This window comes from Bartonella sp. LB28NMGDW (genome assembly GCF_042194435.1).
Lineage (GTDB): Bacteria > Pseudomonadota > Alphaproteobacteria > Rhizobiales > Rhizobiaceae > Bartonella > Bartonella grahamii.
Genome location: NZ_JBHIMX010000004.1, coordinates 57,672 through 160,977 on the forward strand (window position 1 = coordinate 57,672; position 103,306 = coordinate 160,977).

80 protein-coding genes, 1 tRNA gene, 1 other RNA gene and 5 pseudogenes (1 of these 87 running past the window's edge) are annotated in these 103,306 nt (G+C 37.1%); 47 read left to right on the forward strand and 40 right to left on the reverse strand.

Annotation, left to right across the window (positions count from 1 at the left end; genetic code table 11):
* Together argJ and mutT are read left to right on the forward strand one after the other, a co-directional pair.
* Positions 1-703 carry the 3' portion of a bifunctional glutamate N-acetyltransferase/amino-acid acetyltransferase ArgJ gene (gene argJ, locus ACFIKG_RS03805; protein ID WP_375626736.1) on the forward strand. It extends 530 nt beyond the left edge of the window, so the window shows 703 of its 1,233 coding nt (coding positions 531-1,233); its start codon lies off the left edge, out of view; it ends in the stop codon at positions 701-703.
* Positions 704-833: 130 nt separating this feature from the next.
* The gene (mutT, locus tag ACFIKG_RS03810) at positions 834-1,247 is read left to right on the forward strand and encodes an 8-oxo-dGTP diphosphatase MutT (protein ID WP_375651798.1); all 414 of its coding nucleotides are present in this window, start codon (positions 834-836) and stop codon (positions 1,245-1,247) included.
* Positions 1,248-2,093: 846 nt separating this feature from the next.
* Here the strand turns inward: mutT and ACFIKG_RS03815 are convergent.
* The 4 genes from ACFIKG_RS03815 to ACFIKG_RS03830 form a co-directional block, all read right to left on the reverse strand.
* Positions 2,094-2,957 (reverse strand): NlpC/P60 family protein, encoded by an 864-nt coding sequence (locus ACFIKG_RS03815; RefSeq protein ID WP_375625613.1) that lies wholly within the window; start codon positions 2,955-2,957, stop codon positions 2,094-2,096.
* Between the two features lie 157 nt (positions 2,958-3,114).
* Positions 3,115-4,488: a M17 family metallopeptidase gene (locus tag ACFIKG_RS03820; RefSeq protein WP_375626742.1), complete on the reverse strand. Its 1,374-nt coding sequence runs from the start codon at positions 4,486-4,488 to the stop codon at positions 3,115-3,117.
* Positions 4,489-4,501: 13 nt separating this feature from the next.
* Positions 4,502-5,500, reverse strand: coding sequence for a type I pantothenate kinase (gene coaA / locus ACFIKG_RS03825; protein WP_375625617.1), 999 nt, complete (start codon positions 5,498-5,500; stop codon positions 4,502-4,504).
* Positions 5,501-5,622: 122 nt separating this feature from the next.
* A complete protein-coding gene (locus ACFIKG_RS03830; RefSeq protein WP_375651799.1) occupies positions 5,623-6,612 on the reverse strand; it encodes an asparaginase in 990 nt (329 codons plus the stop codon).
* A gap of 220 nt (positions 6,613-6,832) precedes the next feature.
* Between ACFIKG_RS03830 and hslV the strand changes: the two genes are divergently transcribed.
* Entirely contained in the window at positions 6,833-7,414 is a 582-nt protein-coding gene (gene hslV / locus ACFIKG_RS03835; RefSeq protein ID WP_012754621.1) for an ATP-dependent protease subunit HslV, read from the forward strand.
* On the forward strand, positions 7,415-8,725 hold the full coding sequence (gene hslU, locus ACFIKG_RS03840; protein ID WP_375648363.1) for an ATP-dependent protease ATPase subunit HslU: 1,311 nt from the start codon (positions 7,415-7,417) through the stop codon (positions 8,723-8,725).
* An 18-nt stretch (positions 8,726-8,743) separates the two neighbouring features.
* On the opposite strand, the gene ACFIKG_RS03845 is transcribed toward hslU, so the two are convergent.
* The 3 genes from ACFIKG_RS03845 to rpsO form a co-directional block, all read right to left on the reverse strand.
* Entirely contained in the window at positions 8,744-9,739 is a 996-nt protein-coding gene (locus tag ACFIKG_RS03845) for a class I SAM-dependent methyltransferase (RefSeq protein WP_375651800.1), read from the reverse strand.
* A 72-nt stretch (positions 9,740-9,811) separates the two neighbouring features.
* Positions 9,812-12,007 carry a polyribonucleotide nucleotidyltransferase gene (pnp, locus tag ACFIKG_RS03850; RefSeq protein WP_375651801.1) on the reverse strand — a complete coding sequence of 732 codons (2,196 nt, stop codon included), beginning with the start codon at positions 12,005-12,007 and terminating at the stop codon, positions 9,812-9,814.
* 253 nt (positions 12,008-12,260) lie between these two features.
* The gene (rpsO, locus tag ACFIKG_RS03855) at positions 12,261-12,530 is read right to left on the reverse strand and encodes a 30S ribosomal protein S15 (RefSeq protein WP_005774142.1); all 270 of its coding nucleotides are present in this window, start codon (positions 12,528-12,530) and stop codon (positions 12,261-12,263) included.
* A 314-nt stretch (positions 12,531-12,844) separates the two neighbouring features.
* Here rpsO and ACFIKG_RS03860 point away from each other — a divergent pair, with 314 nt between their 5' ends.
* Positions 12,845-14,473, forward strand: a complete 1,629-nt coding sequence (locus ACFIKG_RS03860; RefSeq protein ID WP_273787792.1) for an MFS transporter — start codon at positions 12,845-12,847, stop codon at positions 14,471-14,473.
* Positions 14,474-14,937: 464 nt separating this feature from the next.
* On the opposite strand, the gene truB is transcribed toward ACFIKG_RS03860, so the two are convergent.
* The 24 genes from truB to ACFIKG_RS03980 all read right to left on the reverse strand — a co-directional run bounded on the left by truB (position 14,938) and on the right by ACFIKG_RS03980 (position 40,853).
* Positions 14,938-15,900, reverse strand: a complete 963-nt coding sequence (truB, locus tag ACFIKG_RS03865) for a tRNA pseudouridine(55) synthase TruB (protein WP_208439462.1) — start codon at positions 15,898-15,900, stop codon at positions 14,938-14,940.
* Positions 15,901-15,904: 4 nt separating this feature from the next.
* On the reverse strand, positions 15,905-16,312 hold the full coding sequence (gene rbfA, locus ACFIKG_RS03870; protein WP_273787793.1) for a 30S ribosome-binding factor RbfA: 408 nt from the start codon (positions 16,310-16,312) through the stop codon (positions 15,905-15,907).
* Between the two features lie 122 nt (positions 16,313-16,434).
* The gene (gene infB / locus ACFIKG_RS03875) at positions 16,435-18,954 is read right to left on the reverse strand and encodes a translation initiation factor IF-2 (protein ID WP_375626757.1); all 2,520 of its coding nucleotides are present in this window, start codon (positions 18,952-18,954) and stop codon (positions 16,435-16,437) included.
* Positions 18,951-19,586 carry an RNA-binding protein gene (locus ACFIKG_RS03880; RefSeq protein ID WP_375651802.1) on the reverse strand — a complete coding sequence of 212 codons (636 nt, stop codon included), beginning with the start codon at positions 19,584-19,586 and terminating at the stop codon, positions 18,951-18,953. Before ACFIKG_RS03880 ends, infB begins: the two co-directional genes overlap by 4 nt.
* The gene (nusA, locus tag ACFIKG_RS03885; RefSeq protein WP_375625637.1) at positions 19,587-21,218 is read right to left on the reverse strand and encodes a transcription termination factor NusA; all 1,632 of its coding nucleotides are present in this window, start codon (positions 21,216-21,218) and stop codon (positions 19,587-19,589) included.
* 47 nt (positions 21,219-21,265) lie between these two features.
* The gene (gene rimP / locus ACFIKG_RS03890) at positions 21,266-21,916 is read right to left on the reverse strand and encodes a ribosome maturation factor RimP (RefSeq protein WP_375626871.1); all 651 of its coding nucleotides are present in this window, start codon (positions 21,914-21,916) and stop codon (positions 21,266-21,268) included.
* Positions 21,917-22,043: 127 nt separating this feature from the next.
* Entirely contained in the window at positions 22,044-22,745 is a 702-nt protein-coding gene (locus ACFIKG_RS03895) for a tRNA (guanine(46)-N(7))-methyltransferase TrmB (protein ID WP_375626763.1), read from the reverse strand.
* Positions 22,742-24,010: a methionine adenosyltransferase gene (gene metK / locus ACFIKG_RS03900; RefSeq protein ID WP_375625641.1), complete on the reverse strand. Its 1,269-nt coding sequence runs from the start codon at positions 24,008-24,010 to the stop codon at positions 22,742-22,744. The genes ACFIKG_RS03895 and metK overlap by 4 nt, the downstream gene beginning before the upstream one ends.
* A gap of 130 nt (positions 24,011-24,140) precedes the next feature.
* Positions 24,141-24,554, reverse strand: a complete 414-nt coding sequence (locus tag ACFIKG_RS03905) for a helix-turn-helix transcriptional regulator (RefSeq protein WP_330168649.1) — start codon at positions 24,552-24,554, stop codon at positions 24,141-24,143.
* 148 nt (positions 24,555-24,702) lie between these two features.
* A complete protein-coding gene (gene lnt, locus ACFIKG_RS03910) occupies positions 24,703-26,337 on the reverse strand; it encodes an apolipoprotein N-acyltransferase (RefSeq protein ID WP_375625643.1) in 1,635 nt (544 codons plus the stop codon).
* Positions 26,300-27,325, reverse strand: coding sequence for a hemolysin family protein (locus tag ACFIKG_RS03915; protein ID WP_375625645.1), 1,026 nt, complete (start codon positions 27,323-27,325; stop codon positions 26,300-26,302). Before ACFIKG_RS03915 ends, lnt begins: the two co-directional genes overlap by 38 nt.
* Positions 27,326-27,410: 85 nt before the next feature.
* A complete protein-coding gene (ybeY, locus tag ACFIKG_RS03920) occupies positions 27,411-27,902 on the reverse strand; it encodes an rRNA maturation RNase YbeY (RefSeq protein ID WP_375625647.1) in 492 nt (163 codons plus the stop codon).
* Positions 27,899-29,023: a PhoH family protein gene (locus ACFIKG_RS03925; protein WP_375626873.1), complete on the reverse strand. Its 1,125-nt coding sequence runs from the start codon at positions 29,021-29,023 to the stop codon at positions 27,899-27,901. Before ACFIKG_RS03925 ends, ybeY begins: the two co-directional genes overlap by 4 nt.
* Before the next feature lie 158 nt (positions 29,024-29,181).
* A complete protein-coding gene (gene miaB, locus ACFIKG_RS03930; protein WP_375626768.1) occupies positions 29,182-30,558 on the reverse strand; it encodes a tRNA (N6-isopentenyl adenosine(37)-C2)-methylthiotransferase MiaB in 1,377 nt (458 codons plus the stop codon).
* 40 nt (positions 30,559-30,598) lie between these two features.
* On the reverse strand, positions 30,599-31,081 hold the full coding sequence (rimI, locus tag ACFIKG_RS03935) for a ribosomal protein S18-alanine N-acetyltransferase (RefSeq protein WP_375626770.1): 483 nt from the start codon (positions 31,079-31,081) through the stop codon (positions 30,599-30,601).
* Complete coding sequence (tsaB, locus tag ACFIKG_RS03940; protein ID WP_375651803.1) at positions 31,081-31,767, reverse strand: tRNA (adenosine(37)-N6)-threonylcarbamoyltransferase complex dimerization subunit type 1 TsaB; 687 nt, start codon at positions 31,765-31,767, stop codon at positions 31,081-31,083. Before tsaB ends, rimI begins: the two co-directional genes overlap by 1 nt.
* A gap of 740 nt (positions 31,768-32,507) precedes the next feature.
* Positions 32,508-33,536: a YeiH family protein gene (locus tag ACFIKG_RS03945; protein ID WP_375626774.1), complete on the reverse strand. Its 1,029-nt coding sequence runs from the start codon at positions 33,534-33,536 to the stop codon at positions 32,508-32,510.
* A 68-nt stretch (positions 33,537-33,604) separates the two neighbouring features.
* Positions 33,605-34,210 (reverse strand): recombination mediator RecR, encoded by a 606-nt coding sequence (gene recR / locus ACFIKG_RS03950; protein WP_375651804.1) that lies wholly within the window; start codon positions 34,208-34,210, stop codon positions 33,605-33,607.
* 30 nt (positions 34,211-34,240) lie between these two features.
* On the reverse strand, positions 34,241-34,564 hold the full coding sequence (locus ACFIKG_RS03955; protein WP_375626779.1) for a YbaB/EbfC family nucleoid-associated protein: 324 nt from the start codon (positions 34,562-34,564) through the stop codon (positions 34,241-34,243).
* Between the two features lie 14 nt (positions 34,565-34,578).
* Positions 34,579-36,519, reverse strand: coding sequence for a DNA polymerase III subunit gamma/tau (locus tag ACFIKG_RS03960; RefSeq protein ID WP_375651805.1), 1,941 nt, complete (start codon positions 36,517-36,519; stop codon positions 34,579-34,581).
* Between the two features lie 223 nt (positions 36,520-36,742).
* Positions 36,743-36,840, reverse strand: an RNA gene (ffs, locus tag ACFIKG_RS03965) — signal recognition particle sRNA small type.
* Positions 36,841-38,316: 1,476 nt separating this feature from the next.
* Positions 38,317-38,724 (reverse strand): hypothetical protein, encoded by a 408-nt coding sequence (locus ACFIKG_RS03970; RefSeq protein ID WP_375651806.1) that lies wholly within the window; start codon positions 38,722-38,724, stop codon positions 38,317-38,319.
* Between the two features lie 537 nt (positions 38,725-39,261).
* Positions 39,262-40,125, reverse strand: a complete 864-nt coding sequence (locus ACFIKG_RS03975) for a prephenate dehydratase (RefSeq protein ID WP_273787808.1) — start codon at positions 40,123-40,125, stop codon at positions 39,262-39,264.
* Complete coding sequence (locus ACFIKG_RS03980; protein WP_375626790.1) at positions 40,122-40,853, reverse strand: 3-deoxy-manno-octulosonate cytidylyltransferase; 732 nt, start codon at positions 40,851-40,853, stop codon at positions 40,122-40,124. The genes ACFIKG_RS03975 and ACFIKG_RS03980 overlap by 4 nt, the downstream gene beginning before the upstream one ends.
* 104 nt (positions 40,854-40,957) lie before the next feature.
* On the opposite strand from ACFIKG_RS03980, the gene ACFIKG_RS03985 reads away from it, so the two are divergent.
* Positions 40,958-41,521, forward strand: a complete 564-nt coding sequence (locus tag ACFIKG_RS03985; protein WP_375626792.1) for a c-type cytochrome — start codon at positions 40,958-40,960, stop codon at positions 41,519-41,521.
* A 922-nt stretch (positions 41,522-42,443) separates the two neighbouring features.
* On the opposite strand, the gene ACFIKG_RS03990 is transcribed toward ACFIKG_RS03985, so the two are convergent.
* Positions 42,444-43,238 (reverse strand): molybdopterin-synthase adenylyltransferase MoeB, encoded by a 795-nt coding sequence (locus ACFIKG_RS03990; RefSeq protein WP_375651807.1) that lies wholly within the window; start codon positions 43,236-43,238, stop codon positions 42,444-42,446.
* Between the two features lie 87 nt (positions 43,239-43,325).
* Here ACFIKG_RS03990 and gshB point away from each other — a divergent pair, with 87 nt between their 5' ends.
* The 11 genes from gshB (at position 43,326) to ACFIKG_RS04045 (ending at position 55,901) form a co-directional block, all read left to right on the forward strand.
* Positions 43,326-44,264 carry a glutathione synthase gene (gene gshB / locus ACFIKG_RS03995; RefSeq protein WP_375626796.1) on the forward strand — a complete coding sequence of 313 codons (939 nt, stop codon included), beginning with the start codon at positions 43,326-43,328 and terminating at the stop codon, positions 44,262-44,264.
* Positions 44,265-44,406: 142 nt separating this feature from the next.
* Positions 44,407-45,453, forward strand: coding sequence for a substrate-binding domain-containing protein (locus ACFIKG_RS04000; RefSeq protein WP_375626798.1), 1,047 nt, complete (start codon positions 44,407-44,409; stop codon positions 45,451-45,453).
* A gap of 74 nt (positions 45,454-45,527) precedes the next feature.
* Positions 45,528-46,988 carry a phosphate ABC transporter permease subunit PstC gene (gene pstC, locus ACFIKG_RS04005; RefSeq protein WP_375651808.1) on the forward strand — a complete coding sequence of 487 codons (1,461 nt, stop codon included), beginning with the start codon at positions 45,528-45,530 and terminating at the stop codon, positions 46,986-46,988.
* Positions 46,985-48,274 carry a phosphate ABC transporter permease PstA gene (pstA, locus tag ACFIKG_RS04010; RefSeq protein WP_375626802.1) on the forward strand — a complete coding sequence of 430 codons (1,290 nt, stop codon included), beginning with the start codon at positions 46,985-46,987 and terminating at the stop codon, positions 48,272-48,274. The genes pstC and pstA overlap by 4 nt, the downstream gene beginning before the upstream one ends.
* Positions 48,275-48,325: 51 nt before the next feature.
* Entirely contained in the window at positions 48,326-49,084 is a 759-nt protein-coding gene (pstB, locus tag ACFIKG_RS04015) for a phosphate ABC transporter ATP-binding protein PstB (RefSeq protein WP_375625677.1), read from the forward strand.
* Positions 49,085-49,105: 21 nt separating this feature from the next.
* Entirely contained in the window at positions 49,106-49,828 is a 723-nt protein-coding gene (gene phoU / locus ACFIKG_RS04020) for a phosphate signaling complex protein PhoU (protein ID WP_012754655.1), read from the forward strand.
* A 587-nt stretch (positions 49,829-50,415) separates the two neighbouring features.
* Positions 50,416-51,252 (forward strand): cell wall hydrolase, encoded by an 837-nt coding sequence (locus ACFIKG_RS04025; RefSeq protein ID WP_375626805.1) that lies wholly within the window; start codon positions 50,416-50,418, stop codon positions 51,250-51,252.
* Positions 51,253-51,426: 174 nt separating this feature from the next.
* On the forward strand, positions 51,427-52,674 hold the full coding sequence (locus ACFIKG_RS04030; protein WP_375651809.1) for an aminopeptidase: 1,248 nt from the start codon (positions 51,427-51,429) through the stop codon (positions 52,672-52,674).
* 271 nt (positions 52,675-52,945) lie between these two features.
* Positions 52,946-53,809: a bifunctional DNA-formamidopyrimidine glycosylase/DNA-(apurinic or apyrimidinic site) lyase gene (gene mutM / locus ACFIKG_RS04035; RefSeq protein WP_375626809.1), complete on the forward strand. Its 864-nt coding sequence runs from the start codon at positions 52,946-52,948 to the stop codon at positions 53,807-53,809.
* 84 nt (positions 53,810-53,893) lie between these two features.
* Positions 53,894-55,288: a M20/M25/M40 family metallo-hydrolase gene (locus ACFIKG_RS04040; protein WP_375626811.1), complete on the forward strand. Its 1,395-nt coding sequence runs from the start codon at positions 53,894-53,896 to the stop codon at positions 55,286-55,288.
* Positions 55,281-55,901 carry a ribonuclease D gene (locus ACFIKG_RS04045; RefSeq protein WP_273787818.1) on the forward strand — a complete coding sequence of 207 codons (621 nt, stop codon included), beginning with the start codon at positions 55,281-55,283 and terminating at the stop codon, positions 55,899-55,901. Before ACFIKG_RS04040 ends, ACFIKG_RS04045 begins: the two co-directional genes overlap by 8 nt.
* A gap of 248 nt (positions 55,902-56,149) precedes the next feature.
* Here the strand turns inward: ACFIKG_RS04045 and ACFIKG_RS04050 are convergent.
* A pseudogene (locus ACFIKG_RS04050) lies at positions 56,150-56,638 on the reverse strand (hypothetical protein); the annotation flags it as partial.
* Between the two features lie 729 nt (positions 56,639-57,367).
* Here ACFIKG_RS04050 and ACFIKG_RS04055 point away from each other — a divergent pair.
* The 9 genes and pseudogenes from ACFIKG_RS04055 (at position 57,368) to ACFIKG_RS04095 (ending at position 72,044) form a co-directional block, all read left to right on the forward strand.
* A complete protein-coding gene (locus tag ACFIKG_RS04055; protein ID WP_375651810.1) occupies positions 57,368-57,697 on the forward strand; it encodes a hypothetical protein in 330 nt (109 codons plus the stop codon).
* A 1,833-nt stretch (positions 57,698-59,530) separates the two neighbouring features.
* Positions 59,531-60,364: an outer membrane protein gene (locus ACFIKG_RS04060; protein WP_375651811.1), complete on the forward strand. Its 834-nt coding sequence runs from the start codon at positions 59,531-59,533 to the stop codon at positions 60,362-60,364.
* A gap of 335 nt (positions 60,365-60,699) precedes the next feature.
* Positions 60,700-61,530 carry an outer membrane protein gene (locus ACFIKG_RS04065; RefSeq protein WP_375651812.1) on the forward strand — a complete coding sequence of 277 codons (831 nt, stop codon included), beginning with the start codon at positions 60,700-60,702 and terminating at the stop codon, positions 61,528-61,530.
* Between the two features lie 322 nt (positions 61,531-61,852).
* Positions 61,853-62,770, forward strand: a complete 918-nt coding sequence (locus ACFIKG_RS04070; RefSeq protein ID WP_375651813.1) for a porin — start codon at positions 61,853-61,855, stop codon at positions 62,768-62,770.
* A 348-nt stretch (positions 62,771-63,118) separates the two neighbouring features.
* Positions 63,119-63,941 (forward strand): annotated as a pseudogene (locus ACFIKG_RS04075) (outer membrane protein).
* Between the two features lie 182 nt (positions 63,942-64,123).
* Entirely contained in the window at positions 64,124-65,014 is an 891-nt protein-coding gene (locus tag ACFIKG_RS04080; RefSeq protein WP_375626822.1) for an outer membrane protein, read from the forward strand.
* Positions 65,015-66,456: 1,442 nt separating this feature from the next.
* On the forward strand, positions 66,457-68,220 hold the full coding sequence (locus tag ACFIKG_RS04085) for a porin (RefSeq protein ID WP_375651814.1): 1,764 nt from the start codon (positions 66,457-66,459) through the stop codon (positions 68,218-68,220).
* A 248-nt stretch (positions 68,221-68,468) separates the two neighbouring features.
* Positions 68,469-71,384 (forward strand): isoleucine--tRNA ligase, encoded by a 2,916-nt coding sequence (gene ileS, locus ACFIKG_RS04090; RefSeq protein ID WP_375651815.1) that lies wholly within the window; start codon positions 68,469-68,471, stop codon positions 71,382-71,384.
* A 168-nt stretch (positions 71,385-71,552) separates the two neighbouring features.
* Positions 71,553-72,044 (forward strand): hypothetical protein, encoded by a 492-nt coding sequence (locus ACFIKG_RS04095; RefSeq protein WP_375625697.1) that lies wholly within the window; start codon positions 71,553-71,555, stop codon positions 72,042-72,044.
* Positions 72,045-72,691: 647 nt separating this feature from the next.
* Here ACFIKG_RS04095 and ACFIKG_RS04100 read toward each other — a convergent pair.
* Positions 72,692-73,138: a nucleoside deaminase gene (locus tag ACFIKG_RS04100; RefSeq protein ID WP_375625699.1), complete on the reverse strand. Its 447-nt coding sequence runs from the start codon at positions 73,136-73,138 to the stop codon at positions 72,692-72,694.
* A gap of 268 nt (positions 73,139-73,406) precedes the next feature.
* Between ACFIKG_RS04100 and ACFIKG_RS04105 the strand changes: the two genes are divergently transcribed.
* The 9 genes and pseudogenes from ACFIKG_RS04105 to lpxK all read left to right on the forward strand — a co-directional run bounded on the left by ACFIKG_RS04105 (position 73,407) and on the right by lpxK (position 84,496).
* Entirely contained in the window at positions 73,407-74,807 is a 1,401-nt protein-coding gene (locus ACFIKG_RS04105) for a pseudouridine synthase (protein WP_375625701.1), read from the forward strand.
* Positions 74,788-75,354 carry a 16S rRNA (guanine(966)-N(2))-methyltransferase RsmD gene (gene rsmD, locus ACFIKG_RS04110; protein ID WP_375625702.1) on the forward strand — a complete coding sequence of 189 codons (567 nt, stop codon included), beginning with the start codon at positions 74,788-74,790 and terminating at the stop codon, positions 75,352-75,354. The genes ACFIKG_RS04105 and rsmD overlap by 20 nt, the downstream gene beginning before the upstream one ends.
* A gap of 803 nt (positions 75,355-76,157) precedes the next feature.
* Positions 76,158-76,607, forward strand: a complete 450-nt coding sequence (locus ACFIKG_RS04115; RefSeq protein WP_375626831.1) for a hypothetical protein — start codon at positions 76,158-76,160, stop codon at positions 76,605-76,607.
* 1,696 nt (positions 76,608-78,303) lie between these two features.
* Positions 78,304-79,635, forward strand: a complete 1,332-nt coding sequence (locus ACFIKG_RS04120) for a TldD/PmbA family protein (protein ID WP_375626833.1) — start codon at positions 78,304-78,306, stop codon at positions 79,633-79,635.
* Complete coding sequence (locus ACFIKG_RS04125) at positions 79,622-80,425, forward strand: 3'(2'),5'-bisphosphate nucleotidase CysQ (protein ID WP_375648504.1); 804 nt, start codon at positions 79,622-79,624, stop codon at positions 80,423-80,425. Before ACFIKG_RS04120 ends, ACFIKG_RS04125 begins: the two co-directional genes overlap by 14 nt.
* Positions 80,426-80,471: 46 nt before the next feature.
* Complete coding sequence (locus ACFIKG_RS04130) at positions 80,472-80,717, forward strand: DUF4170 domain-containing protein (RefSeq protein WP_375626837.1); 246 nt, start codon at positions 80,472-80,474, stop codon at positions 80,715-80,717.
* 259 nt (positions 80,718-80,976) lie between these two features.
* Positions 80,977-81,240, forward strand: a pseudogene (locus ACFIKG_RS04135) (type ISP restriction/modification enzyme); the annotation flags it as partial.
* Positions 81,241-82,143: 903 nt separating this feature from the next.
* Entirely contained in the window at positions 82,144-83,466 is a 1,323-nt protein-coding gene (gene waaA / locus ACFIKG_RS04140) for a lipid IV(A) 3-deoxy-D-manno-octulosonic acid transferase (RefSeq protein ID WP_375626839.1), read from the forward strand.
* Entirely contained in the window at positions 83,456-84,496 is a 1,041-nt protein-coding gene (gene lpxK, locus ACFIKG_RS04145; protein WP_375626841.1) for a tetraacyldisaccharide 4'-kinase, read from the forward strand. The genes waaA and lpxK overlap by 11 nt, the downstream gene beginning before the upstream one ends.
* Positions 84,497-84,515: 19 nt before the next feature.
* Here the strand turns inward: lpxK and ACFIKG_RS04150 are convergent, their stop codons facing one another.
* Both ACFIKG_RS04150 and mutL read right to left on the reverse strand, forming a co-directional pair.
* Positions 84,516-84,752, reverse strand: a complete 237-nt coding sequence (locus ACFIKG_RS04150) for a DUF2093 domain-containing protein (protein ID WP_375625714.1) — start codon at positions 84,750-84,752, stop codon at positions 84,516-84,518.
* Positions 84,753-84,860: 108 nt separating this feature from the next.
* The gene (gene mutL / locus ACFIKG_RS04155; protein ID WP_375651816.1) at positions 84,861-86,714 is read right to left on the reverse strand and encodes a DNA mismatch repair endonuclease MutL; all 1,854 of its coding nucleotides are present in this window, start codon (positions 86,712-86,714) and stop codon (positions 84,861-84,863) included.
* A 239-nt stretch (positions 86,715-86,953) separates the two neighbouring features.
* Here mutL and ACFIKG_RS04160 point away from each other — a divergent pair, with 239 nt between their 5' ends.
* Positions 86,954-88,042, forward strand: a complete 1,089-nt coding sequence (locus ACFIKG_RS04160) for a 2'-deoxycytidine 5'-triphosphate deaminase (RefSeq protein ID WP_375625718.1) — start codon at positions 86,954-86,956, stop codon at positions 88,040-88,042.
* 1,164 nt (positions 88,043-89,206) lie between these two features.
* The gene (gene lldD / locus ACFIKG_RS04165) at positions 89,207-90,358 is read left to right on the forward strand and encodes an FMN-dependent L-lactate dehydrogenase LldD (protein WP_375626848.1); all 1,152 of its coding nucleotides are present in this window, start codon (positions 89,207-89,209) and stop codon (positions 90,356-90,358) included.
* Between the two features lie 1,086 nt (positions 90,359-91,444).
* Here the strand turns inward: lldD and ACFIKG_RS04170 are convergent.
* Positions 91,445-91,567 carry a hypothetical protein gene (locus tag ACFIKG_RS04170; RefSeq protein ID WP_375625722.1) on the reverse strand — a complete coding sequence of 41 codons (123 nt, stop codon included), beginning with the start codon at positions 91,565-91,567 and terminating at the stop codon, positions 91,445-91,447.
* 1,483 nt (positions 91,568-93,050) lie between these two features.
* Here ACFIKG_RS04170 and ACFIKG_RS04175 point away from each other — a divergent pair.
* Positions 93,051-93,505: pseudogene (locus ACFIKG_RS04175) on the forward strand (integrase); the annotation flags it as partial.
* Between the two features lie 849 nt (positions 93,506-94,354).
* Here the strand turns inward: ACFIKG_RS04175 and ACFIKG_RS04180 are convergent.
* Entirely contained in the window at positions 94,355-95,017 is a 663-nt protein-coding gene (locus tag ACFIKG_RS04180; RefSeq protein ID WP_012754682.1) for a lysozyme, read from the reverse strand.
* A gap of 1,033 nt (positions 95,018-96,050) precedes the next feature.
* On the opposite strand from ACFIKG_RS04180, the gene ACFIKG_RS04185 reads away from it, so the two are divergent.
* A complete protein-coding gene (locus ACFIKG_RS04185) occupies positions 96,051-96,254 on the forward strand; it encodes a helix-turn-helix transcriptional regulator (protein ID WP_375651817.1) in 204 nt (67 codons plus the stop codon).
* A gap of 102 nt (positions 96,255-96,356) precedes the next feature.
* On the opposite strand, the gene ACFIKG_RS04190 is transcribed toward ACFIKG_RS04185, so the two are convergent.
* Positions 96,357-96,429: transfer RNA gene (locus ACFIKG_RS04190), tRNA-Thr, on the reverse strand.
* A 454-nt stretch (positions 96,430-96,883) separates the two neighbouring features.
* Between ACFIKG_RS04190 and ACFIKG_RS04195 the strand changes: the two genes are divergently transcribed.
* Positions 96,884-97,087, forward strand: coding sequence for a SlyX family protein (locus ACFIKG_RS04195; RefSeq protein WP_375626827.1), 204 nt, complete (start codon positions 96,884-96,886; stop codon positions 97,085-97,087).
* A gap of 570 nt (positions 97,088-97,657) precedes the next feature.
* Here the strand turns inward: ACFIKG_RS04195 and ACFIKG_RS04200 are convergent.
* The gene (locus ACFIKG_RS04200) at positions 97,658-97,996 is read right to left on the reverse strand and encodes a hypothetical protein (RefSeq protein ID WP_375626851.1); all 339 of its coding nucleotides are present in this window, start codon (positions 97,994-97,996) and stop codon (positions 97,658-97,660) included.
* A 168-nt stretch (positions 97,997-98,164) separates the two neighbouring features.
* Between ACFIKG_RS04200 and ACFIKG_RS04205 the strand changes: the two genes are divergently transcribed.
* The 7 genes and pseudogenes from ACFIKG_RS04205 to ACFIKG_RS04235 all read left to right on the forward strand — a co-directional run.
* Complete coding sequence (locus tag ACFIKG_RS04205; protein ID WP_375626823.1) at positions 98,165-99,592, forward strand: amino acid permease; 1,428 nt, start codon at positions 98,165-98,167, stop codon at positions 99,590-99,592.
* 40 nt (positions 99,593-99,632) lie between these two features.
* Positions 99,633-100,313, forward strand: coding sequence for an energy-coupling factor ABC transporter ATP-binding protein (locus ACFIKG_RS04210; protein WP_012754688.1), 681 nt, complete (start codon positions 99,633-99,635; stop codon positions 100,311-100,313).
* Positions 100,310-100,948 carry an energy-coupling factor transporter transmembrane component T family protein gene (locus tag ACFIKG_RS04215; protein ID WP_375651818.1) on the forward strand — a complete coding sequence of 213 codons (639 nt, stop codon included), beginning with the start codon at positions 100,310-100,312 and terminating at the stop codon, positions 100,946-100,948. Before ACFIKG_RS04210 ends, ACFIKG_RS04215 begins: the two co-directional genes overlap by 4 nt.
* Before the next feature lie 15 nt (positions 100,949-100,963).
* A complete protein-coding gene (locus ACFIKG_RS04220) occupies positions 100,964-101,533 on the forward strand; it encodes a biotin transporter BioY (RefSeq protein WP_375626819.1) in 570 nt (189 codons plus the stop codon).
* A gap of 256 nt (positions 101,534-101,789) precedes the next feature.
* The gene (locus ACFIKG_RS04225) at positions 101,790-102,344 is read left to right on the forward strand and encodes a biotin transporter BioY (protein ID WP_375651819.1); all 555 of its coding nucleotides are present in this window, start codon (positions 101,790-101,792) and stop codon (positions 102,342-102,344) included.
* A gap of 70 nt (positions 102,345-102,414) precedes the next feature.
* Positions 102,415-102,513: pseudogene (locus ACFIKG_RS04230) on the forward strand (SMI1/KNR4 family protein); the annotation flags it as partial.
* A gap of 5 nt (positions 102,514-102,518) precedes the next feature.
* On the forward strand, positions 102,519-103,306 hold a 788-nt coding region (locus tag ACFIKG_RS04235), incomplete at its 3' end, for a DUF6990 domain-containing protein (RefSeq protein ID WP_375651820.1).

Consider the following 103,306-nt stretch of genomic DNA (forward strand, 5'->3'; position numbering starts at 1 on the left):
TACCATTAATGGAATTGCAAAAGGTGCTGGTATGATTGCACCTGATATGGCGACAATGCTGTCATTTGTGGTTAGTGATGCGACTATTTCTTCGGATGCACTCCAATCCATGTTATCAGAGGCAGTTGAGGGTTCTTTCAATTCAATTACTGTTGATAGCGATACCTCAACTTCAGATACGCTTATGTTGTTTGCGACAGGAAAAGAACATTTTCCATGTCTTACAAGTAAATCTGATCCGCGTTATGGAGTTTTTGTGAAACAATTGAGTGCACTTCTGCATGAACTTGCACTACAAGTTGTTTGTGATGGCGAAGGTGCTCGTCATTTAATTGAGGTTAATGTGATGGGCGCTACAACAAACAATGCAGCTAAAACTATTGCTTTATCAATTGCAAATTCACCGCTCGTAAAAACGGCTATTGCCGGTGAAGATGCGAATTGGGGGCGGGTCGTTATGGCAGTTGGGAAGGCCGGTGTTGAAGTCGATCGTGATCTATTGACGATTTGGTTTGGTGAGCATCGTGTGGCCGTGAATGGCGTACGAGATCCTGAGTATTGTGAAGAGACAATAGGTGCTTATATGCAAGGTAAACACATCACAATTCGTGTTGATATCGGTTTGGGTAAGAGCACAGCGACGGTTTGGTCTTGCGATTTAACAAAAGAGTACGTTATGATCAATAGCGATTACAGAAGTTAATGGATGCACTCTCTATATTTAACTGCCTATTATTATTTTTTAAAAGAGAATGAGATATGTGCGTTCTTTTTGAGGTAAGGGAATATACTAGAAAGAGACAGTTATCTTTATATTCTCATTGGAGAGTGATATGTATATAAAAAGTCCCCTTCTTCTTGTTGTTGCATGTGCACTGTTAGATCAAAATAATCGTGTTTTGCTTACCAAGCGTCCTGAAGGAAAATCGCTGGCTGGTTTATGGGAGTTTCCTGGTGGAAAGGTTGAGCAAGGTGAAACTCCAGAAATTTCATTGATTCGTGAACTAGAAGAAGAGCTCGGTGTGTATGTTCAGGCAAATAATTTACACCCTTTAACGTTTGCGAGCCATAGCTATACAACATTTCACCTCTTGATGCCGTTGTATCTTTGTTATCATTATGAGGGAGTTGCGCAAGGACGAGAGGGGCAAAATTTAGAATGGGTTTTTGTTAATGATCTTGATAAATACCCTATGCCTGATGCTGATAAACCATTGGTTCAGGTATTGAAAAATCATCTTCTTTAATGTGTTATAAGAAGGAAATATTGTTTAAATATAATTCAATATATTGATTTAAATTGATAATTTATAATTTTTATGTTGAATGGGAAAGTCCAGAGTCGTAATTTTTTTCATTTCAAATCTGTTTTATGTTAAATTAACCAAAATCATTCTTTTGCACGTTCCAAGTGAGGAGGGTCATGTGGATAAAATTATTTAAGAAAGAAATAAAATACGTGCTGAAAGAACTCTCCAATAGCCAAGGGTTATCGCAACATTGAGAATTGGCAAAGTATATAATGATGCTTTTTCACGCGGATCATTGTGAGATGGGTTTGGGTGCACTGAGAGGTATAAGGGGTACTTATTTCATGAGATATCGATAATAGGAAAAATTTCAAAAAATGTTGCTTTTGATTAAGAGGGGGGCATTCTTTAGGTAATGTAGAACGGCATTGTGTTGTATATTCACGAGCTTGTTTAAAAGAGGCATCTCGCAATGCTCCAAAGCCCGTTTCGTGTCGCACTAGTGAATGGTGTAACGTTAAAGCCCCCATGGAAATAATGTAAAATCTATTGAGCACCACTATCCTTACGCTTATGAAAGAGTAAGCTGGTCCCAATGTTATTATGATAGCTTTTGGCATTTGAGAGCGTTCAGAAGGGATATTCTTACTTATACATCAATGTCGCTTGTGATGAACAAGCAAGCGATTTTGATTGATTCAACATAAAAACCGATTTGAAATGAGAGAATTTTTACGATATTTGGAATTCTTGACACAGAATGAATGATGGATAATTATCCTTATAAATCAATTTATTATATAACAAAAACATCCAATTAATTATTTTTATAGGAGGCATGTATTAAGTTTCTTGCATTGGACGACGTTTTGCGATGGGATATTGATTTTTTTTAGCGATACGCGTAATTGCCTCTTCCAGTGGCTCGATCATAACGTCCATGGAAAAACCATTTGCATGAATAATATTTTCATGATCAACCATAATAGCAACATGATCTTTCCAAAAAATTAAATCGCCTCGTTGAAGTTTATCAGTATCTGTAAGAGGACTGCCTATAGTTTCTTGCTGCATATCGGTGTCACGTAAAACTATTTGATCGGTCATCATCATAGAGAGTTGAATGAGTCCCGAACAATCAATTCCAAAACCGCTGACACCACCCCAAAGATAAGGTGTACGGATAAAGGTTTCTGCAACTGTGACATAATCTTCGTATACACGTCCAATGGGGCTGAGATGGCTTGTAATGATTGCTGTTCCATTTTCAAGAATAGAATACATTGTGTCACGGACTTCAATTTCATCAACAACACTGACTTTGCTTCCCATAGATAATGGGGACACTATTGGTCCACGTAAGTCAGCGTGTAAATATTTAAATGTACGTGGTACTGAAACTATATGCGTTTGTTTTATAGTTGATGTACAAAGGGCTGTTGTATCAATATAACCAACATAACCATCTTTGAGGGATTGTCCCCACGACATCGTTTCCCCTTGTTCAAAAATGAGAAGTTCTTCTCCCAATAAGCATTCTGTTTGTCTTTCACTTTTTTTACTATTTTCTTTAAAAAGTCCAGCGACCGCTGTATTAACACGTCTTTTTTCACCTTGAACAAAGCGCTGGGCTGTAATTTCTGTTTCAAGACGTTGATCTGCTAGATCATTTCTGAATGCATAAAGTCTTGGGTCTTTAGAGATCATCTTTTTGCTTCCATTTTGTTACTTCTTACTTTTAAACAAACTCATGAAAACTCTATTGGTAAGGTTTTTATCCTCAAACAAAACTAAGAACACAGTTTAAGACGATTGCAATTATTCTTTAAGATGCAAAATTGTCTATCTTTGTGGATATTGTGTGTCAAACTTCATTTTTAAATATATTATAAAGGGCACGAATAGTTTGTGCTGATCCACCAATAGGGTATCCTGGTTTTTCTTTTGGAACCCATCCATAAAGGTCAAAATGCGCAAAATGTTCAGCTTTTTCAACAAAAGAATTAAGAAATAAAGCAGCCGTTATAGAGCCAGCAAAGCTATTTCCAGTTACATTGTTAAGATCAGCAATTGGTGATGATAACATCTCTTGATAAGGTTTCCAAAGGGGCATTTGCCAAAGAGGATCAAAAACAGCGTGAGCAGATTCAGAAATTTGTTGTGCCCATATTGAATCATTACAATAAAATGCGGGAAGATCTGGTCCTAATGCTATACGCGCTGCCCCTGTTAAAGTAGCCATACAAAGCATGAATTGTGGACTTTCTTCATCACCATAGGCGAGCGTATCGGCAAGGACAAGTCGTCCTTCAGCATCTGTATTACCTACTTCAACACTTAAGCCTTTACGACTTTTTAGAATATCACCTGGTCGGTAAGCATTCGCAGAAATTGCATTTTCTACAGCTGGAATCAAAACACGTAGACGGAAAGGCAATTTGGCATCCATGATAAGTTTAGCCAATCCCAAAACGTTTGCTCCACCCCCCATGTCTTTTTTCATAAGCAACATGTTATTGGCTGATTTAATATCGAGCCCTCCCGTATCAAAAGTTACCCCTTTTCCTACCAACGTTATTTTAGGATGATGTTCTTGCCCCCAGTGTAACTCAATCAGTCGCGGTGCAGTACTGCCTGCTCGTCCTACGGCATGAATCATCGGAAAGTTATGGGTTAAGAGATCATCTCCACAAATACTTTGGATATGAGCACCGTAGATTTTTCCTAGTTTTCGTACTTCTTTTTCGAGAGCATCAGGGGTCATATCATTGGCTGGAATATTGATGAGATCACGGACGAAAAAGACAGCTTCATAAATTCGTTGGAGTTCATTAAGATCAACGGCCTCATTGACATGGATAGACAATGATTTGAAAGAGGAATTTTGATGATAGCGATTAAATTGATAGCTACCGAATGCTAATCCAAGATAGGCATTTATTTCATCAGAGGTTGTACCTTCTAAATGCCATTGACCAGCAGGAAGTTTTTGAGCAAGCAGTCCTGTGATAAAGGGATCGTTCCCATTGCCAATTCCAAATAAAACTTTTTTTAAATGCCCCGTTTCATGAGGAACAAAGAGTATTTGTCCTGCTTTACCAGTAAAGTCATTAACTTTTATCCATGCTGTTGTTGACGCATCAAGTGATAAGTTGGCAAGAGTTCTTTGGTTTACCAAGATGATAGGGCAACTGTTATCAATACGCGTTGAGGTAAAATGAATGTGATAGTGCTGCATAGTTATGAGATCCTTATAGTCGTCTAAGTGCGACATACTCGACCAAATGATTTTTTCCTTTTCGTAGAATGAGATTGGATCGTGGTCGTGTTGGCAATATATTTTCTTGTAAATTTTTTAAATTAATTGTTTGCCAAAGATCCTCAGCGATTTTTGAGGCTTCTTTTTCACTGAGCTGGGCATAACGATGAAAATAGGATTCAGGATTTTGAAAAGCTGTTTTACGCAAACGTTTAAAGCGTTCCAAATACCAGTGACGAATGACTTCTGTTTCGGCATCGACATAGATTGAAAAATCAAAAAAATCTGATACGAAAGGAATAGCTTTCCCATCTTTAGGAAGATCACTGACCTGTAATACATTAATACCTTCAACAATTAAAATATCAGGACGATCAATGGTAATTGTCTGATTTTCTAGAACATCATAGGTCATATGTGAGTAAAGCGGGGCACGAACATTTCCGATACCTGCTTTTATAGCCGAAAGAAAGCACAGCAATTTCTTAATGTCATAGGAATCAGGAAATCCTTTACGATTCATACGATTTTTTTGCTGTAAGATTGCATTAGGATAGAGAAAACCATCCGTTGTGATCAGATCAACTTTAATGCTAGATGCCCATCGTTTCAACAGTTCTTGAATAATGCGAGCCGTGGTTGATTTTCCTACTGCTACAGAACCAGCAATTCCAATAATAAAGGGCGTTTTTCTACTCTCTTCTTGATGGAGAAACTGCTGACGTTTGTGAAAAAGTTCCTGTACTGCTTCAACATGGCATGCTAACAGACGCGATAAAGAAAGATAAATGCGTTGGACTTCTTTAAGATCGATAGGATCATCAATAGAGCGCAAACGCTTAATTTCATCAAAAGTCAAAGTAAGAGGTGTGTCTGCGCGAAACTCTGACCATTCTTGTGCAGTAAAAACACGATAGGGTGAATATCGGTCAGAAACGCATTTGACCAGATTATCTTCCTGATTAATTTTTTGTATAGTCGTATCAATCATTTGTATTGGACGAGAATTTTTTGCCGCAGCAATCGATTAAAAGTGGACAAGATGAGCGGTTTGATTTTCAAATAAATTTTGTTTTGCATGCTCTCTTCTTTAAGATAATAGATCATTTTTCATTAACTTATAGTCCAGTCATTCCAGTTTGCACGGATTTGTGCTAATGAGTGCCCTTGCGATAAAAACGCCCATAAAAGTAGACGCGCCTTTACGGCTGATAAATAACCAGACATGAGAGCACCAGAAGCAATCATATCGATTTCTGAGCCTTTATAGCCATAAGTTATACGAGTTGTTGAGCCATTACAACAACGACTAGCAATAATGATTGGTATTTTTTGTGCATATTGTTGCACAAGGTCGGCTTCTTGAAAACTACAGTGTCCTGCACCAAAACCAGCAATAACAACTCCAGCATAATACCCACTTTCAAGGCATAGTTTCATTAATTGTGCATCAGATGATAAAGAGGAATAGAGGAGTGCAATTTGATGATCGTGGTTTTGGGGGAGATCAAACGTTGTCGGAAAAAGTTTTTGATCATTGAAATAAATAAGTTTTCCCTCTAAAATAGTTCCTAAAATACCTACAAGACCTGATTGAAATGTTTCGACTTTGACGGTATGGCTTTTATAAAGCCAATAAGGTGAATGAATTGTATCATTTATGACAACAAGAACGCCCCTGTTACGACTTTGTGGAGCTGCTGCGACACGAGTGGCTGCTAAAATATTGGCCGGGCCGTCCGCACCTGCTTCATGAGGCATGCGCATAGCGCCGGTTATGATGAGTGGTTCAGCTTCCTTCCAATAAAGAGAAAGAAAAAAAGCTGTTTCTTCCAGAGTATCAGTCCCTTGTGTTAAAACAATACCTTCTGCACCAGCGTTTATTTGTTGTTTTGCCCACTCGATTATTTCAAAAAGAATTTGAAACGATAAAGATCCACTTGGTATTTGCATTAATGTTTGTGCATGAATATCAGCAACGTTATTTAAATCAGGAACACTTTTTATGAGGTTATCTGAAGTTAAAGTCGGTTGCATGTGACCAAAACGATCAGCACTCATTGCAATTGTTCCACCTAAGGTCCCTATGGCTATTTTTTTCATAATTTTCCTCTAAAAGGCACAAACTGTTTATATAAAGCTATTTAGCAGTAATTTACATTGACAACAATGATATCATTTTTCCATTTTCAACAAATTGAGTTATGCTGAATCATTGTGTTTTGTTGTATATGTTCTTAAATAGGACAATAGTAGTTGAGTTTTACATTGTATGAAAAGAAATCAATATTAAAAAGTAAAGTTAATATTAAGGAGTCTCCTTATGACAGAACATAAGCCAGACATAATGTATGGTACAACAATTATTACGGTACGAAAAGGTGGAAAAGTCGTGATGGCCGGTGATGGTCAGGTCTCTCTTGGGCAGACAATTATGAAAGGTAATGCACGTAAAGTGCGTCGTCTTGGAAAGAACGGAGTGGTTATTGCTGGTTTTGCTGGTGCTACGGCAGATGCTTTCACATTACTGGAAAGATTGGAAACAAAGCTTGAACAATATCCTGATCAGCTTATGCGTGCCTGTGTAGAACTTGCAAAAGATTGGCGAACAGATCGCTATTTGCGTCGTCTCGAAGCAATGATGCTCGTGGCTGATAAGAAAGTAACTTTGGCTCTAACAGGGCTTGGTGATGTATTAGAACCAGAGGATGGGGTTATGGCAATTGGCTCTGGAGGAAATTTTGCTCTTTCAGCAGCGCGTGCACTCATGGATTTGGATTTGGATGCAGAAACTATTGCTCGTAAAGCTATGGCTATTGCCGCTAAAATTTGTGTTTACACCAATGATCATTTTACGATTGAAACATTGGATGCAGAATTATCTTCTTTAGAGAAAGCTATTTAAATGTGTGTTGTATTTTCCCCTCGTGAGACTGTTTCTGAACTTGATCGTTTTATTATTGGCCAAAATGATGCCAAACGCTCTGTAGCTATTGCACTGCGCAATCGGTGGCGTAGGCAACAGCTTGAGGAGCCGATGCGTGAAGAAGTTATGCCAAAAAATATTTTAATGATAGGGCCAACAGGTGTTGGTAAAACTGGTATTGCACGTCGATTAGCAAAACTTTCTGGAGCACCCTTCGTTAAAGTAGAAGCGACTAAATTTACTGAAGTTGGTTATGTGGGACGTGATGTTGAGCAAATTATTCGCGATCTTGTTGAAATTGCCATTTCTCTTGTGCGTGAAAAGAAACGGGATGAAATAAAAGAAAAGGCTCACGTGAATGCTGAAGAGCGCGTTTTAGACGCCCTTGTTGGTAAAACAGCCAGTCCCGCTACCCGTGATAGTTTTCGCAAAAAATTGCGTGAAGGTGAATTGGATGAGAAAGAGATTGAAATTGAAGTCGCTGATAATAATAGCAATAGTGCTTCAACCTTTGATATTCCTGGTATGCCTGGGGCACAAATGGGTATTATGAATTTATCAGATATTTTGGGAAAAATGGGCAGTCGTACAAAAGTCCGTAAGACGACAGTAAGGGATGCTTTTAAGCCGCTTATTGATGATGAATCTGAAAAACTCCTTGATCAGGATCAAATTATTCAAGAAGCGCTTCGTGTTGCTGAAAATGACGGGATTGTTTTTATTGACGAGATTGATAAAATTGCAACTAGGGATGGTGGAGCTAGTGCTGCCGTTTCACGTGAGGGCGTTCAACGTGATCTTTTGCCTTTGGTTGAAGGAACAACGGTTAGTACAAAATATGGGCAAATCAAAACAGATCATATTCTTTTTATTGCCTCAGGTGCATTTCATGTTTCTAAGCCATCTGATTTATTACCGGAACTTCAAGGACGTTTGCCCATCCGTGTGGAGCTCAACCCTTTAACAAGAGAAGATTTACGGCGCATTCTAACGGAACCAGAAGCTAGTTTGATTAAACAATATATTGCTCTTATGGCAACAGAAGAGGTTCATTTGGAAATTACCGATGATGCAATTGATGCTTTAGCAGATATTGCTGTAGATTTAAATGCAAGGATTGAAAATATAGGGGCACGTCGTTTGCAAACAGTGATGGAGCGCGTTTTGGATGAAATTTCTTTCACGGCACCTGATAAAGCTGGAACATCGTTTACAATTGATGCCGCTTATGTGAGAAAATCTATTGGTGAGCTTGCTGCTGATATCGATCTTTCACGTTTTATTCTTTAGAGTTATCGCTTGTTTTCTTTATCTGCGCGCTTCGATAATTTTGAAACCATGGGCTTGTTCATGTATCAACACTGTGCGGAAAATATTTTTTAATAATGTTTCATAAGGCAGGTGGCGGTTTGCAACAAAAAGCAGGCTGCCGCCTGGTTTTAGGCACTTTTCAGCATTTATAATAAAATTTTTTCCTAATGAAATATCTGTCGTTTGTTGCGTGTGAAAGGGTGGGTTTGAAATGATGGTGTCATACAGATTTGTGATAGGTTCATGCACAAGGTCGTGCCAATAAAAATGAATTGAAAAAGGAGCTGTTATGGATTTAAGGTGCTGTTTTGCTGCTCTCAAAGCGTTATAGTCTGCTTCATAAAGGTCGAGAGCGGTGAGTTTTTCACTTCTTTCAAGCGCAACGTGAGAAAGATAGCCCCATCCAGCACCAAAATCAGCCGTTTTTCCAGAAATAACTTTGGGCATATAAGAAGCAAGTGCAGCGGATCCCGGATCAATACGTCCGTGTGAGAACATACCAGAAGTGGTTTGAAATTTACCAAAAGTGAGCGATGGTGAGCGCAATTGTGAAACGTTATGTCTCTCAATTTGTTGAGGAACTTGCAACCAAAATACAAGACCATGATTTTTAGACAATTTGTTGGTGATAGGAACAATCGTTTTGACCCACTTCATCATTGAAGCAGCACCAGCAGTTTTATTCCCACTGATTACAATCCATCCATTGGGTTTAACGCATTCTAATAAATCAAGAAAACAATTTTGGTTCAAACCACGATATTTGCTCAAATGTAAAAATGCACCATCATAGCTGCAGGTTTTATCTATTTGAGGAGAGCAGTGAAATGGAGTATCGACAAATTTTAAAAAATCTGGTCGCCAAGGCGTAATAACTTTTAAATTCTGTGCCCATTCTGGAGTTGGGATTTCTGTTAAACCGAAACCTAACCAACATTGGTTTGGATCAGGATACGGGAGTTCATGATTTCCAAAAGGCAAAAATAATAACACACATGACTCTTTCAAAGAAAAATGCCACTCCAATGTTGGGATGGCATTTCATGATAAGATAAGAGGAAAAACTTACTCTTCTTTTTTCTTACGGCGGCGCTTATTTTCAGGTTGTTTTTTTTCATCCACAGACTTTTCTTCATTCATCTCTTTATCAGCGGTGATTCCCTTTCCGGTTTTTTGATCAACAACCTTCATTGATAACCGAACTTTTCCACGCTCATCAAAGCCCATTAATTTAACCCAAACTTTGTCACCTTCCTTCACAATATCGGTTGTTTTGGTAACGCGTTCTGATGCAAGCTGAGAGATATGAACGAGTCCATCACGAGAACCAAAGAAGTTTATAAATGCACCAAATTCTGCAGTTTTTACAACTGTTCCTTGGTAGATAGCACCAACTTCAGGCTCATCAACAATAGAATGGATCCAGCGTTTTGCTGCTTCAATGGTTTTAGCATCAGCAGAAGCAATTTTAATGGTACCATCATCTTCGATATTAATTTTTGCTCCAGTTTGTTCCACGATTTCCCGAATAACTTTACCACCAGAGCCGATAACATCACGGATTTTATCGACAGAAATATTCATAACTTCGATTCGTGGAGAAAATTCACTCAGCTCAGCACGTGCACTGGTTAAAGCTTTCGCCATCTCATTGAGGATATGGATTCGTCCACCTTGGGCTTGTTCAAGCGCGATTTTCATAATCTCTTCGGTAATACCATCAATTTTGATATCCATTTGCAAGGCAGTAATACCATTTTCTGTTCCTGCGACTTTAAAATCCATATCTCCAAGATGATCTTCATCCCCTAAAATATCAGACAGAACAGCAAAGCGTTCTCCTTCTTTAATCAAGCCCATAGCAATACCAGCAACAGGGCGTGCTAGAGGAACGCCGGCATCCATGAGAGCAAGTGAGGTCCCACAAACCGTTGCCATTGAAGAGGAGCCATTGGATTCTGTAATTTCTGAGACAGCACGAATGGTATAAGGAAAAGATTCTTTCGTTGGCAACATGGGGTGAATTGCTCGCCATGCCAATTTGCCATGTCCAATTTCACGACGACCAGGAGAACCAAGGCGTCCCGTTTCACCCACTGAAAATGGTGGGAAATTGTAATGGAGAAGGAATGTTTCCTTATACATTCCCGTTAAGGAATCAACATATTGTTCATCTTCACCAGTTCCTAGTGTTGCAACGACAATAGCTTGTGTTTCTCCGCGGGTAAAGAGTGCTGATCCATGTGTGCGGGGTAAAATACTTACTTCTGATTGGATAGGGCGCACGGTAGAAAGATTGCGTCCATCAATCCGCTTTTGGGTATCAAGAATATTCCCGCGAACAATTTTTGCTTGCAACTGTTTAAATACGGTTGCAATTTGATCTGCACTAAACTTACAGTCTTCTTCTGTTTCGGGCATAAATTTATTGAGGATTTCTGTCTTTAGTGCATCAATTGCAGCATAACGTTCTTGCTTATCAGTAATTGTGTAAGCCTTTCGTATATCCTGTTCTGCCATTTTCTGCATTGCTTTTTCAAGTTCAGAAAGATCTTCAGGAACAAAATCACGAGGATCTTTTGCAGCAACTTCAGCAAGCTTTATAATGGCATCAAGGACAGGTTGAAGGCCTTTGTGACCAAACATCACGGCACCCAACATGATATCTTCTGGTAACTCTTGTGCTTCTGATTCAACCATCAAAACAGCACTTTCTGTTCCAGCAACAACAAGATCAAGTTTTGATTCGGGCATTTCATCGATATGAGGATTGAGAACATATTGTCCATTACAATAGCCAACGCGGGCACCAGCTATAGGACCCATGAAAGGAACACCTGACAGGGTCAATGCAGCAGAAGATGCAATCATCGCAAGGATATCGGGATTATTTTCGAGATCATGCTGTATAACGGAAACAATCACTTGCGTATCATTTTTATATCCCTCAACGAAAAGGGGACGAATTGGGCGATCAATCAAACGTGAAACCAAAGTTTCATTTTCACTTGGTCGACTTTCACGTTTTAAATAGCCCCCAGGTATTCTACCAACAGCATAGGATTTTTCTTGATAATTAACAGTGAGTGGAAAAAAATCCTGGTCTGGTTTTGGACTTTTGGCTGATACAACGGTTGCTAAGACAATAGTTTCTCCATAGGTAGCAATCACTGCACCATCAGCTTGACGTGCTATTTTCCCTGTTTCAAGGGTGAGAGGACGCCCAGCCCATTCAATTTCTATCTTGTGCGTTTTGAACATTTTTTATCCTTAATGACCAGTGTTTAAATCTTTGATTGCTCACATTCTGGTTTTGCGTAGCATATTTCCAAGCTCTGGGGTGGACAACATACTTTTTATCTTTGTTACGAGAAGAGAGAAGTAAACTGCCTTAAATGCGAAATGATGAGCAGTCCTATCCCATAATAACTTGTCAGTTTTTAAATTTTTTAATTAAAAGCAACACGTTGAAAAAATAGGTGGTTTTTTTTAAAACACCACCACCATTTTTCTTTTAGCGACGCAAACCTAACTTCTTGATAAGTGTCTGATAACGATTTTGGTCAACTCCTTTAAGATAATCAAGAAGGCGCCGGCGTTGAGACACCATCTTCAAAAGACCACGACGAGAATGATTATCCTTTTTGTGAGATTTAAAGTGGTTTGTTAAATTAGAAATACGTTCAGAAAGTACAGCAATCTGTACTTCTGGTGATCCTGTATCACCAACTTTATTTGCGTATTCTGCGACAAGAGCTTGTTTACGTTCAGCTGTAATCGACATCGTATTATCCTTTCCAAAAACGAAGAAACATAAAGTCACCCATAGCCGAGATGTCGTTCAGCAAGGGTCTGTGAGGAAGCAAGAAAAGTCTAAGACTCTTACCTATTTTCGTCCTTATATAGGAAAGAAGGTTAAAATACTAGTCCTTTACAGCATTTTGAAGTCTTTCTTTAAATAAAAGCTTTTGTTTTGAAATATTGATTTAAATAGAGTTTTATGAGAAGTCTTTTAAAGAATTATGCATCCTTTTGATACAAAGATTATGAGCGCGTGCGTGGTAATAAAAGTGATAAATACCGATTTGGAGGAAAAAGATGCAGAGCATTTCAACATTAAAACTTTTTCGTAATTCGGTATTTCGAAATTTATGGTCATCTACTCTTATTTCTAATTTAGGAGGGCTGATACAGGCTGTTGGAGCAGGGTGGTTAATGGCGTTGATTAGTTCTTCGCATTCCATGGTTGGGCTTGTTCAAAGTGCCACAACATTACCACTTGTTATGTTTTCTTTGATGGCAGGGGCATTAGCGGATAATTTTAATCGGCGTCAAATTATGTTGTGTGCGCAGATTATGATGATGGTCATATCCATGAGTTTATCTGTTTTAGCCTATATGGGATTTCTAACACCTTGGCTTTTGTTATGTTTTACGTTTTTGATTGGATGTGGCACAGCTTTTTATAATCCTTCTTGGCAAGCAACGATAGGAGATATTGTGAGCAGGGAAAATATTCCTGCTGCTGTTAGTTTGAATAGTGTAGGCTTTAATTTGATGCGGAGTGTTGGTCCTGCTATTGGCGGTGCCATCATTGCAACTTTGGGGGCATCTGCTGCTTTTTTGTTTAATGCTATAAGCTATATTCCTCTTATCGGTGCGTTATTTTTCTGGAAGTCGAATTATAAAAAAAACTCATTGCCACGAGAAAGGCTGTTAGGAGCTGTCTCAGATGGTTTGCGTTATGTTGCGATGTCACCTAATCTCCTGAGTATTATGGTTCGAGCGTTCCTTTTTGGTATAGGAGCTATTTCTATTTTAGCACTTTTGCCAATTGTTGCGCATAAAGTTCTTGGAGGAAGTGCCCTTCTTTATGGTACATTGCTCGGTTGTTTTGGGTTAGGAGCCATGACAGCAGGTATTATTAATGCAGTTGTACGGCATCATTTTCGTTCAGAAACAATTATTGCAAGTGCATTTATTGGTTTCGCCTTTTCTTGCTTTTTATTGGGAATCAGCCGTTCACTAATTATAAGCCATATTGCTTTATTTCCTGCAGGTTTATGTTGGGTTTTGGCATTATCATTGTTTAATACATCTGTACAACTCTCTACACCACGCTGGGTTGTTGCACGTTCTTTAGCACTTTATCAAACGGCGTCTTATGGGGGGATGGCTATTGGAAGTGCAATCTGGGGAGGCTTAGCTGATGGTTATTCTCCAACAATTGCTTTGAGTATTTGTTCTCTATTCTTGATTTTTGGTGCTCTTGCGGGGGTAAAATTTAGAATTCAAGAAATTCCTCAGATAGATTTAAATCCTCTTGATCATTTTAGAGAGCCGGAACTATTACTCGACCTCAAAGCAAGAAGTGGCCCGATCATGATAATGATTGATTATCAAATTCATGAAAATGATCTCGAAGAGTTTCTCAAAGTGATGACGCGTCGACGCCATATCCGGTTACGTGATGGTGCGCGTCAGTGGGTTCTTTTACGAGATCTTGAAAGACCTGAATATTGGACAGAGGCTTATCATATGCCGACATGGGTAGATTATTTACGCCATAATCATCGTCGTACAAAAGCGGATGCAGAAGTCAATAAGCGTTTGCGTCATTTAAATTGTGCTCCTAACGGCATAAGAGTGCACCGTATGATTGAACGCCAAACAATACCCCAAGCCAATGAGATGCTTTTAAAAGCCTCCTCTGATCATCTCCCTTAGGGTTAAAACAGTTTTTGTAAAATATTAAATACGTTAATATTATTTCGATCGATTTGTTAGCATAATCATAACAAAAAATTGCTGTTTAAGTGGTTAATAAATTGATTTATAATGATTATTTGTCGTTTTTCATGTTGAGTGATAGTCTTAAAAATCTTAAGCTTTTCTCGTTTCAAATCTATTTAGAGTAAATCAGTCTAAATCTTCGCTTGCACATTACAAATGAGGGTTAAAGTGTGAGTAAAAAACGATTGAATAAGAAATAAAAAGCCTCTTATGAATCCTTTCAAACGCAAGGATTGTTCCGACATTAAGAGGAAAAAGTGTGTGGTGGTGTTAGCTTATAGCACTGACTTAAATTTTGATATGAATATGGTAAACATAGACAATGAAAAGTACCATATTTTTCTTAATTGATAGAAAAAAATATCTTTCCGCAAAAGGTAGGTGCGGAAAAGAATCGATTAAATTGTGAAAATCCGCTTCGGTTTAAATAAACTTTTGTCGAGGGTGCCAATGGCAAGAAGTTGTTCTTTATAGAGGACAAAAATCTCATCTTCGTCAAGAGGTACTTTGTGATGACTTAAGAGGATAGAATGACCCTTTATAATTCTCTGTGCTTGAGTTTCATTAAGGATATAGTGAGGGAGGCAATCCAATGCAGCGCTTGTTTCAATTAAGAGCTCATCGAGTGTTGTGAAGTTTTTTTCAAAAGAACGATTATTTTCATCTGTAGTGTTTTTATTTGGCGGAACGGCCGCTTTTAGTTCGTCCCATGTAATGAGATCTTCTTCATCAAAAGGTGCGACAGAAATACGCCTTAAATCAGCAATATGCCCATAGCAACCTAGATCACGTCCCATATCGCGCGCTAAAGAGCGCACATAAGTTCCTTTTCCGCAGGTTATTTCAAAGACAGAGTGCTCTTTGGTAGGCATTTCTAATAATTTGAAAGTTTCTATTTCCACTTCACGGGGCGGAATTTCAACAACTTCCCCTTCACGCGCTAAATCATAGGCACGATTTCCGGCAATTTTTATTGCTGAAAATTGCGGAGGCGTTTGCAAAATAACACCTGTATATTGAGGAAGAAGAGCAAGTATTTCTTCTTGTGTTGGACGTTTGAGAGAAGTTTTCGTTATTTCGCCCTCTAGATCATCTGTTGAACGCTCTTCTCCCCAAGCGATATGAAAACGGTAAGTTTTTTTGCCTTGCATCACGTAAGGGACGGTTTTGGTTGCTTCGCCCAATGCAATGGGAAGGAGACCAGAAGCAAGAGGATCAAGTGTACCCGCATGTCCTGCCTTTTGTGCATGAAAGAGCCATTTGATTTGTGAGACAGCTTCTGTTGATTTCATTCCTTTTGGTTTATCAAATATGACCCAGCCAGAAACAGGACGCCCTTTTTTTTTGTGTTGCCGTGCCATATCTTTAATCCTCATCTTTATCACTATGGTGAAGATCGCGAGCAACTTCAGGCGAGCGAAGGAGGGCATCAATTTTTGAAAAATTATCAAAACTATTATCAAGTCGGAAACGCAGTTCAGGCATATATTTCATTTGTCGCAACGCGTGACTGATTTCTCCACGGAGAAAACGACTATGTTTATTGAGGGTATCAACAACATCGGTATGAGAAGCATTTTTAAGAGTGCTGAGAGGTGATACAAAGCAAGTAGCAATTTTTAAATCTGGTGACATGCGTACTTCAGAGACAGAAATAACAATATCTTTCAAGATATCATCAAGCAAAATATCACGCTGTAATATATGCGCTATTGCATGACGTACTTGCTCTGCTACTCTAAGTTGCCGTTGTGAGGGCTTTGCATTTTTCATCAAAGTTTTATCCTTGCTACAAGATCTCTTTTTTTGACCATTTAGATAAGGAAAAAGAGATATTGTGTATAAAACCTAATAACTTTCTTCATTTTACAACAGAGTAAAGTTATTGGATTATTTTATAATGTGCGATTAATATGTTCGATACGGAAGATCTCAATGATGTCTCCTGCGCGCATGTCTTCATAATTTTCAAAGGCTATTCCACATTCTTGACCACTTTGCACTTCATTGACTTCATCCTTAAAGCGTTTGAGTGTTTTCAGCTTTCCTTCGTGAATAACGATATTATCGCGGATAAGGCGAACACCGGCTCCTCGTTCTATTTTACCTTCTGTAACACGACATCCTGCAACTTTTCCAGTTTTTGTAATGTTAAAGACTTCTAGGATTTCAGCATTACCAAGGAAAGTTTCACGCTGTTCTGGTGAGAGTAATCCAGACATGGCAGCCTTAATATCGTCAACAAGATCATAAATGATGTTGTAATAACGAATTTCAATTCCTTGTGTTTTAGCAAAATCACGTGCTTGCTTATTGGCTCGAACATTAAAACCAATTACAGCAGAATTAGAAGCTTCCGCAAGAGAAATATCACTTTCGGTAATTCCTCCCGCACCAGAATGTACAATACGCGCACGAACCTCATCATTTCCGAGTTTTTCCAATGCTGAAGCGATTGCTTCAATTGATCCCTGCACATCCCCTTTTATAATAAGAGAAAATTCCTTAACACCTATCGTTTGCAATTTTGTCATCATCTGTTCAAGAGAACCACGCGAACCAGTTTGCCGCGCAACAGCTTTATCACGTGCTAATCGTTGACGGTATTCAGAAATTTCACGTGCCTTTGCTTCATGCGTAACAACAGCAAAACGGTCACCAGCTTGAGGTGTTCCCTGCATGCCCAAAATTTCAATCGGTGTAGAGGGGAGCGCTTCTTTAATATGGCGACCATGGTCATCAATCAAAGCACGCACACGACCCCATTCATTTCCGGCAACTATAATATCAGAAGGGTGTAATGTACCTTTTTGAACAAGAACTGTTGCAACAGATCCACGTCCGCGATCCAATTTGGCTTCAATGATAACGCCCTCTGCAGTTCGTTGAGAATCTGCTTTCAGATCAAGCATTTCAGCTTGAAGAAGGATAGCTTCGAGAAGTTTATCAAGATTTTGACCAGTTTTAGCAGAAACTTCAACGTCCAAAGTTTCTCCGCCCATAGTTTCAACAAATACTTCATGTTGTAAAAGTTCTGTACGCACTTTTTGTGCATTCGCAGCTGGTTTATCAATTTTGTTGATAGCAACAATGATAGGTACACCAGCGGCTTTCGCATGATTGATTGATTCAATCGTTTGGGGCATAACACTATCATCAGCGGCTACAACGAGAACAGCAATATCGGTAACACGAGCTCCACGTGCACGCATAGCCGTAAATGCAGCATGTCCTGGTGTATCAATAAAGGTAATTTTTTGACCGTTTTGTTCTACTTGATAGGCACCAATATGCTGCGTAATACCTCCTGCTTCGCCAGAAACAACATTTGCTTTACGAATAGCATCCAAAAGAGAAGTTTTTCCGTGGTCAACATGGCCCATAATGGTTACAACAGGAGGGCGCTGCTGCATGTTTTGAGGATTATCTGTTATATTAAAGATACCTTCCTCTACGTCAGATTCTAAAACACGTTTAACAGTATGGCCAAATTCAACAGCGATGAGTTCGGCAACATCTGCATCAATAACATCGCCAGGTTTCATCATTTGTCCTTGTTTCATCAAGAATTTAATCACATCAACAGAACGCTCAGTCATACGTTGTGCGAGCTCTTGAATGGTAATCGTTTCAGGAAGAACAACTTCGCGAGAAATTTTTTCTCTTGGTTCTTGATTTTGTGCACGCTTAAACTTTTCCTGTCTACGCCGCATTGCAGCCATTGAGCGTCCACGTGCGCTTCCTTCTTCATCTAGTGCACTATTCAGAGTTAGCTTTCCGCGTCGCCGCTCATCAGCTCCTTTGACAACTTTTGGTACACGTATTTCTGATTTAGCAGGATTAGCACGTCGACTATGCCGTTCTTCCTCTTTATTTTCATCTATTTTGCGTTTTTCAACCACAGTTGTGTTTTTAGGCGCAATAGAAATATCTGTCTGTTCAATGAGAGGGGGAACAGGTGGAGCCTGTACTGGCGATATTTCTTCTTCTTGTTGGAGATGTATTTCTTTTTCTTTAATTTCTTGCTGTAAAATTTCTTCACGCTCTTTAGCGCGCCTTGCTTCTTCTTCGGCTTGTTCTCGTGTTATTCTTTCTTGGATATGTGCTTCTTCTAATGCGCGAAGTCTCGCTTCCATTTCAGTCGATGAAAGATTGCTTTTGGTCACAGATTCTTGAGGCTTTTTTCCCTCAAAACGCGGTTTAGAGCGCTGAGGGGCCACATGCGGCTTTGTAATGGGCTGTGGGGTTTCAGCTTTTTCATCAGGTCGCGTAATTTTACGCCGTTTGGTTTCGACAACGACAGCCTTCGTACGGCCATGACTAAAATTTTGTTTGACCGTGCTCGTTTCCAAGACAGACCTCTTGAGAGTTAGTGTCTTCTTGACTGTTGTTTTGTCGTTGTTATTTTCACTCATTGTATTTCCTTCACGGCTTGTGCCGTCATCTCACTAGGCTTACTATGCTTGTCGTCACGATAGCTGATCAATTTATATGTCGTTTTGAGAAATCCCTCAGCAGCTTTTGTGTCCAATAAGGCCGCGTGCATTACAGGATTAGAGCCAAAAGCCACTCGCATTTCATCACTTGTAAATAAAGATATGTTTTTTATAGTCCGATTTGTTTGTTGTTGTATTGAATGGATGGCCTGTGCAATTTTTCGTTTCCCATCATCTGTTGTTTCTTTAGCATGAAGTACAAGAATAACTTTACCAGATCGGATAGCAGCATCAACCTTTGTTGCTCCCATAACAATTGCTCCCGCTTTTCGTGCCATGGAAAGGCTTGAAAGAGCGGCTTTTAGTAAAAGCGTATCAACAACATGCACAAGATTTGGCGCAACCTCAACATCTGTTTTAAAATTTCTATGAAAAGCTTTCTGTTTGATTGCTTTCTCAATAATAGCGTGATGGGCAGAAATCCAAACGCCACGCCCTGGTAAATTCGCTTTAAGATCAGGAACAATTTGGTTATTGGGACCAATAACAAAACGGATCAGCGTTTGTGCTGAAGCATTTTTTCTGGTCACAATGCAAGTCCGTTCATTCATTTAAAGTGTATCCACATCCAAATCATCTGTTTTTTCATTTTCTGCAGAATTTTCATCTTCTACAGGATTTTCTGTAACAAGATCAGCTTGGTCTATCCAGCCTGCTTGTACACGTGCGGCTAAAACCATAGCTTCTGCATCCGCGCGTGTAATGTCAAAAGGGGTTAAAATACCAGAAAAATTCTGTGTTTGACCTTCTTTGCGTTCTCTCCAACCAGCTAAATCATCAACGGCATAGCCAGCAAAGTCTTCTATTGTTTTTACACCATCCTCACCTACAGCAACCAACATAGCACTTGTCATTCCAGGAAGTGTTCGCAATTCGTCAGAAACTCCGAGCTTTTTGCGTTTTTCATCGAGTTCTTTTTCTTGATGATCAAGATATTCTCGGGCACGACTTTGGATTTCAGCGGCGGTATCATGGTCAAAACCATCAATAGAAGCGATCTCTTCAAGATCAATATAGGCGATTTCTTCAATAGAAGAAAAACCCTCTGATGCCATAACTTGTCCGATCATTTCGTCAACCTCTAAGGCTTCCATAAACAATTTACTCCGTTCAGTAAATTCTTTTTGACGATTTTCAGATTCTTCCTTTTCCGTTAAAATATCAATGTTCCATCCTGTTAGTTGCGAAGCCAAGCGAACATTTTGTCCACGTCGTCCAATAGCAAGGCTAAGTTGATCATCTGGCACAATAACTTCAATCCGTTCAGCATCTTCATCAAGGATGATTTTAGAAACTTCAGCAGGTTGCAGTGCATTAACGACAAATGTTGCCGCATCAGGCGACCAAGGAATAATATCAATTTTTTCGCCTTGTAATTCAGCAACAACAGCTTGTACACGACTTCCTCGCATTCCAACGCATGCTCCAACAGGATCAATGGAACCATCGCGTGAAACAACGGCGATTTTAGCCCGTGAACCTGGATCACGAGCAACAGATTTGATTTCTATAATACCATCATAAATTTCTGGCACTTCCATAGTGAAAAGTTTTACCATAAATTGGGGATGTGTGCGTGAAAGGAAAATTTGCGGACCACGCGTTTCACGGTGTACATCATTGACAAAAGCACGAATACGATCTCCATAGCGGAATGATTCACGAGGAATTAATTCATCACGGCGCACAATAGCTTCACCACGTCCGAGATCAACGATAACATTACCATATTCCACACGCTTAACTGTACCAGAAATAATTTCACCAACTTTATTTTTGAATTCTTCATATTGCTGATCACGCTCTGCGTCGCGTACTTTTTGTACAATAACCTGTTTAGCAGATTGTGCTGCGATACGTCCAAAATCCATAGGAGGTAAAAGATCAGCAAAAAAATCACCAATTTTTGCTTCTGCTTGATGTTTAAGAGCATCAGACAAAGTAATTTCCGTTGTATAGTCTTCAACGACATCAACGATTTTAAGCAGGCGCTGTAATTTAATTTCACCTGTTTTAGAATTGATTTCAGCACGGATATTTGTTTCTTGACCATAACGAGAACGTGCTGCTTTTTGAATAGCATCAGCCATCGCAGAAATGACAATTTCACGGTCGATTGACTTTTCACGTGCAACAGCATCTGCAATTTGCAGAATCTCAAGCCTGTTAGCGCTTGTAGCCATCAATTTTCTCCTTCTTTGTGCCACACGATGGGTATTTCCCAGTGATATTATTTTTTGAAATTGAGCGTCTGTATAGAGTCGTTAGCTTTCTCTTCAGCAATGAATTGTTGACCTAACTCTTTATTTTTTTTCAATGCATCGCGAATAAGCTCATCGGTAAGCACTAAATGCGCATTTATGATATCACAAAAGGAAATAGGGGTATACATGGCTTCTCCATAAGCAGCTTTATCAGTGTTTAAAATAAATCCATCTTGCGTGATATTTGTAAGTGTCCCGCGAAATTTTCGGCGCCCATCAATTGTTATTTTGGTTTCAATTTTTGCAAGATGCCCTTGCCAATGAAAAAAGTCAGATTTTCTTACCAATGGACGATCAATTCCAGGTGATGAGATTTCTAAATGATATTTGCGTTCAATAACATTTTGTACATCAAGGAGGGGGGAAACAGTTCGACTAACAGTTTCACAATCTTCTACGGTCATAGAACCATCGGCACGTTCAACCATAATTTGAAGTGTTAAACCATTTTGACCAAGAAGTTTCACACGAACCAAACGAAAACCTAAAGGTTTAAGTAGTGGTATGACAAGAGCAGCAACCTGTGCTTCGATACCATCTTCTTCAAACAGGCGTGGTTCGTCAAGATTGCTTATTTTTTCAGCTTCGTTCATACATTTTATCCAAGTTGGTTTCATCAGTTTTATGATATTAAAAAAGAGCGGGTCCAACGGCCCACCCTTCATCATAAGACCAAGAATTTAACTATTGATACTCTTAAATTCAAAATTTTTCAAGTTGTTTATGAGAAAAGCGCTTGATCATTTATTTCTTGATAAAGGTAAGATAGGCAGGTGTTCGTCCTTCGCGTAAAGCTTTTGCTTCATAGCGGGTTCCTTTCCATAGTGGATAAGGGAGTTTCCAGTCTTGAGGGCTTTCTGCTTTCCATTCAAAGTGATCATGTTGTGCACAATGGTACAAAGTCCAGTTTACATAACTGTCTATATCGCTAGCAAAGCGGAATTTTTTGCCTGTTTTAAGAACGCGCGCAAAACGATTAAGATTTTTTATGTTGATGAAGCGTCGTTTCCAATGCTTTTTTTTAGGCCATGGATCAGGGTAGAAAAGGTCTATTCCATCGAGTGATGCATTTGGGAGCCAATCAAGGAGGCGTGTAGCATCATCATCATAGAGTCGGAGATGATTTTGATGCTGTGCATGCTGTTCAAGAGACATTAACATTTTTGCCATGCCATTAATGAAGGGCTCGATGCCAATAAAACCGGTTTGTGGAAAATATTCCATTTCATGAAGTAAATGTTCACCTCCACCAAAGCCGATTTCAAGTCGAATTTCTCTTACTTTGCTTGAAAATAAGGATGTAAGGTTTGAGGGAGGAGGGACATTTAAATCAATGTTAAGAGTTGGGAGAAGCGTTTTTATACGGATAAGCTGACAGTTTCGTAATCGTTTTCCTTGTCGGCGTCCAAAAAATGCTTCACTCTTGCGTGTATTATATTTAATCATGGAATTTGGATCATTGTTTGAAGCGTTTTCACGAGATCAGTTTTTTCCCATGAAAACGAACCATCGTGTTTTGGTTTTCGCCCAAAATGACCATAGGCAGCTGTTTTCGCATAAATAGGTTTATTGAGGTCAAGATGTTTTCGAATGCCGGTAGGTGAAAGGTCCATTATTTTGCGAATGGCTGCTTCAATAACTTTTTCATCGACTTTTCCTGTTCCATGAAGATTAAGATAAATAGATAAAGGTTGTGCAATACCAATTGCATAAGAGAGTTGAATGGTGCATCGCTCTGCTAAATGAGCCGCAACAATATTTTTAGCCAGATAGCGTGCCGCATAGGCTGCAGAACGATCAACTTTTGTTGTATCTTTTCCTGAAAAAGCACCGCCTCCATGGGGTGCTGCGCCTCCATAAGTATCCACAATAATTTTGCGTCCTGTTAATCCGGCATCGCTTTGAGGACCACCAATGACAAATTTTCCTGTTGGGTTAATATACCAACTGCATTGAGCTGCAATGGGAATGTCATGTAAAGCTTGACGAATGTAAGGTTCAACCACTGTACGTACCTTGTTGGAATCCCAGCTTTCATCGAGGTGCTGAGTTGAAAGAACAATGGATGTGACCTCTATCGGTTTTCCATTTTTATAGCGTATGGTTATTTGGCTTTTAGCATCTGGTCCTAATTTTCCAGCTTCTCCCTCTCCTTTATGACGGGCTGCGGCAAGAAGTTTGAGAATTTTATGCGCATAATAAATTGGCGCAGGCATGAAATCAGGTGTTTCACGGCAAGCATATCCAAACATGATGCCTTGATCACCTGCTCCTTCTTCACCATGCCGATCCGTAGCATTATCAACCCCTCTTGCTATGTCAGCTGATTGAGGGCGCAAAAGAACATCAATTTTAACAGTTTTCCAATGGAATCCTGCTTGTTCATAGCCAATGGTCCGAATAGCACGGCGCGCTGCTGTACGAAAACGCGTAGGATTAATGAGTGGAAAGCCAGTTTCATCATAGATAAATTCTTTATTTTTATCTTTTTTTAATAGCGTATCGGGGACACGCACTTCACCAGCGATAACAACACGGTTGACACTGACGAGAGTTTCACAGGCAACGCGTATTAACCATGGATCAGTACCAGTCTTTTCAGCTTCTTTATAGATCATATCAACGATTTCATCGGAAATACGATCACAAATTTTATCAGGATGTCCTTCCGATACCGATTCGCTCGTAAAAAGATAATCTTGATGCGGCATAGGAACTCCTTCAAAAAAGAAAATCAACGATTTAATTAATTGCTTACTAAAGTTGTCACGATTTGCTAATTCTACAGCAAATCGTCAATGAAAATTTATATGAATAAAAGAGAAAAGATATAATTTAAATTTATAGCTTATTTGTCAAATCTTCCTCAGAAAGTGCTTTTGCCAAATCAATAATTTTTCGACGCACTTTAGCATCAGATATATTTGTAAAAGCGCGCATGAGCTGAATCCCTTCGCTGCTAGAACAAAAGTCTATAAAATTGTGATCATTTTCAGCAAAACCCTCTACTTGTTGGGAGGTAATACCTTTATCAAAAAAGTAAGAAACAGGAACATCCATAATTTCCGCTATCGCTTGAAGACGACTGGCACCAATACGGTTTGTTCCTTTTTCATATTTTTGGATTTGCTGAAAAGTAATTCCTAATTTTTCACCTAGTTTCTCTTGAGTGAGTCCTAAAATATTACGACGTAAGCGGATACGAGTTCCAACATAGATATCTATAGGGTCAGGTTTTTTTCTAGTTTCGGTCATAATGCAACTCTTTATTTCCAGCACTTTTATTCTAAACCAACATCATATTTATGCGCAGCTGATTTATCATATAATTAAAATAATATGTAATATTTTTTCCCAATATTACTGGTAAACGCAACATAATACCGTACAAAGGGCACTTGAATCATTTAAGCTGTTTTGTAGAACCAAAACCAACACGACACAATAGCATAAGGATGAATAAGATAAAAGTAGAGAAAGTTCTGTATTCATTGCTTCCTATAGGGGTAATGGATGATGGAACTTGTGAATCAATAATGCCCACAGCATTTTGTTGAAGAGCTACAACGATTCGTCCATAAGAATCAATAACAGCTGATATTCCGTTATTGGCTGCTCGTATGAGGGGGATTCCGAGTTCAACGGCACGAAGTTGTGCTTGTTGAAGATGTTGATAGGGTCCTGGTGTTACACCAAACCATGCATCATTTGTAATATTAATAATTGCTTGAGGCGGGGAGCCTTTAAAAGTCATTTCATGAGGAAATATTGCTTCATAACAAATCAAGGGTAGATAAGAAAATCCGTTTGGCATTGTAACAATTTTGCGCACACTTGCAGCACTATATCCACCAATATTATCGGCAAGGGTACGCAATCCAATTTTTTTCAATAAATTCTGATAAGGAAGATATTCACCAAAAGGAACCAAATGAAGTTTATCGGAAGTATTTAAAATATTACCTTGAGCATTAATGACTGCAATTGTATTAAAATATTGTGTTTGGGAATGAGGTAGATCATTGCTGGCTCGTATTGCTCCGATAATAGCCCATTGTTTAGGTTTTAAAAGAGAGGCAATGCGCATTGTGATAGATGAGTTATCATAGAGAAGGTAAGGAACGGAAGCTTCGGGCCATACGATAAAATCGGGTTCTGAATTTTGATCGGTTGTTGGCATTGCACTTAGATTCATATGCGCTTCCAACATAGCTTCTCGTGTATTATCACGCAATTTTATATTTTGTTGGATGGAAGGTTGAACAATGCGCACCCAATAAGAACTTTTTTGATTTTTAGCTGTGTTTTCTATAGTATGAAGACGATAAAACCCAAAACCACTGTGAATGAATATAAGTGATAAGCAAAGAGAGAGTGCCACTTTCTTTTTTTCATTTGTTAATAAAACAGTTGGCAAACTGTAGGCTAAGACAGCAAGAATATTCATTCCGTAAAGTCCCACGATTGCATCAGATTGCATGAACATTGGGGTTGGCATGGCTGTATAGCCAAGAGCATTCCATGGAAATCCTGTGAATAAAAACGCACGCAACCACTCGGACAATCCTAATGCAAAGGCTAAAACAAAAAAGCGTGCTATTCCTTTTGTCCATAATAAACCGACAATGAAACCAGAAAAAAACCAATAAAGAGAAAGGTAGAGTGGAGGAACTAAAATGGCTAATGGGACTGCCCAACCAAAAGAATCTGGATCTGTTAACAAAGCATTGCATAGCCACCAAAGTCCGCAAATAAAATAACTAAAACCAAAGGTTCCACAGCTTAAAGCGTAAGTAAAAAAATGTTTTTTATTGTTTTTTGCGTCCCGTATTGAGTCCAGCAAAACAATAAAGAGAGGGAAAGTTAAAAAGCAAAGAGGTGTCAAATAAAAGGGTGGAAGTGCAAAAGAAGTAAGAGCACCACAGAGAAATATCCATGCTTGGCGCTTCCAACCGGTAACAGAGGACAAAAAAACGATGAAATTGTTTAAAAACGCTGGACTATTCTTTAGGGATGACATTGTTCTCAAGATTCTCATTTTTTGGAATGCGAAAAATACGCAATCGCTTAATCCGGCGTTTATCAGCTTCTAAAATACGAAATCTATAACCAGGTACAGCTTCGACAATTTCACCTTTGGCAGGAATGCGATCAAGAATGGAGACGATCAAACCACCAATCGTATCAACATCATCACCATATTCCCCTACGATAAAATCAGGACCAAGAGCTTTCTCCACATCTTCTAGTTCAGTTCTTGCATCAACGAGCCATTTATTGTTTGGTTCACGTACGATAGCATTGTCGACATTATCATGTTCATCTTCGATATCACCAACAACCAATTCAACAATATCCTCCATTGAAACGAGACCATCTGTTCCCCCATGTTCATCAATAACTAAAGCCATTTGAGTTCGTGTAGTTTGCATTCGTGTTAATAATTTGCTTGCAAGCATGGAACTTGGAACAAAGAGAACAGTTCGGATCAGATCCAATTCACCGATTGGGGTGTGTAAGTCTGTATGGTTTAATTGAAGCAAATCGGATTTCTGTTCGGTTTTTGTTGGGCTGACAATAAAGCGAGTCATATAGTTAAGAATATCGCGGATATGAATCATGCCACGCGGATCATCTAAAGTTTCAGCATAAACAGGTAAGCGAGAATGACCAATTTTTGCGAAGCATTTAAGGGTTTCTCCAAGTGAAGTGTTTATTTCCAGTGCTTCGATTTCAGAACGTGGTATCATAACATCATCCACGCGTGCTTCACGTAAGCGTAAAATATTATGCAACATAGTACGTTCTTCAGGTGAGAAGAGGGCAGTGTCTTTTTTATTGTCAGTCGTGAGTGCAACGGTAAGATCATCGCGCAGTGATGTAGACACACAATTACGACCCCGTAAAAATGAAAACAAATGATTCATCAGAGAATATTTTTCTGTATGATTCGTCTGTTGAGAGGTTTTTTTTTCATTATTAGAAGATGTTTGACTATTATTTTGTGCATTTGTTTTGTTTGTCATGGTTTTGAAATCTTCTAAACTTTCTTTTTATAATTAGGTGAATGAGAGGCTTTGAATGGTATGCTCGTAATATTGATTTTAAAAGTTAAATTTTATCATTTATAGACAATTCAGCGTAAGGATCTTTTATGGAAAGCTTTTGCAGAATTTCTCTTTCGAGCTTTTCCATTTGATATGCTTCATTATCAGTTTCATGGTCATAGCCAAGCAGATGCAAGATACCATGAACAATCATATGCGTTAAATGGTCTTGAAATGTTTTTCCTTGTTTTTCTGCTTCGAGAACAACAGTCTCTCGCGCAATAATAATATCACCGAGCATGGGACCAGGAGGATTTCCAGCTTTAAGTGGAAAAGCAGGAAAGGATAATACATTAGTAGATTTGTTTTTGTTGCGCCATTGTGCATTGATTTGTGCCATATGTTTATCATCCGTAAAAAGCAGGCTAATCTCGCTTACAACATTTTCCAATGAAACATGATGCATAGTCGTCATTAATGCTTTTTCAGTGATATTATAAAGCATTTTCTCATCATTCCACCCTGCGCTTTTGACCATTATATCAATAATAATCATGATGAATCAAATTCATTTTTTAATGCATCGCATGCGAATGATTTTTTTTTATTTTGTATTTCGGAATCACGATCATAAGCACGAACGATAGCAGCAACAAGTGGATGGCGTATAACATCTTCTTCATCAAAATGTACAATTGCAATATTTTCTACATTTGAAAGAATGCGAATTGCTTCAATGAGACCTGATTTTTGCCCTGTAGGCAAATCAATTTGGCTTACGTCACCGGTAACAATCATACGTGTTCCTTCACCAAGACGTGTGAGGAACATCTTCATTTGCATGGGCGTAGTATTTTGTGCCTCATCAAGAATAACAGCAGCATGGGCAAGTGTTCGTCCGCGCATAAAGGCAAGAGGAGCAATTTCTATGACACCAGAAGCTAAAATGCGTTCTATTTTTTCAGCGGGCATCATATCATAAAGAGCATCATAAAGTGGTCGTAAATATGGGTCGACTTTTTCTTTGAGATCACCGGGAAGAAAACCAAGATGTTCTCCAGCTTCAACAGCCGGACGTGAGAGAATAATTCGCTCAATGATACCACGTTCTAGAAGCATTGCAGCATGAGCAACAGCAAGATACGTTTTGCCTGTTCCTGCTGGTCCTACACCAAATACAAGCTCAGTATGCTCCATAGCGCGTATGTAAGCATCTTGTGTTGGAGTTCTTGCATGAATTATTTTTTTATGGGTACTCAACCGTGCTGGTATACGTTTCGTTGCAGATTTGTATGTTATTGTGTCTTCTTTCTGCTTCTTTGGTATATTTGCCATAGCAAGTGCTCCTTTTATATCTGATAAAGTGAGCTCTTGATGTGTTTGGGCACGTTCATAAAGTTGCTGCAATACATATTGCGCACGTTTTATAACAGAAATACTTCCACGGATTAAGACTTCATTACCACGCGGATGAATACTAAGTTCAAGTTTTTTTTCGATATAAGCGAGATTTTCGTCAAATTTACCAAAAACTGCTTTTGCATATTTATTATTTTCGAAAATCAAAACAACTTGGCTCGGATCTGAAGCGCTTGTTTGTTTCAAGTTATCAGCCTTTTCAAGGGACATATTTACTTTTTCTTTAATACGCTTTATTTTTTCGGTTGAAGCTTTCAGCCTATTCTCCATATCTACATAAATATTGCACGTTTTGTTAAGTAAATTTTATAAAAGACAATTTTTTAGAAAAGTGCACGTTTTAGATGTAATCATTTTCTTTTAAAATAAAAGAGTTTTCCAAAATATTTATTGTGAACAAGGTTTTAGAGGTATGTTTATCTATTTGTCATTTCACCAACAAAACTGTTTGAGCTTGCATTTTTAATATGAATTTCTATTACGCTACCTGTAGAGGCTTCTGTATCTACGACAACAGGTAAAAGCCAAGGGGAACGTCCTACCATTTGCCCTGAGTGACGTCCAGGTTTTTCGATGAGAACGTTAGTTTTTTGACCAATTTTAGAACGCAAAAACGCATTTTGTTGTTCAAGGAGAAGGACTTGTAACTGTTGAAGGCGGGCATCTTTTACAGATTCATCAACATAATTTTTCATTGTGGCTCCCACTGTTCCAGGACGGGGAGAATATTTAAAAGAATAAGCTGAACTGTACTGTACTTGTTGAATAAGTTTAATGGTTTCTTCAAAGTCTTCATCTGTTTCTCCTGGAAATCCTACAATGAAATCGCCTGAAAAGGCAATGTCTGGCCGTGCGGTTCGAATTTTTTCGATAAGATGAAGATAATGAGAGCTTTTGTGTTGGCGGTTCATAGCTTTTAAGATGCGATCTGAACCTGATTGAACAGGAAGATGGAGGTAAGGCATTAACATATCAAGATCTCGATGCGCGGCAATAAGGCTATCATCCATATCACGTGGGTGGCTGGTTGTGTAACGCAAACGCTTTAAACCATCGAGTTTTGCAAGATGATAAAGAAGATCGCCAAGACGCCAAGTTTTGCCATCAGCACTTTGTCCATGCCAACCATTGACATTTTGTCCAAGCAGTGTAATTTCTTTGACACCCGCTTCGATGAGTTGAAGGGCTTCTTCAGTAATTTGCTCAACGGATCGTGATATTTCGGCACCGCGTGTATAGGGCACAACACAAAAAGTGCAAAATTTATCGCAACCTTCCTGTACTGTTAAAAATGCGCTAACACCTCGTTTTCTTACTGCATGTTTATTATGGGGTGGCAAATGAGCAAATTTATCTTCAACAGCATAGTCTGTTTCGATAATTTTTTTTCCTTGTTTGGCCTTCTCTAACAATTCTGGCAAGCGATGATACATTTGCGGACCAATAACAAGATCCACTGTTGGAGCACGGCGCAAGATCTCACTTCCCTCAGCTTGTGCAACGCAACCCGTTACACCAACCATCAGGGGTTTATCAGGTGTGCGCTCTTGACGCATAACGCGCAAACGACCGAGATCAGAATAAAGTTTTTCTGCTGCTTTTTCACGAATATGACAGGTATTAACAAGAATAAGATCGGCATCATTGGGAAATTGTGTTGTTACATAGCCTTGCGAACTGAGGCTATCAGTCATCCGTTGGCTATCATAAACATTCATTTGACATCCATAGGTTTTGATAAAAACCTTTTTCGGAGCAACAGGAGGTGTATTTTTAGGATTTACTTTATTCATGGTGCATGTGTAAATGTTTTTTACACAAATCTCAATCTATTTACTTAAAAGTTTTTTGCATGATAATTGCATCACCACGACCATTTTTTGACGGGTAGTAGGCAAGACGTTCAGAAATTTTTTGAAATTCAAAGCGTTGATAAAGGTTCAAAGCAGAAAGGTTTGTGGCTTCTACTTCCAAGAATAATTTTATAGCGCCTTTGTCGTGAAGATGGTGAACTGTTCTTTCGATAAGAAAGGTACCAATTCCTTGTTGACGATAATGAGGGTGAACAGCAATCGTGATAATTTCTGCTTCATCAAGGATGAGACGGCATAGGCAAAAGCCTAAAATTTGATCAGAGCGATCGATGAGAAAAACTTTGTATCCGAAGATAGAGTGATCTGTTAAGAAATTATCAAAAGCTTCTTTTCCCCAAGACGGGGTAAAACAATGTTGATGAATTTGATGAAGAGGAGCACTATCATTAACTTGTAGCGGAGCAATTCCAAAAATCTTTTTTGTCAATGAAAATTTGGGCATTATTTTTTTTGTGGTAAAGCAAAATTGGTTTGTTGTTTTGCATCAGCGCTGCGTAGATAGAGTGGGCGAGGCGAATTTTTTGATTGTTTGTTTGCAGCAAGATAAGCATAGTTTACAATATCAGCCGCTTCGCAGGGGATTTTTTCTAGGACAATTTTTTCGTTTATTTTATGGCTTTTAATATGCTCCACAACGGCATCAGCAGCTGGGCCAGTCAGTCGGGTTTTTTTTGGCAAATCTTCGAGGATATTTTCAATTGTTTTTAATCCCGGCGCTCCTAAAGGTGTGAGATCATTATGAAAATTTTGATGGTAGAACATCTCTCTCCCTGCTTCAATGACAACAGTAATTGCTGATGCTGTACTTTTACTGTTTATTACTTGTGCTGCTAACGCTTCAAGAGCACTCACTCCAACAGCAGGTATTTCAAGTGCTAATGCCAAAGCGCGCGCTGTTGCAACACCGACACGTACACCAGTAAATGATCCAGGTCCAATATTGACAGCAATACGCTCAACTTGATCAAGCGTCATATTGGCTTGTGTCATTATTTGTGTAATCTGCCCAATAAGTTTTTCAGCATGTCCTTTGTTCATGCGCTCATTGATATGCGCAATAACAGATTTATGATGAATGAGCGCAACAGCACAATAAATTGAAGCAGTATCTATAGCAAGGATAAGCATAAAAATATTTTAGTCGAATAAAATGATAAACAAAAGTCCTGCTGTATTTTTAATCTTTTTATTATCGTATATTTCATTTATAAGAGAGTTACTAGTGCCAATAAGCAACAATATCTTTTTATGGGATAGAACGAGATGTTGATTTAATCCCTATTTGTTATCACTTTTTGAATGAGTACCTTGAATATTGTAAGATTCTCTTATCTCAAATATACTTATGGCAAAACAATTAAAGTTATTAGCTTGTAAATTACAAGCGAAATTAGGGTGTGAATAAAAACTCCTTTTACGAATCGTTTAAATGTAAGGATTGTCACAACATTTTAAGCTATCAAATAGTACGACGATGCCACTTATATTACATAGACTTATATTACATAGTAAGTAAAAGTAATTTAAAAGGGGGAAAGCCATGACCCCATATTTTTTCCAAACAAGAGCATATTTTATCAGTCTTTGTATAAAAACTTCAGCGTAATGAGAAGATGAAAGAAATGGCATTGTTTTACATGAGTTACGTATTTGATACTACGTCATTGCAAATCATTATGGACTGAAAAGCTAATTGAAAAAGTAATTCTGACAGTCTTCACTTAACATAACAGCTCTTTCAATTTTTTGTATAGAATAATGAGCAGTTTTTTAGAACTTTTGCTGGTTTTATAAAAAACTGCTTTTAATACTTAGTGAGCCTTTGAATTGATTGCATGCTCTGTTGAAAAAAATAATAAATGCATATTTCAAAATGTTATATGGTTCAGATCAATTAATCCTATCATGATAAGGCTACAAGCGCCAAGAAGGAGTATGGAGGAAGTTGAAGCTAAAATAACGCGCCATCCTGCTTTTTTTAATGAGCGGATATCAACACCTAATCCTAAAGCTGCCATTGAAATGACCGTGAACAGTTGAGCAATAAGTTTGATTGGATTGATAGCCTTTTCAGGGATAAGACCACTTGAGCGAACAAGCATCATGATAATAAAGCCAATGATAAACCATGGGACGAGAGTGTGTAGACGAAAATGTGTTTGTGCTGATCGACGATAGATGATGGATAGGATAAAAATAACAGGGCCCAACATTAAAACCCGCACCAATTTGACAATTGTTGCAATTTGAACGCTTACGAAAGATATTGGCGCTGTTGCTGCTAAGACTTGTGGTACAGCATAAACAACCATTCCTGCAAGCACACCATATTGGTTAAATGATAAATTCAAAAGTGGGTGTAAAAAAGGGAGAAATAAAATAATAAGAACCCCTAAAAGAGCGGTAAAAGCAATTGCTGCCGCTACATCTTCATGTTTAGCATGGATGACAGGGGCAGTTGCAACGATAGCTGAATTGCCACAAATGGCATTACCACAAGCGACTAGCATTGCTAAATTGGCAGAAAGTCCAAAAAGTCTGCCTATAACAAAACTAATGAGGATGGTTATAAATATAACGAATACGATGCTTGCAAGCAAATTCCAACCGGCTGAAAGAACAGCATGGATGCTAATGCTTGCCCCTAAAAGAACAATAGCAATTTCAAGAAGCGTTTTTGCACAAAAGGTTATACCTTTTTGGAAATATTTTGGCAGATTAAAACAGCTACGAGTAATGGATCCTAAGAGAATTGCCAAAACAAGGCTTTCAAGCCATGCTTCTGCGGAAAACAGTTTTTCTATCACTTCTAAACCATAAGCTAAGGCAGATATGAGCAGGCATAATAGAATACCTGGACCAAAATTATTCACAAGGGAAAGTTTTTTCTTTGACATTTTAATATTCCCTCATAAAAAGAAAAAAATAGCAAGTAAGAAGAGACAATGGGCATTAGAAGCGAGTTTTAAAGATTTGTTCGTGCTTGTACAGCTGCTGCTAAAGTTCCATCATCAAGATAATCAAGCTCGCCTCCTACAGGAACACCATGAGCAAGTCGCGTAATTTTAACTGAAAAATTGGAAAGCTGGTCGATGATATAGTGAGCAGTTGTTTGACCTTCGACAGTCGCATTGACAGCAAGAATAATCTCCCTAATAGGGTTTTGTACAACACGTTGTATTAAGGTGGCAATGTTGAGTTCGTCAGGACCTATTCCATCTAAGGGGGAGAGTCGTCCACCCAATACATGGTAACGTGCGGCCAAAGTTTTTGCGCGCTCAAGAGCCCACAGATCAGCAATATCTTCAACAACGATAATTGTTGTATCATCGCGGCGAGGATCTGTACAAATTGAACAAGGATCAATGGTATCGACATTTCCACAAACAGAACAAATGCCAACTTTTTCTATAGCTGCTTGTATAGCTGCTCCTAAAGGCTCCAGCAATGTCTCTTTTTTTTTGATAAGATGAAGCGCAGCACGACGCGCTGAACGTGGACCAAGACCTGGTATACGTGATAAAATCTGAATGAGACGTTCAATCTCAGGTCCTGCAATGTATTTAGACATATTTTTGTCCCAAGAAAAAGATCTGTTTCATTAAAATGGAAGCTTTAAACCTGAAGGGAGCGGTAACCCTGCCGTTATACTTTTGGTTTTTTCTTCTATTGCAATTTCGATTTTTGTTCTTGCTTCATTATAAGCTGCCATAATGAGATCTTCGAGAATTTCAGCTTCCTCAGGGTTGAGTAATGAAGGATCAATTTGAATTGCTGTTATAATATTTTTGCCATTTAAAGTGATATTGACGAGCCCCCCCCCTGCAGTGCCGGTAGCTTGCAGATTAGCTATTTCTTCCTGAATCTTCTGCATTTTTTCTTGCATTTCTTTGGCTTTTTTCATCATGCTCATCATTTCACGCATAGGAATAGGTATCCTTATTCATCATTGATATCATTTTTATTTTTAAAAATATCAGCATTTTTAAAGGTCTTGGGGAGTAAATCAAGGTCATTTTCTTCTTTATTGAGTCGAATATCGACAATTTTTGCTTCTGGAAAATGGTTGAGGATTTTTGCGATATCAGGATCTGTTTCTGCATTGGAAAAAAGAGTCTTTTGTATCGCTATACTTTCCTCCTGTAAAGTTGGGCCACCTCCTTCATTAACAAAAGTTACAGTCCAGCGTTTTTCAGTCCATTGAGATATCTTTTTTTCTATATCATGAGCAAGAAATTGTGGGGTATTTTCAGAAAGTCTTAAGGTAATATGCCCAGCTTCAAAAGAAACAGGATGAACAAATTCTTTAATAAGGAGTTTGAAAGGAGCATCATTATGCTGTTCGGCTAATTGAACAATATCGTGCAAAGAATTAATCACTAGAGTTTTAGGTTGAGTAATCTTTTCCGTTGTTTGCGTGACAGAATGCGATAAATTTGCACTCTTTTCAGAAAGATCAATAGATTGAGAAGTTTCAAGAGTTTCTGTTATTTCTTGGGCGTTGATTTTGTCAGGGTTTCGATTTCTAACTAAATTTTCCTGTTTTAAGGAATGATCTAATTGGTTTTTCAAGGATGTTTTTAAATCTGATTGATCTGGTAATGTATTTGAAACGCTCGAGGAAGCATAGGCTTCGACCATTGTTTCTTTTGTTATATTATTTGTATTTGTAGATTCTTGATGAGAAGAGTTTTTAACCAATGTGAGAGATGTTTTTTCTTGCGTAAGCTTTTTTAAAGCTTCATCAAGAGTTGGTAACTCAGCCGTGTGAGCAAGACGAATTAAAAGCATTTCAGCGGCTTGAAGCGGACGTGCAGTTTGATTAACTTCCTGCAAACCTTTGAGTAACATTTGCCAGTTTCGGGATAAAACAGGAACGGAAAGTTTTTTTGAAAAGTTTAAGCTTCTTAAACGTTGTTCTTCAGTCAGTGAGAAATCTTCCACTATTTCTGGTGTAAAACGTAAACGTGTAACCAGATGATTAAAATCGGCTAGTTCTGTCAATACAGTAAGAGGATCAGCACCTGCCTCATATTGACTGCGTAATTCATGTAATGCATTGACAACATCGCCCTTCATGATAAATTCAAAAAGATCAATAATACGTGCTTGATCCGCTAATCCTAACATTGTACGCACCGCAATGGCATTAACATTGCCATTGCTATGGGCAATCGCTTGATCAAAAATGGATAATGCATCACGTGCAGATCCTTCTGCAGCACGGGCAATCATAGAGAGTGCTTGATCTTCTACTTCTACCTTTTCATATTTCGCAATTTGGCGCAAATGTGCACTCAAAGCTTTTGATTCAATACGCCGCAAATCAAAACGTTGGCAACGCGAAAGGATTGTAATAGGAACTTTGCGAATTTCTGTTGTGGCAAAAATAAATTTCACATGGGACGGTGGTTCTTCAAGAGTTTTCAATAAACCATTAAAGGCTTGTGTTGAGAGCATATGTACTTCATCGATAATATAAACCTTATAACGTGCAGAAACAGGACGATAGCGTATTTGTTCAATAATTTCACGAATATCATCAATGCCCGTATGAGAAGCGGCATCCATTTCTATAACATCAATATGGCGTCCTTCGATAATTTGTGTGCAATGTTCACCAAGAGAGTCTAATACGGTTGTCGGTTGGTCAATATCTTTTGTTTTATAATTAAGCGCACGTGCCAAAATACGTGCTGTTGTGGTTTTACCTACGCCACGAATCCCTGTTAACATCCACGCTTGTGCAATACGACCTTTTTCAAAGGCGTTGGTGAGAGTACGCACCATAGCTTCCTGACCAATAAGGTCAGAGAAGTTTTGGGGTCGATATTTACGAGCAAGAACACGATAGGCTGTTTCTACCGGTACATTTTCCATGAATATTTCCAACTTCGAAGTTCTTTATGCGTACATCTTGATAATACAAAAACATAGATCAATACTGTAGTCTCATATAAAAGGATTTTTTCTTAATCAAATTATTTATGGGACAATTTGTTAAAAAATAACCAAACCCCTTTATTTGCTGCATACAAATGCCGCTCTGAAGATTAAAAATACCTCGCTAAAAGACAGCATAAAAAATAATTTCTTCAGAAAAATAGGAGGTTGGCACGATGACCCGTACCAGAACTCGTTGGGGCTGCTTCTTTCCAGACCTGACCCAGTTGGCGAGCAGTTCGTCCACCACCAACCTCCCAAGTTCATATTGTCGATTTGGAATGAAAAATCAAGCTCAGAAACGAAAAATATCCTAAGAACGACGAAGAATTTTCCTTTGCGTTTAATTTATTGACATATAAACAACAAAGAGATTATGGATTTATCAGTTTTCATAGCAGTAGCTCTTCATATTTATTTGGTATGAAAATATTTTTCGCTTAAGATAATCTGAATGTATAATTATTCTCATTCGCTGAAATATGTAAGAGTTTTAGGATAGATATGTCTGTTCTAAAACTACGAAATTGAATCATCAAAAATTTACAACAGTCAAAGAAGCAAATAAAGCAGATAGATCATGTAATTGGCTAACATTCGAAAGTTAGGGGGAAGAGTGCTATTTAAATAATTAGCAAATATTGCTTTAATGATGTTGCTCCTCTCACACAAAACAGAACATCTCAAACAGAACAACTTAGTGTTGTTCATTTACATGCTTTTTAAAGAGCTATTGCTCAGTACTCTTAACGATATTTCAAACCCCGCTCGTAAATAGTATACATATTTCCCTTGAGGTGTAAATCCATTGTGCACTATCCTCTTTATGCTTAATAAAAGTATAAATTTGAGCTCTCATACTATTAACAATTCCCAATATTGCGATCCCTTGCACTTGAGAGGCTTTATAAGAAGCTTTTTTATTCTTTTTTAATCGTTTTTACTCACACACCACCTCCATTTGTAACTTTCAAGGAAACGATTTTAATTGATTTAATATGAAGATTTAAGATGGGAGGATCTTACTTTATTCGTGGTTGTAATTCAGTATAAAAAAATCAAAGTCTTATAATGATAAGTCAATATCTTAAATAGCTTATAAGACCACCACCTGATTTCTATAGTGAATGAGAATATCAAATACGTAATATTTTTTCTTTTAACATATACGAATATAAATACTGAGTAGATGTTATCGCTCTTTGCGTGCTTGTTCTTTTAATTAAAAAACATCGATGTTTATCACAAGATGGATCAATATATGAATTTTCATCATTTGAGAAAAGGTTTCATATATTTTTTAAGTGACTGTGCTCATACAAGAGAAGATGCAACATTCAGCGCTATAGAAATAAGGGGGTACTGGTTTTATAAGCGTAAAAATGGTTCTTATTCGATATAAGCGACATTTTATAGTTTCAAATCTGTTTATCTAAGTGATTTGGGTAAGATGTGCTTCATAGCACTTAAAATGAAGCAGCTACGAAGATAGAAGTCATATTCTTATTAAAAAATAGCTCTGATAGTAGAAAATCCAGAACAATTTAAGTTTAGTCTTTTAGTTTTTGCAAAAGTCCTTCAATATCTAATGTTCTGAGCAGCTTAAGGTTTTTCCATATTAGTATAAAAATACCTCTTCAGCGATTAGTTTTAACAGCTTATCATGTCGTATTTTGAAAAAAATACCTGAAAAAAGAATAACTCTACTCAAATTTAGATGTTATAGAAATATTATTAATCATAATCTCCTGTGTCACAATTTGTTCCAACAACTTTTTTCTTCGTAATATTCTTAAAAGTATAATGTCCTGACGAAGGAAAGCTTATATGAAGAGATTTTATATTTTTCAGTGTAAAGATCTTCTTTTCTTTATCATGGGTTAATTTCTTTTCATCATCAACAACAATTCTCAATTTGCTTAGATCAGAAGGGGCAGAGTACGATAAAGTGAAGGATACTTTATTCGGTTTAAAGATACTACAAGAGTATTCAACTCCTTGATGGACAATATCGGATGGGATGATCACAACACTTTCATCCAGCGCAAAATTCCATTTTTTCTCACCAAAGCCAGCAAATGCAACACTAGAGTAGGCGAGAATATTTGCGGCTAATAATCCTTGCGTGAAGATTTTTTTCATTATCCTCTCCTTTTTTCTAAAGTGAGATGAATCATAAATCAGTTTTTATAAAGATGAAAGTTCAAACTTAATGCTAAAAGCAGGTTTGAGTTGTATTTTCTAGCTTTAAACCATGTTCAGACTAATATCATTCTAATAAATTTGAATGTTCTATCATGTATAATAATTTGAATTGTTTTGAGAGTTAATTAGAAGCTGGTTATCTTTATTGGAATAAATTATCAGAAGAAATGACTTTTCTCAAGAAGCTTTCTATAGTATATAAAGGGAAATATATGGTACAAGTGTTTTTATTTTTGGTTACTGTGTTTTTTACTTTGGTTTTTATACAAGTTGAATTGATTTTTATCATGATATAATTTGTGGAAAAATATTATGGAAATAATTTATATATTCTTTTATGAACCGTTTTTTCTTCTTCAGTTTTTATGAAGGGTGTTGAGTAGAAAAAAACGAGCTCTTCCAAGATGCGTCGCATCATGAAATTTTTACGATGCTCTTTGATATCAGCAAAGAATGATGGCAGTTTAATTGCTTTTATATATACGATGTTCGATCGTTTTGTGCTGGATAAGTACCGATAATACGCAGTTCTGCAGAAAAGAAAGATAATTCTTCTAAGGCAAGTTTCATCATCGGGTCTTCAGGATGTCCTTCAATATCAACAAAGAATTGTGTTGCATTGAAATTTCCACCAATTTGATAGCTTTCTAATTTTGTCATATTGATACCATTCGTTGCAAATCCTCCCATAGCTTTATAGAGAGCAGCTGGGACATTGCGCACTCGAAAAAGAAGACTGGTGATGATTTTTTCGCCATTTTTAGGTTTGGGGACATGTCGTTTGGAGCGTGAAAGGATGACAAAACGGGTAATATTATGAGGGTTATCTTCAACATCTCTTTCAAGAATATCAAGTCCATAGAGTTCTGCTGCGATTAAAGGTGCTAAGGCAGCCTGTGAGCGTTTAGCATTTTTTTTAATAAATTTTGCAGCTCCAGCAGTGTCTGTAGAAACAACAGGTTTCCAACCGTTGTTTCGTATGATTTTTCGGCATTGTGCAAGGGCATGCGTATGGCTGTGGACGGTTTTAATTTCGTCATATGTAACGCCGGGCAAAACCATTAATTGAAAATGGATAGGTAAAAAATATTCATCAATAATATAAAGAGATGATTGCGGTAAAAGATGATGAATGTCTGCAACGCGTCCTGCAAGAGTATTTTCAATAGGGATCATAGCAAGATCAGCTTTCCCACTTTCCACTAAATTAAGCGCGTCTTCAAAAGTAGCAGAGGGAACAGCATCCATATTGGGGAACATATTGGAGCAAGCAATATGGGAATTAGCGCCGTATTCTCCTTGGAAAGAAATTTTATTGGTTTTTTTAAGTATTTTCATGCTAAAATCTCACAAACTCTATCGAGATCATGTTGTGTGTCTACACCTAAGGGAATTGTATCGACTATTTCCACATCGATACGCATATTGTTTTCTAATGCACGTAATTGTTCAAGTTTTTCACGTTGCTCAAGTGTAGAGGGTTTGAATGATACAAATTTCTCAAGTGCTTCGCGCCGATAAGCGTATATTCCAATATGATGATAAAGAGGACCATCTCCATAGGGTGCTGTGGCGCGCGTAAAATAAAGAGCACGAAGGCGATTTTGAGAAAGCGGTGTACCAATGATTTTGACGACATTGGGATCTCTTTTTTCATTTTCTTCAATGATTCGAGCACCCAAGGTTGCAATATCAGTAAAGCTATTTTCTAAAGGGCGTAGTGCATGAATGATTTCACGAGGCATTATTGTTGGTAGGTCACCTTGTATATTTAAAATGGTATTGTAACGTTGTTCAGGATCAATACGCATTAAAGCTTCATAAATACGATCAGATCCAGACTTATGATCACCTTGTGTTATGATACATTCATGCCCATAATCTGCAACAGCTTTAGCAATATCATTATGATCTGTTGCAACGATCGTACGCCCTATTGCAGCTTTTTTGGCTTGTTCTGCGACATGTACAATCATCGGCTTTCCGCCAATTTCAGCGAGAGCTTTTCGAGGAAGACGGGTTGAGCCTATACGAGCAGGAATAAGAATAATTGGTTCAAGAGCCATTGTAAGATTCCAAATGTCATCTGTGATGCATTTATGATGTTGTGTGTTATAAAGAAAAAGCTTAAACTAAAAATGGTAATGAAACCGTGAACATTTGAGTTTTTATGAATCGTCCGAGATTTATTTATTTTATTTGTGCTTGTTTATGTGTTCTGGTTATTATTGTGGGGATTTCCACACTCAGTAATATAATTTACGATCATCCTACATCAGTCCAATACTATTATACAGTTGCCAAGAATGATACATTTCAAGAAAAACAAAAAGCACCTGATGTTTCCCTATCACTAAATAGCCGTCTTCAACAAGGCAATTTTGAAAATGGCCGTAAACTTTTTCGCCAATGTGCCATATGCCATACTTCTGGACGCAATGAAGCAGGGCGTGTTGGTCCAGTTCTTTGGGAGATTGTTAACCGCCCTTTGGCATCAGCAGCAGGTTTTGCTTATTCACGGGCATTGCGTTCTCATTCTGATCAAAAATGGGATTTTATCACGTTGGATCGTTATCTACATTCTCCACGTGAAGCTTTTCCTGGGACCATTATGTCTTTTCGTGGAATTAAAAATGACCAAGATCGTGCCGATCTTTTGCTTTATTTACGCAGTTTATCCGATCATCCTGTTCCTTTACCAATGGATAATAATAAAGCAAAAGAGCTAAATTAACTTATACCATAGATGTTAATTTTAGAAAGATGTCTGATTTTTTTGTAATTTTAGTTTCACTGTTTTATCAAAAGAGCTCTTATTGATGTTTTGTTAGGGGGAACGCCCCTCACGCAAAACAGAATACATTTAACGTTGCATATTGACTCGCTTATTTTAAAGAGATCTTTTATAAAAATGCACTCTTTACGCTGTCATCTGTAGATTGGTTTTCAAGATTTGTGTGCTTCACTTTTTCTACATATACTTGTCTGTGAAATTATTGCTGAAGGATTATCAATTCATGAGCTGCAGCTTTCTGCTTCTGAATGCAATAATTATGTAATTAAAGCTCTCCACGAGGTTTATCTCAATCCTTCTATACACATCAATCCCTATGTACTTTTCTTGCGAACAGAGACAATTGATTATTCTTATACGTGCAATAATCCTAAGCTGCTTTTTATGATGCTTGATGAATAGACGTTTTCTCTTGAGGTTAGAGGTGTAGGGACAGATCATTGACCTTTTATAGTATCGATAACTAAAATATGATTTAGATTATTTGTTTATAGGTTATGGTATGAAGTAAGCACTTTCATGTGAAGCAAATTGGAAGCAATTTTTATGTGTGAATAGTAAAATAGTTGAATAGAGTTCTGCTGATTATATTTTTATCTACTTCGAAAATTTTTTACACAAGAATACTGATGGCAGCTAAGTTTGCACGAGTCTCTGTTCATTTATAGACGATGACATGAAATTATGCTGATAAGCTATTATAGAGAATTATTTTTTCACAAAAGGTCTTCCATATTTGTGATAAATTTAATAGTTTCCATTGGTTACAGTGTTTCGATGACTTACGATAAAACATCAGTATTTCAATACATATTGCGACATATTGCGAGAGTGCTAAAAATTAATGCGGGAGGAGACATAATCATGATTCCCCAAGCTTCTTAATAACTATGGCATTTTTCTTATAATTTGAGCGTTTATAAGTAATAATATTAAATTGCGCTAATAATCCATTGTAGAGAAGAATTTTTCCCACTAAGGGTTCACCAATATTTGTGATCATTTTAATAACTTCCATTGCTTGTAGGGTCCCAATAACGCCAGGTAAAACACCGATGATTCCAGTTTCAGCGCATGTTGGGATAGTTCCGTGAGCCGGAGGCGTGGGAAATAAATCGCGATAGTGAGGATTATTGTCTTTATATGGCATAAGGACGGTTAATGAGCCATTAAAACGTTCTACAGAACCACTTATTAAAGGTTTTTTGCATTGGGCAGCGTGATCAGCAAGAAGATAGCGTGTCGTAAAATTATCACTTCCATCAACAATGATGTGGTAAGCATTGAGCAGTTTATCCACATTATTTTTATCTAAGCGTAGGGTGTGTTTTTCAACTACAACATGAGGATTTATTGCTTTTATAGTGGTTTCAGCACTGTCTGTTTTTCTTTTGTTTATTGCATTTGTTTTATGAATAACTTGGCGTTGTAAATTGGAAAGTGAAACGATGTCGTTATCGACAATTCCAATGGTTCCAACACCTGCGGCAGCCAAATAGGTTAAGACAGGAGCACCAAGACCACCAGCGCCCACAACAAGAACACGTGCTTTTTTTAGCTTTTGTTGCCCTGCACCACCAATCTCAGGCAAAATGATGTGGCGTGCATAGCGTTCGATTTCTTTGTTGTTTAATTTTGTATCTGTTTCTTGTGTCATAAATTTTCTCTTGTCATAGTTCTTTTATTGTTTACTAAGTTTATGGTGCATAGACCAGTCTGCTTTTAGGATAGGGAGGATTTATTTATGAAAATTGCCATTCAGATGGATCATATTTCAACAGTTCGGATTCAAGGAGATACGACATTTGCACTCGCTTTAGCAGCACAAGAACGTGGACATTCTCTCTTCCATTATACACCAGATCGTTTATCTCTGTGTGATGGTTGTGTGATTGCACGACTAGAGCCATTGATTGTGCGTGATAAAGAGGGAAGCCACTATCAATTAGAAAAGCCTGCTCGCACGGAATTAACAGATATGGATGTGGTTCTTTTACGCCAAGATCCACCTTTTGATCTCAATTATATCACGACGACTCATTTGTTAGAACGTATTCATCCTAAAACACTCGTTGTGAATGATCCAGCATGGGTACGCAATAGCCCAGAAAAAATTTTTGTTACTGAATTTTCTGATCTGATGCCAGAAACATTAATTACCAAAGATATTGAAGAAATAACAGCTTTTAGAGAGACATTTGGCGATATTATTGTTAAACCACTTTATGGAAATGGGGGCGCTGGTGTTTTTTATTTAAAACAAGATGATCGCAATTTAGCATCATTGTTGGAAATGTTTGCAGAAATTTATCATGAACCTTTTATTGTTCAGCGCTATTTAGAGGCAGTACGAAAAGGAGATAAAAGGATTATTTTGCTTGATGGTACACCCGTTGGAGCTATTAATCGAATTCCGACAAAAACAGATGTGCGCTCTAATATGCATGTTGGAGGTCGCGCGGAAAATGTTGAGTTAACAAAACGTGATTATGAGATTTGTGAACGTATTGCTCCAGCCTTAAAGGAACGTGGTCTTCTTTTTGTGGGGATTGATGTGATCGGAGATTATATAACAGAAATTAATGTGACGTCTCCTACAGGAATTCGTGAAATTAAACGCTTCTGCGGTACAGATGTTGCTCATTTGTTTTGGGATGTTATTGAGTTCAAGCGTTCAAATTAATTTATTTGACAGAGGACAAAAACATGGTTTTAAAAAAATGATCCATGTTGTTTTTTATATTTGTTATGTTGCAAATGTGAACTAGAATGACCGTATGATATAAATTAAGAGGCTTTGTCCTCAATTTTTAGGGAGTTTATAGATGAGCAGAGTATTATCAATTGGAGTGGGATTGATTTTTGCGCTACTGCTGTCAGCAAATGGAGGCAATGCGCGCGATCAAATACAGATTACTGGTTCATCTACAGTTTTACCTTATCAAAAGATTGTTGCTGAGACATTTGGAGAAATTTATCCCCATTTTAAGGTTCCTGTTATCGAATCAGGTGGAACAGGAGCTGGTATTAAGGAATTCTGCCGTGGTATTGGGGAGAACACCGTTGATATTGTCAATGCTTCGCGAGCAATGAAGCCGAGTGAATTACAGTCTTGTTTTGATGCTGGTGTAAAAGATGTTGAGGAAATACGTATTGGGTATGATGGTATTGTTTTTGCAACAGATATTAAGGGTCCTGATTGGAAGTTAAAGCCAGTAGATGTTTATAAAGCTCTTGCTGCTCGAATTATTATAGACGGAAAGTTGCAACCGAATAATGTTTTGAAATGGAGTGCAGTTAATAGTGCTCTTCCTGATTGGACGATAGCAGCGTATATTCCTGGAGAGAAGCATGGGACGCGTGAAGTTTTTGAGGAAAAATTACTTACTGAGGGGTGTAAAGAGAGTGGGGCAGTTGAGGTGATGAAGTCTTTAGGAATGGATGATAAGGAGATACACACTGCTTGTATTGCGATACGTAAGGATGGAAAAGCGGTTGATATTGATGGTGATTATTCTGAAACATTTGCGCGTCTAACTTCTAATAAAACAGGGGTTGGTATTTTTGGTTTGTCTTTTTATCAAAATAATGCTGATAGGCTAAAGGTTGCCGATATTAACGGTTTTGCGCCAACAGTTGAGACGATTTCTAGCGGACAATATCCAGTTTCTCGTCCGCTTTTTTTCTATATTAAGAAAGCACATTTAGGTATTATTTCAGGTTTGCGAGAGTATGTTGACTTTTTTCTTTCTGATCAGATGATTGGTCCAGAGGGTCCTTTGGCTGAATATGGTTTGATTGTTTCTCCTGAAAAGGAGCGTCAAGCGCAGCGTTCTGATTTTTCTGCTGGTCGAGTAATGACATTGAAATAATTTGCAGGGAAAATTTGTTGGATTTCTGGAATAGGAAACTTGGGTGCTATTTTTTATAAAAACTGAAAGATAAAATGCGCATTTCCTTTATTATTTTGCTGTTATTGATTTTTGGATTTTGTGGCTTTTGTATTTCTTATATGCGAGCACGCATTCTTGAATACAGACAACATAAGATGCATTCTCGTGCGTATTATTATGGCTGGTGGACATTTTTGATTACTGTTATTCCAGCTTTTATTTTTTTAATTGTTTGGGATGCTGGGAGTACAATTTATTTAGAATATAATGCCTCTCGAGAGCTTGGGGCGTATAGTGCGCATGTAACAGAGTCTGTAAATCATGATCTACTTTGGGAGACACTTCGAAGTCTCGTCAAAATGATTCATCGCTTTGAGGGGAATCTTTCTACCGCTTCCTATAAGGAAGTGCAGGCACAATTACTCGCGAAGGGATTGATTGTATCTCATGAAGCATCGGATGATGTGTTCAAAATAGCCCGGTCGTGGGTATTCTCTTCTGAAAAGCTTAAGTTTATAGGTTATGGTTTCCTTTTTGCTATTGCATTCTTTGGTTTTATCTGTGGAATGATGCAAATTGCGCCTCATCAGCGTGCGCGCAATAAGGTTGAATCTTTTATTATTATTGGATTAATTTGTGCATCTATTGTTGCAGTTTTGACAACAATAGCCATTGCGCTTTCTATGCTTTTTCAGACAGTGAGCTTTTTTCAGTCTGTATCCTTTTCAAATTTCTTTTTAGGAACTGTTTGGGATCCGCGTTTTTCCGCGAGTGGCTCAAGCGATGAAGTAGGACAATTTGGTTTAATACCGCTTCTTGCTGGTACGCTTTATATTGCATTTGTCGCCATGCTTTTTGCTGTACCTATAGGACTATTTTCAGCTCTTTATATGGCTGAGTATGCTTCTGCGCGATTGCGAGCAATTGTAAAACCATTGTTGGAAGTTCTTGCTGGCATCCCAACCATTGTTTATGGTTTTTTTGCTTTGAAGGTTGTAGGACCATTTTTACGTGATCTCTCTGCGTCTCTCTCAGATGGGGGTGGTTTTATTATGGCACAAAGTGTTTTGACTGCTGGAGTTGTGATGGGAATTATGTTGATACCTTTTGTTTCCTCTTTATCGGATGATGTTATTACGGCTGTTCCACGCATTTTACGTGAAGGTTCTTATGGTTTAGGCGCAACGCAATCTGAAACAATTAAAAAAGTTGTTATACCAGCAGCGCTTCCAGGGATTATGGGGGCCATTTTGTTGACGGCATCGCGTGCAATTGGAGAAACAATGATTGTGGTTTTGGCGGCAGGTGTTGCAGCAAACTTAACACTCAATCCTTTCGAAGCAATGACTACGATGACTGTAAAGATTGTTAATCAATTGACCGGTGACTTTGAGTTTAATTCTCCACAAACTCTGGTGGCTTTTGCCTTAGGAATGACGCTCTTTGTTATGACACTTTTGATGAACATTCTGGCTCTTTATATTGTGCGTAAATATCGGGAACAATATGAATGAATGAAGATTTTTTCCCTCGTCGCAATATTAGCCTCAAGCGTCGGTATTGGGCTGAACGTCGTTTTCGTGCCTATGGTTTGATTGCCATTTCTATTGGTTTGTTTTTTTTATTTACGCTTTTATGGTCTATCATTGGTCAGGGTTATACAGCTTTTTTTCAAAGTGAAATGACATTATCGATTTATTTGGATGAAAAGATCATTGATCCAAGTGGTCAACATAAAACAAAACCGCGAGTACTCATGACGGCGAATTATCCACTTCTTGTACGCAATGCTTTAGCAAAGAAACTTAATATAGATCAAAATGATCGAGCCTCTCTTCGGGAAGTTAATCGTATGTTTTCAAATAGTGTTCGCGTTCAACTGCGTGAAATGGTGACAAAGAATCCAAAACTGATTGGCACGATGCAAAAAGTTAAAGTTTTGGCATCTGCGGATATTGATTCTGCTTATAAGGGACAGATTGATCTGCGTGTAGCAGAAAAAAACCGTAAAGTTTCTAATCGACAAGTAGAATGGATAAAGCGTTTAGCGCATGATGGTACGCTTTATAAAACATTTAATATTGGTTTTTTTACATTTGGCGCTTCAAGTCGTCCTGAGACTGCGGGATTAGGTGTTGCGATCATTGGTTCTCTTTATATGATAGGCATCGTTTTATTAGTTTCACTCCCGATAGGCATAGCAACGGCTCTTTATTTGGAAGAATATGCACGCAAAAATAAATTTACAGATTTTATAGAGGTTAATATCAATAATCTTGCAGCTGTTCCTTCAATTGTGTTTGGTCTTTTAGGACTCTCTTTTTTTGTTAATTTTTTAGGATTACCACGTTCAGCTTCTTTTGTTGGTGGTCTTGTTTTAGCGCTCATGACTCTTCCCACGATCATTATTGCAACACGTTCTGCTCTGCGTGCTGTTCCTCTCTCTATTCGTGCAGCAGCTTTAGGACTGGGAGCATCAAAAACACAAATGATTTTTCATCATGTTGTTCCTTTAGCTGCGCCTGGTATTTTGACAGGCACAATTATTGGAGTCGCTCAGGCTTTGGGTGAAACAGCTCCTTTGCTTTTGATTGGAATGGTTGCTTTTGTTGTTAATATTCCTACGACCCCTATGGATCCAGCAACAGCTTTACCTGTTCAAATTTTTATGTGGGCGGGTGAAGCAGAGCGTGCTTTTGTTGAAAAGACATCAGGTGCTATTATTGTATTAATGATTTTTCTTGCGATCATGAATATTTCTGCGGTTTTTTTACGTCGACGATTTGAACGCCGCCAGTAATTTTAATAAAACAACAGCTTTGATAAGATTTTTGTAAGGTGAACTTTTGTAATGAAGATTAAAATGCGAGGTCAGGATGTGAAGGTTTCTTATGGAGACAAAGAAGCACTCCACGGTATTACACTTGATATTCCTGAACATCAAGTAACAGCTTTGATTGGTCCATCAGGATGCGGAAAGTCGACTTTTTTGCGTTGTTTTAACCGTATGAATGATACGATTGAAGGCGCTAAAACAACCGGTCTTATTACCTTAGATGGGGAGAATATTTATGACCAGAGGATTGATGTTGTAGAATTGCGCGCTCGTGTTGGAATGGTTTTTCAAAAGCCCAGTCCTTTTCCAAAATCCATATTTGAGAATGTTGCGTATGGTCCACGCATTCATGGTTTAGTTAAAACGCGCTCTGAATTGCATGATGTAGTTGAAAAGAGTTTGAGGCAGGCAGGTTTGTTTGAAGAAGTAAAAGATCGTCTTCATGATCTTGGAACAAGTTTGTCAGGGGGACAACAACAGCGTTTGTGTATTGCACGTGCTATTGCGGTTAGTCCTGAAGTTATTTTGATGGATGAGCCCTGTTCAGCTCTTGATCCCATTGCGACGGCACGGATTGAAGAGCTTATCGATGCGTTACGGCAAAATTATACAATTGTTATTGTAACGCATTCCATGCAACAGGCCGCACGTGTTTCTCAATATACGGCTATGTTTCATTTAGGGCATTTGGTAGAAGTTGGTGCGACTGAAATGATCTTTACCTCACCAAAAGAGCAACGGACGCAAGATTATATTACGGGGCGTTTTGGATAGGTGAATTGAGGAGTGTAAGATATGTCTATGAACCATACTGTCCGTTCTTATGATGCAGAACTAAAATATTTAAAAGCAAGGATTACAGAAATGGGGAGCCATGCAGAAAGAATGATTGAACGTTCTGTAGCATCGGTTGTGTGTAGTGATCTTCAACTTGCAACGACAGTGATTGCCGATGATGTGTTTTTAGATGAAGCAGAACGTGACATTGATGAAAAAGCGGTTGCTATTATTTGCAAACGCCAACCGATGGCTGTCGATTTGCGTGAAATTATTGGAGCCATTCGTATTTCTTCTGATCTTGAGCGGATTGGGGATATGGCCAAAAACATTGCTAAAAGGACTGTTGCACTTTCAGAAATACGTCAATCTGCTTCTGTTTATCATGGGCTTGAAACAATTACAGCTTTAGCACTCAATCAATTAAAAGAAGTCTTAAATGCTTATACGAGTCGCCTATTAGAGCGTGTTGACGCGGTGCGTGAGCGTGATGAGAAGATTGATGCTTTGTATACTTCTCTTTTTCGTGAACTTTTGACATATATGATGGAAGATATGCGTAATATTACGGTTTGTACGCACTTACTGTTTTGTTTAAAGAATATTGAACGGATTGGTGACCATGTTACTAATATTGCTGAGATGCTGCATTATATCATAACGGGTTACCATATGTCCTCTGATCGTCCTCGCGATGACCTTACTTATAAAGTTGGGGTAGGTGAGAAGAAAATAGATTAAGATTTTTCTTATATGTATAAAATCAGTTTGTAGATATATGAGTATTTTCTTACAGAGAAGCTATAGAAAGAATAAGATAACTATCTTATGGAAAAGCATAAAGAGGCAACAAAGAGTTTTTTCAGAGAAGCATAGCAGATTGCTAACTCTTGGTTTGACATATTTGTATATTGGATGATATCATCACTCGTATTGTGGCAGGAGGGGAGTTTTCTAGGGGAATTTCCTTTCAGATCATTTTGTTAAAATTTTTATATTAAAGGGGATATCTGTATTATTTTTTTAATATCGATGCAAAGAGTTTTGGTATCCAAATTTTTTGTATGTAGGAGAAGTGGATAGTGTTACTTCATTGTAATTGGAACGTGTGGGCTATTATGGCCTATATTGGACCATGAAGGATAACAATATTGATCTGTAAATTAAGAGTTTTTTATTTTTTATTTTGCATAGATACTTTTTGATTACCTCTTGTATTAAAATTTTACTGAGTGGTAACAGTTAGCTATGTACTTTATTGAGAGATACATTTAAAGCTCATTTCAAAATTTGAATAGCTCAGAGATTATAGGAATGTGTTGCATAAGATGAAAAAAAATCGTTGGAATGTTTTTGTTACCTGTTGTGTAGCGCCGTTAGTTGTTGTGGGGTGTGCTTCAAATCGTTTAGATACTGGAAAAGTAAATAATAATAAGACAAAAACAGTTACGTATCCATTGACAGAGCGTCAATGTCTCATGCGAGCGATGTATTTTGAATCAAATCGCACAAGCCGTGAAGGAATGATTGCCGTTGGGACGGTTGTTATGAATCGTGTTAATTCAACCGCCTATCCTAAGACGATTTGTGGTGTTGTTGGTCAATATAAGCAGTTTGCTCCTGGTGTTTTAACGCGTCCTATGACGGAGAAAGCATCTGTTGCTCGTGTAAGAGAGGCGGCTGATGCTGTTTTACGGGGTGAACGAGATAAGAAAGTTAAACACGCTAAGTTTTTTCATACCGCTGGTTTGTCTTTTCCGTATAAAAACATGCATTATGTTCAGGTTGCAGGGGGAAATGCTTTTTATGAAAAACGATCACGTGATGGGGAACTTCAAGTTCCTACAAATAATCGCCCTTATGATGTTGCTTATGCTTTTGCTCAAGAACGTTCTGGTCATGCGCCAAGCTTTATAGATGAAGGCTTAGAAAGTGGGGGAGTAAAGGTAGAGAAAAGTGCATCTCCTTCGACAGAAGTAGCACAGTCCAAAACGGCACACCCTGCGCATTTTGCTATGGTACAGCTTGATAAAGTTCCTATTCCTGCCTATGCACCTCAACATCTAGCTAGGAAAGAGGAAAATAAAACGATTATGACTTTGCCTTCATCAGATCAGTTAAATGCAATTGTTGCAATGTTAGAAAAACGACATAGAAACTGGTAAGTTTTTCACGACAAAAGAAGGGTTATATACCCATTGCGGTTTATGAATTAAGTGAACCTTTTAGCGATAATGACACGCATAAATATACGTAGAGAAAATGAACTCGAAGGATCTAAAAAAATTTATAAGATGACGACGTAAAGAACGCATTTTATTTAAAGAAGGGTATTGCTAATGTACTTTGATATTCATGAGACAATTTCGCCTGAAATGCTTAATCGTCTTGCAGAAATTACAGTAAAAGTGGGGTTGAATTTACAAGAGGGGCAGGATCTTGTTTTGACCGCTCCAGTTTCAGCATTACCTTTTGTTCGGCGTATTGCGTATCATGCTTATAAGGTTGGTGCTGGTGTCATTATACCAATTTTTAGTGATGATATGTTATCGCTTACACGTTTTGAAAATGCTCATACAGCTAGTTTTGATTGTGCCCCTTCTTGGCTTTATGAGGGAATGGCGAAGGCTTTTGAAAAGGGGGCAGCGCGGTTAGCAATTGTTGGTGATAATCCTTTGCTCCTTTCCAATCAAGATTTCGATAAGGTTGCGCGTTTGAATAAGGCGACTTCACTAGCTTACCAGCCTGCTCTCAAAAAAATATCGAATTTTTCTATAAATTGGTCAATTGTTGCTTATCCAACAGCAGGATGGGCTGAGGCAATGTTTCCTTCTTTACCACTGAATGAGGCGATTAAAAAATTAGCCGATGCAATTTTTTCTGCTTCACGTGTTACAGAAGAAGATCCGGTACATGCGTGGGTTGTCCATAACGAGAATTTAAAGAAACGATCATCTTGGCTTAATGAGCAGCGTTTTTCTGCCTTACACTTTACAGGACCAGGGACAGATTTAACTGTTGGTTTGGCAGATGATCATGAATGGCATGGTGGTGCATCCGTTGCTCAAAATGGTGTTATTTGCAATCCGAATATTCCGACAGAAGAAGTTTTCACGACTCCTCATGCTCATAAGGTTGAAGGTTTTGTTCGCTCAACAAAGCCACTTTCCTATCAAGGAACACTGATTGATAATATTGAAGTACGTTTTGAAGCAGGGCGTATTGTTGAATCCCGTGCATCAACGGGGCAGGAAGTTTTGCAGCAGGTTTTGCAAAGTGATGAGGGTGCAAGCCGATTGGGCGAAGTTGCTCTTGTTCCTCATTCTTCACCAATTTCTAAGAGTGACCTCCTTTTTTATAATACCTTATTTGATGAAAATGCTGCATGTCATATTGCTTTAGGACAGTGTTATTCCAAATGCTTTTTAGATGGGGCATCATTGACATCAGAAGAGATTGCAGCGCGTGGTGGTAATAAAAGTGTCATTCATATTGACTGGATGATTGGTTCTGGCGAAATTGATATCGATGGCATTACCCAAGATGGTGTAAGAGTTCCTGTATTTCGTAAGGGTGAATGGGCTTAATCCTATTATGCCGCATTTGAGGTGGGGTGGGATGTAAGCCTCATTGATACGTTAAGTATTTTAGAGTGCCAGGTGAATATTCAAGGCAGGGCTTGGCCATAAAGCCTTTAGTTAGGTGACTCACATGAGTAGGAAGCTAAGAGAAATCCAGTTATCAAAAATTTGTTTCTTATAGAGCAGATGTAGAGGAAACCTTTGTTCTTTGAGGAGGGAAAAGAAGTCAATTTATTTGTGATACAATTGAAAAGTGTATAATTTTTAAAGAAGAGAGATGCCTGAACTTCCTGAAGTAGAGACAGTTCGTCGTGGACTTGAGTCTGTTGTAACTGATGCAAAGATAGTATCTGTCAGACTTAATCGTAGAGATTTGCGCTTTCCTTTTCCTGAGGCTTTTTCTGAGCGCCTTATTGGCAGAACAATTATAGAACTTGGTCGGCGTGCAAAATATTTATTATTCCATCTTTCTCAGAATGAAACGATTTTAAGCCATTTAGGAATGTCTGGTTCATGGCGTATAGAGAATGATCTTTTAAGAACGACAAGTAAATTGGTTAAACATGATCATTTTGTCATGGATATTCAAACAAGGAATGGTGAAGTTTATCATCTTATTTATAATGATGTGCGTCGCTTTGGATTTATGCTTTTAGTCAATACGGACAAGCTTTATGAACATCCACTTTTAAATAAGCTAGGGCTTGAACCTATGAGTAATTCGTTTTCTGGTCGTTATTTACAAAAGGCTTTTGTTAATAAAAAAATGTCTCTCAAGAGCGTTTTACTTGATCAGTCTATTGTTGCAGGTCTTGGGAATATTTATGTTTGTGAAGCACTTTGGCGGAGTCGTTTGTCTCCACAACGTGGTGCATTTACATTGGCATCAAAAACGGCACGTGCATGTGAATTTGCAGATTCTTTAGCAAAAAATATACGCAATGTGATTTCTGAAGCCATTTTGTCTGGTGGCTCTTCTTTACGTGATTATATGCATATAGATGGTTCACTTGGTTATTTCCAACATGCTTTTTCAGTTTATGGACGAGAAGGCAAGCAATGTTTGGAATGTGGAACGCCTATAGTGCGTATTTTACAGGCTGGACGTTCAAGTTTTTACTGCTCACAATGCCAAAAATGAATAAGGTGTCTTGCAAAATCTTACAAGAGGCTTAAAGTCGTCGTATCTATAGTATAATTACACAAGGCTTGAGAGGTTTTTTTTATGCTGAATAAAGTACTAACACATCTTGATGGAAATATAGAAAAGAGCCTTGAACGCCTTTTTTCTCTTTTACGTTTTCAATCGATTTCTACAGACTCGGCTTACAAGGATGCATGTCGTAAAGCAGCTGATTGGTTAGTAGAGGATTTAAAAAGCATCGGTTTTGAGGCTTCACGCCGTGATACACCGGGTCATCCAATGGTTGTTGGGCATCATCCAGGACCTTCGGATGATTGTTTGCATGTTTTGTTTTACGGACATTATGATGTTCAACCTGTTGATCCTTTGAGTTTATGGGAGGATGATCCATTTACACCTTCTTTAAAAGAGAGAGATGGAGAGAAAGTTATTTGTGCTCGTGGAGCTTCGGATGACAAAGGTCAGTTGATGACTTTTATTGAAGCATGTCGTGCATTTAAGAAAGAAACAGGGCATCTTCCTGTTAAAGTTACTATTTTATGTGAAGGTGAGGAAGAATGTGCTTCTCCTTCCCTTATTCCTTTTTTAAAAGAAAATAAAGATGAACTTAAGGCAGATTATGCATTGGTTTGTGACACGTCAATGTGGGATGCGGATACACCATCTATTGCTCTTTCTCTTCGGGGAATTATGGCAGAAGAGATAATTATTACAGCAGCGAATCGTGATTTGCATTCTGGTTATTTTGGAGGAGTAGCAGTTAATCCCATTCGTATTCTAACGAAAATCTTAGCAGGACTTCACGATGAAAATAATAGGGTAACACTTCCTAGTTTTTATGATGGCGTAGAAGAAACACCTCCACAGATTTTGCAGTTATGGAATGAACTTAATTGTACTGCTGAAAATTTTCTTGGTCCTATAGGGCTTTCCATTCCTGCTGGTGAAAAAGGGCGGAGCATTTTAGAGCTTGTATGGGCACGTCCTACCATGGAAATTAATGGTATTAGTGGCGGCTATGAAGGGGAAGGGATGAAAACGGTTATTGCTTCTCAAGCGAGTGCAAAAGTATCGTGTCGTTTGGTGCATAAGCAAGATCCAGAGAAAATACGCCAAGCGTTGCGTGATTATGTACGTAGCTCAATTCCGGCTGATTGTAAGGTTGAATTTAAGAATCACGGTTCTTCTCCTGCACTTCAGATTTCTGATGATTCATCTTTTATCAAGGAGGCGAAGGATGCCTTATCACAAGAGTGGGAAGTGCCTGCTGTTTTGACAGCTATGGGGGGCTCGATCCCAATTGTAGCAGATTTTCGGTCAATTCTTGGTATGGAAACTCTTTTGGTTGGTTTTGGACTGGCTGATGACCGTATTCATTCGCCTAATGAAAAGTATAATTTAAAATCGTTTCATAAGGGGCAGCGGTCTTGGGCGCGTATTCTTGCTGCTTTCGCAAATAGGAGGGTAAATGGCTGAGATTCGCGTTCATCAAGGTGATTTACCAAACTTAGATAATTATAAAACTGACGCCATTGCGATTGATACTGAAACTTTAGGGTTACAACCCCATCGTGATCGTTTATGTGTTGTTCAGCTTTCTTCTGGAGATGGTACTGCCGATATTATACAAATTGCTAAAGGACAAAAGAGTGCACCTAATTTGGTCAAGCTTCTTGGAGATAACGCAGTCATCAAAATATTCCATTTTGGGCGTTTTGATCTTGCGATTTTAGCGCATACATTTGGTGTTATGCCAGAGGCTATTTTTTGTACAAAGATTGCTTCGAAACTCACGCGTACTTATACGGATCGTCATGGCTTGAAAGAAATTTGTAATGAATTGCTGAATGTGAATATTTCTAAACAGCAACAATCTTCGGATTGGGCGGCAGAAACGTTATCACAGGCACAAATTGAATATGCTGCGTCGGATGTGTTATATTTGCATCGTTTAAAGGTTATATTTGAAGAACGTTTAAGACGTGAAGAGCGAGAAAATGTTGCCAAGGCATGCTTTCAATTTTTGCCTATGAGAGCTAGGCTTGATCTTTTAGGATGGGCGGAAGTTGATATTTTTGCGCATAGCTAACTTTAAAATTGGCTTTTAATGGAGTTAATTATTGATGTGAGAGGATGAAATGCTTGTACATTATGGGCATTTTATCCTCTCATCTTTTCTGATAAGAGTTATAATAAATTCTTAAGTGCTATTTCATTTGAAGTTTAGGTAATCAAAGTACTTTTGCGAATTCATATTTTTTACTTTTGTAACAGCTTTTATTTGAAAAAAGCAATTTTGAGGAGAGTTTTGAAACATATGGTAGGTTCGAAGACCTAAATCTCTGAAACCAGTACACAGCCTAATTGGGAAAAAATATGAAGGCGTAAATATAAAAACCAAATCTTATCTTTACCATCATTTTTAATTCTGCTTTACGACTTTCAAAAGTATCTAAAGCAATGTCTGTTAAATAATAGAGATTACGCATTGCCTCACGCTTTTGTTTCTCACGTTTTTAATGGATTTACGTTCTTCATGTAAAACAGAACGCCCTAAACGGAATATATTTGTGTTGCTAATTCATGTGCTTTTTTTAAAATAAACCGGCACCCAAGCTCATTTCACGGCGGCGCTTATGAGTGGTATAACGATAAAGCCCCAAAATATGATATAAAATTCGTTGAGCACTCCCATCTTTACGCTTATGGAGTAACAAGCCGCTACCATCTTTACGCTTATGGAGTAACAAGCCGCTACCATCACACAATTTGCCAACTCCCAATGTTGTGTAGCTCTTGGCACTTGGGATGGTTTATAAGAGGCATTTTTAGTCTTTTTTATTTTTGTCTACACAGCTCTCCCCACTTGTAACATGCAATCAAATGGTTTTGATGGATTCAACATGAAAAAGATTTGGATGAGAGAATCTTACGGTATTCAGGGTTTTTACTCAATATGAATAACGCTAAACTATCATTATAAATCAATATATTATATGATTAATGTATACAGATAACTACGATTGCACTGAACAATGCAAAGAGCAACTCCTAGAAAAGTGTGCTAGAAACAAGTCAGCAAGAGCGCTTTTTACTAAGTCAAAACGTTGCAATAGCTTTTGCATTTAAATAGATTCGTAAGAATCCCCCTGTTTTCAAGAGTTTTATCTCTATACAAACTTCATTTATGATGTGGAAGCGAATAAATTTGCTTAATGTATAATGAACAAGTTTGGAATGAGAGAATATTCTGATATTCTAGGGGCTCATTTTGTGTGAGGAAATGTACATTATATTTATAAATCAATTGTTTATGTGAGGCTCGTATAGTTTATTATTTTCAGACGATACTTCGTGCCTTTAATTTATTACTCAATAAGTGATTTCTATGTTGGTAGAGCAGGGCAATTTGCTTTTATTTTAAAATCAAAAGGGCTCCAAAGCTTTATTTGTAAGGATTTTCACTTTTTATCTATAAACATATTATTTTTCTCTAGAAATTTGCAATGAAGGCACTAGGTAAAATCCATTATGGATATTTAATGAGGTTAATTTATGAACATAAAATATTTTATTACAGCTTTTGCTACTTTTGCTTCAATCTCTATCGCTCAGGGTGCGAGTTTTTTAGCGTCTCAAAACCTTATACAGAGAGCATCTTCGGCTGTTCCTCCAATAGGTCTTTTTTCTGGTGAACAGCTTCGCAAGGTATTATCTGAAGTTTTTCAAATAGAACTTTCTTGCACAAATAACAGTGAATACATAACAGCAGCTAAGTTAGTACCTGTGTCACATTCTGGTAAAAAAAGAGGATATAATCCTAAAAAAGGACTAGGGAAAAGAGGACGACCAAACCTATTTACACGAAGTCCAATGAGTTTTTAAAAAGTGAGAAAACAACATTGAGAGCTGTAACGTATGCTCGAAAAATGAAGAAAAGAGATATTATCACCTGAAAACAGGAGGGGAGCTATTTTTTTAAATGGTGTTATAATTGTATACGGTGAGAATGAAGAGTACTGTTCGGAAAAGATACGAGCAGGGAGATTTTAGTGAACGAATAGTACTGTATAATAGCAACCAGTCGTTACAAAATTCATGGGTTTAGATGAATATAGCCTAGAGATTTCGGGTTATTTTGTTATGCCGATCGTCATTTTAAGTGTGGTTATATAAGGCATGTAAAACGCCTTGATAAGTGCTTTTAGAGTATGGGGTGGGATTAGTGAAGGACTTGTCTATAGGGAATCTTTGGTTAAGTGAATTACATGAATGGGAAGCTAAATGAAACCCACTCGACAAAAATCTGGACTATTTGCAGACAGGGTCTGATAGGACGCTTCATCCAAATCGAGAAGAAAGCCAAGTATTTATTTTAATGTTAAACTTTTGATCTTGGTGTGTTTCAAGGAATAAAACGCCATTGAGTTGCATACTTACGTGAGCTTGTTTTAAAGAAACATTTCTCAATGCTCACAAGCCTATTTCGCGACGCCATTTATGAAAGGTATAATGGTAAATCCATTGAGTACTACCGCCTTTACGCTTATGAAGGTGAAAAGCCAGCATTCATCACACACTTTGCTAGTTCTCAATATTGTGACAGCCTTTGGTATGTGAGACGATTCATAAGGAGGCGTTTTTAATCCTTTCTTGTACAGTTTTTATCGACACGGCTTTTCTTGCTTGTAATGTGCAAGCGAATGATTTTGATTGATTGCGACATGCAACCAGTTTGGAATGAGAGAATCTTACGATATGTGACTACAGAATTTTATAAAATATTCTTTATTTGTCTATGATTCAAAATATCAGATATTTGCTCTACCAAATTAATGACTTTCAAAGCAAAGTTTGGTGTGAACACTTTAAGAAAGATCTCTCATCTTTTTTGCTTTAGGGAGAGTTTTAATATAGATGTCAGCATTTATCATACCAGTTTCTTGTCTTTAGGCATTTTTTTCAATTTAGTCTTGTAATGGAGTATGAAATGATAGCCTACAAATAAGGCTGAAGCTCTGAAAAAGACTTTACTATAAGGTTGAAAGAAGAAAAAAATGGTAAATATTTAAAAACAATAAATGCCTAAAGTAAAAATAAAGAGCAGGCAAGTTGCATGTGATCTTGTTTCAATCCATGGATTATTGGAAGTCTTATTTTGTGCGATACAAGTTTATGTTTGAAATAAGCATCCTTTTTATGAAAAAAACGAATACATAGTTTTCATATTTGGTTATGCGAAGGATGAAGGTAAAAACGTTATTTGTATAAATTTAAATAGAACGGTTGCATTTGACAGTTCTTGCTATTGAAAACATTCATAAGTGACATTTTTAGTTTTTTAACGGTTTCACATACTTGCTCGTTTGTAATGTATAGAGGGATGATTTTTGTTGCTTGAATATACAATGGTTTAAGATGAGAGCATTTGAATTTAATATAAAAGGATAATTTTTCATTAGACAAGAGCACATGCTTTCCACGGTGATAACGCAGATATTTTTGAAAAATTTATAAAGAAGAGCAAATGTGACAAGAGACAATCATTTGTACATTGGCATAGTTCAATTCTCATTTATTACAGATCAAGCAATCAAAGGTGATTTGATTGGCTTTTTGTTTTTTTTATGAGTGTATCATTTTTGCTACAGATATCTGAAGTTTGGGCTCTATATGAAACGATGTGTTCAAATAAATATTCAGCTATGGAGAGAAAATATGAATATGAAATGGTTAATAACAGCTTCTGCTTTCGCTTTTGTTTCAGCTTCAGCAGCACAAGCAGCAGATGTTATTGTTCCCCCAAGTCCAACACCTGTTGCTCCCGTTATTGTTGCTCCAACTTTTTCTTGGACAGGTTTTTATGTTGGAGGCCAGATTGGTGGTTTTTCGGGTAAAACGAAAATGGATATTCTCAGTAACGGAAAAAAGATTCCAGCGCCGGATGACCTTTTGCCTAAACTATCTGGTTTCATGGGTGGTCTTTACGCAGGTTCCAACGTTGATCTCGGTAATGGCCTTATTTTAGGTGTTGATACAGATATCGTGTGGTCTAATAAAGATGACACGAAGACAGGAAACACATATGTTATTCTTCCAGGTCATATCAATTATATTAAGAAGATATTAACAGAATCTGGAATTAGTATTGGTAAAGATGCGCTTGAAGCTGGTGCTAAACGGACCCACAGTTTCACTTTTAAAGAAAAGTGGGCTGGTGCGACACGTGTACGTATTGGTTTTGCAGCTGAACGCATTATGCCTTACGTTGCTGGTGGTATCGCCTATACACAGCTTCAAGATACTGCATCGATTTCAATAACAGGCAAAGATTCAGATAAAGTAATAGCTTCTGGTATCTTGTCTGATGAAACAAAGACCCTTGTTGGTTACACTCTGGGTGCTGGTGTTGATTTAGCTATGACCAATAACGTTATTGTCCGTGCGGAATATCGTTACTCTGATTTTGGTAAAAAGAAATTCTCAAATGATAAATATGAGACATCTTACAAAACCAATGATTTCCGAGTTGGTGTTGCTTACAAATTTTAACAGATGGTAAGTTAAATAACAGAGCCTCTGTCAAAGACAGAGGCTCTGTTATTCTCTGTTGCTATATTATCACACAATACATAATTTATTGTGGATGTGGAAAGATATTATTCAGATGTTCTTAAAAAAATTCATAAACAATAAACAATAATTACATTTAAAATCAATAAGTTATTTGTATATTATATCTTTCGGTTTCTCGTACAAAACAAAACTATGGATTGCTTTTGTCTGAGATGTGCCCTCCATTTTCTGTGACTGTATCATTTTTACTACAGCTTTTCTTTCTGTAATCTTGTAGCACTTTGCTCATAAATAAATTAGGAGCAAAGTTTATGAATATAAAATCTTTAGTAACAACTTCTGTTATCGCTATAGCGGCAGCTTCTGCAGCACAAGCTGCTGATGTTATCATCCCTCGTGAAACAGCCCCAGCAGTCATCTCAGCAGCTCCTGCCTATTCTTGGACAGGTTTTTATCTTGGTGCTCAGATTGGTAGTCGTTCAATGAAATCTGACAAAGGTTCTAGCACTTTGGGTTGGCATGATCTTAAGCTTTCCGGTATGCTCGGTGGCCTATACACAGGTTACAATGTTGATCTCGGCAATGGTGTGATCTTCGGCTTGGATACAGATGTCTCTTTTATTGGTAAAAAAGACACAATTAACTCCCTTACAAGGGTTGTTGGATTTGCAAAAAGTGTTGAGGAAATTAATAAACTCCTCGATGATGCTAAGATCAAAAGGAACGATGGTCTAGAAGTTGAAGGCGCGGATGAATACATCGAAAGTATTACTATGAAAGAAAAGTGGTCTGGTGCTACACGCGTTCGCATAGGTTTTGCTACTGATCGTATCATGCCTTATATCGCTGGTGGTGTTGCTTATACGCAGATGCAGGGCATTTCCGCAATTGAAGTGAAAAAAAATAGTTTGTTGCCTGATAATGCTAATAAGGTTATTGCTTCTGGTAACGTATATGATGAAACAAAGACCCTTGTTGGTTTCACCCTTGGTGCTGGTGTTGACTTCGCAATGACAGACAATGTTCTGTTGCGTGCAGAATATCGTTACTCAGACTACGGTAAAAAGAAATACTTTAAAGACACAGCTGAACTTCAATACAGAGTCAATGATTTCCGCGTTGGCGTTGCTTACAAATTCTAATTTCGTAAAAAACGAAATAAACTTCCAAGAGGCTCTGTCTTTGACAGAGCCTCTATTATTTTCTGTTGTTATATTATTACTCACTCCATATTTATTGGAGATATAAAAATATTTTCATAAACGACAGACAAGAATTACATTCAAAATCGATAAGTTAACTTACGAATTCTCGTACGGAGTGAAGTTAATAGCGTTGTAAAGTCATGCAGCGATTTTGTTTTGAGCGCATCCTCCATTTTCTATGACTGTATCATTTTTACTACAGCTTTTCTTTCTGTAATCTTGTAGCACTGTGCTCATAAATAAATTAGGAGCAAAGTTTATGAATATAAAATCTTTAGTAACAACTTCTGTTATCGCTATAGCGGCAGCTTCTGCAGCACAAGCTGCTGATGTTATCATCCCTCGTGAAACAGCCCCAGCAGTCATCTCAGCCCCTTCATTTTCTTGGACAGGCTTTTATATCGGTGGTCAGATTGGTGGTTTTTCAAGTAAAATTGACTTAAAAGATAAAGATAAAGAGACTTCAATTTTTAAAGACTTATCACCTAAGCTTTCAGGTTTGATTGGCGGTTTTTATGCAGGATCTAACTTTGATCTTGGAAATGGCATTATACTAGGTGTTGAAACAGATATGATCTGGTCTGGCAAAAAGGATGTGCGAGTAGCTTCTGAAACTGTAACTCCTCCAGCTGGTGGAACTGAAACTCCTCAAGGTGGTGGAACTGAAACTCCTCAAGGTGGTGGAACTGAAACTCCTCAAGGTGGTGGAACTGAAACTCCTCCAGCTAGTGGAACTGAAACTCCTCCAGCTAGTGGAACTGAAACTGTAAAGAGTTTAAGTATTAGAAATGCAGGTGCACAAGAAGCTGTGGATGTATCAGAAGCTGTTGGTTTTAAACAGAAATGGGCTGGTGCTACGCGAGTACGTATTGGTTTTGCTGCTGCTGACCGCATTATGCCTTATGTTGCTGGAGGTGTTGCCTATACACAGCTAGAGGCTGCTCATGGAGAAGTGAAGGTAGGGGATAAAACTTTTGTTTCAGGTTCATCTGATGAAACAGCAACAATGGTTGGTTTCACTATTGGTGGCGGTCTTGATTTTGCTGTGACTGATAATGTCCTGTTGCGTGCAGAATACCGTTACTCGGACTATGGTAAAAAGAAATTTTTTGCAAAAGAAAAAGAATATAATTTCAGAACCAATGACTTCCGTGTTGGTGTAGCTTACAAATTCTAATTTCGTAAAAAACAAAATAAACTTCTAAGAGGCTCTGTCAAAGACAGAGCCTCTGTTATATTATTACACACCCCATATTTGTTGGAGATGTAAAAAGATTTTCATAAACGACAGGCAATAATTACATTCAAAATCGATAAGTTAACTTACGAATTCTCGTACGGAGTGAAGTTAATAACGTTGTAAAGTCATGCAGCGATTTTGTTTTGAGTGCATCCTCCATTTTCTATAACTGTATTATTTTTTACTACAGCTTTTCTTTCTGTAATCTTGTAGCATTATCCTCTAAATAAATGAGGCGCAAAGTTTACGAATATAAAATCTTTAGTCAAAACGTCTATTATCGCTATGGCAGCAGCTTCTGTGGCACAATCTTCTGATGTTATCATTCCTCGTGAAACAGTCTCAGCAGTTATCACAGCCCTTTCGTTTTCTTGGATAGATTTTTATCTTGGTGGTCAAGTTAGCAACTTTTCAAGTCAAAATTGATGTATTTGATTTAGAGACAAAAGAAAAAACTTCAGATAAAGATGGACTACCTAAGCCTTGAGGTTTCATAGGTGGTATTTATTTAGGTTCCAATTAGGTTCTAATGTAGATCTTGGAAATGTCCTCATTCTAGGTGTTGAAACCGATGCAGTCTGGGCAGACCGAGGAGAGACGAAGACGGTCTCAAAGATTCTTGCGATTGACGAATTTAATGATTTTAATGATGAATTTGAAGATGCTGGTGTTGCATTGCTGGTGTTACATTGGATGAAAATAAAAAGTTTCAAAAAGGTGACACAGCAGTGTATCGTATTGGTTTCAAAGAAAAATAGTCTGGTGCAACACGGGTTTGTGTTGGTTTTTCCGTCGCTGACCGCATTATGCCTTATGTTGCCAATGGTATTGCCTATGCGCAAATACAAGGTGTCGATAAAGTTTCAGAAACAAAAAAGTCGGCAAATGGTAAGTCAAGTAAAGAAGTTGCTGCTACGGTATTTGATAAATCAAAAACGTTGGTGGGTTTTACCCTTGGTGGTGGTATAGATTTCACGATGACAGATCATATTCTTCTTCGTGCGGAATATCGCTACTCAGACTTTGGTAAGAAGGAATTTAAAAAAGATTACCTTAAACTAGGCTACAAAACAATGACTTTTATGTAGGTGTCGCTTACAAGGTCTAATTTCATCAAAAGCGCAATTATGAATACAAAGTATTAATAAAAAATTAAATTTTAAAGAGATCTTGACTTTTATAAAACCGCTGTTTTCTAGGCTTTTATTTGTATGACTGTGACATTTTTACTACAGCTTTTCTATCTATAATCTTGTAAGGTCATCTTATAGTTAATTTAGGAGCAAAATTATGAATACAAAATCTTTAATAGCAACTTCTGCTGCTGCTTTAATTTCAGCTTCTGCAGCACAGGCTGCTGATGTGATGATCCCTCATGAAGTCGCACCAGCAGTTATCGCAGCAGCCCCTTCGTTTTCTTGGACGGGTTTTTATCTTGGTGGTCAAGTTGGCAACTTTTCGAGTAAAACTAAAGTAACTATTCCAGGAGCGGATAAAGAACTTTTCAAAAAAGATAACACACCTAGTCCTTCTGGTTTCATGGGTGGTATTTATGCCGGATCTAACGTAGACCTCGGAAATGGTCTCATTCTCGGGGTTGAAACCGATGCAGTTTGGGCAGGCCGTGAAGAATCAAAAAAAGCCCGTGAATTGACTCTTACTGAAAAAGATGCAGAAAATTTTAATGCTGCCCTTGAAAAAGCTAAGGTTGAACTAAAAGATCAGCAGCAGTTTGCAGAAGGTGACAAGGTAACAGAAACGCACAGTTACAAAGAAAAATGGTCTGGTGCGACACGCGTCCGTATCGGTTTTGCTGCTGTTGACCGTATTATGCCTTATGTTGCTGGTGGTATTGCCTATGCGCAGGTACAGGGCATTCAATCCGTTGCAGGAAAAGGAGAGAGAGCTAAAGTTGAGCAGAAAGCTGACGGGGATGAAAAAGTGCCAGACGCAGAGGCTAAGCAAGCCATAGATTTGACTGGTGGTACTTGGGCTGATGACACGAAGACAATGCTTGGTTTCACTATTGGTGGTGGAGTTGACTTTGCAATGACAGACAACGTTCTTTTACGTGCAGAATACCGTTACTCCGATTTTGGTAAAAAGAAGTTCGCAAACGATACACGTGAATTCAATTACAAAACCAATGACTTCCGTGTAGGTGTCGCTTACAAATTCTAATTTCGTAAAAATGAAATTAGAAGCATAAAAAATACTAAGGCCTCGTTTAACGGGGCCTTTATTTTATTAGCTCTCTATTCTATATCTCTTAATCCCTTCTATTTTTATTTGTATCATTTTGTGCTATAAGACTTTAAAGAAAAAAGTTTTATATTATAGAGGGCGAATTGGTGGTATATATGGATTTTATAGCTACTGATTACATAAAATCTTATATCATGGCTATCATTTTACGCCTAAGTGAAAAGTATTCAATTAATCTCAGAAATAGGAAAAGATCATAACCAGTGATTAAATTTATTCTGTATATACCAGATTAGAGTGAGCGTATTACATATATCTGTTGGAGTAAGCTTTGGGAAATACAGTCTCATTGGGGAAGCATATGAAGTAACAAAGAGAAAAACTAGTTTTCAACTTTATCCTCTTCTTTTAATTTAGCTTTACGTTTTTGTTTATTGCATTCTTTTTATGGGATCACACTCCTCATGCAAAACAGAACGCCCCAAACGGAATACACTTGTTGTTGTGTATTCACACATTTGTTTTAAAGAAATATTTTTCAAAGTACATCAAGCCCACTTCATGTCAGTATCCGTGAGTGATATAAGACGGTAAAACCTCCCAATGAAATAATATAAAATCTATAGGCCACCACTATCGTTACACGCTTAATAAAAAGAGCAAGCTAGCATCATCATACAACTTTGCCAGCCACCAATGTTGGTGGACAGACCTTGGCTGTTAAAAGCGTTCATAAGAGGCATTTAAAATTCTTTTAATGTTTTTTGTCCACAGACTGTTTCCGCTATCGAGAGACATGGTTTTGATTAATACAACATAGAACAGGTTTTTAATGATAAAATCCTACAGTATTAGTTTTTTCATTCAACATAAAAACAATAAATTATCCTTATAAATTAAACCGATGTGTCATGATGAAGATATTTACGCAAAGAATCTAAAAGTTTTTTTGCGAGTGTTTGAATAAGTCTTTTGTTTCTCTTAATTTTAGATACAAAATACTATCGCTAAAGCACCAAAAGTAGATCATGTTGATAAATAGATGAAACTTTGATGGCGCTTGGTTTTAAAAAAAAGGCAATATTTGATTTCACTGTTTTCGTTGGCATTGATTTTGCAATGACAGATGATAGTTTATTGCATGCAGAATACTGTTATTCAAATTTCGGTAAAAAGAAATTTATAAAGAATATTATCATTAACAGTTATGCGAAAATTTAATGAAAATGAATCCAACTTTAAGACACATAATTCTGGTGTGATTTAGTTTACAAATTCTCATTGAATGCAAAATTGAAAGTTTAAGAAGCCTTATTTTCAAAAAATTTTTATTTTTTTGTGAGTGTGTCATTTTTGCTACAGATCTTTCAAAAAAGATGCTCTATATACATTTCATTTTGGATATTTGGAGAGATTTTATGAATACAAAACGTTTAATAACAGCATCTATTTTTTCTTTAATTTCAGCGTCTACAGCGCTAGCTGCTGATGTTATGATTCCTCATCAACCAGCACCATCGACATCTTCTACCATTGTTGCGCCTACTTTTTCATGGACAGGTCTTTATTTAGGTGTCCAAGCTGGTGGTTTTTCGAGCAAATCTGACATAGCTCTTGTTGATCAAGAAAAGAATTTGCCACTAGATAAAGAGATCTCTCCTAAACTTTCGGGTTTTGTAGGTGGTTTTTATGCAGGTTCTAATATTGATCTCGGTGATAACTTTATTTTTGGTGTCGATACGGATTTAATGATATCTGGTAAAAAACACACAAAGACAATTACCATAGGTGCGGCTGATAACACTACAATAGAAAATGCAGTCGTAAGATCCCGCAGATCCGCAAGCCTACAAACATCTCCAAGCCCAGCTCCGCAAGCAGGAGCAGGAACACCGGCACCAGCACCAAAAGCCTCTTCAGGAGGATCTGCGGGTGCAGGAACACCTGCAGCAAGCCCTGCGTCAGGAACAGCTGCTGGTGCAGGAGCTACAGCAGTAGGGATTTCAGTAGCAGGATCCGCGTCAGAACAATCTGCTGCAACGCAACCCAGTCAAGCACCAGCTGGATCAGTAAATGCAGTTCAACGAACACAAGCAGGAGCAGCACCATCAAATCAAGCAGCAACAACTGGAAATACTGGCAGTGCTAATACAACAGTAGGAAAAACAGTGACGGTAGAAAGAACATCAGGAGTTTCAAAACCACCATCTGCATCGTCAGTAGCACAACCAACCTCCCCTAAAAGAGTGCAAGCGGCATCGTCCTCATTGGGAAGATCAGATACAGGAGGGGCATTGTTAGGTGGGGTAGGTAGATCACAATCATCTGTGCAGTCAGCATCGCGATCAGCTACTGTATCAGTAGGGTCCGCACGAGTACAACCTACACTGGTAAAATCTAGTGTAACCGCACCAGCTCAATCAGCAAGTGCAGCTCAACAGTCACAATCAGCAGCAGGACAATCAAATCAATCAGCAGCAGAAAGAACAGTACCGAGCGGAGGGACACTTGTACTCGCGAGATCAGGATCATCCTCTGAACCAGCAAAAGCTTCCAATGGAACAAGCGGAGCCCAAAGTGGAGCTAGCGGAAATGCTAATTCGTATGGTGCATCTCATGCAGGTGGGCATGGCTCTGGCGCTCATGCGCAGGGTACTAATCCACATGCTTCTCGTTCTCATGGTGGACAGAATATGGCTGGACACGGTGCACAAAGTGCACAAGTGGTGGATAAGAACAATTCCAGTGCATATGGTATAGAACAAATGAAAAAGCTGGCTTCTGAACTTGGTCTTGATCAAGAGGATGAAGTTGAAACTTTAAGTCATACTTTCAAACAAAATTGGGGTGGTGCTACACGGGTACGTATTGGTTTTGCTGCTGATCGCTTTATGCCTTATCTTGCTGGTGGTATTGCTTATGGGCAGTTCCAAGACACTGTATCAATATCCGTTAAGGATGAGGATGGAAGAGTCGTTTCTTCTAAGAACTTAGCTGATGAAACAAAAACCATGATTGGTTACACACTTGGTGGTGGCGTTGATTTCTCGCTTCTGGATAATGTGATTGTACGTGCAGAATATCGTTACTCTGATTTTGGTAAAAAGAAATTTGCAAAGGAAAAACTTGAAGTTAACTACAAAACCAATGATTTCCGCGTTGGTGTAGCTTATAAATTCTAATTTTTTAAAGAGTAAATTTCTAAGAGGCTCCACTATTAGTGGAGCCTTTATTTTTTAAAAGATCACTTTTTGGTTTCTTTTCTTGTGAATTTCATGATAAAGCCCATAGAGTGTGATGATATATTTTCCTGATCGCTGCTTAATACGAATGATAAGCTCGGCTTTCCCTATAGATAAAAACCAGAGTTGCAGGGTTCAGGGAAGTTATGCAAAAATGAAATCGTAAAAGTGGACAGGAATATTTCACAATGACTGTGAAAAATGAAACAATAGATTATTCAAAAACTCTTTATCTCCCACAGACAAATTTTCCTATGCGTGCAGGGCTTCCGCAAAAAGAGCTTGAATTGATGGCGCGTTGGGAAAATATGGGGCTTTATGCGCAATTGCGCCAACAAGCAAAAGATCGTCCATTTTATATTCTTCATGATGGTCCACCTTATGCAAATGGACATATTCATATTGGGCATGCTTTAAACAAAGTTTTAAAGGATGTGGTTGTCCGTTCATTCCAAATGCGCGGTTTTAATGCAAATTATGTACCTGGTTGGGATTGCCATGGGCTTCCAATTGAATGGAAAATTGAAGAAAAATATCGAGCACAAGGAAAAAATAAGGATGAGGTACCGCTTAACGAGTTTCGTCAAGAATGCCGTGAATTTGCACAGCATTGGGTAACCGTTCAAAGTGAAGAATTTAAACGCCTTGGTGTCATGGGAGATTTTAACACGCCTTATACTACAATGGCTTTCCATGCAGAAGCACGCATTGCCAGTGAATTGATAAAATTTGCTATGTCAGATCAGATCTATCGTGGTTCCAAGCCGGTGATGTGGTCTGTTGTAGAGCGTACGGCTTTGGCAGAGGCTGAGATTGAATATCATGATCATGAATCAGAGGTGCTTTGGGTTAAGTTTCCTGTTTTTGAAGCAAATTCTGATGATTTATATGGTGCTTATGTCGTCATTTGGACAACAACGCCGTGGACAATTCCAAGCAATCGTGCAGTGAGTTATTCTTCACAGATTTCTTATGGTATTTACGAAGTTGAAAGTGCTGAAAATGATTTTGGTCCTCAAGTGGGAGAAAAGCTTCTCTTTGCAGACGCTTTAGCAATGATTTGTGCAGAAAAAGCCAAACTTGTTTTGAAGCGTTTGCGTGTTATTTCTGCTGAAGAATTGAAAGCTCTTGTTCTTTCTCATCCACTCAAAGGTTTGGCTGGGGGGTATAACTTTAAAATTCCATTGCTTGATGGTTCGCACGTAACAGAGAGTGCTGGTACAGGTTTTGTCCATACAGCACCAAGCCATGGGCGTGAGGACTTTGAAATTTGGAATGATTATAAGTCCTTACTGGAGCAAACGGGGATTGATTCGTCTATACCGTTTCCTGTTGATGATGCAGGGTTCTATACGAAAGATGTTCCAGGTTTAGGATCAGATCGTAAAGGAGGACCTGCGCGTGTTATTGATGATAATGGAAAAATGGGTGATGCCAATAAAGAGGTCATTAACGCTTTAATTAAAGCAGATCGATTGTTTGCACGGGGGCGTTTAAAGCATTCCTATCCCCATAGTTGGCGTTCAAAAAAACCCGTTATTTTTCGCAATACACCACAATGGTTTATTTCAATGGATAAAGATTTTGGGGATGGTTCAACTTTACGTAGTCGGGCTTTGGAAGCTGTTTCAAAAACGCGTTTTGTGCCGTCTTCTGGTCAAAACCGCCTAGCTTCTATGATAGAAGATCGTCCTGATTGGGTTCTTTCTCGTCAGCGTTCTTGGGGTGTTCCTATTTGTATTTTTGCGAATGAGGATGGTGTTATTCTAAAAGATGAAGGTGTGAACGAGCGTATTTTACGGGCTTTTGAAGCAGAAGGGGCAGATGCATGGTTTGCTGAAGGAGCACGTGAACGTTTTTTAGGTGAGCGTGCACATGAGCCTTGGGTACAGGTTTATGATATTTTGGATGTTTGGTTTGATTCTGGAGCAAGCCATAGCTTTGTGTTGGAAGATAGGGCGGATTTGAAATGGCCTGCTGATGTTTATTTTGAAGGTTCAGATCAACATCGCGGATGGTTCCAATCTTCTCTTTTGGAAAGCTGTGGTACGCGTGCTTGCTCTCCCTATAAGGCAGTGATCACACACGGTTTTACTTTGGATGAGAATGGTAAGAAAATGTCTAAATCTTTAGGCAATACGGTTGTTCCGCAAGAGATCATTAAAACATCTGGAGCTGATATTTTTCGTCTCTGGGTTATGACAACTGATTATTGGGAAGATCAGCGTTTAGGCAAAAAAATTCTTCAAACAAATGTGGATTCGTATCGTAAACTACGCAATGCAATTCGTTGGATGCTCGGAACTTTAGCATATGATGATGGAGAAGAAATATCTTATGGCGCACTGCCGGATCTTGAAAAATTTATATTGCATAGGCTTTTTGAACTTGATCAGTTGATTAATCGCGCTTACGATGAATTTGATTTTAAAAAGATTATGCGTGCATTATTGGATTTTTCAATCATTGAGTTATCGGCATTTTATTTTGATATCCGCAAGGATTCTCTTTATTGTGATGCGCCTTCATCAAAAAAACGCAAGGCCTCCTTGCAGGTTGTCCGTGAGATTTTTGAGCGTATGGTAACATGGCTTGCTCCAATGTTACCTTTTACTATGGAGGAAGCTTGGTTAGAGCGTTACCCAGAAAGCCAATCGGTGCATTTGGAACAATTTCGCTCTGTACCAGAAGAATGGCAAAACCAATCTTTGTCTGAGCGTTGGAAAAAAATTCGGCAGGTCCGTAAAGTTGTCACAGGTGCTTTAGAGCTTGAGCGCGTTGATAAGCGTATTGGATCCTCGTTAGAAGCCGCTCCTATTGTTTTTATTTCCAATCCGGCTTTACGGGAAGCATTAGAAAATGTGGATATGGCGGAGATCTGTATTACCAGTGCACTCACAATTACGCAGGATACAATACCTTCTGATGCTTTTACTTTGAGTGATGTTGAAGGTGTTGGTGTATATCCAGAGAAGGCATTAGGAAAAAAATGTGCTCGATCATGGCGTTATACACAAGATGTTGGGAGTGATCCTGCCTATCCGGATGTATCTGCTCGTGATGCAGCTGCTTTGCGGGAATTGCAGATTCTTGGCAAGATTTAAAATTTTAGATTAAATGCAAGTAAATTTCTCATATTGATGAATATAGTTTTTTGTGGTACGAGAAAAATTCCGTTGTTTTATCTGCAGGGGGGAAATTTGTGTATGGACCGTTCTCTCATAAATAACGGGAATATTAATCAGCCATACACCTAGGGAATGGAATAGGCAGTGAGAAAACGTGAAATAAAAATATTTCCAATAGGAATTTTAGGGATGTGCTTTGTTTTGACGGGATGCAATTTATCCGCTCCTACCTATGGTACCGATAAACCAGTTTCGATACAGTTTTTTGAAGATGTTGCTAATATTACTTCATTAACACCAACAAATAACAGCAGCCAGATTGTTATGAAACCTCATCCAAAACTTGTAATACCAAGCCCTAGTTCGCGCGGATTTTTGCCGGTGCCGCAACAAGATAGATCTGTCAATGAAATGGCAGCATCGAAGAAGCATCAAGGAAATACTCCTTTTCCTCACAAAGGATCGTCAGTTAATGGTGCTGGTTCAGAAAATCCTTCACAGTTGAATGCAAAGCAACGACAGGAATATTTACGTCGTCAGAGAGCACAAGTTGGAAGTTCAAAATACCGTCGCTACCTCACTGAACCACCTTTAAGTTATCGCCAACCTGCAAAAACTGCACCTATTGGTCGATAGGGGAAAAACAAAATATTTAAGTAAAGTATTTTTCCAATTACTTATGGTACCAAGCTCTCATTCACGCACAGTTATAATGCTGCTGTAGGAGGGGTGTTATTCTCATGAAATAGCAATATGACAACAGCATCGAGAGAGTCCTTATGCGTTTCCTAACACGAAAAATTTCTCAAGCTCATTTTACAACATCGCTCATGTGGATAGTATAACGTAAAATCTATTGTGCTCCAGAAGCTTTATGCTTAGGAAGGAGAAATCTGATACCATCATTTTATTTTCCAGATTCTAATATTGCGACAATTCTTGCATTTGAGAGCCTTCATAAGAGACATTTTTAATCTTTTCTAAAACGTTCTTTATCTAGACGATAATCCCGCTTATGATATGCAAGAAAGTGATTTTTATTGCTTCAATGTAATTTGAAATGAGAGGATATCTACGATATGTTGGACTTTATATTTTATTATATAAAATAATGAATTATTCTTATGAATGAATGTATCATCTAGTAGAAGCAATATGCAGGATTAAAAGAGAGAAAAAATGCTTTGAAGTAGCTTTTGCTATATATATCAGAAGTATTAATAATCTTGTTTGAGAAATAGGATAGTTTTTAAAGAGTGAAAGTTATGGAAGAAGAATTTTTTTTAGTATCGCTTTTGTACAAAAAAATCTTTAAGTAATTGAGCAGCTTCTTTTTCTTTAAAACCAGAATAAATGTCAGGTTTGTGATGACAGGTTGGTTGCTGATAAAAACGTGGACCATTTTCTATAGCACCCCCTTTGGGATCATTTGTTGCATAATAGAGACGTCGTATGCGTGCAAATGAAATGGCAGCAGCACACATAGCACAAGGCTCAAGTGTTACATAAAGATCGCAATCAGGAAGCCTTTCGCTTTGCAATGTTTTGCAAGCCATACGGATTGCGCGCATTTCTGCGTGTCCTGTAGGGTCATATGCAGATTTTATAAAGTTACCAGCGCGTGCAATGATAGCTTTTCCACGTGTAATGACAGCACCTACGGGAACTTCATCTTTTTTTGCAGCCCCTTGCGCTTCTAAAAGAGCTATTTCCATGGGCGTCAAAGTCATAATATTCTTTCTACTGAAGGTATAGAAAATCTAAAGGTTATCTCGATAAGGAATGCTATGGAATGAATAATTTATTACGCTTTTATAATGAAAGGAATACCTCTATTTTTAAAGAGTTTAAAACAAACTTGCAAGTCGACAGATACATTATTGTCGTTAAAGGATAGAAAATGATAAATGATTATGCTACTTCCTTTTTCAGGATAAGCGGTATGGTGCATGTGAATAATTTTCTGAACATACTGGCAAAGATTGGTTTGAAACGCAAATGAATGAAAATAATGAGAGTGAACGAATTGCTAAAAGGTTAGCGCGTGCTGGTATTGCTTCGCGTCGAGATGCAGAAATGATGATTGTTGCAGGTCGTATTTCTGTGAATGGTACAGTCGTGACAACGCCTGCTTTTAATGTTAGCCGCTCTGATGTTATTAAAGTTGATGGCAAACCTTTACCTCCTATAGAACGAACGCGTTTATGGCTTTACCATAAGCCAGCAGGCCTTGTCACCACGAACCGTGATCCTGAAGGCAGACCTACAGTATTTAGTAACTTACCAAAAGGAATGCCGCGTGTTCTTTCTGTTGGAAGGCTTGACATTAACACGGAAGGTCTTTTGCTTTTAACCAATGATGGTGGCTTAGCGCGTGTATTAGAGCTTCCTGTAACAGGATGGGTCCGCAAATATCGCGTCCGTGCTCATGGAAGAGTAAAACAGAGTGCGCTGGATAACCTTAAAAATGGTATTGCGATTAATGGTATTTTTTATGGTTCGATTGAAGCATCAATTGAACGTGAACAAGGGTCGAATGTATGGCTTTCTGTCGCTTTGCGTGAAGGAAAAAATCGTGAAATAAAGAATGTTTTAGGGGCATTGGGATTATCAGTTAATCGATTAATCCGTGTATCCTATGGTCCATTTCATCTCTCTGATTTAGAAGAAGGAGCCGTGCAAGAGTTAAAAGGGCGGATGTTACGAGATCAGTTGGGGGAGCGTTTGATTATGCAAGCCAATGCAGATTTTGATGCTCCTATTCTGAAACCCTTTTCAAATTCTGCAGTTGTTGCAGAAAAGCAAAGCCAGAAAGATCTTTCTGTTGCAAATGATGGTTGGGTTTTCTCAAGTGAAAGGGCGATACGGCGCCGACCAAGAGATGGTTCTGTTGAACATAGTCGCGCGCAATTAAGTACAAAGTCTCATGAGAATGTAAAGAAGGAGAAAAGTGAGGAAGGAAAAGCAGAGCGTTTTCTACCGCGTTCTCGCCGTGCTAATGTTTGGATGGCTCCTGGTGCGCGTCCCCAGAGTACACGTAGAAAGCCTTCCTATAGTGAGGAGAAATCGCATGATCATAAGAGCGGTTTGGATGGTAAAAAATCCTTTCATCGAGGCAAGGAAAAACTAAAAGAAAGTCCGTTACACAAAGAAAAGAGGGGAAGTTTTGTTCAAAAACGTGGCAAAACATCTTATGACGAGACGCATCCCTTTGGTAAGAAAGATCGCTTTTTCAAGGATAAAGAGAAAATGATAAAAAGTGGACATGAGGAGCATTCTTTTGAGAGAAAGAAAAAGGTAAAATCGTTTGGTGGTGCTATGAAAAAATCTAAACCACATAGGGATGGTGGAAAAACTTCGAAGCGATTTGGAGGCTCACTTGCGGATCATAGGCGGTAAATTTGCTGGTCGTGTTTTGTTTTCGCCTGTTAATCAGTCGATTCGCCCAACGAGTGATCGTACACGTGAAAGCCTTTTTAATATTCTTTCTAGCCGTGAAGAACAATTTTGGACCAATAAACGTATTCTTGATCTTTTTGCTGGTACTGGTGCTTTAGGCATCGAAGCACTTTCACGTGGAGCAAAGGCGGCTGTTTTTGTTGAAAACTCGGTTGAGGGGCGGGCGTTGCTTCAAAAAAATATAGAAGCCTTTGAATTACAGTCGATAGGACGGATTTTGCGTCGCGATGCGACCAAACTTGGCAATATTGGCACTATGCTTCCATTTGATGTTATCTGCGCTGATCCTCCCTATAGCCGTTGTTTAGGGGAACGTGCTTTCGTAGAAGCTTTGCGAGGGGGGTGGGCAAAAGCTGATACACTTTTCATACTTGAAGAAAAGAAAGATACAATGATTCATTTACCTGACGTCTTTTATCTAGATGATGAGCGTTTTTATGGTGAGACAGCAATCCGTCTCTATAAATTACGATCGCTTACATCTTGAGAAAGTTCTTGTTTTTATCCGGTAGGATGAAAAAATGCTTCTTTACAGTTTTCTTCATTTTATATGGTTTTTAAAAGGTTAAGCAGAAAGTAAATAAAAGATTTTGATGTTAAAGAAATTGATGAATTTTTATTTCATTATGTTTTTTGTCTCAATCTCTTATTTTTTTTGAAGTTTTTTATAGCCTCAAGAGCGAGTTTTTACAATATACGCCCTTTAATATAGAGGGGCCATCTGTTCTTTTGTCTAGCCAAAAATTGCTTTGAGGTATAATGCTATTAGACCTAAATTAGCAGTATGTATTGCTGCTAATTTTTGTAAGTTATATGCTGATTTGTTAATTTCATCTACATTAAAAGTGTAACACATTGTCAAAGCTTTAGTGTATTATTAGCTTTACTACCGATGAATGTTTTTTCTCCAATAGGATATATATTTCACGACAACAGTTATGATACCTTTTTGTCTAATTTCTTTCGGTTGCACATTAATCATCAACATCTCATTAGCAGCTGAAAGCTTTCAACTATGCAGTCTGCATTTATATCCTAAATAGTGCGTAACTTTTATCTTTGTTATTGTATGAACTTAAAACAGATATTTTCTATTTAAGGTAGACAATAGTGTTCATTTATACTGAACATTTGTGTGTTTATTTTATTAATATCGCTTAGTGAGTTAATCATTATATTAAGTAAATCTGAAAGTATTAAGTGTGTTATCGTTATTACATTTTTAAGAATAATTTTTATATTATTCTTAAGCAATAAAACTAAATGATTTCTAAAACAGGGAAGATTATCATGTTTAAATGGATATATAGCGAAGAAATTAACACAGAAGCGAGTGCTGAGCAAATTTGGGCTATATGGGAAGATGTGTCATCATGGCCTTGTTGGGATAGTGAACTTGAGTGGGTAGAACTTTCTGGTCCTTTCAAAGAAGGGGCTACAGGACGCATGAAACCTAGAAAGGGACCTACAGTAACTTTTACACTTGATAAAGTTATAAAAAATGTTTTCTTTTCTGATTATGCTAAACTTCCTTTTACACGTATGAGTTTTGATCATGAATATATTTGTTCAACAAAATCGGGTTCTTCAAATAACAAAATTCGTCATACTGTAACCATGTCTGGTTTATTTTCTCCTTTCTTTGGAATGATTATAGGGTCAAAAATTAAGTTACATCTTCGGGATGCAATGATTGAAATGAGCAGACGTGCTCTTACTGAAAACAAAATCATCTCGTAAGGGGGTGCATTTATAAAGAAGTTAATACCTTTACAAAGGCGCAGAAACCTTAGTCTTGTTAGAATAAAATTTGTTATGAGTACATAGCAAATCGATGAGCTATGATTTGTTTTTTCATTAGTCGTTGAAATCGAGTCAAATCATCTGAGAAAATTAATTTTGCACCAAAGATCTTATAAAAGTCATTGAATTTTATTCAATATATAAAAGCTTATAAGGTGCGCATTTTTACTGAAAATAAAGAAAGTTGTAGAAGCTTATTTCTGCTCTTGTGAATCTGAGGTCGATATTGTCATGATATTTGCCAGTTTCTAGTATTGCGATAGTTTTTGATTTGGGAGCATTCATAAAAGGCATTTTGACTTCTTCTTAAATAGGTTTTATCAATATTACCTCTATTCATGATGTGAGAGCAAATAGTTGTGATTTCCTCAACATAAATAAGTTTAAAATGGAGAAAATTTAATGATATTTGATTCTTTTATGCAAATTACAAAACGATCAATTATGATTATAAATCAAAGTGTTTTTTTGATTAAAAGATGATCACTTTTCTAGAGAGTGGAAGTTCTAAAAGGCTCTAGATGATAAAATAAAACCTCCCTTAATTTTCGTAAAAATTAATCTCGTATCGTTGTATGTATTTGGTTTAAATGTTTAAAAAAGCGATTTTTTAAAATGCGCACAGATATCCCAGTTTCTGCAAATATTTTTGTATCTATTAAAACAATTATGAGCGATAAACTTGCCAAAATTAATTGGAAGAATACGCTTATTGCAGATTGAATTGAAAGATAGATACAACGTTGAGTTTCATATAAAAGTTTTATTAATTATCATTTTATGACAATACTACGCTTCTTTATTTTTTAATGGAAGGGAAAGAGTATAGTTCTTAAATCAAAATCTATCCTGTATTTTGGGACTTTTATTTTAGGAAAAAGAAGTCAGTCAAATTATGCCTGTTTAATAACAAAATAACCGATTAAGGATGCCGCATGAAAAAATGAGATGCTCTCGATTAGACGTATTAGAAACGAGAGAGAATGTTATGATTATAACTTATTTCTGATAAATATAAAAAATGAGTTCTTTGTGATACCACGTCCATGAGGGTAAAGAAGTTTATGACTGCTCATTTTGTTGAAACCATAATGAAAGGAAAAATTTTTTATTCCGTTTATGTCTTTTTGTTTACAAGATTGCCATCTTATTGTGAGAGAGTTTATAGAAGCAAAGAAGTATACACAAATATAAGGCATTTTCTTGATTCTTGCTTGGAAATTAAAGAGTGCTATAGGAATGAAGGAAGTTATTTCACTATCCAGAGGACATAAGGCTTGTGACTTAAGTCGTTTTATGCTTTTCGAATTTTTGAGGATTTTGACTTAAATTCAAGTGTTATTGCTAGGTCTTTTGTTGATTGCCAAGTTTTCGGTTGATTTGATTATCAGTACAGATTGGGTTTTCTAAAATGATAAGGGGCAATGAGAAATCTTGAAACTAAAGAAATTTTACGACATACTGCGTCTTTTCATAAAGAAGCTAAAAGGGAAATTATTCGATGCATTAAAAGAAAAAAATGCATGAAATATGCGTAATCTTATGAATAAACATACAAGAGTATATTCTGATTTATATAAATTTGTCAGAGTGCTTATCAATGTAAATAATAAAATATTTCAGGGAGTCTATAATGACTGACAAAAACCAGATTGAGAAAGCTGTTTCATTGGTTGAAGCAGCAAGGCGTTCTGGGGCAGATGCTGCTGATGCCGTTATTGTTCATGCTCATTCTACCAGTGTATCAGTGCGTTTTGGGAAAGTCGAATCAACAGAAGCAGCAGAGAGCAATGATTTTACTCTAAGGGTTTTTGTTGGAAAAAAAGTAGCAAGTGTTTCTGCTAATTTAGCGTCTTATCCGCAAGAACTTGCGGAACGTGCTGTTGCGATGGCTAAAGCTTCTCCCGATAGTTTATTTGAAGGTTTGGCAGATAAAGAGTGTCTGGTTAAGTCTCCTAAAGATCTTGATCTTTTTGATGATTTTGTGCCAAGTAGTCATTTTTTAACAGAAGATGCTTTAAAAACAGAGGCAGCAGCTCTTGATGTTAAAGGTGTAAGTAATTCTGGTGGCGCTGCAACAGCTTATGGCCGTAGTGGGTTTATTCTTGTGACCAGCGATGGTTTTTGTGGAGCCTATCGCTCCAGTTGTTTTTCACGTTCTTGTAGTGCTCTTGCAGGTGAAGGAACACAAATGGAGCGGGATTATGATTATACAACAGCCTTACATTTTTCTGATTTAGAGGCAGCAGAAACTGTTGGAAAGAATGCAGGGTTTGGTGCTGTTCGACGTTTGGGTGCAGTTCGTGCGGCGACTGGGGGTGTTGATGTTATTTTTAATCCGCGTACGGCTCGCGGAATTGCAGGGCATATCGCATCTATGGTCAATGGAGCCTCTGTGGCTCGTAAAACAAGTCTTTTACAGAATTTCCTAGGCAAGGAAGTGATGAAGCCTAATGTTAATGTAACCGATCAACCTTTGCGATTACGTGGAAATGCTTCTCATCCTTTTGATGGAGAAGGGGTAGAGGGGCAAGCACTCAATATTATTGAAAATGGTATTTTAAAAAATTGGCTTCTTTCATCAGCTACAGCACGTGAATTGGGACTTAAAACAAATGGACGCGGTGTGCGTTCGGCATCATTAGTGCAGCCGACAAGTACAAATTTTGCTATTGAACCAGGTTTAGTATCGCCTTGTGATATGATAAAAGATTTGCGAAATGGATTTTATGTGACCGAATTATTCGGTCATGGCATTGATTTTATTACTGGTCAGTATAGTCGTGGGGCTTCCGGTTTTTGGATTGAAAATGGTGAAATTGCTTATCCAGTGAGTGAAGTAACGCTAGGTTCTGATTTGCTTCATATGTTAGCACATTTAACACCTGCCAATGATATTGATCGGCGTTATGGTACGGCGGCTCCAACATTGTTAATTGAAGGGATGACACTTGCAGGAAAATAACACGCATCATTCTTCTGATTTAAATCTTTTGCGTGATGTTTGTCGAGAGGCAGGAGATTTAGCAATGCGGTATTTTGGATGCACGTTGGATGTTTGGATTAAAGAAGGTAATTCACCGGTCAGTGAGGCAGATTTTGCTGTTGATCATTTTTTGAAAGAGAAGCTTCTTGGAGCGCGTCCAAATTATGGATGGATTTCAGAAGAAACAAAAGATAATCGAGAACAACAAGATTATGAACGCTCCTTTGTGGTTGATCCTATTGATGGAACACGAGGTTTTCTTTCTGGCAGTCCTTATTGGTGTATTTCGGTTGCCATTATTGAGAATGGGCGTCCTATTGTGGGCGTTCTACAATGTCCGGCTCAAGGAGACATTTATGCAGCTGTAACGGGTGGAGGGGCAACATTAAATGGGGTAAAACTTCCTCGTTTAACTTCGGGGGGGCATCGAAAATATAAAATTTCGCTTGATAAATCGCTCGCACAAAAATTACCAGATGATTTTCTCAATCGAGTTAGTCTTTACCATTATCTTCCTTCTCTTGCTTATCGTATTGTCCTTGTTGCTCAAGATGAAATTGATATCGTATTAGTTCGTCCGAATTGTCATGAATGGGATATTGCCGCTGCTGACCTTATTTTGCAGGAGTGTGGAGGGTGTTTTTTATCGCTTGATGCCCCTTTACTATCTTATGGAATTGAACCTTACCAATATGGACTTTTAATTGCTGGTAAAAATAATTGCTGTCAAGATATGATAGATGTTGTTCGTCAAACAAAGTTAGTTTAATCACGTAAAAGCACGCTAAAATAATCTAAATGATATAGAGGCACATATGACTGAAACCAAAGAAAAAAAACAATATTTACATCTTGTATTTGGTGGGGAATTAAAAAATCTTAACAGTAATCAATTTAAGAATCCTGATGATTTAGATGTGGTTGGTATTTTCTCAGATTATCAATCGGCTAAAGAAGCATGGCAGGCAAAAGCACAAAGCAGTGTAGATAATGCATTACAACGTTATTACATTGTAGATTTGCATCAGTGTCTTGATGCTGAGTTAGGCGATGTAGAATAAAGCTTGAATATTTGGTCATCATAGCTTGTAGATTGTTTCACGCTTTTGTTTAGTCGTCCTTTTCATAGGTACGTTCTTTGGGTAAAATAGAATGCCGTAAAAAAATATGCTTGTTATTTAAAATTCATATGTTTTCTTAAGGAAACATCTTTCAAGGCACCCAAGCACATTTCATAATGGTGTCCGTGCAAGGTATAAAATCCATTGTTATACCACCATCTTTACGCTTAATAAAAATTCAAGACAGTTCTATTAACCTATTTACAACAGCAATATTATCATGACGAGCGATCACTCGAAGTTTATGATTATATTGTGAATAGTCACTCTGCTTTTGAATGGAGTATGAAACATTAATGCGTTCAGATTAATAAAAAGAGTAGCATTATTAATGATACCAATTACTACTTCGTTGAGATTATTAGCACTCCCTACTTATCCATTGGAATTTTTCCAACAAGTTATCACTATAAGCTTAGAAACCATGAAAGTTGTTAGAAACTTACCAAAATTAGAAACTTAGAAAAACTGAATAGATTGATGAAGTTAATTTACCTCATAAGGATTTCTTGAGTACTCGTTTAAAACTACAATCTATAAATTAATCATTTTGCGTTGATTATATACAACCTTAAAAGGAATAATATACCATGCGATTTCCTGAAAAGAGAGGATTTAAAATTTTGAAAACTCTTATTTAAATTGCTTTAAGACTTTTAAGAAATTTTCTATTAAACAAGATTAGATTTTTCTGGATTACCTTTAAGAGATTATATCACAATTTAAAATGAGAACTTTATACCGCTCAAAAGTTTTTTTAAGATTAGTTTTACATATTCATTTTATTGAAATGAAATTATAGAGATTGGGCTTTCTTTTAAACATATTTTATTTGTTGTATTTATATAGGTTGTAATATTTATATGGATTATTTTTTGAAAAATTGATAATACCTAACATATGTAAAAATAAGTTTTTTCTCTAAAATATCAACGTGCAAAATTCAAATTTTTACTAAAATCATAAGAAGTATTTATTCAGTGAGCTGAAAAAAATTGATATAATCTATGTTATAGGTTGTATGATATTTATCATTTATATTCTCAAAATTATAATCGACTGAAATGTAGCTTTGTTATTTTTTGAGTAAGACTTTTCATAGGGTGCAGAATGAAGTGATACAAAATTTCATTAAAAGAGATTTAAATAATCTGTATATGTTATCTTTATAGGAAAATTTAAAAAAAATATGGCGATAAAATTACGTTTTTTGTCCTTTATGTATTGAATTTTCTCATGGGTGAAGCGTTTTTTATTCAAGATATGGATGATATTAAAAAAATATGGATGTAACTAATAGTGTTGATGAATTTTTTAACAAAATAAGCATATAGATATCTTAAAGTAGCTGGATGAGGTGATTTAAATGGTAGAATTAAAGGCACATACGGCTCTTTTAAGCTATCGGATGATTGGTTTTTTCTTATGTCCTGTTATTCCTTTTTATTTGTTCTTTCGTGCTATTCGTGGAAAAGAAGAGTGGTGTCGCAAAAAAGAGCGTTTAGGTAAAAGTTCTCATGTACGTCCCCAAGGTTCGTTAGTTTGGTTGCATGCAGCAAGTGTTGGAGAAACACTTGCACTTGTTCCACTTGTAAACTATATTTTATCATTAAAAATCAATGTATTAATGACAACTGGGACTGTAACATCTTCTACTCTTGTGAAAAAACATTTTGGTAATAGGTTGATTCATCAATATGCTCCTTTGGATTTAGATTTTGCAGTGCGCCGTTTTATTAGTCATTGGAAGCCTGATCTCGTCTTGATTTGTGAATCAGAAATTTGGCCCCTTCGTATTAAAGAACTTGCAAAAATGCGTATTCCGCAGATTTTGGTTAATGCCCATATGTCTGAACGTTCTTTTAAAGCTTGGCAAAAACGACGCGTTCTTGCCAAACATATTTTTAAGGATATTGATTTGGCGATTGGTCAAAACGAAAGAGATGTAGCTTATTACCATACACTTGGCGTAAAATCTGTTACGTTTTCTGGTAATCTCAAGGCTGATGTTTTTCTGGTTGAAAATCAAGCATTGCTTGCACGTTATCGTAATGCTATCGGCAATCGCCCAGTTTGGGCAGCTGTTTCAACGCATGAAGGGGAAGAGGAAATTGCTTTTGAGGTCCATAAGATTGTTAAAAATTATTTGCCAGATTTATTAACAATTATTGTGCCTCGTCATCCTGAACGTTCAGAAGATCTTATCAGAAAATGCGACAATAAGGGATTACGTTTTATTCGTAGGAGTAGAGATGCTGTTCCAAACATGAATACCGATATTTTATGGGGAGATACAATTGGAGAAATGGGTCTTTTTCTTCGCTTATCGAAAGTTTCTTTCGTTGGTAAGTCGTTATGTGGAAATGGTGGACACAATCCATTGGAATTGGCTTTGCTTGGTTCCGCTATTTTGACAGGGCCCCATGTTTCAAATTTTCAAGAGATGTTCGAACAATTTTTAACGCATGATGCAGCATATATGGTTCAAGATACAAAACAGCTTGCTATTCAGGTGTATAAGCTTTTAACAAATGAAACATTGCGACAAGAAATGGTTGATAAGGCTCATGAAGTGGCGACAAATATGGCAGGTGCACTTGAGCGCACATTAAAGATTTTAGATCCATTTTTACAACCCCTTGTAATACAAACAGGTTTACGTCAGCGTCAGGGTAGATATGCATATTAGCGCCCCCCATTTTTGGTGGAAAAATAAAAGCTTTTTGCGTTTTGTATTAGCTCCAGTTTCATGGGGGTATGGTTATTTTTCAAGTCGTTTTATGGCAAGACAGCCTCCCGTGATTGATTTGCCAGTTTTGTGTATTGGAAATTTTACATGTGGCGGTGCGGGTAAAACGCCGGTTGTTATTGCTTTTACCAAAGTGGCTAAAGAACTTGGTTTCGTACCTGGTGTTGTATCACGTGGTTATGGTGGATCAGTTAAAGGGGTACATCTTGTAAATGAGAAATATGATACTCCACACAATGTTGGAGATGAGGCACTTTTACTTGCACGGCATGCTTTGGTAGCTGTATCACCTAATCGTTATGCAGCGGCACAACGGCTGAAAAAAGAGGGATGTAATCTTATTTTAATGGATGACGGATTTCAAAGTCGCCGTCTTTATATGGATTATACGTTACTCGTTGTTGATGCGATGCGCGGTTTTGGTAATGGAGCTGTCTTTCCAGCAGGACCTTTGCGCGTACCATTAAAAACGCAATTTTCTTTTATGGATAGTGTTTTATTGGTTGGTCACTCCGATGCGCCTGATAATGTTGCTTTTCTTGTGTCTCGTACTGGAAAGCCTTTATATCGTGCTCATCTTAAAGCCAGTGCCTCTGATGAGGTTTCAGGAAAATCATTTTTGGCATTTGCTGGGATTGGCAATCCAGATAAATTTTTTAAATCTATTAAAGAATTGTCTGGTCATGTGGTGCAAACTTACATATATCCAGACCACTATTTTTTCACAGATGAAAATTTAAAAATCCTTATACAAAAGGCTAAAATGCACAATTTATGGCTAGCAACAACAGCTAAAGATTATACCCGTATACAGACAATTCACACGCAAAAAGATTTGAAAAATCTTATTGTCTTTGATGTGAATGTCGATTTTGTTCAAAAAGACTTCTGTCGCATAGTCCTTGAGGAGGTCATGACCCGCTTTAGAAAACGTTCCCTTGAGTTTTCTTGTCTAAGAGGCAAAGGCTAAATTTATAGCTTTCGAGGGTTTATTTTTCTTTTGTTTTTAACAATTGCTTGAGATATGGGTTGCACTCAAGTTCGCGCTTATAGGAGATTTCACAACTAGCATATGCTTCTTGGCGGTGATGATTCCAATATTTTAAATCATCTATAGGGATCTTTTGTCCGCTAACAGCACAAATGGTATAGGAACCATATTCTATAATGTCATATCCATTATTAGAATAATGAATTTTTGCTTCGCGTTCACTATCGGAAAACATTATAACTCCTTTTTACTGATACAAGAGATTCAGGAAAAGTGCCATAAGATATATTATAAAGTCGAGAGTTAATTTAAAAATATTTTTCTTGTCAAAATGGTTAAGAGTTTATTTTCTGCCAAAAAGCCGTTCTATATCTGCCAATTTGAGTTCAATATAAGTAGGGCGTCCATGATTACATGTACTTGTATTGGGTATTGCCTCCATTTGTCGCAACAGTGTGTTCATTTCTTCGGGGTGTAAAAGGCGCCCAGACCGTATTGAACCGTGACAAGCCATCGTTGCTGCAACATAATCAAGCATTGCTTTTAAATTGTTTGTTGTATCATATTCAGCGGCTTCATCTGCGAGATCTTTAATAAGGGCTTGGACGTTGATCTCTCCTAACATGGAAGGTGTTTCACGCACAACAATTGCTCCTGGTCCAAATGGTTCTATTCCTAATCCAAATTTTTGCAAAGCATCTTTGTGGGTTAAAAGGCATGTTGCATCCTCTTCAGAGAGTTCTACAATTTCAGGAATAAGTAATAACTGTGAAGGAAGCGGTTTGGAATAAAGTGCATTTTTGAGTGCTTCATAAACCAATCGTTCGTGAGCTGCATGCTGATCGACAATGATCAAACTATCTTGTGTTTGGGCGATAATATAGTTTTTATGGATTTGTGCTCTGGCCGCTCCTAATGGATAAGATAACTCTTCTGATGAAGATGTAGTGTTTGGAATGTATGCATCTCCACTTGGTATATTTAAGCCCTCCATAATAGGAGTAGCATCTTCTTTTAAACCAGAAGAACTAGTAATATCCAATGGTTTGTGAACCATTGAAGCGGTGGCAAAATGATGAGGCTGTGGGCTATAAGAAGAGGACTGGTACGTGTTCTTAAAATTGCCTAACGGTTGTTGTGCCAATGGTTTTTGTATTTGAAATGCAGCTAGCGTTGCTTCAGAACGGGTTGAAGTAGGACGAATACCAGATTGCTGTAATGCTTCACGAATAGCTCCAACGATCAAACCACGAATTAATCCTGGATCACGGAATCGTACATCAGCTTTGGCTGGATGTACATTAACATCTACCTCAGCAGGTGGGAGATCAATAAAGAGAATAGCGACAGGATAACGATCTCGTGTCATGACATCAGCATAAGCGCTTCGGATAGCGCCCCATAGAAATTTATCACGCACGGGACGCCCATTAACATAAGCAAATTGATGAAGGCTGTTATTTCGGTTGAAGGATGGCAAACAGGCAAAACCCGTTAAGCGCACTGCTTCGCGTTTAGCATTCAGTGCGATGCTATTAGGGGCGAATTCTTTTCCCATAATTTGCGTAATACGTTGCAATTGTCCTTGAATATTATTTTCTGTAGCGGACAGTTCCATAGATGTTCTGTCTAGTCCTGAAAGAGAAAAGCGGATATGTGGAAATGCGATAGCAATTCGCTTAATCATATCGCTAATAGCATTTGTTTCAGCCCGATCGGTTTTCATAAATTTTAATCGTGCCGGCGTGACAAAGAAAAGATCACGAACTTCAACAATTGTTCCAAGGTTTGCAGCAGCTGGTTTGGGTCCTACAATTTTTCCTGCAGTAACGGAAATTTCAGCAGCGCTCTCAGCATCTTTTGTTCGTGAAATGAGTTTAAGTTTAGCAACAGAACCAATAGAGGGGAGGGCTTCTCCTCTAAACCCAAGGAAGCAGATATTGTGTACGTCATCGGTAATCTTTGAGGTACAATGGCGAGAAACTGCTAAAGTTAACTGATCTGCAGGAATTCCATAACCATTATCACTCACCTTTATAAAATTTTTTCCACCATTTGCTGTAATAATTTCGATGCGTGTTGCACCAGCATCAATAGCGTTTTCAACAAGTTCTTTGACAACATTTGCTGGTCGTTCAATAACTTCACCAGCGGCGATTTGATTAATAATATTTTCGCTAAGATGGCGTATAATCATAATAAATTCTAACAGGAATCTTAAGGCTTCTATAAAAAATTATGATAACATCATTTGCGCGACATTCAAGAATAAGAGAGTATGGAAGGTATTATTTTTACAATACCTCCTATTTTATTTTATGTTAACAAATTGGTTGGAAAAAACAGAAAAAATAGTTTTTATCACCTTAAAATAGCTTGCACCAATTTATCATCTAGGTCAAAAAAGAAACAATGTAAAAAGGGAAGGCAATATATATGGCGCGTATAAGCGGTATTTTAGCAGATAGTGATATACAAGCTCTGATTGAGAATAACTTTCTCAAGGCTCAGTATCCATTTGATAGATCTCAAATACAACCAGCAAGCCTTGATCTTCGTTTAGGGGAGAAAGCTTATCGTATACGTGCTTCTTTTATGCCGGGTCCTAATACAAAAGTTTTGGATAAGCTTGAACGGTTAAAGTTGCATGAGTTTGACTTACGAGACGGAGCCGTTTTGGAAACGGGGTGTGTTTATATTGTTCCTCTTTTGGAAAGTTTAGCTTTACCAGAATTTTTATCTGCTGTTGCCAATCCCAAAAGTTCTACAGGCCGATTAGATATTTTTACGCGTGTCATTACGGATAACGCTCAGGAGTTTGATAAAATTTGTGCTGGTTATCATGGTCCACTTTATTTGGAAATTAGTCCACGCACATTTCCAATTTTGGTGCATAAAGGCTCACATTTATCACAGCTTCGGTTTAGAAAAGGGCAAAGTTATTTAAATGAAGTTGAGTTACACACTTTGCAAAAGCAAGAAACACTGATATCGGAGGATCTTCCTAATATTAGCGCTGGTGGTATTGGTCTTTCCATTAATTTAAAGGGAGACGAAAACGGGCTTATAGGTTATCGTGGTAAACATCATACAAGTGTTATTGATATTGATAAACGTGCTGTTGCCCACGTTTTAGATTTTTGGGAACCTCTTTTTGATCGTGGTCAAAGGGAGTTGGTTCTTGATCCTGATGAATTTTATATTTTAGTTTCACGAGAGTCTGTTCATGTGCCTCCGCTTTATGCCGCAGAAATGACTCCTTTTGATCCTTTAGTTGGTGAGTTTAGGGTGCATTATGCAGGCTTTTTTGATCCAGGATTTGGGCATGTGGAAGCGGGTGGAAAAGGAGCAAGAGCGGTTTTAGAAGTGCGGAGCCATGAAGTTCCTTTTATCTTAGAGCATGGTCAAATGATTGGCCGTTTGGTCTATGAGCATATGCTTAATCGACCATCAACCCTTTATGGACATGATGTTGGATCACATTATCAAGCACAGGGTTTAAAGTTGTCCAAGCATTTTAAATGAGTTGGAAACTACGAATTTTGATAACATGTATGCAGAAAGTGTATTTTGGATAAAAGAAAATTTTGTTCTTCGCAAAACCGGCGCCATTCATTCTATTTTTAGTTTCCAAAGTTATTGCATCCCTTGCATTTGAGAGGCATTTTTATTTCTTTTTTTCAAGAGGTTGTATCTATAGGAACTTCGTTTATGATGTGCAAAAGAATAGTTTTGATTATTTCATCATGAAAAAATCTAAAATGAAAGAATTTTACTATATTCAATATGTTATTCGTATTTATTGATTATAATAAATCAATAAATTACTAAAATTCAATATAACAGTAACGTATTTGCTTTTCAAAGTAAACATGCGAGATTGGATGCTGCTATTGCTCCATTTTTCTAGAGCTTGAATGACCAGTATATTTTATTTCGTATAAAAATTATCCTTAAGAGCCAATAAAGAAGTTTTGCACTACAGTTTATTAACAATTTTTTTAATAAAAATTGTTCTACTTTTAGTAACTCATTTATAGCTTCAAGATATAAAATATTGCTAGAAAATTATTCAATTCAATATGGAGAGCTTCTACTCGTATGAACGTTAAAATTTTTTTTATGCTTTATGTGAATTAGGCACTGTATATTTTTATAAACTTTCATGAAGTAAGTAACAAGTCTCAGTTTTGAGTATTGATATAAGAAGATTTCTGGATATATGCGACAGCTTTATTTCCAGTATTAATAAAGAATTTTTTTATCTTTTAGGGGAGATTATGGTTTATACTTAATGACTACAGGCTCTATATTATCTATATTCTTATAACCTATAATGTAAGGACCTGTGGAGGGAGAAACGACTTTAAATTATAACTAATTAAGCTGCGGAGCAATCGCTTTCGAAGAGGTGTTCGTTTAAAGAAAATATAACATTTCAATTGCACATGAACAATATATGAGTGGATACGTTATTAATGATACCCCATACTGTGAGATTTTAAATTTGGATAGGAGAAATAAAGACATTGTTTTTATCAATTAGTTTTTTTAGAAAGTTGCAATCTCTGTTGCTTCTATCTATTCAATAGAGCGTTTTGGGAGAATATCGAGTAGGAAGGTACACGGATTCGCTTTTATGCGTTTTAGGATATCTTCTCTTTTCATTTAGGAACAATGGTGCCATCAATGATTATTTCTTCAACACTTGATTATCGTAAGGCAGCAAAGCGTCGTCTTCCTCCCTTTCTTTTTCACTATATTGATGGTGGGGCTTATGCTGAAGAAACGATGCGACGTAACTGTAAAGATCTTCAAGCTCTTGCACTGCGTCAAAGGATTCTAAGGCAAGTTGGTGAAGTTGATCTTTCAATCAAGCTTTTTGATCAGACACTTGATTTACCGATTGTACTTGCACCTGTTGGGCTAACGGGCATGTATACACGTCGTGGAGAGGTAAAAGCAGCGCGTGCCGCAGCGGCAAAAGGGATTCCTTTTACTCTATCCTCTGTTTCAGTTTGTCCCATTGCGGAAGTGCAAGAAGCGGTTGGAGGTGCATTTTGGTTTCAACTTTATGTTCTCAAAGATCGCGGTTTCATGCGTGATGCACTAGAACGGGCTTGGTTAGCTGGTGTACGCACGTTGGTTTTTACAGTTGATATGCCAGTTCCTGGTGCGCGTTATCGTGATGCGCATTCGGGGATGTCTGGTCCTTATGCTGGATTACGTCGTTTTTTACAAGCGTTTACTCATCCATATTGGGCTTGGAACGTTGGTGTTATGGGGCGCCCCCATGATCTTGGAAATGTCTCCACTTATCTCAAAAAGAAAATTGCATTAGATGATTACGTTGGTTGGCTTGGTGCAAATTTTGATCCATCAATTGGTTGGCATGATTTACAATGGATTCGCGATTTTTGGAAAGGAAAAATGATTTTGAAAGGTATTCTTGATCCAGAAGATGCACGAGAAGCAGTAAAATTTGGTGCGGATGGTATTGTTGTTTCTAATCACGGCGGACGTCAGCTTGATGGTGTATTATCAACAACACGAGCGTTGCCTGCAATTGCGGATGCTGTAAAGGATCATTTGACTATTTTAGCGGACTCAGGTGTTCGTTCTGGTCTTGATGTTGTCCGCATGATAGCACAAGGTGCGGATGCTGTTATGATTGGCCGTGCTTTTGTTTATGCGCTTGCAGCAGCAGGTAAGAAAGGTGTTATGCATCTCCTTGATCTTTTTGCCAATGAAATGCGGGTAGCTATGACACTGACCGGTACTCAGACAATTAAAGATATTACACGCAAGAGTTTAGTAAATATAGATGTTTTTAAGCAATGAAAGCAATATTTTTACTGCTTTCAGAAAAAGAAAGTCTTTTTATAGAGGAGCATAATTATATATTTTACAAATATGTTGACAGTTAAAGTTAAATAGAAAAGATCAAAAAGCTCCTCTATAAAATCACATAAAATACTCAGTAACTAAAATAATACTCCGTAAATACAATAATATTTAACGCAAAAATCTTAATAATAATAAACACAAAAAAAACACTAATAACATTGCATACATCTTTTACTTATTTTATTAAAAGCTCATTCTATGGATAAAAAGGAACAAGCGCTGATATTAAAGGTAAAACAATTGTTGATATAGAAAAAATAGATATAAATAATGCTGCGAGCATTTTTCTCTCCTATATATAAAAATATAACATGTTAATTACTTCTTTCCCACATTATCATAAAACGTAAATTTATAAACTTCATTTAGTTTTATTTTAATATAGAACAATATTAATTATGGCATATAAATAAAATTATTAAAAATGTCAATATGTGTTTATTGTAATCTATAATTATAATAAAAAATAGATCTAATAAATAATATTTCTATAATCTATATATTATTTATATTAATTTTATTGGGTAATTATTATATGGATATGATATTGTTTTTATGGAGTACATTTTTAAGCAATGAAAAAAATACCCATACAATCTTTAAAAAAGCTCGTTTACTGAGAGCAAGACTGCGTGAATTAATGTTTTTCTTTCTTATTTTCTTGCATCCTCAATGAGTTATGATGTTTTTGAACTGGCGAACATATTAGGAAGCAGTTAAATATTTTTTGTATAGTATGTCATTGCTAACACTGTTTATGCTTTCTCTATTGATTTCATAATTTGTTAAAAAAATCCAGTTTGTTTTTATTACAGATGGGGTCGTTAGGTATTCCTAATGATACAAATTGGCATAGAACGTTTTGTTCTATAAGGGATTTAACAATTGCATCTCTAGGCTTCTCCATTGATACTATGCTCTTCATAGACAACAACAGATTGGTGAGATTGGCATAACTCTAGCACAGATATATTATCTCAAAGTTGAATTGTTGGCACACTTGTAAACGTTGGGATAACTTTATGTTTTTTGAAGCTCTACAGCAATATCAAGACAAATCTGAACAGGTTCTTCAGTAGCAAGTAAGAGAACATCTTTCCCTTTTTTAAACAGAAGTTTTTCTGATATCAATTTTTGCAGCATTTTTGTGAATATTCATAACAGCGCGCTTTCCTAAACTTATATAAGCGGGTACAGGATTACTCAGAGTGGAAAAAATTACAGTTTCCATTTGATCGAATTACTCTCATAAGTAATTGGATAATATTTACTTTATCGCTGAATAAAAAAGAAAATTTTTTCTTTCTTTAAATAGAGGATGTGTTGTCATCTAGCCAATAGGGATAGTTTGCGAGCAATTTGTTCGATGCAAGACAACTTAACATTGCAGTTACTTTTTATCACTTGAAGCTGTGAAAAGAAGGCTAAGATAGATAAAAGAATGTAAAAAATGAGGGATACATTTTAAAATAAAAAATTATAATTATGTTAATTCCACACCAGTTGCTGCTGATATTGGTAACAAAAGAAATTTGACTAAAAAAATTATCAAAATTATTGAGGACATTCCTCATAGCATGTAGACTAAATCTTTTTGTTGGTATGGGTGGGATTTTCTTTGAGCAGAAATTGATTCTATCCCCTGAAATTAGCAATAATCTCTCCGGTGATGTCGTAAACTTTTGGGGGATGTTACAACGTCACTATCGTCCTTTTATGAAAAATCTAGCATTTCAGATGAGTAGCTGTGAGGAGTTTCAACGTTTAATACAGTAAGACCCAACAACTCTCACGGATTTAGAATGGGCTTCAAGATTTTTATATTTACAGCGATTAAGTTTTGGAGGGAAGGTAAATCGTACGATGAGAGTTGGAATCCGTCGTAGCGCGTGGGTTTAAGTCTTTCCAATTTGAAGGCGTGCTAAAACTTATTTGCCTCTGTTTAGCAGGTGTTAGCATTGAACATTTAAACTGGTCTGATTTTATTGTGCGTTATGATCATCTAAAAAACTTGTTTTATCTTTCACCACTTTATTGTGGTTTTGAAGGTTATTCCAGAAAAGATTTTTATAAGCGGGAGAATTATCAGCTGATGTCTAAGCTGCTTGTATAAATAAAAGGGAGGTTTCTTTTGTCTTTAAACAATATGCTAGAAATTCAAAAAACTTTAGTTAATTTCATAAAAGAGATTACACCATCTTATACAGATTGCTCTTCAAATAATACAATTTCTGGTAAGGAATAGGGCACCACCAATTTTGATTTCTAAAAAAGAAACAATACGCATTAAAGAGTCTTTAAATTTGCGGACTTTTTGAGAATCCTTTCAGAATCTTTTGCAAAAAGTGAACTGATAGAAGATTTGCTATCAAAATATAGAAACTTTTCTAACAAATTACGAATAAATCTAAAAATATATATTACATATAAAAAACAGTATGATACGCTGGCAGACTGGGCTTTAGAAACAAGAATCAAAGTGTATAAAGATGCATAGAGGTGAGATTGGTATGGATCATTTTTATGTTTCAATAAAAATTAAAGAAAAAATTCTATATCAAAAATTTAAGGTGGTTTAAAAGGTGGACGGGCAATGCATAGAAGGATGAACGAGAAGGTGAATTAGGTGAGGGAGATTTATAGATTATCAGCATCTTTTGTATAAAGTGTCTCCTCAAGGTAAATATTGTGATGAAGTAAGACAGTGGTTGAATGTTCAAAAAGATAATACACGCTCTTAATTTTTCCGTTATACACATCACAATAAATGCCGTGAAAGGCACGGTTCTGTTACAAACTTTCTCTAAAAGCAGCATATGAGTTTGCAAGATATTAGAGTGATGTTTTAAAAGAAGGTAATGGTCCCATTTTATTTCAGGAACAAGTTATCTTAAAACAGCAAAGCAATATTTTTCAAGAAACTGCAAAAGCGACTTTTGAAAGCAAAAAAGCAGAGTTAAAAAATGAAGGTAAAAACGGTTTCTGGTTTTCTCCACTAGAGTTGCATGTTATTTCCCACATAGGGAATTTACTACAGAAAAATTAACAGCCAAGATCACTCACAATGTTTTTGCGCCACTTTAGCATGAAAAAGCAGATACCGTGCGGAACTATTTGTCTTATCTTCAACATCATTATTACAATTAGAAAGCTGAAACAACGTCATTCACAAATCACATAAAAGCTGTCCATTGTTCATTATACAATCCCGTGGATTGTTTTTCTTAAGCATGCCAAATCCTATTTTGTTGAAGACAGAACGTTGAGTATCATTAGTTCTTTGAACGACGACAGCAGTGCAATCCGTAAAATCTTTTCTCATCTTCTTTAGTAGGATAACAAAGATGCTCTTGGAATACACCAATAGACTCAATCACTTTATACAAATATAACCTTGTTGAATCCTTTCGCTTCAACTCAGACATCTCCGTCACTCTAATTAAATCCTATCGACCACCAGAGCGTTTTTATCCTTTAAGTTCTTTTACTTTTAATCTGAATATATCGACCTCTTTCAAATCTTTTCATTGATTAATCTTTCAGAGGAATTGTATCCTTAGCACTTTATTTTCCGTTTATGCCTCCAACCACATAGACCAGCACCTTGTTCATTATGTTTTAAATATCTCTCGCCAAATTTGGACTAATCACATTGATATCTTGTCGATTCAAATAAATTGGCAGCCATCCAATACAAGAAGTTCATTCATTCGTCGCGCAGCCAGTTAGAAAGCTTAGTACGCATAGCAGCATCAGTTTTCTTATTAATCTTCATTTTCTACCTTAAGCCGTGTTGTCCTATTTTGAAAGCTTCCTTTGTTTGCTTTTGCTTCTCAACTTGTTTCCCAAGAAAAAAGGCTTTCACTAAAGCTATAAGAAAAGCTGCTATGGTCACTGATGTCATTGTTAGATATTTTTTTATCCATAAGATCATAGGCGGTGTTCTTGAAAGCGTTTAGCAATGTATACCATAGCTGTACAAGCAGCTAAAACCATAATGCCTGCTAAAACCCATTGAACAGGACCATTTCCTGAAAAAAGCCCTCCAAGCCCTGAAAAAGAACCTATGATTGGTGCAAGAGCTTCTACTTTGCAAATACCTGTTACACCTTCTGATTCTACTACATGATAATTTGGAGCAACATGAGATCCTTTCGCCCATAATCCTGCTTCGGCTGCTCGGCGATTGACAAGACCTTGGATACGTTTTCCTCCTACTCTTGTCCATTTTTGTAATTCAGTTGGTACCACTTCATATGCACCTTTATTGAGCTTTTTTAAAAGTGTAGAATTGCAAAAGGCTGTTATTCCTACGTTATAGCAAAATGATACTAATGCCGCGAATTGTTCATTGTTTAAAGGAACGGTAACGGCTTTTTCAACAACGAGTTCACACTCTCTCAAATCCTGACAAAGGATTTTTTCAGCTTCTTTTTCCGTAATTTGCATGTCTTTGTGGACGCTTGGAGCACCAGCAGCATTTGTATGTCCATAACCAATTGTCCATACACCACCAGAATATTCATAAGCCGATAAACGTAAGCCTTCCAATTGCTTAATCAATGCAAGCCCTTCTTTTGATATTTTTCGCATTATTCTTACCTATAAAAAAACCTACACAAAGCAGGATATGAATCGAAAACTTACATCTACTCATTTTTAAGAACAGAACAGCGAAAGGGCATAATAAATTCAAAATCTCCATAGTGAGTTATGTTAAAATCCATATCGTTTTTTGAACAAATATTATGCTAAACACCATTCATTTTGCAGCAATTGATCTCCATCTCAAGATAATAACTTTATAATAGATCCATTTATAGTCAGATAGATTTTACTCATAAATTCTTACAGTTGATCCAGAATGATTTAGAAGAACTTTACTTAAAAAACTTCAATAATCCTGATGAAAAAAAGCATTTTTTAACAAAAAAATAAGAGATATAATAAGTAATGAAATAATAGGTATTGATTTTCAAGTAATTGCATAACCCATAAATTACACCATAGAACTATTTTCATAAAAACAAAAAAACATTACAGTTGAATATTATAGATCTACAAATTATCTTAGAATCAACACGATATACACGTAACGTATTATACATATTTAATAAAAAAATCTATAGTGAATTTAACTATTATTTATTTTTTCCTCTAATTGCTTAATTTTCTTAAAAATATCTTTATGAAGGATTTTAAATAAAATGTTATATAAAACATAATCGATATTTTCTCCCTCTCTAGTAGTCTGTTTCCAACTAAAACAATATAGTAATGGACCAATGATATTGGATAGTGTTGTAAAGAATATTGTATTGTAATAAACTTGAACGATGATTTCGGTTTCATATATTTTTTCCATATGAATAACGCTTTCGTCTTTTTCATATGAAGCGTTTTATGGGGCATTTGAGGCCAATGGTATCATCTTTGTCTAGTGATGTATTGGCTACGTTTCCAGAAGCGTCTTAAACAAATCAATCAAGCTATTGAAATCTTTTTAGAGGCAATAATACAAGAGATACAAAAGATTTTAACAAAAAGCCGCTTGAAGATATGGGAGGTTCTCTCCTCCTAGCATCTCCGCCCATTTACATAACATAAAAAAGAGAAAGGTAATGAGATGATATTTGATGATGGCGATAGATATGTAACAACCCGTGAATGTGTACAGCTTTTTAGTGTATCCACAACAACGATTCGCAATTGGGTGCTTCAGGGGTTGTTTCCGGAGCCATATAAGCTAGGGAGAGCGGTGAGGTGGAGAAAGAAAGAGATCTTAGCCTTTACTCCAGAGAAAAATACGGAGCAAATAACAACAGATTAGGTAAAATTGTATAAACGGTAGAAGGTGGTCTAAAAGGTGGTTTTCAAACAGATAATTAAATAAAAAATCTGGATGTTCTAATATGATAAAGAGAAAATGCGGTGCCGCATGCCGGATTCGAACCAGCGACCCCATCATTACGAATGATGTGCTCTACCAACTGAGCTAATGCGGCATAGGTTTGTAAATCAATGAGACAAAACTAATTTGAGGGTAATAGCTAAAAGTACGTATAAAAGCAAGAATGCATTTTTTCAATAATTTATAAAATATGATAATAATTTGCAGGAGAAGTATGTAAAAGTCAGAGGACAGTATTCTTTGATCTTAATACTATAAATGCTTTCCAATTTACGATAGCACTCAAATTAAGAAGCTAGGAATGTAGATCTTGAGGATGGAAAAAGGTGTCAAGATAACTTAGTAAAGATAAAAACATTTTCTGATTCTTAAGAAAGAAATTTGTTGAATAAGTGATTAGGAAAATAAAGATCATTATAAACCCTTTATAATGTGAAAATAAGATGAGTAGAATTAGTTGAAAAGTTACTTCTTATTTTTATGGGAAGAAAAAGGGGGAGGATTAATAAAATTAATCACGTTTTTTTATTTAAGATGGAGTAAGAATCATGTCGGATGAAGATCGGCTGATAGAACTAGAAATGAAGCTAGCTTACCAAGAAAAATTCATTGAGGAGCTTTCTCTAGTAGTAACTAATCAATGGAAAATTTTGGATGAGATATCTAAAAAAGTTGATGTTTTAGCGAGGCGATTTTCAGATTTAAAAGAACAGAGTGTTACTGAAGCTGTTGTTTTACCATTTTCTCAATAGGGAGAAGGTGCTTAAAAATTCTTCTGCTAATAGTCTCTTGGATTTTTTTAGATGTAATAGGGTGGATATCACAATGGGAGGAAGCTGCGAAATATTCTTTATTACAATTGCAATTATTTACAGATTAGTTTTTATTTAACGCATTTAGTTAGACTTGTAGAATAATTTTTATAAGCTTCTTCCTTAATTTCAAGAAGTTCTAATTTTATAAAGAGTGCTGATATTAGAAGACGTTTTTTATATGTGATTTCTAGTATTAAAATTAAGAAAAGTTTTTGTGGAGTATAGAGAAGTATCCATAAAAATATATGAACTTCAATATGTTAAGTTTTTTCTGTACAGAGTTTTCTATAGATGGGAGTTAGATTTATTCGCTACTTTTTTAAATTGATACAAATGAAGTGATGTTATCGTTATCTATAGAAATTATAAGTGAGCGCATATATTTATAATAAAGCGTTTTAATCCATTTTGATGATCAAGTGATTTGCAGTTGTTTTAATAGGGTGAGGTGCTCTAAGCGATATCGGTTGTGTATAGTATAAAGAGCTCTAGAAGTCTTTTTCAAGATTAAATGTATTCTTCGTTATATGTACATGACATTTTGTGAAAAGGTTTTTGTTTTTCGTAATTTAAGATATAAAATACTATTGCTAAAGCACCAAAGATAGACCATGCTGGTAAATAAGTGAGAGTAATGCAAATTGAAGATAGAAAATCAGGCATTACCTTGCATAGAGATTGGTTAAGGTGATAGACATCTGTTTGCAGAAGGTTTGTTAAAATTTTATTAAAGGGGGTTGTTGTCCAATGTGATGTGATTACAGAGTGTGCGTTATCAATGACCAATGCTATAATAGTTAGTGTAACGAAAATGAAGGACATTAATTTAAATAAATGGTGGAGCATATTTTTTCTTAAAACTTCAACGGGGCATATATATATATAATGCACAAAAAAATAAGGGGTTGCATTATGATAAGAAAATAATTTTACGTTTGTTTTGTGTTTTTTGAAAAAGGTGCCTGATTTTTCGATAAAAGTTGAAGTTAGGTTCAACAAAAGTAATGAGGCATGATGTCTGAAAAAAAGCACAATGAATTGAAGCGTAGCCTTCAAAATCGCCATATTCAAATGATTGCTTTGGGTGGCGTTATTGGGACAGGACTTTTTTATGGGTCAACCGAGGCAATTCAATTAGCTGGTCCCTCAGTCATTTTATCTTATCTTGTCGGCGGGCTTATTATGTATTTCATTATGCGAATGCTTGGTGAAATGTCAGTAGAAGAGCCGTCTTCAGGAGCATTTAGTTTTTTTGCTTATAAATATTGGGGGAGATTAGCTGGTTTCATAACAGGTTGGAATTATTGGTTTCTTTATATTCTTGTGAGCATGGCTGAACTTACAGTGATAGGTTTTTATCTTGATCATTGGATTTTGATTGATCATTGGAAAGCATCTTTCATTGTTCTTTTATTTGTTACATTCATTAACTTGTTTAATGTTCGTTTTTATGGAGAATTTGAATTTGCTTGCGCTTTGATCAAAGTGGCTGCTGTTATTGGTATGATTATTTTGGGAATTTTTCTCATTGTCACTGAACTAGGGGAAAATCAAGCGAATATTCATTATCTTTGGGACCATGGCGGTTTTTTCCCTTATGGAGCAGTAGGGGTTGTTTTAGCGACTTCTGTAGTAATGTTTTCCTTTGGAGGAACAGAGCTTATTGGTATTGCTGCTGGAGAGGCATCTGATCCACAAAAAACAATTCCAGCGGCTATCCGTCAAGTTATGTGGAGGATTATAATTTTTTATATTGGTTCTATCAGCGTTATTATGATAATCAGCCCTTGGAATATGATTGGAAAAAATGGCAGTCCTTTTGTTACAATTTTCGAGACTATAGGAATTCCTGCTGCTGGTCATATTTTGAATTTTGTGGTGATTATGGCTGCTATTTCTGTTTACAATAGTGGCATTTATTCTAATGGACGTATGCTTTATAGTTTAGCTGTACAAAAAAATGCACCACATATTTTTAGTAAACTGAGTGCTGCTCGTGTTCCTTATATTGCTATCCTTTTTTCATCATTCTGTACGGTGTTGATTGTCGTTTTTAATGCTCTTGTTCCTGATAATAGTTTCATGCGGATCATGGCTCTTGCAACTGCAGCAGCAGTGATTACTTGGGCTATTATTGTTATTGTTCATTTGAAATTTCGCAATGCACATAAGAACAGAAAAGGCAACTTTACTTATGCGTTTGGTTTATATCCTTACGCTAACTATCTTTGTCTCTGCTTTCTTGCTTTATTATTTTGCATTATGTTTATCAGTGGTTTTGGGCAAAATGGATTGATGACTCGACTTTTTGATATGATAGGAATAAGCGTGCCTTTTCTTGAAACATATATTCCTGTACAGATGCCTGATATGAGTTTGGCAGTCATTATTATTCCTCTATGGTGCTTATTATTACTTTTAGGTTATAAACTGAGACGATAGAGAAAGAAGAGCTAATAAAACGGATTGATTGGAATAAATCTTGGGGACTATAAAATTTGATGAGGTAACACAAGTTTTTGGTGATTTGTGTGTTTTAAGGAATATTACTGTACAGCTTACCGAAAAACGAATTGCTGTTATAGGTGCGAATGGTTCTGGAAAAAGTACATTTGTTCGTCTTATTAATGGACTCCAATTACCATCTCACGGTTTTGTAAGCGTTGATGGGCTTGATACCAAGCGCGATGCAAAAGCAGTAAAGCGTAAAGTTGGATTTGTATTTCAGAATCCCGATAATCAGATTGTTTTACCATTAGTTGAAGAGGACTTATCATTTGGTCTCAAAAATTTAAAGCTTAGTAAAGATGAAATTAAGGAGCGTGTAGATGAAATTTTACAGCGCTACGAACTTCAAGACTTCAGAAATCACGCTGTCCATTTATTAAGTGGTGGGCAAAAACAACTCGTTGCTATTTCCGGTGTAGTTGCAATGAAACCAGACTACATTATTTTTGATGAGCCGACGACATTACTTGATTTGCGAAATAAGCATCGCGTTACGCAAGTGATAGAAGAATTACCACAAACGGCAATAGTTGTATCGCATGATTTGGAGTTTTTGAAAAAGTTTGATAGAGTGCTGGTTTTTGATAAGGGGGAGATAGCAATTGATGATGTACCTTTTGTTGCTATCAAGGAGTATATAAGAAGAATGTCATGATCGGTTTATATATTCCAAGGGATACGTTTATTCATAGGTTAAGTCCTGGAGTTAAGTTATTATTTCTTGCGGCGTGTGGAACTTTTATAATAATGGTTTCTTCCATAGCGCTTCTTGGGTTATTTTTGTTGTTGGTCATCTTATTCTATAGAGTCGCCAAGGTCCCTCTCAAAACTGCGATAAAGCAATTTAAATCGATGGGATTGCTTTTGGTTCTTCTATTTGTATTTCAAACTATTTTTAGCGGTTGGCTTACGGGGGTTGAGGTCATATTACGTCTTGTTATCCTCTTTTCTTTATCATCACTTGTTTCATTCACAACAAAAGTTTCAGATATGGTGGATGCAATTGAAGTCTGGCTTCAGCCTTTTTGCTGTTTTGGTATAAATCCATCAAAAGTGAGTATGGTTATTTCTATGGCGATCAGGTTTATTCCTCTTTTGAGTGAAAAGTTTAATGAGGTACATGAAGCACAGCAAGCACGGGGACTTAATACTAACATTGTCGCTCTTGCGATACCTTTAATTATACGAACCATAAGAATGGCTTCAGAAGTGGCTGAAGCATTGGAAGCGCGTTCTTATGATGCTGATACCATTGATACAGCATCTCATAATAATCAAAGTTTTTTATAGTGAAAGAAGAATCAAATGAATACAAAAGATTTAGTTTATATTGCTTTATTTGCCGCTATTTATGCTATTTTAGGACTTTTCCCTTCTATTTATCTTCCTTTTCTTCTAGGGGTACCTATTACAGCTCAATCGATGGGACCGATGCTAGCAGGGTCTATTCTTGGGGCAAAAAGGGGTGCTTTAGCATCACTCCTTTTTCTTGTTCTTGTTGCGATTGGATTACCTCTGTTGCCTGGTGGTCGTGGTGGAATCAGTGTCTTTTCAGGGATTGCAAGTGGTTACTTAATAGGTTTTCCATTTGCTGCATTTTTTATTGGTTTAATGGTAGAATTGTTTTGGCAGCGGTTAAATTTTATAACATTATTTGTGATAAATACTGTTGGTGGCATTGGGATAGTTTATTCTTTTGGTGTTCCATGGACAGCGTATATGACCAAAGTCTCTTTACTGAAGGTTTTAATGGCTTCATCAGGTTTTTTGATAGGCGATTGTTTAAAAGTGTTGATTGCATCCTTTGTTGCACTCGCGATTAAAAGATCTGTTCCTCTCATTCATTCAAAGCATAATAAGAACAAGCTAAAATGAATGTATTATTTTGTTACGCTGTTATTATATAATATTCATGTATCACAATAATTTTACTGAATTTAACCATAGTAATCTATGATGTAATTAAACATTGTAGAATCTAATATGATTTATATAAGTGATATTATTAAAATAAATTATTATAATATTTTTCTCTATATCTAAGGCATTTAAAGTGTACTTTTATAAATCTGATACTTTTTATTAATATAGAACATTAACGAAATATTTTCCATAGTGAAGGAATAATTCAGTGAATACAAAAGACTTAGTTTATATTGCTTTATTTGCCGCTATTTACGCTGTTTTGAGTCTTTTCCCTCCTATTTATCTTCCTTTTTTACTGGGTGTCCCTATTACAGCTCAGTCTATGGCTCCGATGTTAGCAGGCTCTATACTTGGAGCGAAAAGGGGAGCTTTAGCATCACTTCTTTTCCTTATTCTTGTTGCGATTGGATTACCTCTATTGCCTGGTGGTCGTGGTGGAATTAGTGTTTTTTCAGGAGTTACGAGTGGTTATCTGATTAGTTTTCCATTTGCTGCATTTTTTATTGGCTTTATGGTAGAATTGTTTTGGCAGCGGTTAAATTTCATAATATTATTTCTGATAAATACTGTGTGCGGTATTGGGATAGTCTATTCTTTTGGAATACCATGGGTAGCTTATATGACTCAGGTTCCTTTGCTAACAGTTTTAATAAGTTCATTAGGTTTTTTGGCTGGTGGTTTCTTGAAAGTGCTGATTGCATCCTTTGTAGCGTTGACTATTAAGAAAATCGTTCCTCTCATTCATCCGGAAAAGGGGTAGTTCTGTACTGAAGAACAATTTTTGCCAAATGTATGTGGATTAAAAATCGCTACAGAATACCATTCTGTTTTGTCTACTTTATGTCATGTTTCCATTGGGCGATTCTGAATATTACGCTAGCAATTTTTATGAATTCCTTTGCAAAAGAATTAAAGAGCACGCACGGTAATGACGATGCAAACCAAAGATGTCACGGAGATTTTAAAAAGACTGGGCTGGGAGCCTTATCGTGATAACGTGGGTGATACTTTTGCGCATTATCATCTTCCCGATCGCATTATTGGCATTGGCTATGGTGTAAAAAATTATGGAGAGAGTGGCAAAGAGTTTTTGCTTTCGGCTGATCTCACCACCGCTGCTTATTGTCTTGGCTGGGAATATTCTAGAGGTGAAAAATCACAGCGTAAATATGGAGATGTGCTGTTTTACGCGAAGGAGGATTTTAATGTTAAAGCTCCGGATCTTTCCGAAAGCCATATCACAACCGCTTTAAACAAAGTGATTGCATGGGCGCAAGCACAGGATATTGAAAAAAAGTTGTGCGAGGAAGCTACTAATCATTCTGCCGTTGCACAAGCATTACTTGGTGATATGGAGGCTTTAAGGAGTGATAGATCTACTCCAAAACTATCTGTGCCAGAATTTGCTGATTATAAAACAATGACATCGGATGATCGCCTGCTTTTTTTTGCGCAAGCCTATAAAAATGGGGAATTAGACGATATTCTAACGCGCAAAAAAACCAAACAGCGCTCGATAAGCCTCACAGCAGCAATGCGCGTTCTCAAAACACAAGGGTGGTTTTCTACGGAGCCTGGAAAAATGTGGTTGATTTTGCCCGACCGCTTTATTCAATTTGATTTTGGTTTTATACGTCTCCATGACAATTACAATGTCCGTATTGAAGCTGAAATATCTAATGAAATGATTTCTGTCGCTTGTAAATATATTCACTATAGTGG

Excerpts from the sequence above, each read along its gene's own strand:
- mutT (WP_375651798.1), top strand. The coding sequence starts at position 834 with ATGTATATAAAAAGTCCCCTTCTTCTTGTTGTTGCATGTGCACTGTTA.
- ACFIKG_RS03815 (WP_375625613.1), bottom strand. The coding sequence starts at position 2,957 with ATGATCTCTAAAGACCCAAGACTTTATGCATTCAGAAATGATCTAGCA.
- ACFIKG_RS03820 (WP_375626742.1), bottom strand. The coding sequence starts at position 4,488 with ATGCAGCACTATCACATTCATTTTACCTCAACGCGTATTGATAACAGT.
- coaA (WP_375625617.1), bottom strand. The coding sequence starts at position 5,500 with ATGATTGATACGACTATACAAAAAATTAATCAGGAAGATAATCTGGTC.
- ACFIKG_RS03830 (WP_375651799.1), bottom strand. The coding sequence starts at position 6,612 with ATGAAAAAAATAGCCATAGGGACCTTAGGTGGAACAATTGCAATGAGT.
- hslV (WP_012754621.1), top strand. The coding sequence starts at position 6,833 with ATGACAGAACATAAGCCAGACATAATGTATGGTACAACAATTATTACG.
- hslU (WP_375648363.1), top strand. The coding sequence starts at position 7,415 with ATGTGTGTTGTATTTTCCCCTCGTGAGACTGTTTCTGAACTTGATCGT.
- pnp (WP_375651801.1), bottom strand. The coding sequence starts at position 12,007 with ATGTTCAAAACGCACAAGATAGAAATTGAATGGGCTGGGCGTCCTCTC.
- rpsO (WP_005774142.1), bottom strand. The coding sequence starts at position 12,530 with ATGTCGATTACAGCTGAACGTAAACAAGCTCTTGTCGCAGAATACGCA.
- ACFIKG_RS03860 (WP_273787792.1), top strand. The coding sequence starts at position 12,845 with ATGCAGAGCATTTCAACATTAAAACTTTTTCGTAATTCGGTATTTCGA.
- truB (WP_208439462.1), bottom strand. The coding sequence starts at position 15,900 with ATGGCACGGCAACACAAAAAAAAAGGGCGTCCTGTTTCTGGCTGGGTC.
- rbfA (WP_273787793.1), bottom strand. The coding sequence starts at position 16,312 with ATGAAAAATGCAAAGCCCTCACAACGGCAACTTAGAGTAGCAGAGCAA.
- infB (WP_375626757.1), bottom strand. The coding sequence starts at position 18,954 with ATGAGTGAAAATAACAACGACAAAACAACAGTCAAGAAGACACTAACT.
- ACFIKG_RS03880 (WP_375651802.1), bottom strand. The coding sequence starts at position 19,586 with ATGAATGAACGGACTTGCATTGTGACCAGAAAAAATGCTTCAGCACAA.
- nusA (WP_375625637.1), bottom strand. The coding sequence starts at position 21,218 with ATGGCTACAAGCGCTAACAGGCTTGAGATTCTGCAAATTGCAGATGCT.
- rimP (WP_375626871.1), bottom strand. The coding sequence starts at position 21,916 with ATGAAACCAACTTGGATAAAATGTATGAACGAAGCTGAAAAAATAAGC.
- ACFIKG_RS03895 (WP_375626763.1), bottom strand. The coding sequence starts at position 22,745 with ATGATTAAATATAATACACGCAAGAGTGAAGCATTTTTTGGACGCCGA.
- metK (WP_375625641.1), bottom strand. The coding sequence starts at position 24,010 with ATGCCGCATCAAGATTATCTTTTTACGAGCGAATCGGTATCGGAAGGA.
- ACFIKG_RS03905 (WP_330168649.1), bottom strand. The coding sequence starts at position 24,554 with ATGACCGAAACTAGAAAAAAACCTGACCCTATAGATATCTATGTTGGA.
- lnt (WP_375625643.1), bottom strand. The coding sequence starts at position 26,337 with ATGAGAATCTTGAGAACAATGTCATCCCTAAAGAATAGTCCAGCGTTT.
- ACFIKG_RS03915 (WP_375625645.1), bottom strand. The coding sequence starts at position 27,325 with ATGACAAACAAAACAAATGCACAAAATAATAGTCAAACATCTTCTAAT.
- ybeY (WP_375625647.1), bottom strand. The coding sequence starts at position 27,902 with ATGATTATTATTGATATAATGGTCAAAAGCGCAGGGTGGAATGATGAG.
- miaB (WP_375626768.1), bottom strand. The coding sequence starts at position 30,558 with ATGAATAAAGTAAATCCTAAAAATACACCTCCTGTTGCTCCGAAAAAG.
- rimI (WP_375626770.1), bottom strand. The coding sequence starts at position 31,081 with ATGCCCAAATTTTCATTGACAAAAAAGATTTTTGGAATTGCTCCGCTA.
- tsaB (WP_375651803.1), bottom strand. The coding sequence starts at position 31,767 with ATGCTTATCCTTGCTATAGATACTGCTTCAATTTATTGTGCTGTTGCG.
- ACFIKG_RS03945 (WP_375626774.1), bottom strand. The coding sequence starts at position 33,536 with ATGTCAAAGAAAAAACTTTCCCTTGTGAATAATTTTGGTCCAGGTATT.
- recR (WP_375651804.1), bottom strand. The coding sequence starts at position 34,210 with ATGTCTAAATACATTGCAGGACCTGAGATTGAACGTCTCATTCAGATT.
- ACFIKG_RS03955 (WP_375626779.1), bottom strand. The coding sequence starts at position 34,564 with ATGCGTGAAATGATGAGCATGATGAAAAAAGCCAAAGAAATGCAAGAA.
- ACFIKG_RS03960 (WP_375651805.1), bottom strand. The coding sequence starts at position 36,519 with ATGGAAAATGTACCGGTAGAAACAGCCTATCGTGTTCTTGCTCGTAAA.
- ACFIKG_RS03970 (WP_375651806.1), bottom strand. The coding sequence starts at position 38,724 with ATGAAAAAAATCTTCACGCAAGGATTATTAGCCGCAAATATTCTCGCC.
- ACFIKG_RS03975 (WP_273787808.1), bottom strand. The coding sequence starts at position 40,125 with ATGAAAATACTTAAAAAAACCAATAAAATTTCTTTCCAAGGAGAATAC.
- ACFIKG_RS03980 (WP_375626790.1), bottom strand. The coding sequence starts at position 40,853 with ATGGCTCTTGAACCAATTATTCTTATTCCTGCTCGTATAGGCTCAACC.
- ACFIKG_RS03985 (WP_375626792.1), top strand. The coding sequence starts at position 40,958 with ATGAATCGTCCGAGATTTATTTATTTTATTTGTGCTTGTTTATGTGTT.
- ACFIKG_RS03990 (WP_375651807.1), bottom strand. The coding sequence starts at position 43,238 with ATGACACAAGAAACAGATACAAAATTAAACAACAAAGAAATCGAACGC.
- gshB (WP_375626796.1), top strand. The coding sequence starts at position 43,326 with ATGAAAATTGCCATTCAGATGGATCATATTTCAACAGTTCGGATTCAA.
- ACFIKG_RS04000 (WP_375626798.1), top strand. The coding sequence starts at position 44,407 with ATGAGCAGAGTATTATCAATTGGAGTGGGATTGATTTTTGCGCTACTG.
- pstC (WP_375651808.1), top strand. The coding sequence starts at position 45,528 with ATGCGCATTTCCTTTATTATTTTGCTGTTATTGATTTTTGGATTTTGT.
- pstA (WP_375626802.1), top strand. The coding sequence starts at position 46,985 with ATGAATGAAGATTTTTTCCCTCGTCGCAATATTAGCCTCAAGCGTCGG.
- pstB (WP_375625677.1), top strand. The coding sequence starts at position 48,326 with ATGAAGATTAAAATGCGAGGTCAGGATGTGAAGGTTTCTTATGGAGAC.
- phoU (WP_012754655.1), top strand. The coding sequence starts at position 49,106 with ATGTCTATGAACCATACTGTCCGTTCTTATGATGCAGAACTAAAATAT.
- ACFIKG_RS04025 (WP_375626805.1), top strand. The coding sequence starts at position 50,416 with ATGAAAAAAAATCGTTGGAATGTTTTTGTTACCTGTTGTGTAGCGCCG.
- ACFIKG_RS04030 (WP_375651809.1), top strand. The coding sequence starts at position 51,427 with ATGTACTTTGATATTCATGAGACAATTTCGCCTGAAATGCTTAATCGT.
- mutM (WP_375626809.1), top strand. The coding sequence starts at position 52,946 with ATGCCTGAACTTCCTGAAGTAGAGACAGTTCGTCGTGGACTTGAGTCT.
- ACFIKG_RS04040 (WP_375626811.1), top strand. The coding sequence starts at position 53,894 with ATGCTGAATAAAGTACTAACACATCTTGATGGAAATATAGAAAAGAGC.
- ACFIKG_RS04045 (WP_273787818.1), top strand. The coding sequence starts at position 55,281 with ATGGCTGAGATTCGCGTTCATCAAGGTGATTTACCAAACTTAGATAAT.
- ACFIKG_RS04055 (WP_375651810.1), top strand. The coding sequence starts at position 57,368 with ATGAACATAAAATATTTTATTACAGCTTTTGCTACTTTTGCTTCAATC.
- ACFIKG_RS04060 (WP_375651811.1), top strand. The coding sequence starts at position 59,531 with ATGAATATGAAATGGTTAATAACAGCTTCTGCTTTCGCTTTTGTTTCA.
- ACFIKG_RS04065 (WP_375651812.1), top strand. The coding sequence starts at position 60,700 with ATGAATATAAAATCTTTAGTAACAACTTCTGTTATCGCTATAGCGGCA.
- ACFIKG_RS04070 (WP_375651813.1), top strand. The coding sequence starts at position 61,853 with ATGAATATAAAATCTTTAGTAACAACTTCTGTTATCGCTATAGCGGCA.
- ACFIKG_RS04080 (WP_375626822.1), top strand. The coding sequence starts at position 64,124 with ATGAATACAAAATCTTTAATAGCAACTTCTGCTGCTGCTTTAATTTCA.
- ACFIKG_RS04085 (WP_375651814.1), top strand. The coding sequence starts at position 66,457 with ATGAATACAAAACGTTTAATAACAGCATCTATTTTTTCTTTAATTTCA.
- ileS (WP_375651815.1), top strand. The coding sequence starts at position 68,469 with ATGACTGTGAAAAATGAAACAATAGATTATTCAAAAACTCTTTATCTC.
- ACFIKG_RS04100 (WP_375625699.1), bottom strand. The coding sequence starts at position 73,138 with ATGACTTTGACGCCCATGGAAATAGCTCTTTTAGAAGCGCAAGGGGCT.
- ACFIKG_RS04105 (WP_375625701.1), top strand. The coding sequence starts at position 73,407 with ATGAATGAAAATAATGAGAGTGAACGAATTGCTAAAAGGTTAGCGCGT.
- ACFIKG_RS04115 (WP_375626831.1), top strand. The coding sequence starts at position 76,158 with ATGTTTAAATGGATATATAGCGAAGAAATTAACACAGAAGCGAGTGCT.
- ACFIKG_RS04120 (WP_375626833.1), top strand. The coding sequence starts at position 78,304 with ATGACTGACAAAAACCAGATTGAGAAAGCTGTTTCATTGGTTGAAGCA.
- ACFIKG_RS04130 (WP_375626837.1), top strand. The coding sequence starts at position 80,472 with ATGACTGAAACCAAAGAAAAAAAACAATATTTACATCTTGTATTTGGT.
- waaA (WP_375626839.1), top strand. The coding sequence starts at position 82,144 with ATGGTAGAATTAAAGGCACATACGGCTCTTTTAAGCTATCGGATGATT.
- lpxK (WP_375626841.1), top strand. The coding sequence starts at position 83,456 with ATGCATATTAGCGCCCCCCATTTTTGGTGGAAAAATAAAAGCTTTTTG.
- ACFIKG_RS04150 (WP_375625714.1), bottom strand. The coding sequence starts at position 84,752 with ATGTTTTCCGATAGTGAACGCGAAGCAAAAATTCATTATTCTAATAAT.
- mutL (WP_375651816.1), bottom strand. The coding sequence starts at position 86,714 with ATGATTATACGCCATCTTAGCGAAAATATTATTAATCAAATCGCCGCT.
- ACFIKG_RS04160 (WP_375625718.1), top strand. The coding sequence starts at position 86,954 with ATGGCGCGTATAAGCGGTATTTTAGCAGATAGTGATATACAAGCTCTG.
- lldD (WP_375626848.1), top strand. The coding sequence starts at position 89,207 with ATGATTATTTCTTCAACACTTGATTATCGTAAGGCAGCAAAGCGTCGT.
- ACFIKG_RS04170 (WP_375625722.1), bottom strand. The coding sequence starts at position 91,567 with ATGCTGCAAAAATTGATATCAGAAAAACTTCTGTTTAAAAAAGGGAAA.
- ACFIKG_RS04180 (WP_012754682.1), bottom strand. The coding sequence starts at position 95,017 with ATGCGAAAAATATCAAAAGAAGGGCTTGCATTGATTAAGCAATTGGAA.
- ACFIKG_RS04185 (WP_375651817.1), top strand. The coding sequence starts at position 96,051 with ATGATATTTGATGATGGCGATAGATATGTAACAACCCGTGAATGTGTA.
- ACFIKG_RS04195 (WP_375626827.1), top strand. The coding sequence starts at position 96,884 with ATGTCGGATGAAGATCGGCTGATAGAACTAGAAATGAAGCTAGCTTAC.
- ACFIKG_RS04200 (WP_375626851.1), bottom strand. The coding sequence starts at position 97,996 with ATGCTCCACCATTTATTTAAATTAATGTCCTTCATTTTCGTTACACTA.
- ACFIKG_RS04205 (WP_375626823.1), top strand. The coding sequence starts at position 98,165 with ATGTCTGAAAAAAAGCACAATGAATTGAAGCGTAGCCTTCAAAATCGC.
- ACFIKG_RS04215 (WP_375651818.1), top strand. The coding sequence starts at position 100,310 with ATGATCGGTTTATATATTCCAAGGGATACGTTTATTCATAGGTTAAGT.
- ACFIKG_RS04220 (WP_375626819.1), top strand. The coding sequence starts at position 100,964 with ATGAATACAAAAGATTTAGTTTATATTGCTTTATTTGCCGCTATTTAT.